The 115,343-nt window shown below is 60.1% G+C and carries 93 protein-coding genes and 3 pseudogenes (2 of these 96 cut by a window edge); 40 read left to right on the forward strand and 56 right to left on the reverse strand.

The window, feature by feature from the left end:
- Both C443_RS00990 and C443_RS00995 read right to left on the reverse strand, forming a co-directional pair.
- On the reverse strand, positions 1-1,140 hold the 5' portion of the coding sequence (locus C443_RS00990) for an MATE family efflux transporter (protein ID WP_005532928.1). It extends 330 nt beyond the left edge of the window; the window shows 1,140 of its 1,470 coding nt (coding positions 1-1,140); its start codon is at positions 1,138-1,140; the stop codon falls past the left edge of the window.
- Entirely contained in the window at positions 1,140-1,739 is a 600-nt protein-coding gene (locus C443_RS00995) for a TetR/AcrR family transcriptional regulator (RefSeq protein WP_005532930.1), read from the reverse strand. Before C443_RS00995 ends, C443_RS00990 begins: the two co-directional genes overlap by 1 nt.
- Positions 1,740-1,916: 177 nt before the next feature.
- On the opposite strand from C443_RS00995, the gene C443_RS01000 reads away from it, so the two are divergent.
- Complete coding sequence (locus tag C443_RS01000; RefSeq protein WP_005532932.1) at positions 1,917-2,507, forward strand: TetR/AcrR family transcriptional regulator; 591 nt, start codon at positions 1,917-1,919, stop codon at positions 2,505-2,507.
- Between the two features lie 317 nt (positions 2,508-2,824).
- Here C443_RS01000 and C443_RS01005 read toward each other — a convergent pair whose 3' ends face one another.
- On the reverse strand, positions 2,825-3,217 hold the full coding sequence (locus C443_RS01005) for a DUF5684 domain-containing protein (protein WP_005532933.1): 393 nt from the start codon (positions 3,215-3,217) through the stop codon (positions 2,825-2,827).
- Between the two features lie 129 nt (positions 3,218-3,346).
- Positions 3,347-3,625: a PRC-barrel domain-containing protein gene (locus tag C443_RS01010; protein WP_005532935.1), complete on the reverse strand. Its 279-nt coding sequence runs from the start codon at positions 3,623-3,625 to the stop codon at positions 3,347-3,349.
- A gap of 335 nt (positions 3,626-3,960) precedes the next feature.
- Between C443_RS01010 and C443_RS01015 the strand changes: the two genes are divergently transcribed.
- Complete coding sequence (locus C443_RS01015) at positions 3,961-5,646, forward strand: BGTF surface domain-containing protein (protein WP_311241337.1); 1,686 nt, start codon at positions 3,961-3,963, stop codon at positions 5,644-5,646.
- A 193-nt stretch (positions 5,647-5,839) separates the two neighbouring features.
- Here C443_RS01015 and C443_RS01020 read toward each other — a convergent pair whose 3' ends face one another.
- Positions 5,840-6,451 (reverse strand): ArsR/SmtB family transcription factor, encoded by a 612-nt coding sequence (locus tag C443_RS01020; RefSeq protein ID WP_005532940.1) that lies wholly within the window; start codon positions 6,449-6,451, stop codon positions 5,840-5,842.
- Between the two features lie 64 nt (positions 6,452-6,515).
- Positions 6,516-7,817, reverse strand: coding sequence for a S8 family serine peptidase (locus tag C443_RS01025; RefSeq protein ID WP_005532941.1), 1,302 nt, complete (start codon positions 7,815-7,817; stop codon positions 6,516-6,518).
- A gap of 566 nt (positions 7,818-8,383) precedes the next feature.
- Here C443_RS01025 and C443_RS01030 point away from each other — a divergent pair.
- Positions 8,384-9,235 (forward strand): CPBP family glutamic-type intramembrane protease, encoded by an 852-nt coding sequence (locus tag C443_RS01030; protein ID WP_049943806.1) that lies wholly within the window; start codon positions 8,384-8,386, stop codon positions 9,233-9,235.
- A gap of 127 nt (positions 9,236-9,362) precedes the next feature.
- Entirely contained in the window at positions 9,363-10,094 is a 732-nt protein-coding gene (locus C443_RS01035; protein ID WP_005532946.1) for a creatininase family protein, read from the forward strand.
- Positions 10,095-10,334: 240 nt separating this feature from the next.
- On the opposite strand, the gene fdhF is transcribed toward C443_RS01035, so the two are convergent.
- Positions 10,335-13,646, reverse strand: a complete 3,312-nt coding sequence (gene fdhF, locus C443_RS01040) for a formate dehydrogenase subunit alpha (protein WP_005532947.1) — start codon at positions 13,644-13,646, stop codon at positions 10,335-10,337.
- The gene (locus C443_RS01045) at positions 13,643-15,166 is read right to left on the reverse strand and encodes an NADH-ubiquinone oxidoreductase-F iron-sulfur binding region domain-containing protein (RefSeq protein WP_005532949.1); all 1,524 of its coding nucleotides are present in this window, start codon (positions 15,164-15,166) and stop codon (positions 13,643-13,645) included. The genes fdhF and C443_RS01045 overlap by 4 nt, the downstream gene beginning before the upstream one ends.
- 176 nt (positions 15,167-15,342) lie before the next feature.
- Between C443_RS01045 and C443_RS01050 the strand changes: the two genes are divergently transcribed.
- Positions 15,343-15,612 carry a hypothetical protein gene (locus tag C443_RS01050; protein WP_049943836.1) on the forward strand — a complete coding sequence of 90 codons (270 nt, stop codon included), beginning with the start codon at positions 15,343-15,345 and terminating at the stop codon, positions 15,610-15,612.
- A 22-nt stretch (positions 15,613-15,634) separates the two neighbouring features.
- Here C443_RS01050 and C443_RS01055 read toward each other — a convergent pair whose 3' ends face one another.
- Both C443_RS01055 and C443_RS01060 read right to left on the reverse strand, forming a co-directional pair.
- The gene (locus C443_RS01055; RefSeq protein ID WP_005532953.1) at positions 15,635-16,015 is read right to left on the reverse strand and encodes a Rid family detoxifying hydrolase; all 381 of its coding nucleotides are present in this window, start codon (positions 16,013-16,015) and stop codon (positions 15,635-15,637) included.
- Between the two features lie 80 nt (positions 16,016-16,095).
- Complete coding sequence (locus C443_RS01060; RefSeq protein WP_049943807.1) at positions 16,096-16,506, reverse strand: EamA family transporter; 411 nt, start codon at positions 16,504-16,506, stop codon at positions 16,096-16,098.
- Positions 16,507-16,678: 172 nt separating this feature from the next.
- On the opposite strand from C443_RS01060, the gene C443_RS01065 reads away from it, so the two are divergent.
- A complete protein-coding gene (locus C443_RS01065; protein ID WP_005532957.1) occupies positions 16,679-17,926 on the forward strand; it encodes an NAD-binding protein in 1,248 nt (415 codons plus the stop codon).
- Between the two features lie 99 nt (positions 17,927-18,025).
- Positions 18,026-19,882, forward strand: coding sequence for a BCCT family transporter (locus C443_RS01070; protein WP_005532960.1), 1,857 nt, complete (start codon positions 18,026-18,028; stop codon positions 19,880-19,882).
- A 20-nt stretch (positions 19,883-19,902) separates the two neighbouring features.
- On the opposite strand, the gene C443_RS01075 is transcribed toward C443_RS01070, so the two are convergent.
- Positions 19,903-20,475 carry an anthranilate synthase component II gene (locus tag C443_RS01075; RefSeq protein ID WP_005532962.1) on the reverse strand — a complete coding sequence of 191 codons (573 nt, stop codon included), beginning with the start codon at positions 20,473-20,475 and terminating at the stop codon, positions 19,903-19,905.
- Positions 20,475-21,983, reverse strand: coding sequence for an anthranilate synthase component I family protein (locus C443_RS01080; protein ID WP_005532963.1), 1,509 nt, complete (start codon positions 21,981-21,983; stop codon positions 20,475-20,477). Before C443_RS01080 ends, C443_RS01075 begins: the two co-directional genes overlap by 1 nt.
- 317 nt (positions 21,984-22,300) lie before the next feature.
- Between C443_RS01080 and C443_RS01085 the strand changes: the two genes are divergently transcribed.
- Positions 22,301-23,194: a bifunctional methylenetetrahydrofolate dehydrogenase/methenyltetrahydrofolate cyclohydrolase gene (locus C443_RS01085; protein WP_005532965.1), complete on the forward strand. Its 894-nt coding sequence runs from the start codon at positions 22,301-22,303 to the stop codon at positions 23,192-23,194.
- 38 nt (positions 23,195-23,232) lie between these two features.
- Here the strand turns inward: C443_RS01085 and C443_RS01090 are convergent, their stop codons facing one another.
- Complete coding sequence (locus tag C443_RS01090) at positions 23,233-23,433, reverse strand: hypothetical protein (RefSeq protein ID WP_005532967.1); 201 nt, start codon at positions 23,431-23,433, stop codon at positions 23,233-23,235.
- A 151-nt stretch (positions 23,434-23,584) separates the two neighbouring features.
- Between C443_RS01090 and epsC the strand changes: the two genes are divergently transcribed.
- Entirely contained in the window at positions 23,585-24,448 is an 864-nt protein-coding gene (gene epsC / locus C443_RS01095) for a serine O-acetyltransferase EpsC (RefSeq protein ID WP_005532969.1), read from the forward strand.
- Positions 24,449-24,644: 196 nt separating this feature from the next.
- Here the strand turns inward: epsC and C443_RS01100 are convergent.
- Together C443_RS01100 and C443_RS01105 are read right to left on the reverse strand one after the other, a co-directional pair.
- Positions 24,645-25,948, reverse strand: a pseudogene (locus C443_RS01100) (dicarboxylate/amino acid:cation symporter).
- 303 nt (positions 25,949-26,251) lie between these two features.
- Entirely contained in the window at positions 26,252-27,184 is a 933-nt protein-coding gene (locus tag C443_RS01105) for a DMT family transporter (protein ID WP_005532970.1), read from the reverse strand.
- Positions 27,185-27,354: 170 nt separating this feature from the next.
- Here C443_RS01105 and C443_RS22345 point away from each other — a divergent pair.
- Together C443_RS22345 and C443_RS21045 are read left to right on the forward strand one after the other, a co-directional pair.
- A pseudogene (locus tag C443_RS22345) lies at positions 27,355-27,456 on the forward strand (IS5/IS1182 family transposase); the annotation flags it as partial.
- A pseudogene (locus C443_RS21045) lies at positions 27,457-27,570 on the forward strand (IS5/IS1182 family transposase); the annotation flags it as partial. It lies immediately after the preceding pseudogene.
- Positions 27,571-27,585: 15 nt separating this feature from the next.
- On the opposite strand, the gene C443_RS01110 reads toward C443_RS21045, so the two are convergent.
- The 11 genes from C443_RS01110 to C443_RS01160 all read right to left on the reverse strand — a co-directional run bounded on the left by C443_RS01110 (position 27,586) and on the right by C443_RS01160 (position 38,434).
- Positions 27,586-28,479 carry a hypothetical protein gene (locus C443_RS01110; protein ID WP_005532972.1) on the reverse strand — a complete coding sequence of 298 codons (894 nt, stop codon included), beginning with the start codon at positions 28,477-28,479 and terminating at the stop codon, positions 27,586-27,588.
- 452 nt (positions 28,480-28,931) lie between these two features.
- Entirely contained in the window at positions 28,932-29,570 is a 639-nt protein-coding gene (locus tag C443_RS01115) for an HAD-IB family phosphatase (RefSeq protein WP_005532974.1), read from the reverse strand.
- 1 nt (position 29,571) lies between these two features.
- Positions 29,572-29,946, reverse strand: a complete 375-nt coding sequence (locus tag C443_RS01120; RefSeq protein ID WP_005532976.1) for a Rid family detoxifying hydrolase — start codon at positions 29,944-29,946, stop codon at positions 29,572-29,574.
- Between the two features lie 6 nt (positions 29,947-29,952).
- Entirely contained in the window at positions 29,953-30,795 is an 843-nt protein-coding gene (locus C443_RS01125) for an SDR family NAD(P)-dependent oxidoreductase (protein ID WP_049943808.1), read from the reverse strand.
- 49 nt (positions 30,796-30,844) lie between these two features.
- On the reverse strand, positions 30,845-32,014 hold the full coding sequence (locus tag C443_RS01130; protein WP_005532981.1) for a mandelate racemase/muconate lactonizing enzyme family protein: 1,170 nt from the start codon (positions 32,012-32,014) through the stop codon (positions 30,845-30,847).
- 127 nt (positions 32,015-32,141) lie between these two features.
- Positions 32,142-33,290 carry a hypothetical protein gene (locus tag C443_RS01135; RefSeq protein WP_005532982.1) on the reverse strand — a complete coding sequence of 383 codons (1,149 nt, stop codon included), beginning with the start codon at positions 33,288-33,290 and terminating at the stop codon, positions 32,142-32,144.
- Positions 33,291-33,330: 40 nt separating this feature from the next.
- Positions 33,331-34,176, reverse strand: coding sequence for a carbohydrate ABC transporter permease (locus C443_RS01140; protein ID WP_005532984.1), 846 nt, complete (start codon positions 34,174-34,176; stop codon positions 33,331-33,333).
- Positions 34,173-35,111 carry a carbohydrate ABC transporter permease gene (locus tag C443_RS01145; RefSeq protein ID WP_005532987.1) on the reverse strand — a complete coding sequence of 313 codons (939 nt, stop codon included), beginning with the start codon at positions 35,109-35,111 and terminating at the stop codon, positions 34,173-34,175. The genes C443_RS01140 and C443_RS01145 overlap by 4 nt, the downstream gene beginning before the upstream one ends.
- Before the next feature lie 9 nt (positions 35,112-35,120).
- Positions 35,121-36,479 carry an ABC transporter substrate-binding protein gene (locus tag C443_RS01150; RefSeq protein ID WP_005532989.1) on the reverse strand — a complete coding sequence of 453 codons (1,359 nt, stop codon included), beginning with the start codon at positions 36,477-36,479 and terminating at the stop codon, positions 35,121-35,123.
- A gap of 55 nt (positions 36,480-36,534) precedes the next feature.
- Positions 36,535-37,335, reverse strand: a complete 801-nt coding sequence (locus C443_RS01155; protein WP_005532990.1) for a creatininase family protein — start codon at positions 37,333-37,335, stop codon at positions 36,535-36,537.
- Between the two features lies 1 nt (position 37,336).
- Positions 37,337-38,434 (reverse strand): ABC transporter ATP-binding protein, encoded by a 1,098-nt coding sequence (locus C443_RS01160; protein WP_049943837.1) that lies wholly within the window; start codon positions 38,432-38,434, stop codon positions 37,337-37,339.
- 528 nt (positions 38,435-38,962) lie between these two features.
- On the opposite strand from C443_RS01160, the gene C443_RS01165 reads away from it, so the two are divergent.
- The 3 genes from C443_RS01165 to C443_RS01175 all read left to right on the forward strand — a co-directional run bounded on the left by C443_RS01165 (position 38,963) and on the right by C443_RS01175 (position 42,741).
- Positions 38,963-39,745 carry an IclR family transcriptional regulator gene (locus C443_RS01165; RefSeq protein WP_005532992.1) on the forward strand — a complete coding sequence of 261 codons (783 nt, stop codon included), beginning with the start codon at positions 38,963-38,965 and terminating at the stop codon, positions 39,743-39,745.
- Between the two features lie 558 nt (positions 39,746-40,303).
- A complete protein-coding gene (locus C443_RS01170) occupies positions 40,304-41,542 on the forward strand; it encodes an MFS transporter (RefSeq protein ID WP_049943809.1) in 1,239 nt (412 codons plus the stop codon).
- Between the two features lie 98 nt (positions 41,543-41,640).
- A complete protein-coding gene (locus C443_RS01175; protein WP_005532994.1) occupies positions 41,641-42,741 on the forward strand; it encodes a carbon-nitrogen hydrolase family protein in 1,101 nt (366 codons plus the stop codon).
- 53 nt (positions 42,742-42,794) lie between these two features.
- On the opposite strand, the gene C443_RS21560 is transcribed toward C443_RS01175, so the two are convergent.
- Positions 42,795-42,962 carry a hypothetical protein gene (locus tag C443_RS21560; protein ID WP_005532995.1) on the reverse strand — a complete coding sequence of 56 codons (168 nt, stop codon included), beginning with the start codon at positions 42,960-42,962 and terminating at the stop codon, positions 42,795-42,797.
- 408 nt (positions 42,963-43,370) lie between these two features.
- Between C443_RS21560 and C443_RS01180 the strand changes: the two genes are divergently transcribed.
- Positions 43,371-44,024, forward strand: coding sequence for a helix-turn-helix domain-containing protein (locus C443_RS01180; RefSeq protein ID WP_005532996.1), 654 nt, complete (start codon positions 43,371-43,373; stop codon positions 44,022-44,024).
- Positions 44,025-44,195: 171 nt separating this feature from the next.
- Here C443_RS01180 and C443_RS01185 read toward each other — a convergent pair whose 3' ends face one another.
- Entirely contained in the window at positions 44,196-44,471 is a 276-nt protein-coding gene (locus tag C443_RS01185; protein WP_005532997.1) for a hypothetical protein, read from the reverse strand.
- Between the two features lie 251 nt (positions 44,472-44,722).
- Between C443_RS01185 and C443_RS01190 the strand changes: the two genes are divergently transcribed.
- Positions 44,723-45,220, forward strand: coding sequence for a dihydrofolate reductase (locus C443_RS01190; protein ID WP_005532998.1), 498 nt, complete (start codon positions 44,723-44,725; stop codon positions 45,218-45,220).
- A gap of 237 nt (positions 45,221-45,457) precedes the next feature.
- Positions 45,458-46,834 (forward strand): aminomethyltransferase, encoded by a 1,377-nt coding sequence (locus C443_RS01195; RefSeq protein WP_005532999.1) that lies wholly within the window; start codon positions 45,458-45,460, stop codon positions 46,832-46,834.
- 294 nt (positions 46,835-47,128) lie between these two features.
- On the opposite strand, the gene C443_RS01200 is transcribed toward C443_RS01195, so the two are convergent.
- The 3 genes from C443_RS01200 to C443_RS01210 all read right to left on the reverse strand — a co-directional run bounded on the left by C443_RS01200 (position 47,129) and on the right by C443_RS01210 (position 50,350).
- Entirely contained in the window at positions 47,129-47,989 is an 861-nt protein-coding gene (locus C443_RS01200) for a methylenetetrahydrofolate reductase (protein ID WP_005533001.1), read from the reverse strand.
- 78 nt (positions 47,990-48,067) lie between these two features.
- Complete coding sequence (locus tag C443_RS01205; protein WP_005533004.1) at positions 48,068-49,255, reverse strand: hypothetical protein; 1,188 nt, start codon at positions 49,253-49,255, stop codon at positions 48,068-48,070.
- A 138-nt stretch (positions 49,256-49,393) separates the two neighbouring features.
- Positions 49,394-50,350, reverse strand: coding sequence for a succinylglutamate desuccinylase/aspartoacylase family protein (locus tag C443_RS01210; RefSeq protein WP_005533006.1), 957 nt, complete (start codon positions 50,348-50,350; stop codon positions 49,394-49,396).
- A 360-nt stretch (positions 50,351-50,710) separates the two neighbouring features.
- On the opposite strand from C443_RS01210, the gene C443_RS01215 reads away from it, so the two are divergent.
- From C443_RS01215 to C443_RS01230, 4 genes are all read left to right on the forward strand, one after another.
- Entirely contained in the window at positions 50,711-53,281 is a 2,571-nt protein-coding gene (locus C443_RS01215; RefSeq protein ID WP_005533008.1) for a GcvT family protein, read from the forward strand.
- Between the two features lie 217 nt (positions 53,282-53,498).
- Positions 53,499-56,051 carry a GcvT family protein gene (locus C443_RS01220; protein ID WP_005533011.1) on the forward strand — a complete coding sequence of 851 codons (2,553 nt, stop codon included), beginning with the start codon at positions 53,499-53,501 and terminating at the stop codon, positions 56,049-56,051.
- 56 nt (positions 56,052-56,107) lie between these two features.
- The gene (gene ilvA / locus C443_RS01225) at positions 56,108-57,370 is read left to right on the forward strand and encodes a threonine ammonia-lyase (protein WP_005533013.1); all 1,263 of its coding nucleotides are present in this window, start codon (positions 56,108-56,110) and stop codon (positions 57,368-57,370) included.
- A 90-nt stretch (positions 57,371-57,460) separates the two neighbouring features.
- On the forward strand, positions 57,461-57,904 hold the full coding sequence (locus tag C443_RS01230) for a universal stress protein (RefSeq protein ID WP_005533015.1): 444 nt from the start codon (positions 57,461-57,463) through the stop codon (positions 57,902-57,904).
- A 6-nt stretch (positions 57,905-57,910) separates the two neighbouring features.
- Here C443_RS01230 and C443_RS21380 read toward each other — a convergent pair whose 3' ends face one another.
- Positions 57,911-58,072, reverse strand: a complete 162-nt coding sequence (locus C443_RS21380) for a hypothetical protein (RefSeq protein ID WP_005533017.1) — start codon at positions 58,070-58,072, stop codon at positions 57,911-57,913.
- A 408-nt stretch (positions 58,073-58,480) separates the two neighbouring features.
- Between C443_RS21380 and C443_RS01235 the strand changes: the two genes are divergently transcribed.
- Positions 58,481-60,241: a BCCT family transporter gene (locus C443_RS01235; RefSeq protein ID WP_005533020.1), complete on the forward strand. Its 1,761-nt coding sequence runs from the start codon at positions 58,481-58,483 to the stop codon at positions 60,239-60,241.
- A 73-nt stretch (positions 60,242-60,314) separates the two neighbouring features.
- Here the strand turns inward: C443_RS01235 and C443_RS01240 are convergent, their stop codons facing one another.
- Entirely contained in the window at positions 60,315-60,923 is a 609-nt protein-coding gene (locus C443_RS01240) for a hypothetical protein (RefSeq protein ID WP_005533022.1), read from the reverse strand.
- A gap of 105 nt (positions 60,924-61,028) precedes the next feature.
- On the opposite strand from C443_RS01240, the gene C443_RS01245 reads away from it, so the two are divergent.
- Positions 61,029-61,460 (forward strand): hypothetical protein, encoded by a 432-nt coding sequence (locus C443_RS01245; protein WP_005533024.1) that lies wholly within the window; start codon positions 61,029-61,031, stop codon positions 61,458-61,460.
- 112 nt (positions 61,461-61,572) lie between these two features.
- Here C443_RS01245 and C443_RS01250 read toward each other — a convergent pair whose 3' ends face one another.
- The gene (locus C443_RS01250; RefSeq protein WP_005533027.1) at positions 61,573-61,806 is read right to left on the reverse strand and encodes a hypothetical protein; all 234 of its coding nucleotides are present in this window, start codon (positions 61,804-61,806) and stop codon (positions 61,573-61,575) included.
- 25 nt (positions 61,807-61,831) lie between these two features.
- Positions 61,832-64,231 carry a dihydropteroate synthase gene (gene folP, locus C443_RS01255; RefSeq protein WP_005533029.1) on the reverse strand — a complete coding sequence of 800 codons (2,400 nt, stop codon included), beginning with the start codon at positions 64,229-64,231 and terminating at the stop codon, positions 61,832-61,834.
- Between the two features lie 315 nt (positions 64,232-64,546).
- On the opposite strand from folP, the gene C443_RS01260 reads away from it, so the two are divergent.
- Positions 64,547-66,292, forward strand: coding sequence for a formate--tetrahydrofolate ligase (locus C443_RS01260; protein ID WP_005533031.1), 1,746 nt, complete (start codon positions 64,547-64,549; stop codon positions 66,290-66,292).
- 85 nt (positions 66,293-66,377) lie between these two features.
- On the opposite strand, the gene C443_RS01265 is transcribed toward C443_RS01260, so the two are convergent.
- Positions 66,378-66,971: a cyclodeaminase/cyclohydrolase family protein gene (locus C443_RS01265; RefSeq protein ID WP_005533034.1), complete on the reverse strand. Its 594-nt coding sequence runs from the start codon at positions 66,969-66,971 to the stop codon at positions 66,378-66,380.
- A gap of 152 nt (positions 66,972-67,123) precedes the next feature.
- Between C443_RS01265 and C443_RS01270 the strand changes: the two genes are divergently transcribed.
- On the forward strand, positions 67,124-67,504 hold the full coding sequence (locus C443_RS01270) for a hypothetical protein (protein ID WP_005533036.1): 381 nt from the start codon (positions 67,124-67,126) through the stop codon (positions 67,502-67,504).
- Positions 67,505-67,764: 260 nt separating this feature from the next.
- Here C443_RS01270 and folE read toward each other — a convergent pair whose 3' ends face one another.
- The 3 genes from folE to C443_RS01285 form a co-directional block, all read right to left on the reverse strand.
- A complete protein-coding gene (folE, locus tag C443_RS01275; protein ID WP_005533039.1) occupies positions 67,765-68,382 on the reverse strand; it encodes a GTP cyclohydrolase I in 618 nt (205 codons plus the stop codon).
- Between the two features lie 216 nt (positions 68,383-68,598).
- The gene (locus tag C443_RS01280; RefSeq protein WP_005533042.1) at positions 68,599-69,909 is read right to left on the reverse strand and encodes a hypothetical protein; all 1,311 of its coding nucleotides are present in this window, start codon (positions 69,907-69,909) and stop codon (positions 68,599-68,601) included.
- Positions 69,906-70,604: a hypothetical protein gene (locus tag C443_RS01285; protein WP_311241338.1), complete on the reverse strand. Its 699-nt coding sequence runs from the start codon at positions 70,602-70,604 to the stop codon at positions 69,906-69,908. Before C443_RS01285 ends, C443_RS01280 begins: the two co-directional genes overlap by 4 nt.
- A 300-nt stretch (positions 70,605-70,904) precedes the next feature.
- On the opposite strand from C443_RS01285, the gene rdfA reads away from it, so the two are divergent.
- Positions 70,905-71,501: a rod-determining factor RdfA gene (gene rdfA / locus C443_RS01290; protein WP_005533045.1), complete on the forward strand. Its 597-nt coding sequence runs from the start codon at positions 70,905-70,907 to the stop codon at positions 71,499-71,501.
- A 36-nt stretch (positions 71,502-71,537) separates the two neighbouring features.
- Here the strand turns inward: rdfA and C443_RS01295 are convergent, their stop codons facing one another.
- Positions 71,538-73,496, reverse strand: coding sequence for an archaea-specific SMC-related protein (locus C443_RS01295; RefSeq protein ID WP_005533046.1), 1,959 nt, complete (start codon positions 73,494-73,496; stop codon positions 71,538-71,540).
- A 244-nt stretch (positions 73,497-73,740) separates the two neighbouring features.
- Between C443_RS01295 and C443_RS01300 the strand changes: the two genes are divergently transcribed.
- Genes C443_RS01300 through C443_RS01320 form a run of 5 tightly spaced genes read left to right on the forward strand, consistent with a single transcriptional unit; the run spans position 73,741 to position 77,764 of the window.
- The gene (locus C443_RS01300; protein ID WP_005533048.1) at positions 73,741-74,880 is read left to right on the forward strand and encodes a PTS fructose transporter subunit IIC; all 1,140 of its coding nucleotides are present in this window, start codon (positions 73,741-73,743) and stop codon (positions 74,878-74,880) included.
- A 14-nt stretch (positions 74,881-74,894) separates the two neighbouring features.
- On the forward strand, positions 74,895-75,371 hold the full coding sequence (locus tag C443_RS01305) for a PTS sugar transporter subunit IIA (protein WP_005533050.1): 477 nt from the start codon (positions 74,895-74,897) through the stop codon (positions 75,369-75,371).
- On the forward strand, positions 75,368-75,655 hold the full coding sequence (locus C443_RS01310; RefSeq protein WP_005533052.1) for an HPr family phosphocarrier protein: 288 nt from the start codon (positions 75,368-75,370) through the stop codon (positions 75,653-75,655). The genes C443_RS01305 and C443_RS01310 overlap by 4 nt, the downstream gene beginning before the upstream one ends.
- On the forward strand, positions 75,648-77,333 hold the full coding sequence (gene ptsP / locus C443_RS01315) for a phosphoenolpyruvate--protein phosphotransferase (RefSeq protein ID WP_005533054.1): 1,686 nt from the start codon (positions 75,648-75,650) through the stop codon (positions 77,331-77,333). The genes C443_RS01310 and ptsP overlap by 8 nt, the downstream gene beginning before the upstream one ends.
- Positions 77,330-77,764: a PTS fructose transporter subunit IIB gene (locus C443_RS01320; RefSeq protein WP_005533056.1), complete on the forward strand. Its 435-nt coding sequence runs from the start codon at positions 77,330-77,332 to the stop codon at positions 77,762-77,764. The genes ptsP and C443_RS01320 overlap by 4 nt, the downstream gene beginning before the upstream one ends.
- 96 nt (positions 77,765-77,860) lie before the next feature.
- Here the strand turns inward: C443_RS01320 and C443_RS01325 are convergent, their stop codons facing one another.
- Together C443_RS01325 and C443_RS01330 are read right to left on the reverse strand one after the other, a co-directional pair.
- A complete protein-coding gene (locus C443_RS01325) occupies positions 77,861-79,735 on the reverse strand; it encodes a heparinase II/III family protein (RefSeq protein WP_005533059.1) in 1,875 nt (624 codons plus the stop codon).
- On the reverse strand, positions 79,725-80,975 hold the full coding sequence (locus C443_RS01330) for a glycosyltransferase family 4 protein (protein ID WP_005533060.1): 1,251 nt from the start codon (positions 80,973-80,975) through the stop codon (positions 79,725-79,727). The genes C443_RS01325 and C443_RS01330 overlap by 11 nt, the downstream gene beginning before the upstream one ends.
- A 468-nt stretch (positions 80,976-81,443) precedes the next feature.
- Here C443_RS01330 and C443_RS01335 point away from each other — a divergent pair, with 468 nt between their 5' ends.
- Together C443_RS01335 and C443_RS01340 are read left to right on the forward strand one after the other, a co-directional pair.
- On the forward strand, positions 81,444-81,665 hold the full coding sequence (locus C443_RS01335; RefSeq protein ID WP_152422993.1) for a hypothetical protein: 222 nt from the start codon (positions 81,444-81,446) through the stop codon (positions 81,663-81,665).
- Positions 81,666-82,052: 387 nt separating this feature from the next.
- Positions 82,053-83,564 (forward strand): chitin-binding protein, encoded by a 1,512-nt coding sequence (locus tag C443_RS01340; protein WP_049943810.1) that lies wholly within the window; start codon positions 82,053-82,055, stop codon positions 83,562-83,564.
- A 206-nt stretch (positions 83,565-83,770) separates the two neighbouring features.
- Here C443_RS01340 and C443_RS01345 read toward each other — a convergent pair whose 3' ends face one another.
- The 3 genes from C443_RS01345 to C443_RS01355 form a co-directional block, all read right to left on the reverse strand.
- A complete protein-coding gene (locus C443_RS01345) occupies positions 83,771-85,576 on the reverse strand; it encodes a hypothetical protein (RefSeq protein ID WP_049943812.1) in 1,806 nt (601 codons plus the stop codon).
- Between the two features lie 270 nt (positions 85,577-85,846).
- Positions 85,847-88,711: an Ig-like domain-containing protein gene (locus C443_RS01350; RefSeq protein ID WP_005533064.1), complete on the reverse strand. Its 2,865-nt coding sequence runs from the start codon at positions 88,709-88,711 to the stop codon at positions 85,847-85,849.
- A 416-nt stretch (positions 88,712-89,127) separates the two neighbouring features.
- The gene (locus C443_RS01355) at positions 89,128-90,120 is read right to left on the reverse strand and encodes a hypothetical protein (protein ID WP_005533065.1); all 993 of its coding nucleotides are present in this window, start codon (positions 90,118-90,120) and stop codon (positions 89,128-89,130) included.
- Between the two features lie 222 nt (positions 90,121-90,342).
- On the opposite strand from C443_RS01355, the gene C443_RS01360 reads away from it, so the two are divergent.
- Entirely contained in the window at positions 90,343-91,560 is a 1,218-nt protein-coding gene (locus C443_RS01360) for a glycosyltransferase family 4 protein (protein ID WP_005533066.1), read from the forward strand.
- Here C443_RS01360 and C443_RS01365 read toward each other — a convergent pair.
- Together C443_RS01365 and C443_RS01370 are read right to left on the reverse strand one after the other, a co-directional pair.
- Positions 91,557-92,777, reverse strand: a complete 1,221-nt coding sequence (locus C443_RS01365) for a glycosyltransferase (protein WP_005533067.1) — start codon at positions 92,775-92,777, stop codon at positions 91,557-91,559. The two genes, C443_RS01360 and C443_RS01365, sit on opposite strands and share 4 nt — an antisense overlap.
- A 226-nt stretch (positions 92,778-93,003) precedes the next feature.
- Positions 93,004-93,969: a glycosyltransferase family 2 protein gene (locus tag C443_RS01370; protein WP_005533068.1), complete on the reverse strand. Its 966-nt coding sequence runs from the start codon at positions 93,967-93,969 to the stop codon at positions 93,004-93,006.
- 263 nt (positions 93,970-94,232) lie between these two features.
- On the opposite strand from C443_RS01370, the gene C443_RS01375 reads away from it, so the two are divergent.
- Positions 94,233-94,529, forward strand: coding sequence for a hypothetical protein (locus C443_RS01375; protein WP_311241339.1), 297 nt, complete (start codon positions 94,233-94,235; stop codon positions 94,527-94,529).
- A gap of 57 nt (positions 94,530-94,586) precedes the next feature.
- Here the strand turns inward: C443_RS01375 and C443_RS01380 are convergent, their stop codons facing one another.
- The 5 genes from C443_RS01380 to C443_RS01400 all read right to left on the reverse strand — a co-directional run bounded on the left by C443_RS01380 (position 94,587) and on the right by C443_RS01400 (position 100,596).
- Positions 94,587-95,255, reverse strand: coding sequence for a class I SAM-dependent methyltransferase (locus C443_RS01380; protein ID WP_005533072.1), 669 nt, complete (start codon positions 95,253-95,255; stop codon positions 94,587-94,589).
- Positions 95,256-95,440: 185 nt separating this feature from the next.
- The gene (locus tag C443_RS01385) at positions 95,441-96,415 is read right to left on the reverse strand and encodes a DUF1616 domain-containing protein (protein ID WP_005533073.1); all 975 of its coding nucleotides are present in this window, start codon (positions 96,413-96,415) and stop codon (positions 95,441-95,443) included.
- A gap of 95 nt (positions 96,416-96,510) precedes the next feature.
- Positions 96,511-97,626: a non-hydrolyzing UDP-N-acetylglucosamine 2-epimerase gene (wecB, locus tag C443_RS01390; RefSeq protein ID WP_005533075.1), complete on the reverse strand. Its 1,116-nt coding sequence runs from the start codon at positions 97,624-97,626 to the stop codon at positions 96,511-96,513.
- Between the two features lie 152 nt (positions 97,627-97,778).
- A complete protein-coding gene (locus tag C443_RS01395; protein WP_005533077.1) occupies positions 97,779-99,059 on the reverse strand; it encodes a nucleotide sugar dehydrogenase in 1,281 nt (426 codons plus the stop codon).
- 217 nt (positions 99,060-99,276) lie between these two features.
- Positions 99,277-100,596: a glycosyltransferase family 2 protein gene (locus C443_RS01400; RefSeq protein ID WP_005533079.1), complete on the reverse strand. Its 1,320-nt coding sequence runs from the start codon at positions 100,594-100,596 to the stop codon at positions 99,277-99,279.
- 350 nt (positions 100,597-100,946) lie between these two features.
- On the opposite strand from C443_RS01400, the gene C443_RS01405 reads away from it, so the two are divergent.
- From C443_RS01405 to C443_RS01415, 3 genes are all read left to right on the forward strand, one after another.
- Positions 100,947-101,876 (forward strand): NAD-dependent epimerase/dehydratase family protein, encoded by a 930-nt coding sequence (locus C443_RS01405; protein WP_049943840.1) that lies wholly within the window; start codon positions 100,947-100,949, stop codon positions 101,874-101,876.
- A 582-nt stretch (positions 101,877-102,458) separates the two neighbouring features.
- Entirely contained in the window at positions 102,459-103,793 is a 1,335-nt protein-coding gene (locus C443_RS01410; protein ID WP_005533083.1) for a glycerate kinase type-2 family protein, read from the forward strand.
- A 127-nt stretch (positions 103,794-103,920) separates the two neighbouring features.
- Positions 103,921-105,270, forward strand: a complete 1,350-nt coding sequence (locus C443_RS01415; RefSeq protein WP_005533084.1) for a DUF362 domain-containing protein — start codon at positions 103,921-103,923, stop codon at positions 105,268-105,270.
- 206 nt (positions 105,271-105,476) lie between these two features.
- Here the strand turns inward: C443_RS01415 and C443_RS01420 are convergent, their stop codons facing one another.
- Positions 105,477-107,657, reverse strand: a complete 2,181-nt coding sequence (locus tag C443_RS01420; protein ID WP_005533086.1) for an LUD domain-containing protein — start codon at positions 107,655-107,657, stop codon at positions 105,477-105,479.
- A gap of 2 nt (positions 107,658-107,659) precedes the next feature.
- Positions 107,660-108,181 carry an LUD domain-containing protein gene (locus tag C443_RS01425; protein ID WP_005533087.1) on the reverse strand — a complete coding sequence of 174 codons (522 nt, stop codon included), beginning with the start codon at positions 108,179-108,181 and terminating at the stop codon, positions 107,660-107,662.
- Between the two features lie 450 nt (positions 108,182-108,631).
- Between C443_RS01425 and C443_RS01430 the strand changes: the two genes are divergently transcribed.
- Entirely contained in the window at positions 108,632-109,636 is a 1,005-nt protein-coding gene (locus C443_RS01430; RefSeq protein ID WP_005533089.1) for a HEAT repeat domain-containing protein, read from the forward strand.
- A gap of 656 nt (positions 109,637-110,292) precedes the next feature.
- Complete coding sequence (locus C443_RS01435) at positions 110,293-111,321, forward strand: LLM class flavin-dependent oxidoreductase (RefSeq protein ID WP_005533091.1); 1,029 nt, start codon at positions 110,293-110,295, stop codon at positions 111,319-111,321.
- Positions 111,322-111,608: 287 nt separating this feature from the next.
- Here the strand turns inward: C443_RS01435 and C443_RS01440 are convergent, their stop codons facing one another.
- Positions 111,609-114,014 carry a DUF2309 domain-containing protein gene (locus tag C443_RS01440; protein WP_005533092.1) on the reverse strand — a complete coding sequence of 802 codons (2,406 nt, stop codon included), beginning with the start codon at positions 114,012-114,014 and terminating at the stop codon, positions 111,609-111,611.
- A protein-coding gene (locus C443_RS01445; protein WP_005533094.1) for a proton-conducting transporter transmembrane domain-containing protein crosses the window boundary here: on the reverse strand, positions 114,004-115,343 show its 3' portion. The gene runs 148 nt beyond the window's last position; 1,340 of the gene's 1,488 nt are visible here — the last part of the coding sequence; its start codon lies off the right edge, out of view — the gene reads right to left on this strand; it ends in the stop codon at positions 114,004-114,006. The genes C443_RS01440 and C443_RS01445 overlap by 11 nt, the downstream gene beginning before the upstream one ends.

Here is a 115,343-nt window from a genome sequence, read left to right on the forward strand (position 1 = left end):
CGTGATTTCGACAACCTCGGGGTCCGTCGTGAACAGGTCGGCTATCGGTGCAGCGGTGAACCAGACGAGGACTCCAGCCAGGGTGAGCACGCCGAAAAGCACCGTCGCCGCGAGGCCGGCCGCTTTCGCTGCTCGGTCCGGTTTGTCGGCCCCCATGTTCTGACCGGTCATCGTCTCGACGCCGCGGGCGACTGCGATAGCTGGCAGGAAGACAACCGAGAACACGCGCGTCCCGATGCCGTAGGCGGCGACGACTGTGTCCGGGAACATCGCGACGATGACCAGCAGCAGATTCATCGACAGTGCACGGCCCGTCCCCTCGATGGAGGCGGGCAGGCCAATGCGAACGAGCCGGCGGAGATACGACAGGTCTGGAGCCATATCACGGAGGTGAATCTGGACGCCGCGGTTTCCTCGGAACATGATCGCCAGCCCGACGACCAGCGCCAGCGCCCGCGAAAAGACGGTCGCGATGGCGGCCCCTTCGATCCCGAGCTCGGGGAACGAGACTGTCCCGACGAGCGGCGCGTTTTCGACGACGGTCCAGCCGAATATCAGGAACGGGTCGATGATGATGTTGAGGACTACTGAGCCGAACATGACGAGCATCGGCGTGATCGTGTCGCCGTAGCCCCGCATGAGCGCGACGAAGACGAAGAAGCCGAACATGAACAGCAGGCCCAGCGAAATGACTTCCATGTAGCTGGTCGCCATGGGCAGGACATCTTCTGACGCGCCCATCAGGCTGAGAAACGTATCGACGCCGAGATAGCCCGCGATGCCGAGAACGAACGAGACGATGACGGCGAACGTCACCGTCTGTGAGGCGGCGTACTCAGCGTCGCGCTCCTCGCCCGCACCGGTAAACTGCGCGACGAGGACGCTGCCGGCGACGGATATCCCCATTCCAAGCGAGATGAGGAGAAATACCATCGGGAACGCGAAGCTGATTGCCGCCAGCGCATCAGTGCTGTATTGGCCGAGCCAGAACGTGTCTGCGAGGTTGTACGCGGTCTGGAAGAGATTTGTGATGACAATCGGCATCGAGAGGAAGAACAGCGGCTTCCCGATGCCACCCGACGTGAGGTCGAACTCTTCGGGACCCTTGAACAGAGCACCAACGCGACTTCGAATCCCCATCAGCGGGTCGCCTCCACTGGCGTGTCCGTCAGGAGATGGGTCTCAGCGTATCGCGTAATCGTTTCGTTGAATCTGTCTATCGAACGGTCTGTGGCGACGTGTCGGGTATGGGCACCTGTGATCGCCGTCACGAGGAACTCCGCTGCGACGGCCGGCTTGACCGCGCTATCGAACTCCCCGGTTTCGACGCCGGCCGCGATAATTTCCCGCAACTGGTCAAAGAGAGCAGCATCGAACTTGGCCAGTTGTGTCCGGAAAGCGTCGTTGTACGGGGCCTGTGCCTTTATTTCGAGTAACGCTGTTCTGAACTCCTGACCGGGCGTCCGCCGCCCATCGGTGAGAACTGTATCCAACAGCGAATCGAGTTCTTCCCGCGGCGTGTTCCCGTCTACTCCCGCTATTTTTGCAGTGTATCGTTCGTACAAGAAGTCCAGAAACTCCGCAAAGAGGTTCTCTTTACTGTCGTAGTAGTAGTGAATAGACGCTTTGCTCCGGTCTGCCTCGTCAGCGATGTCCTTGACCGTGAGCGCGGCGTACCCGTGCTGGCAGAGGGCGCGGTACGTCGCCTCGAGAATTTCGGTAGCTGTATCGTCATCCATGGCGGCTGTGACAAAACTTACTAACCGATTAGTCAAAAACGCTTTGAAGTACACAATCTGAGATAAAGGCGATAATTAGATATATTCGGCCGAATTCAGACTTACTAACTAATAATTCAGTCCGTAATAGCATATAGGTCACAACGGTTATCCAACCATGGGCGAAACTGTTAGCCAATGGGTGGACCATCGGACCGCACCTTCTCGGAACAGACCGAGGAGATAATGCAGGCAACCTACCGGGCGTTGCGCGAACATGGGTATGCTGATCTCACAATAAAACGAATCGCGGACGAGTACGGCAAATCGACGGCCGCAGTGCACTACTACTACGACACGAAGGACGACCTTCTTGCGGCCTTTCTCGATTATCTACTGGAGCGGTTCGTCGATTCGATCCACGACGTCGAGACAACGGACCCCGAAGCCCGACTGGAAATATTGCTCGATGAACTGCTCGTCAAACCACAGGAAAACCCTGATCTCTCGGTCGCCTTGCTAGAGATGCGGAGTCAAGCACCGTACAAGGAGGCGTTCAGTGACCGATTCCGCCAGAACGACGAGTACATTCGCTATCTGCTCAAGGCGGTCATCAATCATGGGATCGACGAGGGTGTGTTCACCGACGTCGATGCGGATCACGTTACTCGTTCGCTGCTGACAATCATCGACGGTGCCCGGACCCGCGCCGTGATGCTAGACGATACCGAGGAACTCGAAACGGCCCGGCAGACGGCGAGTGAGTACGCCGACGCCATGTTACAGTAATCGTCCAGTGGTCAACTGTCTTGTAACTGTTTCAGGCCGTCCCGATAACACCAACTGTGGGTTGTCTGAACCTTGATCCCACAGCCAACACAACCTGTTAATCGGAGACCAACCACCGCCACAATAGCCGGGACGTTTGCGAGTGCCTGCAAGGCGAACAGTCTGACTCAAGTAACCTCTTGGAACGCTGGCGCTGTCTCACCTTTGAACTGGGGATACAGCGGCTTCGGGCCGTGGTTGTGGTGATGAATCAACTCCCGGTGTTCGGCTCGTCTACGTCTCGAAGGTTGGCCCGTGTCGCTGCGCGCCGGCCACTCTCAGACGAGTCTACCGGACTGGCGGTATTGGTAATCGCCAAAGCCCAGTAGCGGGAAAAAGAGTGGTCCAATGAACGTGAGTCCGAGCCCGAACCCGATACCCCGACCGTACGCTCTAGCTACGCCAGCGTGAATCTTGTACAACACGTAAATGTTCAGTATAGGGATCAGCAACAACATTAGCCACCACCACGCGTTCCCGCCGATTTGGAGCATGACGTAGAGGTTGTATACCGGAACGATAGCCTTCCAACCTGCGCGGTCGGCTTTCTCGAACACCATCCACATCCCGGCGATATGGATACCGGCAATCAACAGGTTGAACAGGAGCAGTACAATATTACCTGCGCCGCTATTCTGGAGGGGAGCAGCTATCACTGCAAGCGGGGCCATATCGGCGTCTAGCCTGCATACTTTCAAAAAAATGACGACTTATCGTCGCGGCGGAACCGAACTCTGCCGCTGCAAATGCACAGCTAGCAATTGCATCCCGACCGGCCCGCTTGAACACCCGACGGTTACCTATGAATCCACGGTATCGCCGCCTGTAACACTCTGTTCTGCAGGCGGCTGAATGGTCAGGTGGTCCCGCATCGATTCGATGAGAGTCGCCGGTAATCGAATGTCGCCGTCGGAATCCTGCTCAACGCCGAATATTTCCTGAACCTCGCTGCTAATGACAATTGTCTGAAGTTCGCCCGTCGCTGTATCGATCGTAATGTTTTGCAGTGTGCCGACTTCGCGGCCATCGGTACTCACGACCCGGACGTTGGAGAGCTGGTTTGCGAGGACCGTTCGCATACTGGTCAATAATCCCGAAATTACCATAAAATTACTGCATCTTCCTGCGGTATATCGTCTCTTACTACAAACTGGGTGCGTACATGGATGCCATGTGGTCGGCGCCGAAACGGTGTCACAGATATAACCGGTACATTATGACGGACTTGCCGGCATACTGATCGGATCAGCACTACCGTCTTCAAGACGGCTTTAACCTATCGCTGGTGCTTTTTCAGTCCCGGCGTAACCGCTGACTGTATGCCAGCGAATTGCCCTCCATCTGCGACGCGGTACTGGTGGCAGCATCGCTCTCAAACGCACGGACAGTTGCCCGCACCACAGGAGGTGATTCTGTGAGCGTTCGGTCGGTGGCACTGGCCGCAGTGCTTATCGCCGCAGCGGCGACGGGTCCGGGGCTTGCCGCTGCGGAGCAGCAGGCCACGGTCTCAGAGGACAGCCTCCCGCTGCACGCCGCCCAACAACAGGTGGTCACTGGGGAAACCACACTGGAACCTGGGACGGAGATGACAGTCACAATCGTGTCAGAGAACTCGTCGAACCCGTTCGTTTACCGAAGGGAAGCCATAGTACAGCCCAATGGGACGTTTGCTGCCCAGTTCGATCTGTCTCGCCAGCCAGCGAACACATCCTACAACCTATCCGGCTATGTCGACGGCGACATGCTGTTTAACCGTACTGAGACTATCGCCCCGTGCGACGACAACTGTACTGACCCGGAGGCTGCCGCTACGGAGCAGGAACCCACGGTCTCAGAGGACAGCCTCCCGCTGCACGCCGACGAACAACAGGTGGTCACTGGAGAGACCACGCTGGACCCTGGGACGGAGATGACGGTCAGAATCGTGTCAGAGAACGCGTCGAACCCGTTCCTTTACCAAAGGCCGGTCAGAGTGCAACCCAACGGCACCTTCGTCGCCCAGTTCGACATGTCGGACGTGCCAGCGAACACAGCCTACGAACTGTCCGCGCATGTCGACGGCGACACACTGTTTGAACGTACTGAGACCATCGCCCCGTGTGATGGAAACTGTACTGATCCGGTACCGGAGATAGAGACCCCGGAACCGACTGATGATGGCGAAAACGTCGTCGAGGTCTCCCAGGGCGACACCGCCGAAATTCCGGTCTCAATGACTGATGGAGGAACCAAAACGCTCTCCATTGGCAGCGAGGCGGCTAACTACCGGATCAACGCGACCGTCAGTGACGACGACGATGACGGCGAAGTGCTGGTTCTCTTCGATACTGCGGCCGCCGGCACAGACGGAGCGACGCTCAGCGTGGCGGACGACGGTGACTCGCTGACCGTGACCGAATCGGAGCCAGACCTCTCGTCCATGCTCGCCGCCGCTGCGTACTCGTACCGCATGTTCGATGGGCAGTCGACTGACGGGAGACCGACTGTCGGAACGATCGTCATCGAAGCCAACGGGACGACAAGCGAGCAATTCGAGGTTGAGGAGTCGGCCGACTTTGGGCTGGAGGAAACCGTGGTTCAAGGGCGGCAGGGAGAGACTGCTCGAATTCAGATAGCTCTCGCGACCGCTGACGCGGCCACCATTTCTATCGGGAGCCCGGACGTCAACTACGAGATCAATGCGACCGTCCGTGACGGGAACGACGATGATCGTGTCGCCCTCCTGTTTGATACCACGGCGGCCGGCCACGACGAACCCACCCTTGAAACCGCCGCGGACGCCGATGCCGTATCAGTCGAATCCGGTTCGGAAGTCGCCCTCGATTCGCAACTCGCCACGGACACCTACGAGCTGTCACTGTACCGTGGGACTGAGGTGGCCGAGGGGCAGCCCGATACGGTCGGCTCGCTGCGCATCACAGATGGGAAAACCACATTTACAGACGCGTCTTCTGACGGCGTCGATTCAGTTACCGGCGAAACGCCGGCCGCGCAGCAGTCACAGGCTGGGGACTTCGGGGTTGGTGTCGGCGCTCTCGCTGTCGGCGGGATGCTCGCCATCGTTGGCGTAGGCACCGGTCTTCGGTCCGTCATGGACTGACGCCGCGACAGTGGGCTATACGCACGGTTTTTGAGACCATCTCGGGCTTGGCGATCGGGCTACCCTCGTCTGAGACCTGATCTCGTTGCCTTACCCACGGCTGGCATGTTGCGATTTGAGACCGAGTTCTGTGGGTTTTGTCCTCAAATCACCACGGCAGAGCGGTCCTTCCTATGACAGCGGTTCGCCAGAGTCACTCGTCAGTCAGTAGCGCAGCGATACCGAGAACGGTGATGCAGAGACAGAAAAACAGCACGCCCGGCTCGACGACTTCGAACACGAACCATGCGAGCGTGCTGGTTCCACTGACTGGCCCTGCATGCGGACTTGCGGGGGCCAGAACCTCGGATCCGGCGGTTGCGTCCGCCAGCCTTTCTGCGCCCCACTGGATGAAGAGACTCGCAAAGCCGATGAGTCCTATTCCTGTAATAACGTTGTTCATCGATTGCTGGATGCGCGGCGCAAGGTCGTGGTCGCCGACCAGCACAATTGGGTCGCTCGCCGGGCCGTACACGGTCATCTCGTTGCCCTTCGAGGAGTACACCGTCTCGACCGGCTCGATGAGGTCTGCGTCTTTGAGGTTCGAAACGTGGTAGTGGACGTTCTGGACCGACGTGTCACATCGGTCCGCTATCTCGGACGGCGTTCCGGGCTCGTCGTACAGCGTACGGAACAGGGACCGACTGGTGTCCGAGGCGAGCGCATCGAGCACGTCGTCGGTTTCGTTCTCCGCAACATCGAGTACCCGCGGTGATTCATCGGCAGTCCCAGTCCGTTCCTGTATCCGTTCGATGAGGCTCGACATAGCGTCACTGTCGGATACGTAATACGGGATCCATCAAAGCCCTGTGGCTGACTTAAAACTAGATTTAACCGTCGGTGCGGTTTTGTGCACTCCGGACTGCATGGACTGGACGGACCGCCCCGTGGCCGGTCTCGTTGTCGAGTCTCGGTCGTCCCACGTCTCTCGTGGTCTGTTCCAGCAGGCGTTCTGTTTCGCGGGGTGATAGCGACTCGTTCGCCTCTAGCATCAGGGCCGCGGTTCCACCGACGTACGGGACTGCAGCCGAAGAGCCGACGAAGCCGTCAGGTGCGGCAGCGGCGAACTGCCTGTCTGGAGCCACGATGTCGACACCGGTCCGTCCATCGACTGTCGGGCCACGGGAACTGAACGGTTCAAGCCGTTCGACACGGCTGTTGTATGCCCCGACAGTAATGACTTCGCGGGCCGTCCCTGGAGCGACAATGCTGTTTCGAGCTGATGTGTGCTGGAGGTCGTGTGTCGGTGAGACAAGCCGTAACCGTGCACCAGTCGGCGACGCGGGCCCACGAATCACGAGATAGTAGTCACCGGGCCTGACGTCGGCAACGATTCGCTCGTTTGGTACGTCGTCGCCGCGATAGGGCTGTGAGCGGGCGACGAGACGGGAATCGGTTCCGTTCGTTCGATACAGCTCGACTGTGTACTCCTCGTCTGCATGGCCCCGGTCCCACGAGAGCCAGACCGTGATTTCGGTCCCGCCCCGGATGTAATTCTGCCTGCTCCTGTTGGTAAAATCGATTGTCCGGTTTTGGACGGTTTCGGTGGTGTACTGTCCTGACCAGTGGGATTGTGCGAGATTCCCGGCTGGGGCGACGAACACTGACCCACGCTCTGCCGCTCGCGTCGCACTCCGAGCGACTGGTCCGGTTCCATCGCCGGGCTGTCCGTAGAAGGAAACGGGTGCGACGATAACGTCGACGTCCTCTCGAACGAGCCAGTCAACTGCCTGCCGATAACTGTTGACGCTGTCGACCCGGGCGAGATAGAGGGCGGCGTCCGGTGCGGTCCGCGACACGACAGCGGCCGTCGCGGTTCCGTGTGCCTCCCGGGTATCATCTACGGACCCACCGCCGAAGCTCCGTGTTTCGGAGACCTGTCCGGCAATCGTTTCTGACTCTGTGTCGAATCCGGTCGGATCGACGATGCCGACCGAGACGTTCGAACCTGTAACCCCGGCCGCGTGGAGACGTTCGAACCGGCCGGCTGATCCGTCTGACACTGATACTGATGCGGTATCGGCCCTATTTGGGCGGGGGTCCGTCGGCCCCGTCACTGCGAGCAGTGCGATGCTACCGGTGAGTGACACGATTGCGACGACGGCCAGTAGCAGTACAGTCCGATCACGCACTGCTGACCACCTGCCGCGATACGACCACCGGAACGTAGAGCGACGGGCTCTCAACGAACATAGGGTGAGTATCGAACGCTGTACCGAGACGTTCGGCGACTCGGGCATACGTAGCGCGGAATACGTCGTTTGTAAAAACCGACACACGTACATTCACATAGGAACAGTCTACCCAGCGGACACGTCGTTTCATCGTTACTTTCAGTCTGTGTGATGTGGCAAGACCCGACTGTAGGACCAACGGACTCTGATTCGAGCAATCGACAACGGGGTGGGCGGGTTGTGCCCGTTGTCGTGTGGACAACCGGACCGGGATGGATTCCGATTCGGGGAAACCGGCGGCACATGGGGAGGGCGCTGGCAGCCGGGAACCGTCTCAGGCGGTCGCCGGCGTTTGAAACGTCGGACGGGAGCATACTAAAACTATCAAAGACTAAAAACTGGTTTTAAATCTCAATGCATTTGGGTTGTAGCCAACTCACACATCTCGGTACTAGTCGCCGACGGGTTTGTACCGGACTTCGAGATGAAAGATAATTTTGGGTCGCCCATCGGATTCCAACTGGATGTTGCGCCCTGACATTGGCCTGCCGAGATTCAGCGGCGGGCCGTTGGTTCCCGTTGTAACGTACCTCCTGGTAATTGTCGTCCTCTCCGGACTGGTGACCATCTCCCCCGGCGCATCGCCACCGCCCGTCCTGGGAATGATCTGGGGTGTCTTCCTCGTCGCACTCACGGTTGGGACGCTCAGAATAGAGACCGTCTCACCGCGTTCTCTGCTCCCGTCTGTTCGCACACTGGGCCCCGTGATCGGGTTGGTAACCGTGTTCTGGGGACTGTACAACCTTGCTGCGGTCGCTCTCGCGATGGGTGGCATCTCCGGGTTCGAAGCCTCGCTGTCGAGAACCGCTGCCCACCCGCTGCTGTATCTCGCGGCGCTTTTCAGTTCACTTCTGTTCACCGCGATCCCGGAAGAGTTCCTCTTCCGTACGTACCTCCAGCAGAAGTTCACGCGGTTGGCCGGTGAGACGACTCGTCGCACAGTGTTGTCCGGTATCGGCGTCGCTGCGGTCCTGTTCGCCCTGTTTCACCTCCCGCGGTGGTTTCTCGCATCGGGGCATGGCGTTAGCTCCGGGCTTGCAGTCAGGCTCCTCGGACTGGCGCTCATGGGTCTTGCCTACGGGAGCGTGTACGCGCTCTCGGGGAACCTCTGGCTCGTCGCGCTGTTCCATGCATCGATGAATCACCCGCCGTTCCTCGTCAAGGTGACCGTCCCATCTGAGCTACATCTGGTGGTCAGCGTGCTCGAATACACTATCATGGTTACGCTGGTCTACCTGACTGTTCGGGTGGTAGAACCTGTTGAGACGCCGCATATCTGGTCACAAGGTAACAACCACGCCTCAACCGGGGACTGACTGCTCTCTCTGTCTGTGAGGATGGGCCGGATCGTACTACGTGTCCGATTCTGTGGCTAAGTGGAAACCAACGGTGACAGGTGGGGAGAAACTGGGCTTTATTTTCGCTTCGGACAGAAACGTACCCATGGATCTACAGACGGAAACTTGGACTGATATGGCGGACGTGGAGACGAATCTGGCGCTGCTCCCCGTCGGGAGCACGGAGCAACATGGGCCACACGCACCGCTCGGAACGGACACGCTCGACGCCGAGGCAGTCGCCGAACGCGGTGCCGAGCGCTACGACGCCACAGTCGTCGTCGCACCGGCAGTCCCCGTCGGCGTCGCCGAAGAGCACCGGGCTTTTTCCGGGACGCTGTGGACCTCGGAATCAACGTTTCGGTCCTACGTCCGTGACATCGTCGGTAGTCTCGCCAGCCACGGCTGGGACCACGTGGTGCTGGTCAACGGCCACGGCGGCAACATTGACGCGTTGCGTGAAGTGTCGGGCACGATAGTCCGACACGACGAGGCCTTCGCCGTCCCGTTCACGTGGTTCAACGCGGTCGGCGACCACAGCGCCGACATGGGCCACGGCGGGCCGCTGGAGACTTCGCTCCTCCAGCACACGAATCCCGAAATAGTCCACGAGGACCGACTGGACGAGGCCGCTGACGGTACCAGCGACGGCTGGGGGGAGTGGCAAAGCGGCGTCAATCTCGCGTTCGATTCCGACGAGTTCACCGAGAACGGCGTCGTTGGCGACCCCCGCGAAGGCAGCGCCGAACGTGGGGAGACGCTGCTGGAGCTGGCGACCGACGCGCTCGTCGACCTCCTCGATGAAATCGCGGATCGGCCGGCCGGACCGCGTGAGTGAGAGTTGTGGTAAAAGCGGTTATATTCTATTGAAAATACGCTATCTGGATACTTCTTGAGATAGTTCATATCTACTTTCTTCGTAAATATCTTTATTGGAGTTTATATGGGATGAATAGCACTCAAAAGTGTATATTAGGACTAAATGGTAACTAGATAAACGTGCATATGTCGTAAATGTCTGGATCTGTTCTGATACAGCTTGCGTTCCCGGGTATTGGCTGAAAGCGGCCGCGCCGACTCAGTCGTCGCCAGCGCCCCGCTTCCGGATCTGTTTCCCACCAGCGTCTGGCGTCCGGAGCACCTGTTCGTCCGTTTCCGGCCCCAGAACTTCCACGCGGACGCTCGACACTTTGTACTCGGGGATGCCGGCGGTCGGGTCGAACGTCTCGCCGGTGAGTTTGTTGACCGCGCCGGCAGCGAAGTGCATCGGGATGAACAGCGTCCCCGGGCCGACGCGCTCAGTCACTTGCGCCTTGACAACGATGTCGCCCCGTCGGGACTCGACGCGAACGTACTCCTTATCGGCGATGCCGAGCTTCTCGGCCGTCTCGGGATGGACCTCGACGAAGCTCTCGCCGACGTGGCTCATCAGCCCCTCGACGCGGCGGGTGATCTGGCCCGTGTGCCAGTGATACAGCACGCGGCCCGAAGTGAGCGTCAGCGGATACTCTTCGTCGGGAATCTCGCCGGGGTGTCCGCCATCCGCGGGAACAAGGCGGGCCTTCCCGTCCTCGAAATTAAAGTTCCCCTCATCGTAGTCGTAGAGGTACGGCGTGCCCTCGTGGTCCTCGTCCCAGCAGGGCCACTGCAGGCCGTGCTCTTCGCCGGATTCGAGTCGGTCGTAGGTGACACCGCCGTAGATGGGCGCAAGCGAGTTGATTTCGTCCATGACCTCCCGCGGGTGGTCGTAGTCCCAGTCGTAGCCGAGGCGACGGGCTAATGCCTGCGTGATCTCCCAGTCCTGGCGGGCCTTGCCCGGCGGTTCGGACGTGGGGCGGACCCGCTGGATGCGTCGCTCTGTGTTGGTGAACGTCCCGTGTTTCTCCGGCGAAGTGGCCGCAGGGAGCACTACATCGGCGTACTCCGCCGTTTCGGTCATGAAGATGTCCTGCACGACGAGGAACTCCATGTCTTCCAGGGCCTCGGCGGCGTGCTGGATGTCGGGTTCCGAGAGCGCCGGGTTCTCACCGACGACGTACATCCCGTGGAGGTTCCCCGCGTGGGCCTCAGCGAGCATCTCCGGGACTTTGAGTCCTGGCTCCTCAGGCGGGCGCTCGCCCCACACGTCGGCGAACTTCTCGCCGACCTTGTCGTCTGCCGGGTTCTGGTAGCCCGGCAGGCTCCCCGGGAGCGTTCCCATGTCGCCGCCGCCGCCCTGCACGTTGTTCTGCCCGCGGAACGGCGAGAGGCCGGCTCCGGGTTTGCCGACCTGCCCGAGGACGAGCGCGAGGTCGGCCATCGCGATGAGGTTCTCCGTGCCGTGGCTCTGCTGGGTCATGCCCATCGCCCAGCCAAACACGACGCTGTCAGCCTCGGCGAGCGTCTCGGCGGCCGAGGCGAGTTCTTCAGGCGACACGCCTGCCAGTTCCTCGACTTTCTCGGGCGTGAACGCCTGAACTTTCTCCCTGACCTCCTCGAAGTTCTTCGTGTTGCGCTCGATGAAGTCCTCATCGTGGAGGTCGTGTTCAATGATGTATCGAATCAGGCCGTTGAGCCAGGCCACGTCGTAGCCGGGGTTGGTCCGAGTGTACTGGTCGGCGTGTTCGGCGATGCCGACCTTCCGCGGGTCGAACACGACGAGGTCGGCTCCGTCCCGGACGTTCTGCTTGATTCGCGTGGCAAGCACCGGATGGGACTCCGTCGTGTTGGAGCCGCTGATGAGGTAGGCATCGGCCTCGCCGATGTCCTCGTTGATTCGGTTGGTCATCGCGCCGTAGCCGAGCGTCTGCTGGAGCGCCGCCACCGTCGAGGAGTGACAAAGCCGTGCGCAGTTGTCGATGTTCTTCGTGCCCAGCACTTGGCGGGCGAACTTCTGGACGAGGTACGCCTCCTCGTTACTCCCCTTCGAGGAAGCGAGACAGCCCAGCGAGTCGACGCCGTGGGCGTCCTGAATCTCGGTGAAGCGCTCGGCCACATAATCCAGCGCCTCGTCCCAGGTGGTTGGTTCGAGTTCGCCGTCGTCGTTGCGGATTAGCGGTTCAGTAATCCGCTGTTCGCTGTTGGCGAACTCGTGGCCGAACTTCCCTTTCACGCATGTCGAGAAGTTGTTCGCGGGCGCGTCGTCGGGGTCATCGACCGGAACGACGCCGAGCGAGTCCCCGTCTTTGCCCCACATCTCGAACCGACAGCCGACGGCACAGAATCCGCAGGTCGTCTCCTGTTTGTCGATCTTCGAGAGCCGGTAGTCGCTGACCACGCTGGCGATGTCGAACAGTCGACCCTCGGGCATCGTGTTCGCCGCGATACTCTCGGCGGTGTGTTCGCCGGCGAGGAATGCCTTCTTGCCGTAGTCCTTGGCGATGTCGCCGGCCCGACGCTTGGCTTGCGACGCGAATCTGGCGAGGCCTTGCTTCCCCTTCGCCGCTCGTGGGTCGTCGGGTTCGAAGCCACGATTCGGGGCGGTGGTGTCGTCGATGGTCTCGGCGTCCTCGTGTTCGATGACTTTCCCGATGGAGTTTCGCTGTGTAAAGCCCGGGAGCGGGAGTGTCGCCGCGCCGTCGATACCTTTCTCGGTCAGCGAGCCGGTGGGGCAGACGGTGGCGCAGTGGCCACAGGAGACACACTCCGAGTCGTGCATGGTCTCGGCGTCGGACTGGAAGCCGATGCGAGTGTCCTCGCCGTGGCCCTCGATTCGGAGGACGCCCTCCACCTGCACGTCGTTGCAGGCGTCGACACAGCGGTTACAGAGGATGCACTTGTTGCGGTCGATCTGGATGAACGAGGAGGTATCGTCGATGGGTTCGTACTGGTCGCGCTCGTCGAAGACGCCGTACCGGGGGTGGTCGACGCCCTCGCTGATGGCGGCGTCTTGCAACTCACAGCGCCCGTTGCCGTTGCAGGTGGTACACCGGAGGTTGTGGTTCGAGAGGACGAGGTCGAGGTTGACGCTGCGGGCTTCCTCGGCGTCGGGCGTGTCCGTCGAGACGGAGAGGCCGTCTTCGGCGGGGAACGAACAGGACGGGACGATGCCGTGTTCCTCGGTCTCGACCATGCAGGTGCGACACTCGCTGCGCGGGCCGACCTCGTCGCTGCAGTCCCCGTCGCGGTCATAGTAACACAGCGCGGGCACGTCGGCGTCGCTTTCGACGCCCTCGGCACCGGGGTCGACGCTTACGATATCGTCGTCGAGGTCCTGTAAGGCGTCGATGATGGTCGCCCCCGGGGCGACTGTGACCCGCTCGCCGTCGATGGTCAGCGTTGTCGGGTCGTCCGTGTCGGTCCCCACGTCAGGGTCGTTGGCGGTGCCGGTCTCGAACTCGCTGGTGACTGGCGTCTCCGGCTGTGGGTCGTCTAGGTCTGGAACTCGTGGAATCGATCTGTCTGTGCTCATAGTTTCTCCGTACAGGTACCGGCTGGACAACGGCCGTTCGTGTGGGCTCGGAACTCGGGTTCGAACTCGTCGATAGCTGTGGTCACCGGCCGCGGCGCGTGTGCGCCGGTCTGGCAGTTACTCGACTGGCGCATCACCCGGGACAGTTCGCGTATCTTGTCGCTCTCGAACGAGCCGTCGTATATATCGCGTAGGAGTTCAGCGAGCTGTTTCGTCCCCTCGCGACCGGGGACGCATCGGCCGCTGTTCTCCATCGACGCGAACCGCGCCCGCTTTCCGACCGTCTCGACGGCACATCGGCCGGTGTCGAACAGTTCGACGACGCCGTCGGTGCCGAGACCGGCCGCCCGGAGCGACTGCGCAGTCGGTGCCATATCGAGGCTTCGGGTGACACCGCCGAGGACGCCGCCGACGCAGGCCATCTTGAACGAACCATCCATCTCGACCGCTTCGCGAACCGCTGAGAGGCTTGCGCTGGACCCGAGTTCGACGGTCGACGATGCCACAACGTCGCCGGTGACTGCGATGATTCGCGTTCCGGGGTCTGCGGCGTCAGCGTCGACGCTGTCTGGCTCGGCGATGGCCCGCTGAACGTGCGCGAACGTTCGCGGCGTGTGGATGACTGTTGGGCGTCCGTACAAGCCTCGTTTAGCTGGCGATGGTGGCTGAAGCCGTGGCTCGATGCGGTCGGCCCCCTCCAGTGCTTCGAGCGCCGCCGTCGGTTCGCCGGCACGGAACTCGTTCGGGCCGGCCACCAGTTGCGGAACGACTGGCAGGCTGTCGCCGACTGCGTCGATTGCTTCTCGGAGGTCCGCTTGCAGGTCTGTCTGCGACTCGCTCACATAGATGACAGCATCGCCGGCGTCCACGTGCTCGGCGACTGCTGCAATCCCGTCGAGGACTGCCATCGGTGCGCCAGAGAGAAGCGTGTCGTCGCCCGTCGGGAGGTCGCTGGCGTCGTTGGCGTTGCAGACGACCACCGGGTCACCGTCGGTTGTACTGGCCGTTTCCCACGTCTCGGCGACCGGTTCGTCAGCGGCGGCGTCCCCGCGGCCCCGGCCCAGCAGCCCGACTGCTGCTGCAGCGTCGGCGGTCTGCTCGGACGAGACGAACGACCAGTCGGCCGGTTCGAGCGGGGCCACCCAGCCGCAGGGACCCAGTACGTCGCGGCGGCCGACAGAGAGCGGACCGTGCTCCGGAAGGGGAAGCGATGCGGTCTCGGGGTTGTGGTCGACGACGGCGTCCGCATCGGCTGTCGGTACTGTCCCCCCTTCCATCTCGTCAATGAGATCACGGACGGTTGCCGGCGACGGGGCACCGTAGAAGGCTGTCCGTCCGCTACTCGTGAGCATCACCAGCGGCGTGACCGCTGTGATGCCCGTCGGCCCCGTCCTGACGACCGGGACCGAGTCCGCTGCCGTCCGTGCCGCAGAGTGGACCCGGTCCCCGCTCTGTGACCGGTCATCCGTCGACACGCGGACGACGGTCGAATGACCGAGGGCCGTGGTTTCCTGTGTCATACTCTGTGCGTCGTGCTGAACGATTAAAAACCCAGCCGAATGCCCCCAGTGCCATCGGCTATAGTCGAGTCGTCGACCCGCAGAACATATCAGTTGCTTATACATTGATGGGGCAGCGATAGTCGGATCGTTCCGTCGAAACAATGAGGCAGCAGGACGTTACCACAATCGAAACGATGAACCCACGGTTCGAGGAAGTCAAGACGGAGGCGTCGGCCGCGATAACTGAGGACGACCTGCGCTCAGTGTACACAGGCATCATCCACGAGGACGGCCGTCACGAGTACTACTTCGGCAACGACACCGAGGAGGCCGCTGAACTCCGCGAGGCGGCGGCCATACAGCTCGGAATGTTGCTTCGCGTCCTCGCTGACCGCTCGGAAAGTAGCGTCGACGAACTGACGGCCCTGGCCGCTGAACGGGCCGATCAGATGGAGCTACGGTAGGAGACGGAACGGCTGCCTTCGGCTAGTCGGTGGTGGCGATAGCTTCGATTTCGACCGCTGGACCTTTCGGGACCGCACCCACGCCGACGGCGCTCCGCGCCGGTGGGTCCGATTCGAAGAACTCGCTGTAGGCCTCGTTGAACGCGTCGAAGTCGTCGATGTCGTCGAGGTAGACAGTCGTCTTTAGCACATCGTCGAGCGAGAGTCCGTCGGACTCCAGAATCGCCTCGACGTTGTGGAGACACTGTCGCGTCTGCTCGGCGACCGGTTCGTCGTCGAGCAGTTCGCCGTCTGTCGTTAGCGGGAGCTGTCCGGCGGTGATGAGGAGGTCGCCGTTCGACGTTGCCTGACTGTACGCCCCGACTGCGGCCGGTGCCTCGTCGGTGCTGATTACGCGCTTCATACCCGGACAAATCTGCCCTCATTGCATAAATCCCGGTCACACTCACACAACGTTCTCGAGAGCTTACCAGTTGTGTCCAGTCACTGATTGATGACGACAATCGCGGTCAACGCCAGTCCGATGCCCGCGGCTTTCCTCAGTGTCATCGACTCCCCGAATGCGATGACACCGATGACTGCGGCAGTAATAAAGTACATCCCGCCGATTGTGGAGACTACCGACGTCGACCCGACAGTTACGCCGACGAATGTCGAAACCACGCCAACGGCCGCCGCGACACCAGCCGCGAACGCGAACAGTAGCCCCCGGTTCGTGACGACGAGAGACGCGTCAGAGATAGCGACATACATACCAGTGACGACTGTCGCGGCTGCATACGACACGAACGCCGCGGTTTCCGGGTCCATTGTAGTCGATGCGACGTTCCCAAACGCGATCCAGAACCCCCAGGCTATCATCGTTCCCAGGCCGAACAGGACGGCGGCGTTCATCTGTCCGACCTCCGCGTGAGTCGGTTCCAACTCTTTCTGAGCGCCTCTGGCGAATGGCTACATCTGGCCGCGTGCAATCGACGCATTGATTCGATTGTACGGGACCAGCTGTCTTGAGTGCGATGTCCGCTTGCCGCGTGTTTTTTATATCGACTCCGACAAGAGTGTGACAATGGCTAACGTCTCAGAAGACTCGTCGGAACGGACACTCGAGGACGTGTTCTACCCTGCCGACAGGATTCCGTTCGTCGAGTGGGACGAGCTATCCGGTGCGAAGCCGACGGTCGTCCTGACCGGCGTGGTCGCACTCTTGGCGTTCGTGACCGGCCTTTCGAATCTCAGCCAGGCGTCGCTTGCACTCAATGGTCCACTGACCGCAGTGGTCGACCTTCCGTTACCTTTCGTCCGATTCGGCGGAGTGCTGTTCGCGTTCATCCTCGGCATCGTGACGGTCGGGCTCCAGCGGCGCAAACAGCTTGCTTGGCGTGTGGCAGCTGTCGTGCTTCTCGGTCTGGTCGTACTGCCGCTTACCACGCTTCAGCCTACGGACATCCCCCTGCTGGTGATGACGCTGGTCACGTACCCGTTGGTAGTCCGAAACCGACACCGGTTCGACCAGTCGCTTGACCTCTCGCCGATCCAGATCGCGTCGCTGTCGGCGATTTTCGGCGTCGTTCTCTACGGGACTGTGGGTGCGTACGGACTTCGGGGCCAGTTCCTCGAACTCGACAGCTGGGGCGATGCCGTGTATTACGTCGTCGTCACTATCGCCACGGTCGGCTACGGCGATATCACACCTGTGACGGCGGAGGCACGGTGGTTTTCGCTCTCGATTATCCTGTTCGGCACCGGCGCGTTCACTGTCGCCGTGGGCGCGCTCATCGGGCCGGCTATCGAATCCAGAATGGCGACAGCGTTCGGAGTCATGACTGCATCAGAACTCACACTCCTTGAGGACCATATCGTGGTCCTGGGGTACGGAGACGTTACGGCATCGCTACTTGAGGAACTGGGTGACGAGACCGAAGTGGTTGTGGTCACGCCCGACGAGGGAACGGTCGCGTCGCTGCAGGGCGAAGGCGTGAACCTGCTCACCGGCGACCCCACCGACGAGGAGGTGCTCAAAGACGCACGCGTCGGGACTGCGAGCGGCGTTGTGGTGGGAAGTAACGACGACGCACGCGACGTGCTGGCCGTCATCGCAACGAAAAACGTCAATCCGGACATCCGCACAGTCGCGGCGGCGACAGACGAGAAACACGTCGAGAAGTTCCGCGCGGTCGGGGCGGACGAGGTTATCAACCCCCGTTCTATCGGTGGGCGGCTCCTCGGGCAGTCGGTACTAGGTCGCGGGCCGACCGAGTCGCTACTAACCGAAATCGAGACCGACGACGGGAGCGACCCTGTTGACTCCGAGTGACCCAGCCACCTTCAGCGACGCTGGTCTCCACAGCTACAGTCCCAGTTTCAGTGGCGTTCTGGGATAGTAATATATGTATTCGACACTGAATATCGAGGTATGGCCACCTCGGACGCCAGTGGCATTTCGGAGATCGTCGGCCGGCTACTGGTGCCACTCTGTGCCGCGTCCGGGGCGCTCGTACTCGCAGGGTTCTTTTTTCCGACCCTCGTCGGCGAGGCCGTGACCGGCCCGGCGTGGTTGACCGTCGCCCTCGTATTCTTCACGTCGGGACTGTGTTACATCGCGCTGCTTCCGTACTCCGAGGACGCCACCGCGCCAGCCGCGGCCGATGTTTTCCTCCGGGTCCGCCAGACCGATGTCCGGCAGGCCGTCCGGGAGTTTCTCACCCAGCACGAGCCGGCTATCCTCGTGTTCCCGGTACTCGTGTTCGCCGGGTTTTTCGGCCTACAAGTTGCATTCCCGACACGGACGACGGGCACTGTCGATGCTGCGGCGGCCACGGTGCTGCGTAGCGGCGGCCCGCTGTTTCTCGCTGCTGTCTTCCTCGCTGTCTGTTACTGCCTGTTCCTGCTGGTGGGGCCCTGGGGCGACATCAAACTGGGCGGTCCGGACACGGAGCCCAGCTACACGTACCCGACGTACTTCACGCTCGTGTTCACTGCCGGCATCGCGGCCGGGCTGGTGTTCTGGGGGCCCACTGAGGCTCTGTTTCACTTCGACCAGCCGCCGCCCTACTTCGGTGCCGCCGCTGGGTCGCCGGACGCTATCAACGGCGCGCTGGTGTACACGCTCTTTCACTGGGGCGTCTCGGCCTGGAGCGCATACGCTGTCATCGGCGTCCCGATAGCGTACTTCGCGTTCACGCGAAGCGCACCGCTCCGGGTCTCGACGGTGCTAGCACCGGTGCTGGGCACTGACGGGCTGGATTCGGCATGGGCCAAACTGGTCGACACGCTGGCTGTCTTCGCTACTATCGGTGGCATCGCCACTTCGGTCGCGCTCGTGAGCGAGCAGTTCCTCGCTGGCATCAATTACCAGTGGGGCGTCGCGGCGGGCGAGGTCGGCCCGGTCCTGTTCGTCGGCGGACTGACGCTGATATTCGTCGTCTCCAGTGCAACCGGGATTCACCGCGGCATCCGTCGCATCGCCGGTCTGAACATCGTCCTGTTCGGCCTGTTCGCGCTCCTCGTCGTCGCCGTCGGGCCGCGGTCGTTCATCCTCCAGCGCGGGACGCAGGCCCTCGGGACATACGTGGTAGAGTTCGTCCCGATGAGCCTTCACACCGGCGGGCAGTGGGTCGCGGAGTGGACCGTCTGGAACTGGTCGTGGTGGTTCTCTTGGGCTCCCTTCGCCGGGCTGTTCATCGCCGCACTCTCCCGCGGTCGCCGGGTCAGGACCGTTGTGTTCACGAGCGTCGTCGCGACCTCGGCGGCGACGATGGTCTGGTTCCTGTTGCTCGGTGGCACGTCGCTGTTCGTCCAGCAGACGGGCCGGGCCGATATTCTCGCCGCTATCGCACAACGCGGTGGTTCGGAGGCTGTCGCCGGGTTCCCGCTGCTGTCGTCGCTGCCGCTGGGACAGCTCCTCATGTTCCTGTTTCTCGCGCTCATCATCGTGTTCATGGCCACATCGGCGGACACCTCGACACTCGTAGTTTCAGTTCTGGCGACGCGACGGGAAATCGCGCCGTCGGCGACGCATATCGTCTTCTGGGGCATTTTCCAGGGCGCGGTCGCCGTCTCGGTGTTGCTTCTCGGTGGTGCTGAAACGTTACAGGCACTGGCCGTCCTGACTGGCGGCCCGTTCGCCGTGATCTCTCTCGTGGCGGTCGGCGGGCTGACCGTGACCTGGTACCGGAACGAGCGGGACCATACGTCACTCGTCAGGCACGCCGTCAGGAAACTGCCGGACATCCAGACCCATCACGACGTGGACCCACCCGAAGAAAAGTAAGTCGCGCCGACGGTGCGGTTTCAGGCCTCGGCGATCCCGGTACAGAAGTTCTCGACCAGCTGTTTCCCGGCGTCGGTGAGAATGCTCTCCGGATGGAACTGGACGCCGATGTGTGGTTTCTCGGCGTGCTGGACGCCCATCACGACCCCCTGCTCGTCGTTGGTGTGGGCCGTCTCTTCCAACTCGTCCGGAAGCGCTGTCGCTTCGACGGCCAGCGAGTGATACCGCCCCACCTCGAACGGGTCGTCGACCCCGTCGTACAGCTTCGTCCCGTCGTGGCGGACCTCTGATGGTTTCCCGTGGACTACGTCCGGCGCGTGGCCCACAGGGGTTCCGTGGGCTGCACAGAGTGCTTGATGACCTAAACAGACGCCGAGCGCCGGGTACTCTGTTTCGGCAAAAACGTCGATTGACACGCCGGCCTCCGCTGGTGTTCCGGGGCCAGGAGAGACGACGATGCCATCCGGATCGAGGTCGCGGATGCCGTCCACGTCGATAGCATCGTTCCGGCGAACCGTGACCTCCTCGAACTCGCCGACGTACTGAACCAGGTTGTAGGCGAAGGAATCGTAGTTGTCGATGATGAGTATCATCACGTCCCCTCCATTGGCTCGGTCCCGGACTCAACCGCAAACGACCCCTGTTCGCCTAAGGCCTCATCGACAGCAGTGACGAGCGCCCGGGCCTTATCCAGCGTCTCTCGGTACTCCGCCTGTGGAACGGAGTCGTGGACGATGCCGCTCCCGACCCGGAGCCGGTACTCCCCGTCGTAATGGACCAGCGTCCTGATTGTGATGTTCAGCGTCGCCCGGTCGTCGAAGCCAAACACCCCTATGCTACCGGTGTAGGGCCCCCGTTGGGTTTGTTCCACCTCGTCGATAATCTCCATCGTCCGCGGTTTCGGCGCACCCGTTATGGTTCCGCCAGGGAACACTGCGGCGACCGCGTCGGCGATGCTCACCTCGTCTCGCAACTCCCCTTCGATGAGAGAGACGAGGTGCATCACTTCCGAATACCGGTCGACGCGGCGGTACTCGGCGACATCGACGGACCCGTACTCGCTGACCTTTCCGAGGTCGTTCCGTTCGAGGTCGACAAGCATCGCGTGTTCGGCCCGCTCCTTCTCGTCGCTGCAGAGGTCCGCCTCGAGTTCCTCGTCTTCGGAGGGTGTATCGCCCCGCGGCCGCGTCCCGGCAATCGGCTCCGTAAGTAACTGGTCGCCGTCGACATCCAGCAAGAGTTCCGGGCTGGCGCTGACGAGGTCGACGCCGGGGGACTCCAGCAGCGCAGAGTACGGGGCCGGATTTACCCGGCGGACGGCGTCGAACGTGTCGACCGGGTGGACGGCCGCCGGGGCGGTCAGCCGGTGGGACACGTTCGTCTGGAACGTGTCGCCGTCTCTGACGTACTGTTTTATCTGCCGGACACGGTCGGCAAACGCCGCTTCGCCGCACTCGCTCTCGAACGTGGCCTGCGTCGCAGCAGTCGGCTGGGTCTCGATGTGTCGCTCGCCGTGGATGGCGTCCTCGGCCAGTTCGCGGGCCAGCTCCTGGCCGCGCTCGAATGCCGCTTCTGGTGACCCGTCGACTACGGGGCAGGCCGTCACGTGTACTTCGACCTCTCCGTCATGTGGTTCCTCCCACGCAGCGACGCAATCGAATACGCCCAACTGGAGCCGTGGGAGACCGTCCGAAACAGTTGTCTCCGGGATGTCTTCGAGCTCCCGTGCCACGTCGTACGACAGCCAGCCGAACGCGCCACAGGGATACGGAACCCTACAGTCGCCCCGTTCGAGGTGTTCGCGGTCGAGTAGCTCGTCGATGGTCTCGATACTCGGACTACCGCCCTCCTGTGCAGGCGTCGCCCCTGCAGCGACCTCGATTTGCTCGACCGGATCGACACCGAAGTATCCCCAGCCGGACTGTCCGCCGGTCGTCTCGAGATAGAACCCGTCTGCATTCCCATCGCGGGCGCGGCGATACGCCTCGAACGGATCGGTGACTGTGACGCGCGCTTCGACCGGTACGCGAGCGCCGTCAGGGGCTTGCTCTGCAGTTTCGAGGAACGATTCTCTGTCGGTGCTGAACCGGATATCAGTCATAGTGCAGTTGCTCCCGGACGAGAGGCTCATGCCTCCCGGTATGGTTATGTAGAGCAAGCATGGGTCGGAACAAAAACTTTCGGTCCCTTGCGCCTCCGGCCGATATACTGTTGAATTGTAGACCGCTTGTGGTTGCCCGCTGGACGAATAGCCGGTGGGACTTCAACGGTTGGACTATTCCGCATCACCCACTATACCTGCGGGGTTTGAGAGAGGTATCGAACGCTTGCCCGGTCCCGACTGCTGACTGACAGTAGCGGTCCCTACTCCCGAACACCTTCTCGGGAAGCTCCGGGCTCAGAACGAACCCAGCAATAATGACTACAATAATCGACGGTAACGAAATCGGCGACCAGATCACAGACGGCGTCGCGGCGTGTACGGATATACTCATCAACGAGGGTGTCACGCCGGGGCTGGCGACTGTGCTGATGAGCGACGACGGCGCGAGTGAAACGTACATCTCGATGAAACAACAGGCCTGTGAGGAAATCGGCATCGAGGGATTTCATCACGAAATTAGCGCGGACGAACCGGCCGAAACGCTATTTTCGACCATCGATGAACTGAACGATGACCCGGCAGTTCACGGAATCCTTGTCCAGATGCCGGTCCCCGACCACGTTACCAAGCGCGACGTATTAGAGCGCATCGACCCGATGAAAGATGTCGACGGGTTCCATCCCGAGAACGTAGGCCGGCTCGTCGCGGGAAACGCACGGTACAAACCCTGCACGCCCCACGGAATACAGAAAATACTGGCAGAAACGGGTGTTGAGACGGAGGGGAAAGACGCCGTCGTCGTCGGCCGCTCGGACATCGTCGGCAAGCCGATGGCGCACCTGCTCATCCAGTATGGGCCTGGCGGGAACGCGACGACCACCGTGTGTCACTCCAGGACTGACGACCTTGCGGAAAAGACTCGTAACGCCGACATTGTAATCGCTGCCGCTGGGGTTCCGGAAATGATAGACGGATCCATGCTTTCGGACGGCACGACGGTCATTGATGTCGGCATCAACCGGGTTGACGCTGACACGGACAAGGGGTACGAACTCGTCGGCGACGTGGATTTCGAGAGCGCGAAAGCGAAGGCGGACGCCATCACGCCGGTTCCCGGTGGAGTCGGACCGCTCACCATTGCGATGCTGATGTACAACACTGTGAAAGCGGCTAGCCTGCAGTCAGGCGTCGATATTACACTCCCGTAAGACTGGACTGCCCGTTTAGCGGGAGCCTGCCTGTGCTGCTACACTGTCTCGACTTCGCCACATTCCGGGCACGTAATCAGGAGTTCACCGGCCGGGTTTTGCCCTCCTTCAATGACGTTGTGTCCGCTGGCACACTGTTCGTGCATGTACACTTCATGGCTATCGTGCTCACGCAGCCAGATGTGGCCTTCCTCCGGTGCTGAAACGATGCCATGGCAGAAGTAGCACTCACCGTTCATACAGAATCGATGACAAGCCAATATGATATAGCTATCTCTCACTGTGAGATTCTGCTCGTTTTCAGTGCTACTGTGCCAACGAGAACACAACATGTAGACAATAATATAACTGTTGTTTCAAAACTAAGATGCTTCAGCCCAACCGTCTGATATGGACTACTGCTATACCGGCGACACACATGAGAGACTGTTCGCGGCGTACCAGGGCGACGAAGCGCCCTTCCCCACCCAGACTCAGATGGAGTTCCCGCGGCGAGAGCACCGCCGAGCGGAGGTCGACATCCTCAAACGGCTGTTCTTTCCGACCTGCTGGAACGCCGCTGCACTGGTCCGGGACGAACTCGCTGTTCTGGACCAGCTCGACACCCTCGGTGGGCTCTTCTATTCCGGCATCAGACCGTACTCGGGGGCGGACCCCGCAGAGACAGTCGCTACCGTCATCGACCAACTCCCGACTGTTCGCGCTCGCCTGAAAAAAGATGTCGAGGCCGCGTTCAAAGGCGACCCGGCGGCGAAGACGTACATGGAGATTATCCGGTCCTACCCGGGGTTCATGGCGATACTCGTACAACGGGTCGCACACACCCTCTACGAGGCCGGGGCCTCCGAGTACGCTCGCGAACTCACCGAATACGCAAAGACTGAGACCGGCATCGACATCCACCCCGGTGCCGAGATCGGCGACCACTTCTTCATCGACCACGGAACCGGTGTCGTCATCGGCGAAACCACCACTGTCGGGGAGTGGGTCCGCCTCTATCAGGACGTGACGCTTGGCGCGCTCCACTTCGAGGCCGACGAGAGCGACGAACACAGACTCAAGAAGGGATACAAACGGCATCCGGATATCGGCGATCATGTCGTCATCGGCGCGGGCACGAAAGTTCTGGGCGCTATTAGCGTCGGCGACCACGTCAGCATCGGGGCGAACTCCTGGGTCACTGACGACGTTCCGGACGATACGAAGGTGTACGTCACGGACCACCCGACGCAGGAACGGAAACGAACCAACTAACACTGAAACCGGTACTGCGCGGGTTCTGAGACTGCACAGATACTACCAATCGGCCGGAAGAACAGTTCTGAATAGTGTAAGCGCCCCCGAATCACTCATAATGCCGTTTGTTCAGTCCATCACGAAACCGATCACTGTACTTATACATTAGAATAACAACTGTACCAGCATTAGGGTCTGTTCCTACCGCTGCCCTCTAGTCATCACCAGGAACGAACTCGGCGACTCCGCTCAGGTCTCGTGACCAGACGCCCTCACCGAGGTCGAGTCCGTCGTTCCACTTCCCTACAACGGTCGAAACTGCGAGGTCGCCAGTGACGTTGTTCATCGTCGCAACCCGTCCGAGGATCGGGTCGACGCCGGCAACGAACCCAACGACCTCCAGCGGGAGGCCGACCTGTGTGAGAATCACAGTGAGCATGACGATGCCCGCCCCCGGAACGCCAGCGGTTCCGATACTGATGAGGACGGCCACAATCAACACGAAAACCTGTTCAGTAAGCACCAGTGGCTGTCCGACGACGTTCGCGGCGAACATCACGGTGACTGCCTGCCGGATGGCAGCCCCGTCCATGTTCGCCGTTGCACCGACTGGAAGCGTGAACGAATACACTCGCTCTGCGATCTGCAGGTCTTCGTCCGCATTACGCATCGTGACGGGGAGCGTTCCGCTCGACGACCGAGTCGCGAACGCAGTCACCATCGCATCTCTCGCCCCGCTGAGGAACGCAATCGGGGAGACATCGGCAACCACGCCCATCAGGAAAACGAGATAAGTGAAGCCGATGTGAATGGCGATTGCGATAGTGACTGCCAGCACGAGTTCGCCCAGCGAGGAGAACAGGCCGATACCTTCAGTGCCGATTCCGGACGCCATCAACGCGAATACGCCGAGCACACCGAATTCGAGCACCCCTCGAACGATGACGAACATCGCTTCAGACCCACTTCGAAGGCCTCGAACACTGAATCGACACTCTCTGCGAGCGCGTCCTGCTGGGCGCGGACGTATGTCAGCGCGATTCCGAAGACGATGACAAAGAAAACCGTTGCCAGCAGATTGCCCTCCGCGAGCGCCGCGACGGGATTGTTCGGCACGATTCCGAGAACGACATCAAGCAACGACGGCGGCGCTTTCGATTGCGCTTCACCGCCGCCGAATTCGAGCCCACGGCCCGGCTGGAGCACGTTTGCAACCGCGAGGCCAATGATGCCTGCGAGGGTCGTCGTCAGGGCGTAGAGTCCGACTGTCGCACCGCCGATCTTTCCGAGCTTCGCAGGGGAGAGCTGCCGAATCCCGGTCAGCAGTGTGAAGACGATAATCGGGATGACCAGCATATTGAGCAGACGAAGGAAGAGGTCGCCCACTGGTCTGACTACAGCCATCTGTTCCCCGAACGCGATACCGGCACCTGCGCCCAGTATGAAGGCGACAAAGATGCGCCAGATGAGCGGGATAGATCGATACCGGCTCCATAGCGTGCGAATGGGTTGTATCATATTACACAGCAACGGGCGGTCTTATAAAAACCCGTTAGCCCTGCCAGTATGTGCACGCGGCTATGATGCGGTCTGCTCTTACAAGATTCCGTTTGGAGCCGGGTATATTATCAAATGCCAAGTACTGCCAGTGATCCCCTGAAAAGATAGCAAAATAGCGGTTGCAATTCAGTTGTCTCCAGAAGTGCGACGCCGTTGCCACTCCGGTCTGACGGTCATTCTTACCGCCTTTCGCTCCACTGTCGATTTCTTGAATCCGGCAGCATCGGCAACCGAGTGATAGCCTGCAGGCTCTGTTCCCGATCAGTCGGCCGGTGGACTGGTTTTCGGTTCGACGACCCGACGAAGCTCCGCTCGCAGCGCCGTCCACTTCGCCGCGATGAATCCCAGCAGGATACACGCGAACCCACCGACGGTGGCGAGCGTGACCTGCTGACCGAGCACAAGCCAGCCGGCGAGCGCGGCGAACAGGGGGATGATGTACTCGATGAAACTCATCTCGATTGGACCTAGCTGGTCAAGTAACCGGAAGTACAGCAGGAAACCGCCGATACCGGCGACGACAGCCAAATACAACAGCGCCGCAAGCGCGGACGGCGTCCACGATGCGTCCGCAAACGACTGTCCGGGAAGTACGAGTACGGTGAGATGGAGGACAGCGGCTCCGATAGCCATCAACCACGCCTGTGTGGCCAGAAACGATATCGACGGGCTGGTGTCGTGCGTCACGACGGCCGGAATGGCAAACGCCAGCGCTGCCGCGAACACGAGCGCGATTCCGATCGTGCTGCTGAGGAGGTTCGCCGGGTCGGGGTCAGCAATGACGATAACGCCGGCGAACCCGAGTACCACGCCGACTCCCGTATTCGCGGTGAACGTGTCATCGCTGGACGCGAGTTTTGTGAGCGCGGGCGTTACGACGGGAACGAGACCGAGCAAGACGGCGGCAACGGCTCCGGTGACGTACTGTTGCCCGGTGAACAGGAATACGTGATGCACGCCAATCATAAGTGTCCCACCAGCGAGGACATACACGTAGTCGTCGCGGGTCTGTGGCCGTTCTAGTGAACCTGTGATGGCCAACGCGGCAAACAGGAGGACGGAGGCGATGTCAAAGCGGACGGCAGCGAACGGTACCGGCGGCAGGTCGGCGAGGCCGACATCAGTCGCCATGAATGCAGTACCCCAGATTGCAGCGAGGAGGAGATAACAACCGGTCGTTCGATAGCGACTCATTCAGTTGTCTGTCACTACCCGACAGTAAAAGAGCCGTCGAAGCTGTCGCAAGTTGCTAGATGTTGCCACTGCGCCAGCGACCACTTGACGCAGTGCCGATGGCCGGGCGGCATCTGTCTAGGGCTCTGTTGAAATCCTCAGAGGATTACTGGATCGAGCAGTAGTTTGACCGGCTGCTGCTTGACGAACTTATTGAGATGACTCGGATTTGGAGAACAATTGATCTCGAGGAACTCCCGTCACTCTCGACGTTGTGTAAGGCGTTCGATCGAAACTCTTGCCTCAAACGGAGGTACGGTTCGTTCATCCGCTCAAGGCACTCGTGGAAACAATTTAGAGAGGTCACGATCATCTGTCTTACTCACAACCTTGACCGGGCATTCTAATCGAGGGAGCAGATGCTATGACCCCTGACGCTCAAGATAGTCTTCGAGTGCCGCGATGACTGCCTCGTCGTCGATAAGGTAGCGTCGGCATCGAATGTCGATGTAAGGTACTGTCCGGTGGAGGACAATTGCGTTATTGGTCACGCTGAAGCTTTCAAATCTTGACCATGGGATGAGACGACGGGAAGCGAACCATTGCCCTTCTCGACGTTGCTCTAGGCCCGCCGATGTCGCGCGATACGTGCGCTCGGTAACCATTGAGCTGAGCATAAACACGGGTACAATCCCACCGGGCAGGACGGTAGTTGCCGCTCTCCATCCCAGTTGCCAGACGGCCAGTCCAGCGAGAAGGCCGACAACCGCAAGCGTGCCAACCATGAGCTTAAGCCGAGCGCGTTGCGGCCACCCTGCCCTCCACTCGACGGCGATGTCGGCGTCGTCTACCGTCGCGTTCGCCAGCTGAGTGCGGGCCATGAGGACGAGGTACCCGCCCAGTGTCGTGGCCACGACCCCCAGCAAAAAGCCGATGAATCCAACGAGATTGGCCGCGCTGTCCGCTTGGAGATCGGTAACGGCGAACGCAACGAACAGGAGAGAGTGAAAGGAATATAGACCCATTGGGAGGATGCCGACAGCGGGGATGAGGACCGCAATCCAGACCGAGTCAAACCACGCAACGAGTTCGCCCTGCCGGGAAACTATCCATGTGACAGTGACGGTGAGGACTGCCCCCACTGCTCCAAGCGAGCCGAGCGTAGCTGGCCAACTTACCACCTGCAGCCGCTGTACCACGATGAGTAATAGCGCTGGTGAGAGCAGCGCGGCGACGTAGACTCCAGCCACAAGACTGAACCGTCTGTCCAGTTGTTCCGGCGTCTGGAACGGGTCACGACTGGAGCGGACCTGCATACGCAATCTGTCTCTTAGACTGTCAATATAGCCTTCGATATGTCTGCTTTGTTGAATAGCGGTGCTGGCGGAGGCTGTCGAAATTTGAGCCGGCTTGTTAGCAGTTGCAGCTGGTGGTCTCAAAATCGCTACCGTCTCTCCGTAACTCAGAGGTCACTATTCAACATGGCAGATATATCAGTTCTCAACCGTGGGCCAGTATAAAAGGTATCAAGGAGATTATATTTCAATAGAGCCGTCTGAGGAATACACGGTCGAGACCGGAACGTCAGTGAGTAACGTCGATAGCGGCCCAGTTCACACACCGAAAGCCAAGCCTTCTTGAGAATGGGTATTTGGATGTAATCTATGCCATATGGGGTGGCATATTTCGGTTATGGGGACATATATCGCAGAAGATAATGAGGAAGGTGTATATTTGAAAGTATATGCCCCCATCAGTGGGTATTGGGCTACAATGTCCGAATATGGCTCTGTAACTTTCTGATATCCGCACTTTCGATGATTGTATCCGCTGCGTCAATTGCTGTTTCAGGAACGCGGTCGTCCGGGTCGAACAACACCGCGGTATCTGCCTCAGCGAACGCCTCCGTATCTGTGTGTGAATCGCCGATATAGGTGATCGATGGGGGGTTCTGCTTGATTCGAATCTTTCTCAGTAATTCACCCTTCTCGTCTGGACCGACACCGACATCGATATCCAAAACACGTCCATCCTCGAACCGAAGCCAGTTTCCACGAATAAACGCCGGTTCGTACGGTTCGAACTGTGTCGCAAGGTTTGCCACGCCGGCACTGAGGATGCCGAATCGGACATCCGTTCCCTGGAGGTGTTTGAGGAGGTCGACAGCACCTGCTTTCGGCTTGACAGCCTGTGTCGCGCGCTCAATGTCCAACTTGGTGACATCGTTCGCACGCCACACATCGACCGCTCCTCGACACCACTCTGCAAACGTAATTTCTCCGGCCTCGAACTGGGCCATCAGCGTCTCAGCTTCGGGTGTCGTTCCATAGAGGGTGTGCAATAGCTCGAACCCGCCGCGCTGTCGAGTGAGCGTCCCGTCGAGGTCGAACACTACCAGCTGTGGCATACTACCGTTCCGCAACAACCTCTATTTCAACGTCAATATCCACTGGCAGTTTAACGACCTCCACGGCGCTGCGAGCGGGATAGGGTGGAGACATGAGTTCACCGTACACCTCGTTCACCTCGTCGTAGTACCGCATATCCTTCACGAACACCGTCGATTTCACCACATCGTCGAGCGAAGCGCCACCGGCCTGCAGTACGGCAGCGATGTTCTGGAGTGTGCGCCGAGTCTGTTCACCGGCCGTGCCCTGGATTACCTCACCGGTATCCGGGTCGACTGGTCCCTGTCCAGACACGTAAATACGGTCGCCGCTAGCGATTCCCTGCGAGAACGGGCCGATACTATCAGGTGCGTCGTCAGTTGTTAGTTCTTCCATGGCTGTTTAATTGGGTGTCGGCTTTTCGTCCGCATCGTAGACCTCGTTGATGAACGATGTTGGCAGGCTCGTCGTCAATCCGCCGTCGAGCACCAGATTCTCACCGGTAACGAAACTCGACATTTCGGAGGCAAGGAACAGCGTCGTATCAGCGACTTCTCGCGGTGTGCCGAACCGCCCGAGCGGATACTGGTCGAGCCAGCGTTCCCGGGCGCTCGTTTCACCGGTCCGTTCCTCCGTGTTTTCCATCTCTGCACGCCTGTTCGCTGTTTCGATGGTCGCCGCTGAGATAACGTTCGAGCGGACCCCGTGTTGCCCGTAGTGGGCGGCGATGTTTCGGGAGAGCGTCAGGAGTCCGCTTTTGGCCTCGGAGTAGCCGGAGAGACCGATACCGAACAGGCCGTTAACCGAGCCCATGTGGATTATCGAGCCCCCGCCAGCGGCGACCATTGCTGGCAGTACCTCTTTGCTCAGGAGGAATTGGCTCTTCAGGTTCAGGTCGACCATCGATTCGAAGGTCTCCTCGTCACACCGGTGCAACAGGTTGGCGGACTCGTCTGCCCCGCCAGCGTTGTTCACAAGCACGCGGATGTCCCCGAATTCTTCGATGGCCGTGTCGACGAGATTCCGCACTGCCTCCCGGTCTGTAACGTCACACTCGACCGGGACGACGCGGCCCTCGTGTGTCTCGGTTAGCTCCGTCGCAACCGCTTCCACATCCTCGTAGGTACGCGAGCAGACGACGACGTCGCCACCCGCTTCGGCGAACCGGGCTGCGATTTCGCGCCCGATACCCCGCGACGCGCCAGTCACAATGGCCGGCCGGTCCGCTAATGTTAGCTCTACCATGACAGGGTCACCCACGTAAGCTGCCCTCTTGAAAGTTGCTCTTGGCCGCTCATGTGACTCGATACTCCTCGATGGCGGCCATGTCGATAGAGACTCCGAGGCCAGGTCCCTCCGGAGCCGGAAGACAGCCGTCGCTGACCTCGAACGGTGCCTCGATGACGTCCGCTTCCCAGCCGTAGTACGTCGAATCCGGGGGCAGTGAAAAGCCCGGAATGCCGGTGACCCCGTGGAGGATCGCCGCAGTCCGAATCCCCAAATCGAATGCACAGTGGTGGGTAAAGGGAACTCCGGCGTCTTCGAGGATAGCGGCCTGCTGTCGAATCCCACTGATGCCGCCGGCCGGGGTCAGGTCGATAACGCCGACATCCATCGCACCAGCTTCCACGAGCGACTGCAGATTATGCGAAATATAGGTGTCCTCGTTCGGCGCGATCGGTTGACGGAGCCGCTGACGGAGCCGAGCTAGTGACGTGTGTGAATCGACCCGAATCGGCTGTTCCATGTACTGTAAGTAGATGCCCTCGTCTTCGAGCATCGCGCCGACCCGAACCGCCTGGTCGAGTGTCCAGCCCTGATTCGGATCGAGTCGGAACTCTAGTTGCCCGTCGACTTCATCGTGCATCGCTTTGATTCGCTCGACGTCCTGTCGCCAGTCCCGCCCAGCCTTCGTTTTGAGGACAGTGAAGCCAGCTTCGAGCGCTTCTCGCGCCTTGATACGGGATTCATCGGGAGAGAGGATCCCGAGACAGAAGGCAACGGGAACGTCAGCGGGTGCAGTACTGTTGCCATCGACGCTTTGTCGGTGTTGCTGGGTCCCCTGTGTCGGTGCTGTCCATCCGCCGAGCAGTTCGTACACCGGTTTATCGAGGGCTTTTCCAACGATATCCCAGCAGGCTGTTTCGACGGCGGCAAAGAACATATCGACGTTCGTGTACTCGACGAACACCTGTCGACGGAGTCGCTCGATTTCGAACGGTGACTGGCCCTGAATCATCGGTCCGACGCCGTCTTCGATAATCGACTCGGTGGCCGATGGTGACAGGAAGACGCGCATCTCGCCCCAGCCGCTGATCCCCTCATCCGTGTCGACACGGACGAGGACGCGTTCCATCGAGTGTAGTTTCCCGTGGTTGGTCACGTACGGCCCGATGCCGAGATGCTCATCCAAGTCAGCCAACGGTACATCTACAGTTACCGCTGACACGCCGGTTATCTCCATGCACTCCTGTCATTCGGGAACCGATATCAAAGTACCGCTTCCCCCGCTCGTACTGCTGGGTGTATCCGCGTGAGGATATCGCTACGCCGTGGCAGCACCGCTCTTGACGGGATATCACCTGACAATATCAGGCCACTGTCTCGATGGCTGTTTCGACCCACTCCAGTGACTGCTCCGGAAGCAGTCCGTAATTATAGAACGAGAGGCGCGGCACTCCCTTCGAGTCGAGGGTTTCGACGATATCGACCACGGTAGCCTCGTCGTCGATAGCCGGATGGCCCGGCAGGAGACCAACGTGGAGCGGCACGTCATCGATCACCTCCTCGACGGCGTTGTACGCATCTATGACCGCTTCGCTCGTCGACTCGTATGCCGGCAGACAGTAGTAATCGACGTGGTCCGAAAGCGCTTGCAGGTCGGCCCCGACGATCCACTCGCGGCCGGGTTCCGGTGCGCCGACGTAGTAGCCAAGCGGTGTCGTTCCCGCGGCGTCAGCCAGCGAGGCGTACAGTGACGACAGCGTCCGCTCGCGGACATCGACGTATGCAGCGACAGTACTGTGGTCCGCAAGCCAAGCCTCCGGTGCGCGGTTGTGTGACAAATCGCCGGCGACGATATCGTCCAGCGTGTTGGCTACTGTTTCGCGCGCCCGTTCAGTATCGACACCCGCGGCTGTCGCATTCTCGCGACACTGTGGACAGAAACACACTCCGAGTAGGAACTCTCCGAGTATGCCCAACTGCGCGTGAATCTTCTGGTGGTGCCACCCGAACCCCGTCCCGTAGAAGTAATCGAACGTTTCCAGTTCGATCCGAGCGAACTCATCGCGGGACGACAGATCCGAGACCAGTGCCGAGAGATACGTCTGGACTGCGGGCTGGGACGGACACAGGCCGAAGATCAGGTCGTCACCGTGTGCTGATTCCAGCGTATACTCGGGGCTGGCCATCCCGAGCCGGGAGTTGTGGCAGCCGACCGTCCAGGAATTGAGTGTCAGCTCCGATAAGCTGGTGGCGACATCCGCGACCCAGTCTCCGTTCATCCGCTCGTACGGAACCGGTTCGAGGTCCCCGTACTCCGGGCCTGGCTCGAAATACGAACTCGCGCGGGCAAACAGCGTTCGCCGCTCCGGATTGTGTGGCGTGAACGCCTGCACAGTGTGATAGTTCGTCGCGAGGTTCAGCTCGTCGATGCCGATGTCACGCAGTCGCGTCTCTACTTCGGCTGGCCCCTCGTCGAGCAGGTCCCACGGGTACGCCCACATCGCGAATTCCATACGCGAACCACTGTCGCGGTGATAATAAAAGTAGAGGCGGTTACTCCTTGACCGCGCCAGCCGTCATGCCAGCCACGATATACTCCTCCAAGAAGGCGAATAGGATCAATAGCGGGATAATACCGAGGACAGAGACGGTGAGCATCATCCGCCAGTCGGTCTGCAACGCACCGACCATCGAGAAGACACCGCGTGGGATGTTGTACTTCGCACTGTCAGTGAGGAAGGTGAGCACGAACAGCAGTCGGTTCCACGCGTAGAGGAACGTGTAGGTGATACTGGCGACAAGCGCTGGCTTCGTCAGCGGGAGCACGATCTTCGTGAGGATCTGCAGTTGGCTCGCGCCGTCGATACGGGCTGATTCCTCGAGCGCGACGGGGATCGTCTTGAAGTACCCGTACAGCATCCAGACGTTGAACGGCAGCGTGAACGCCGCTGCTGGAACGATCACAGCCAGATAGGTGTTGAACAGCCCCAGCTGCGTGATAACGTCGAAGAGACCGACGATCAACACGACCGGTGCGAACATCTGAACGACCAGCACGGCGAGGAGGAAGGTTCGCTTCCCCACGAAGTCGTTCCGGGCACACGAGTACGCGGCCGGGATCGCTAATAGAAGCGTCAACACGACCGTTCCCACCGAGATAATAAAGCTGTTCCCGACCCAGAGCAACACGTCGGTCTGTGTCCAGACCTGCAGATACGCCTGGATGCTGGGGTCGCTGGGGACCAGTGTCGCCGGCGCGGCGAAAATCTCCGACTCCGGCTTGAGCGTACTCGAGAACATCGCGTAGAACGGCAACATCATGAGCCCGAGCAGTCCGATCAGCACGCCGTAGAGGCGGACTTTGCGGAGACTGCTCCGGTCGTGGCCTGCCATCGTCATAGCTCGTCACCTCCGCGCGTGTAAATGCGCAGGTAGATGATGGCAAAGACCAACAGGAACAGGAACCCGATGACACTGTAGGCCGCTCCGCGCCCGAGGTTCCCGTTCTGGAGGCCCACCTGATAGATGTGGATGACGAGCGTCGCCGTCGAACTGATCGGTCCGCCACCGGTCATCGTCCAGATGACGTCGAAGCTGACGAACGTCCAGATCGTCGATAGGAGCGTGGCGATCAGGACGACGCTTTTCAGTTGTGGCAGTGTGATGTACCGGAACTGGTGCCACTTCTCAGCACCGTCGATAGCTGCTGCCTCGTACAGCTCCTGCGGTATCGATTGCAGCCCCGCAAGGAAGATGATCGCCATGAACGGCGTTCCGATCCAGATATCAGCCACGACGACGCCGAGCCACGCCAGACTCGGGTTTCCGAGGATACCGATACCCTGTTCGATGATGCCGAGTTTTAGCAAGATCGCGTTGAGGTAGCCGAACTGCGGGTGCTCTATCCACCGGAACACCACAGCGGAGATCGCGTAGGGAATCCCCCACGGGATGAGAAACGCCGTGCGGAAGAACTTCCGACCGCGGATATCTCCCTTGAGGTGAACGGCGATGAGCAGTCCCAGCAGTGTCTTGCCCGCGACACCGGCGACGACCCAGCGACCGGTCTGCCAGAGCAGTCGGTAGAAGATGTCGCTGTTGAATATTTCGACGTAGTGCTGCAGTCCGATGAACGTCTCGATGTTGGAGTCGGCGGGTGACTGGTACAGCGACAGCCGGAACGTCTCGATAATCGGGTATCCGACGACGGCCAGCAGGAACACCGCTGCAGGGGCGATGAGGAGGTACGCGCGGCTATTGCGCTGGACGTACGCGAGCCCTCGTTCGAGACGTGAGCCATCGGACGCCTCGGTGTATTCCTCTGCCAAACTCATCCCTGTCTGTCACTCCATAGCATCTTCGAGATCACTCTGGGCATCGTTGAGCGCTTTCTGCGGCGACTTCCGGTCCGCCAGTGCTTCCTGAATCGCCTGGACCATCCGGTCGTTAAATTCGCTGAAGTTACCGAGCTTCGGTCGGGCGCGGGCGTACTGCCCCGCCTCGACGAACGGTCCCCAGTTCTTCGATTCTGAAAAGTACGAGCGCTCGCCGACGGCTTCGACGACGGGGAGGAACCCTTTCTGCTTCGAGTACTGGAACCGTCGCTCCTCGTCGAAGTAGAACCGAATTAGGTCCCGGGCGAGGTCCTTGTGTTCGCTCTGACTCAGGACGGCTAGCGTGTCGATGGTGAACAGGCTGTACCGGCCCTCTGGGCCACGCGGCACCTGCACGATACCGTAGTCGAAGTCGACGTCACCGTTTTCTTTCGCGGCGGTGATGTTGAGTCCCGTGTACACGTGCCCAATGACCATCCCGAGGTCACCGTTCTCGAACAGTTGCCGGATGTCCTGCCGCGTCGAGGAGAGCGGTGACGACTGTGTGACGTTGTGTTCGAGGTGGAGGTCGGTGTACAACGAGAGGGCATCGACAGCCTCACTGGAGTTTACGACCGGCATTCCCTCGTCGTCGATGAGGTCTGCACCGTGTGACCAGTGGTAGTGGTAGTACTGCGACCCGGTTTCGATCGCGTCGGCCCCCGCAAGGCCCAGTGCTGGGACGCTCGCGTCACTGTCGCGGATCTGCGTTGCGGCATCCAGCATATCCTGCCACGAATCGAGCGATGGGTCTTCGGGGTCGAGCCCCGCCGTCTCGAAGACGTCCTTGTTGTAGTAGAGGCACTTGTTCGAGGCGGCCCACGGCACGCCGTAGTGGGAGCCGTTGTACATCGTCCCTTCGGCCACGCCGTCGTAGAACTGTTCACCGAACTCCCCGTCCATCATGTCATCGAGCGGTTCCAGCGCGTCTTTGCCCACGAGCTGGGGGATCCAGCGCGCAGGCCACCGACTGACATCGGGTGCTTCGCCGCCGTCGACGCGGTTGTTCACGGTTTGCCGTGCGTTGTCCCACGTAACGCTGGTGAACTCTACGTCGACGTCGTGTTCGTCCTCGAAGGCCGTGTTGTTCTCCTCGAAGAACTGCTTGATGTTGTCCCCGACGCCCATCGTGAGGAACTGCACGCTCTGCGAACCGCCGTCGCCGCCATCACCGCCGCTCCCACTGTCACCATCTCCACCGTCACCGCCGCTTCCACCGTCGCCGCTACACCCCGCGATGGCGATAGCGCCGCCTGCGCCGAGTGCTTGGAGGAGCCGCCGGCGGTCGATACTGTCCTCGACAGACCTGTCGTTGTTATCGGGCTGCATCATTAATGTCACCTATTTCCATGTACATAGTTCTTTGTGTTGTGTCGTTCATTGGTCACGCATTGTGCTCGTGAATCGCAGTCATGAGGGCCGCGAGTTCTTCGCCGATAACCGAGCGGATTCGTTCACCCGTCTCCGCGCTCGCCTGCTTCGGCGTCCCGATGGCCCCAGACGAGGAATACTCGTCGAACGATCGATAAACGGCGACGTTGCCCCCGTCAAGCAAGTCCTGTCCGCCCCATCTGTAGTGTTCGTCCATCGGTTCACCGTCGCGGACCGCCGGATCGCCAACGAGGTCTGGTCGGAGCGTGAGCATGAGGGACGTCTCGAACTCGCCGCCGTGGGCCATTCCGCCTGTCTCGGTCGTTCGGATCTCCTTGATTCTATCCGATGCTAGCTGGAAGTACGTCGTCCCGAGTACTTCCGCATCAGTGTCGGCCCCCACGGTACTCACGACGGCATCGATGAGTGAGCTGTTCCCGCCGTGGCCGTTGACGAACAGCACCGCATCGAATCCGTTCTGGATGCCAGCGTGGGCGATATCCTCGAGTGTCGCCCGTAGATGTGCGAATTCGAGAGATAGAGTCCCACCGAACGACAGGTGGTGTGGTGAGAACCCGCTCCAGACCGGCGGTGTCACGACGACAGGAACGTCGTCCAGTTGGTCGACCGCAGTGTCGACCATCGCCTCGACGAGAAGTGTGTCGGTGACGACCGGGAGGTGGTCCCCGTGCTGTTCGACGCTTCCAACGGGAATAACGAGGACGGAGCCCGGCTGCTCGCCGACATCTCGGATCTGACTCGCAGTCATTCCAGCCCACTCGCTCTCTTTCCGACCGATAGTATCGTACAACATATTACACTGATTCTGTCCGCTGTGGCTGATTCAGTTCCACTCGCTCGCCATCGGGACCAAACAGATGCATATCCTCTGTATGAAACCCGAGCGCGATTTCGTCGCCCCGCTCCGGACGGTATTCGCTATCGACCCGGGCTACGACTTCGTTCGATCCGCCTGCAGTCTCCAGATAGAGGAAGTTGTCAGAGCCCATGGGCTCTACGACATCGACGACTGTCTCGATGTACTCCCCAGCGTCTCCGGCGACGAAATCCTCCGGCCGTACGCCCAGCGTGTACTCCCCGTCCGGAATATCAACGTCGACCGTGAACTCGACAGTCGCCGAGTGCAGCGTCGCGCGCCCACCGCTGTTAGTCACACTCACTTCGAAGAAGTTCATCGACGGTGATCCGATGAACCCCGCAACGAATTTGTTGTTGGGCTTATCGTAGCAGCGTTCCGGTGGCGCAACCTGCTGGAGTTCGCCTTGATTGAGAATCACGATCCGGTCGGCCATCGTCATCGCCTCCGTCTGATCGTGCGTGACGTAAATGGTCGTCACGTCCAGTTCCTCTTGGATCCGCTGGATCTCCGTGCGCATCTGGGTTCGCAGCTTCGCGTCGAGGTTCGACAGCGGTTCATCCATCAGAAACACCTCCGGGTCACGGACGATAGCCCGCCCAAGCGCGACGCGCTGTTGTTGGCCGCCCGAGAGTTGCTTCGGTAGGTCCTCCATGAGGTCCGAAATCTCCAACAACTCGGCGGCCTCTGTCACGCGTTGCTCGATCTGATCATCGTACTCGCCTGATAGCTGTAGCCCGAAAGACATGTTCTCCCGCACGGTCATATGCGGATACAGGGCGTAACTCTGGAACACCATCGCAATGTTCCGGTCCTGTGGGCGAACGTCGTTGACTACGTCCCCACCGATGGCGATCTCGCCGTCGGTGACTGTTTCGAGCCCGGCGATCATCCGAAGCGTGGTCGACTTCCCACACCCGGATGGTCCGACAACGACGACGAACTCCCCATCTTCGACGGCCAGAGAAAGGTCTTCGACTGCAAGGACGTTGTCGTCGTATACCTTGCTGACGTTTGATAGTGTAACTTCGCTCATACCGAGTAGAAGAAGCATCGCAATCATCATTAATAAATGTTGGTAGTACTGGCACAGCCGGGCAGACCAATCACATCGAAACCCGCAGGGCGATTGTCGGGTAACGCCCGGTATGCCTGGCAGCCAGCGGTTCTGAACTGAGGACAAAAATCACACCGATAGGTACGATCTCATACCGTGATGCAAAATACGGAGCAGAGACTTATTGCTTTGTAGAAAACGGGCTATCAGGGCGTCTCCAATCTCTTTCAATGAGATTGAAAGCCGATCGTCGAGCTCTCGCAAGACACACGAACAACTCAAACCGACGCTAGAGTGCCTGTGACTGCTGATTCTGGTGTTGGATACCGAACCCCCCAAATTCATGTGATATGTTGTCACTCGACTCGAAGTGCGAGATTGATGAAAATAACATCCGTACCCTTGTTAGGAAAGACTATCTCAGGCTACAACACCTGCTTCCAACATCATTGGAAATATTTTGTCCCTCGGCGGAATCTATTTTACTCTGCAAAAAAAAGCGCACCCATGCCCTCACAGAACAACAAAACAATCAGCGCGGTTGAGACGACGCTGGATATCCTTGCTGCCCTCGGAAAACTCGAACCAATCGGTCTTTCAGATCTTGCGTCTCATCTTGACATCCCTACAAGTACCGTCTTTATTCATCTCAATACCCTTGTCCAGCGGGACTACGTTGTCAAGGAATCCGGGCAGTATCGCCGGTCGTTCCGCTTTCTGGAGCTCGGTGGCAGTGTTCGGCAGCGACTAGATATCGGCCGATTGCTTCGCAATAAAGTTGAAGAACTCAGCAGAGAAACCGGCGAGATTGCCGGTGCCGGCATCGAGGAGAACGGACAGCGGGTCATCCTCTACAGGAGTTCGGGCGGAAAAGCTGCGGGCGACGAAATCCCGATCGGTAATCATACCGAGATGCACTGGACATCGCTGGGCAAGGTTATTCTGGCGCATCTGCCGGTGGAGAAACGAAACGAAATCGTTGCCGACCATGGCCTTCCCAAAGGGACTGATACCACGTTGTCATCCCGGTCTGATCTCGAAGCGGCCCTCGAGCGAATTCGTGATCAGGGTTATGCGATAGATGATGAGGAGCATCTCCGGGGTGTTCGAGGTGTCGCCGTTCCGATATTCAACGACGAACAGGAAGTCATGGTCTCGCTTGGTATCACTGGCCCCAGGGATAGATTCACCTCTAGGTATATGGCAAATCTGTTAGAGATGCTTCGATATACGAAAAACGAAATCGAAGTTCGAAGCCAGTACTACGAATACAGTACTATAGACGGATAGACTGGGATACGATACTGTACGATACGTACCACAGATAGAAGAGGAAGCATCGTCAGTCTGGTGTAAGTTCGTCTCCGAACTTCGCTACATGGCCATTTTCCTCTGTCTGTTCTATGTCTAAATACCGATATTTGACTACTGTTCCAGTCGAGATACTGGAGAGTACTGGCGAACTGGGACTAGATATAGACACAAATGGAAAGATAATATGAAATAAGAACACATCAACTCTGGATTAATCATCTGCATCTACATTTGGAGATATGTGTATACATTTCGCACTGTTTGTACGCTGGCGTCGTGTGGATTTTACACTCATAACAGGCCACGGCTGGAAACTACTGTATTGGTTGATTCAGGTCCTGTGGTTTCAATACGCCCTGTTATCTCATCTGTACGTAGTGAGTCTCCGTTGGTGCTGCTCCACACAGTACAGCTCTTCCCGTGTGGTTCGGGAACCGCTTGCCAAACGGTCGCTACTCAAAGTGACTGAGTTTTTCACTGCCAGTTCCGATACCAGCACTATACTGCGATGACAAAACACGCCCCGCCGACAGAATGACCCCACAGGCTACTGACTCCGATATGCCGGATACCACTGTTGAGACATCCGTCTGCACAGCCAACTCGACGTGGTGGCTCGTGGCTGGTGCGAGCCTGATTTCGATGGGACTGGCAGCCTACGAGATCGTTCCCGCAAGCGTCACACCGCTTATTCAGGACTCACTACAGGTCGGGCCAACAGCTGCCGGCCTCTTGGTCGGAGTCATGTTCGGGACCGCTGTCATTGTCAGCCTCCCTGCCGGTGCTGCGCTGGACCGGACCGATTCGAGAACCGCGATGGCACTTGCGGTGGGCATATTAGTCATCGCTGGGGTGTGGGGCTGGCGAGCCGGTCGGCGTGGCCAGTACGAGGCAATCATCGCATCACGCGTACTGGGGGGCATCGCGTATGTCGTCGTCTGGAACGCCGGCATCGACATGGTAAGCCGGGCGGTCGATGGTTCGCACCGCGCAACAGCAGTCGGCATCTTCACCGCCAGCGGGCCGGTCGGCTTCGCACTCGGACAGGGAACTGGGCCGCTCATTGCCCAGCGGTTCGGTTGGCCGGCTGTCTTTCTGGCTTTCATTGGCCCCGCCATCGTGGGAGTGGTCGTCTTCTGGCCGGCGAGCCGCGGGCACGGAGGAAGTCGCGGCGATGCACCATCTCTGCGGGAATTCGGGGCGGTGCTCCGGAGCCCAAGCGTCTGGCTCGTCGGTATCCTCGGCTTTCTCGGTTACGCGCTATACCTGTTCGTGAATAGCTGGGGTTCGTCGTACCTCGCGCAGGGACTGGATTTCTCGCTGGCAGTGAGCGGGCTTGTTGTTGCCGTATTCCCAGCTGTGGGGGTGCTCTCTCGAATCAGCGGCGGGCTTATCTCGGACCGGGTGTTCGACGGAAGCCGGCGACCGGTCGTGTTGTGGTCGTTCGGCCTCGCCGCTCCGCTTCTCTTCGGGTTTACGCAGTTTCGCTCGCTGGCCCTGCTCGTTGCTGTTCTCCTGTTGATCGGATTTGCGGTCCAGTTGACGCTTGGCCTCTCGTTTACGTACGTCCGCGAACTCGTTGACCCGCGTGTTGCTGCAACGGCGGTCGCGTTCCAGACTAGTATCGGCCTCGCGGGGGCGTTTGTTGCACCGATCGCCGGTGGAGCCGTGGTGAACAGAGCTGGATTCGAGCCGGCGTTTCTACTGGCAGGCGCGGTTGCCGTCGCCGGTATAATCGTCGCCTGGCAGGCTCCAGAACCGGGACGCGAGTAGATGGGGCGCTCAACCCCGTCTCTCACGATACGGTTCTAAGACCGTGACCCAATATATCGGCTCAACTGATTTGTCGCTGGCCTGTGAATTGGAAACGAATGCCAGCCGAATCGTTCACACTCGCGGCCGCGCAGGTAGAACCCGTCTACCACGACAAGGAGGGAACGCTGGACAAGACATGCCGGTACATCGAGCAGGCGGGCCGGGACGGCGCAGATATTGTCGTCTTCCCAGAGACGTATTTTCCGGGGTATCCATACTGGCGGGGTAGCGTCTCTATCTCCAGGTGGACTGACCTGATGGTGGATCTCCAGAAGAACAGTCTCCACGTCGACGACGAGGCTATCGAGATACTCGGTGAGACAGTCGCGGAAGCAGATCTCACGCTGGTGCTGGGGACGAACGAAAGCAGCGACCGGCAGGGCAGCGAGACGCTCTACAATTCGCTGTTTTATTTCGACAGTACAGGGGAACTGATGGGTCGCCACCGAAAACTGATGCCGACCCACGAGGAGCGTGCCATCTGGGGTCGTGGCGACCCATCGAGCCTAGCCACCTACGAAACGGATGTCGGCCGACTCGGCGGACTCATCTGCTATGAGAACCACATGACGCTCTCGAAGGCGGCGCTGACTACAATGGGAGAAGAAATACACGCCGCTGTCTGGCCCGGCTTCTGGGAACAGCACGGTCATCCGGGGGACAAGACCCGGGCGGAGACGAGTGAAGCTATGAATACCTGTGATATCTATCCCGCGATGCGTGAGTACGCCTTCGAAACCCAGTCGTTCGTCGCTGCGTGCTCGGCGTACATGAGCGACGCTGTGCCGGACGGCTTCTCGGAGGACGAACTTGGGTTCAACGTCGCCGCGGGCGGGAGCATGCTCATCAATCCGGCGGGGATTGTCAAAGCAGGTCCGCTAGTCGGTGAAGAGGGGCTCCTGACTGCAGAGTTCCGGGACGACGAACGGCGGGCGACAAAGGCGTACTTCGACGCAATGGGGCATTACACACGATGGGACGCAGTCGGCCTGTCGATCAGTGACGAGACCCTATCGCCGTCACAGCCTCGAGAACCCAGCAAGAATACAGTCGCTGGAAACGGCACACTCTCGGTAGCACAGGCACAAGCGGTCGCCGACGAGTACGACGTTCCTGTTGAGGCTGTCGAAGCGGTCGCGGATAAACTGACAGACTAACCTCGATCAGTCAGACGGATTTCAAATAGACGATACAATGCCACGCGGCTGAATTACTTGTTGTAACTCTCCGGAATCAGCACCACGCCGTGGAAGTCGAAGAGGTCGGAAACAGCCGCCTCGATACGACTGAAATTCGGTGGCAGTGCGACTGCTGGTAGATAGAAATCGTCGTTTGAGAACTTGCTATCCGTGGTGGAATGGTTTTGTGGTTCACTCATATCAATACAATATACTGGGTACAGCCTTCTAAGCTCATCGTGGGATAATTACGGGTATTTATTACAGAGAATTATAAACGATTGTTAATACGAATTCTGATAGAGACATGTGCTGATCGCCGAATTGAGTGGGTAACTGACAGAAGGCTTCTGAGTTGTTTCACGTTTCTTCGTCGCTTCGACTGTATCCGTCGAATCGGTCTCATTAGTGAAAATACAGTTGGCTAAAACGACAGGCGCTATCTGCGACTGCAGTCAACTTTTTATTTTTACCCTCGTGTGTGCACCTGTGTATGTAAACATTGACGTGGAGACCCCGCATACATACAGCAGTTCACAGATGATGACGCTCCGTTGTCGAACTAGTATTCGTCTTTGACGCCTCGATTGTAATCTCCGCCCCACAAAATGTCAATAACAACGAAAATACACATCGAACACGAACGCCTCGCTCTGGTTCCAACGTTACAGAACCTCGAAGACATAGCGATCCGTGTCATCACGCAGGGGAATACCGATCCGGGCTCCACGGTGTTTCCGTTCCTCATCGAGTATCGTGACAGAGACCGACTCGAAGAGATGCTCGATGCTGATCCGACGGTCCAGAGCTACGAACTCGTCGACTGGACCGACCAGACCGGTATATATTACATCGAACACACTCCCGAAACGAAACTCATCAGTTCTGTCGTCACGGATGTCAACGGATTTCTCGTCCATACAGAGACGAAGGGCAACGGGTGGCTCGTCCGACTCTTGCTCCCTGACCGCGAAGCGCTCAATACGATCTGGGAGTATGCCAACGAGAACGACATCTCGCTCGATATTATCGAAATCTACGGAAACACGGACACCGGCGGTGAGTCGTCGTACGGGTTGACCGACGAACAGCGGATCGCGCTGACAACCGCATACGAAAACGGCTATTTCGGAGAACCCAGAGATATCTCCTTGAACGAAGTCGCCGACGAAATCGGACTGTCCTCGACAGCAATGAGCGGCCGGCTCCGGCGGGGAATGCGGAACCTCATTGCGGCAACAATAATTGACAAAGAGGAATGAGTTCACAGATCCACCACTGGAAGCGCTCGGAAGGCGCTTCCAATCGTTTTGCCGATTTAAGCAACTCTCATGACATCGAACCGCGTTTGAAATTGAATTCTAGAGTATGTGCATAAAATTGTCCAAAAGAGAGTCACTGGGACAGATGTTGGTCCTATCTAATGGTGGTGTTCACTCGGATCGTCCGCCCGAATCTTTTTGCCGGTAGACCGGTCGTAATGCTGTCGCGTCTTTGTTGTATCCCAACCACACGCTCAACGCTGTTGCAGCGAAGACCAGATACACGGGGAACAGAAGAACGAGTGCGTATCCAGCAAACACCAGTGTCAGGACGTCTAGCCAGTACAGCGTCGCGATCCCGGCAAGTCCACCGACTGCGCTCGCGATGATTCCCAGGCGAAACGCCTGAGCAGCGGCGGGACCGGGCGACAGGTGAATCGTATCCATACAGCATTTTATATGGCTGAACCCCATAAGTCGCGCGCGAGATACGCTATCAAGGTCCGGGCTGGAATTGGTACAGCGACATCCCACTGATTCAGATCCAAACGGCAGGATTACAGTACCTGAACACGACCTGCTGTCGCTTGAAACCGTATCCTCGTCTCGGGCCGCGGGACTGATACGTCGGTTTCGTGCGGTGGCCTCGCTCATCGGTGGGACGGACTTATTACCAGCAGCCCGACAAAGGGGTACGTATGAAACTCTCGCTGATTGCCGCCGTCGCAGCTAACGGCGTGATCGGCGCTGGCGGCGATATTCCGTGGCAGTATCCCGAGGACCTAAAACATTTCAAACAGACGACTATCGGTCATCCCGTGATTATGGGGCGGCGGACCTTCGAGAGCATCCGCCGTGATCTCGACGGCCCACTGCCGGAGCGAGTAAACATTGTTCTGACTACGACGCCGCATCACCTTCCTGACAGCGTCACAGCTGTCACCTCGACGACGGCGGCGTTGACCGAAGCGGCCGACAGCGGAGCATCTACGACCTACGTCATTGGTGGTGCTACTGTGTATGAGCAGTTTCTCCCACAGGCCGACGAGCTAATCCTCACCGAGCTAACGGCAGCTTTCGACGGCGATACGGTCTTTCCGACGGTCGACTGGTCGCGCTGGTCCGAGACGGAACGAACGACACACAGCGACTTCGACATCGTCACATACACCCGAACCAACAGTAACTTGGACTGATATTTTTCCGAGCAGTCACAGCGGCCGCTCGGTCGTGTTCCGTGCTGTTTGTTTCGTACGACAGCTACCAGTCTCAGCCGAGAAACGCGATACCGTATTCCAGTGAATATTCATGCTCTGGAGCTGTTAAACAACGGTTCAGAGTATCGTCACTGTCGGCAAAGTTTCCCCCTTATATAAATCCCAGAAGCAAGTAACAATACCCTTTATTAGTATTTCACATCTTCTTTCATAGGCATGACCGGTAACGAGGAACATCCTAACCATCCCAGTGTCGACCAGTCAGACCGGACCGTCCCCCGTAACCTCCGCCAGACTGGTGACCCCAACATCGAGATGTTGGTGTCAACGCGCGTTCGAAAGTCCCCCTTCTTCCACAAGTCATTCAACGAGGAGGGTGCCTGGCGGGCAACCGTCTACAACCGGCTCTATCACCCGCGCGGCCTCATCGAGCCCGAGGACGGCGGTGTGATGAAGGAGTACGACGCACTGACAAACACCGTCACCCTCTGGGATGTCGCCGTAGAGCGACAGATTCGGGTCAAAGGGCCCGACGCCGAGGCGCTGACGAACTACGTGGTCACTCGGGACGTGACGGGCATGGACGCCATGGACGGGAAATACGTCATCCTCTGCAACGAAGACGGTGGCGTCCTGAACGACCCAGTGTTGCTCCGTCCCGAGGAAGACGAGTTCTGGTTCTCTATCTCGGACTCGACGCTGATGCAGTGGCTGCAGGGCGTCAACGTCGACAACGACTTCGACGTCGAAATCGACGAGATCGACGTCGCGCCGATGCAGATCCAGGGCCCGAGGGCGCTCGACGTGATGGTCGACGTCGTCGGCGACGAAGTCAAAGACGTGCCCTACTACGGGCTGATGGAGGCCGAGATCGACGGCTGTGACGTACTTATCAGCCAGACCGGCTTCTCGGGCGAGAAGGGCTTCGAAATCTACGTCAAAGACGCGATGGAAAACGCCGAACGGGTCTGGGACCCCGTCATGGAGTCCGTCAAAGACCACGACGGTCGCCAGATCGCACCCGGTCACCACCGCCGGATCGCCGCCGGCATCATGTCCTGGGGTCAGGACCTCGACCACGAGACCTCGCCGTTCCAAGTCAATCTGGGCTATCACGTCCCTGACGACAAGGAGGCCGACTACATCGGCAAAGAGGTTCTCGAAGAACAGAAAGAACAGATCGAAAACGGCAACTATCCGTTCGAACACAAACTCATCGGCCTGAAGATCGCTGGCGAACCGATCCGTGACTACGCCCCCGACTTCTGGCTCATCTCCGACCCGGACACGGGCGAGGAATGTGGCTACCTCACCTCTCCATGGTGGAACCCGGACTTGGAGACCAACATCGGTATGGGCTTTGTCCCGGCTGAGAAGATTCAGGAAGTCACTGACACGCCGCTCAACGACGAGATATACGATGAGGAGCTGGACTTAGAGTTCCAGATCCATCTCCCCGACGAGTACGCCGACGAACCCGGCGAACCGGTGTTCGCCACCGCCGCAAAGGTGCCGTTCAAGGAGTCTGTCAACCCGAGCGCCCGTGAGCAGGCGAAGCTCAACGCCCGGAAAGAGGCCGAAAGCGACGACTAATCCTCACTCCTGCTGTCCCAGCAACGCACCCCTCTTTCGTTCGCCGCTGTTTTACGGTCCCGATTGCCGTGCCCGGCTTTCACTGATACAGTTGTAGCCCTATGCCGCTCTCTCCTAGAGTTCGCGGCCGTATAGGCGCTGCTGCCCGGAAACTATTAATTCACGTTTTGTGCCGGACTGCGCCGGTGATCTCTGGCCACAGTATTGCTCGCTGGCAGTCTCTGGCAGCGAGACGGTCGAAAACAGGCTACTTGTAGCTGGGTGTCCCGAGTCTAGACAGTACGCAGGTCGGTGTCAGGAGTCGAGACGATTGTGCCGCCATTTCTCCGTGTCGGGCGTCTGATTGAAGGTGTAGATGTGGACGCCGCGGATGTTGTACTCGTCGTCCCCGACGTAGGGCGCGAGGCCATCGATGAGTTCGTCTGGTTTGTAGGTCCCGCGGGAGCCAACCAGTTGCTTGACGAACCCGAGAATGCCCGTCGTCTTTCTGAGGAACTTTATCGAGTCACCGACGCCGACTTTCTGAGATATCTGCATCAGGCGCTGGTAGTTCATCACGCCCGGGATACCGACTTCGACCGGGAGTTCGATACCGCGAGCACGGATGTCTTCCACCCACTCTAACACGGTATCCGGGTCGTAACACAACTGCGTGACGATGTACGTCGCGTACGGTGCTTTCTGTGCCATTGACTCCGCCAACGTTTCGTCGTCGATGAAATCGTGGCCCTCGGGGTAACCCGTGATGCCGACTTCCTCGAAGGAGTACGCGGTCTCTGCAAGCGCTTCGAGCATATCGAGTGCTGACTCGTACTCACCGGCCGGTTCCTCCCGGTCGCCACCTGGAACGAAGATGTCCGTGATGCCTGCCTGCTCCAGTCGCTCGGCGATCGATTCGAGTTGCGCCCGGTCTTCCACGTAGCGGGCTGCAATGTGTGGCACGACGTCGTACCCCATTGCAGCGGCTTCTTCCGTCTTTTCGACGGTCTTCTCGATGCCGAGTTGTGGCGAGGTCGTGATCGCGATAGTCGCGTCGTCGGGGAGGTGGGTAATCTCCTCGTCGAAGCTCTCGAACGGCATCAGTTCGAACCGGGCGCTCGTCAGCAGCGTCCGGACACCCTGACTGTCTGAGACAGTGCGTGTTTCGAGGGCCATGAGTTGCCAGAGATAAGGCGTACCTGTACTTTTCTCTGTGGGTGGGGCATCGAACCCGTTTATAAGATATCGCTTCTATCACGCGCTGTGAGGCGCACACTGCTGGATCCGACTGGCAACAGTCCCGTAGGAGACAGCGTGGTCCGGTTCGTCTGCAAGCCGGCACAGGACGAGATCTAACAGATTGAGTTCCTCCAGCAGGTCCCGAGTCTGGCCACGGTCGAGACTCAGGCGTCGCTGGACCTCGTACACCGTGTCTGATTCGACGACTGCGTCCGCGACGTCTTGCAGTTGGACAGCAGCCGGGAGTCCAATCCCGTCGGTGACCAGTTGCTCGTCTGGAAGCTCACCGACCGACTCTTCGACGGACGCGGCTGATTCGGCCGATACAGGTTCGACCAGATCGACCTGTCCGTCCTGATCCATAGCCTCAGACTGGCTCGTGTCCTCGTCCGAGGTTTCTGAGTTGACCGACGGCTCTTCCTCGTCGTCACTGGAGGTGTCGTACGTGTTCGGGACGTGGATGTCCGCTTCTATCATGTACCGTCGGACTGTCTCGGATGAGACGTCCATCTGGATCTGCTCGGCGATTTCTCTGAAGTTGTCGCACTCGTCGTACAGTGCTTGTAGGTAGTCGGTGTCCTCGTACGGTGGCACGGAGTCGTCGCGGACGGCGGCGAACGGGTCGGATCCAGAGTCGTTCCCGCGACCAGACTGGGTAGCCGCACCGTCTGACTGCGGATTTTTCTGTGAACCCTCGCCCCCCTCACTGACAGGTTCTGAATCCGCGATATCAGCATCGGTGAGTGAGGACCCACCGTCGGTACCAGCCGAACTCACTGCACTAGCTGTCGCTGTATCGCTAGAGTCACCCTGGTCAGGCCCACAGTCGACGCTGGCTGCCTCGTCTGGCGCACCTGTGGCGTCGATCGTCAGCTGTACCGTCAGGAGCAAGCCGTCGTCAGTGACCGTCGCTGAGGCATCACCTATCGACAGTGCGGCACCAGCGGTCGACGGGAGTTCTGTGGCCGACGGTGAGAACGTGACTTCGAGGTCCCCACTCCCGGTTAGCCTCGCTGTCTCCGGCGTGAGACCCTCGTCAGCGCCGCCGCCGGAACGCAGCGAGACCGGCATCGCCACCGTCGCATCAAGGACTGCATCACCGGTGTCGGCCGGCGAGGCTTCGACGGTCTTGATAGACCGTCCGCGGGATTCGTACGCATCGATGACCTCCGCGAGCGCCGTGAAAGCGGTGTGAAGTCCCATGTCATTGAGTGACTATGACACGTTATGGTGTAGAGATAGGTGTGGAATACCGAACCCATTTATAAACTCCCACAAAACTACGGCTGGCGACACACATCTGAAACAGTGCCCGCGGGCGGCTTCGCGGATACATCTCGGTTATCGTGGTGTTGCGATGCCTGCGAGACGTTCTCCTTTCACGACGACAGACTCCCTGGCAAGCGAGAATATCACTCCTCGTTCTGTCGCTGAGACGACCTGTTGTTGCTCGAACGAGGAGGGTTCGTAGACAGTTCCCAGTCGCTCCCCGGCGTCGACGGTGTCGCCGACGGCGATGTCCGGCCGACACTCGAACAGTCCCGATTCCGATGCAGTGACCGGCTCCGCATCGTTTCGAAGTACCGTCTGTGTCGCCTTCGACTCCGGCTCCGCCGGGAGGACTGCCTGCTCGCGCAGGAGGTTCTGTATCCCGTCGACACCAGCCGCAACCGCGTCCTGTGCTATCCGGCGGCTGTTCGATAGTTCTGCAGTAATAACTGGAATCCCAGCTTCTGCAGCCGCAGCACGGAACGTCCCGTCAGAGCCGTCATCGCCTGTGTCCTCGGACCCGTCGATAAGCCTGTAGGAGGTCCCGAACGCTTCGGCGAGGCGCTCGGCGGCCGGGTCGCCCGCCCGACATCTGACGTGTTCCAGCATATCTGCCGTGCCGGTGTGGAGGTCCACCGCTGCGTCCGCATCTTTCACGAGTTCCCACAGCCGAGCGGCAAACTGCTCCTGTAGGCTTCCACGCTCGTCGCCCGGCCACACGCGGTTCAGGTTCGGGTTCATCACGTCGTACTCGCCGGGGGTCATGTACGACCGATGGTCGAATGCGAGCTGGTTCACTACCGGGACGACGAGTACTGTCCCAGCGATGGCTGCGTCGGTCAGACGGGCGTGCAGTCGCCGTAGCGCGGCTGGGCCGTTGAGTTCGATGCCGTGTTGTGCCGCCTGAATGTACACTGTCGGTCCGGGGCCGCCGACGTACTGGTGGACAGCCACGGACACGTCTCGTCCTGACGGGAGTCTCCCGAGCCGTCGGTCAGTCGTCGTGTGCGTGACGGCGGTATAGTCCATAGCAGTATCTGGCGGTGCGCAGACAAAAAACGCTGGGAGTAGGAGCGCCGCTGTGCCGCATGGAGCGATGCTGTGATGCTCTTTCGGAATACCAGCACTGCCCGATACAGCGGTGTGAAAGCATCGTGCTGAAACCGCTGTAGGCATTTGTTAACACATAAACTGACAGTACAATCAGACAGTTGCGAGAAATGAGACGGATTCGAATAGAACTGACAATCACCACAGGGGGCCCAAATCTATTAACAATGGTACTCCTGTTATTTTGAAACACTACGTGATAATTCGATGTCAGTTTGCAAAGGAGGCGGACCAGGCGGTAACTATATTGCCACGCCATAGCACGTTCTACCCAGAGTTATGGAGCCTACCGATAGCCTGCCGACCGAGGCCGATACCGTCATCGTCGGTGCTGGAATCGTCGGCTGTAACATCGCCTATCAGCTGACAGAACTCGGGCGCGAGGACGTGGTGGTGGTTGATCAGGGGCCGATGCCGACCACGGGTGGATCGTCGACGCACGCCCCCGGAATCATGTTTCAAACCGCGGAACCGAAGGTCCTCAGCCAATTTGCGGACTACAGCCGGCGGCTGTACTCGGACCTCGAAGGGGCCGACGGACATCAGGCCTACAACGAAACAGGTGGCATCGAGGTCGCCCGGAGCGATGAGCGCATGGATTTCCTCCAGCGCCGCGTCGAGTATGCGAACGCCTGGGGTATCGAGGACCCGCAGTTACTCTCGCCAGAAGAGGTCACCGAACACCTCCCGCTGGTCGACGCTGACCAGATCAAGGGTGGCTACTACTCCCCGACGGACGGGCAGGTCTCGGGTGTCGTCGCCTGCGATGCGCTGGCCAGGGAAGCAATGGATAGGGGTGCGACGTTCGTCCCACACACGCGCACCGAGAACGTCGAGACAGAGGACGGCTCGGTACAGGCTGTCGTCACGGAGAACGGCAGCATCGAGTGCAACGAGGTGGTGGTGGCGACGAACATCTGGGCTCGCCAGCTCGGCGAGAAACTTGACGTGCACCTGCCGGTGACGCCGGTCGAGCACCAGTACACGATGACAGAGTCTCTCGATGAACTGGCAGACAGCGCGGTCGACATCACCGACCACCCGTTGTTCGAGAACTACGAGAACGTCTCCGGTGAGAAGGCAAAACGACTGCTCATCGGGCCAGATCGGCCGATTCTCCGCGATCAGGACAACGCCATGTACTACCGGAATCACGGGGATTCCTACGGTATCGGCTCGTACAACCACGACCCTATCGTGCCCGACCCGCAGGACCTCGGCGGCAACGACCCCGACGGCGAGCAGGGATCGGTCCACGAGTTCACTGACTACCACATGAACAACGCGACCCATCCGGACCGGCCGGACAAGGCGCCGCGTCAGGCCAGTGACGAACTGCTCCCCGCGACGGCCGGCAAGGAACTCGAACACAAGTACAACGGGATGTTCGCGGAGTCACCGAACGGTCTCCCCGTGATGGGTCCCGTGCAGGAGTACGACGGTCTCTGGACGGCGGCGGCCATCTGGGTCACGCACGCCGGCGGTGCTGGCAAGGCGCTGGCCGAGTGGATGGAACACGGCGTTCCGCGGCTCCCCGAGGGCCCGATCGATCTCGCACACTGCGACGTGAACCGCTTCGACGAGCACGAGGGCAGTTGGGACTTCGCCCGGGACATCGGCGGCGAGGAATACCGCATCGTCTACAATATCATGCACCCCAAGTGGGTCTGGACCGACAAACAACGGGACATCCGCCGAACCCCGATGTACCACACACACAAGAAGTACGACGCTGAACTGTGGGCCGAAGCCGGCTGGGAAGCGCCACACTGGTTCGACTCCAACGCCGACCTGCTGGCGGAGTACGGCGACCGGATTCCCGACCGCGAAGGCTGGGAGGCGAAGTACTGGTCACCAATCGAGGGGGCCGAGGCGTTGAACGTGCGTAACAACGTCGGCCTCCACGACATGACCTCATTCAACAAGATGGAGGTCATCGGGAGCGACGCCGGCGAGTTCGTCCAGTACCTCTGTACGAACGACATGGACATCGACGTGGGCGACGTGAAGTACACGCTGATGTGCAACGAGGCCGGTGGCGTCCGGGCGGACATCACGGTCACGCGAACCGGCGAGGACCGCTATCTCCTGTTGACGACGGGTCGCGAAGTCGGGAACAACCACGTCGCGTGGGTGCGCGAACAGTCCCCCGACGACGTGGTCGTCAACGACGTGACATCCAGCCTCGCGGCGATGGTCTGTACCGGCCCGAACGCCCGGAAAGTCCTGTCGAGGGTCACCGACATCGACCTCTCCGACGACGCCTTCCCGTTCTTCACGAGCCAGCAGTTCTTCGTGAAGAACATCCCCGTGACTGCACTCCGCGTCTCCTATGCGGGTGAACTCGGCTGGGAGTTCTACACGCCCTCGGAGTACGGCGAGCGCCTCTGGGAGCACATCATGGAGGCCGGCGAGGAGTACGGTATTCGCCCGTACGGCAACGGCGCGCTGAACTCGCTTCGTATCGAGAAGGGGTTCCGGCTCTGGGGGAAGGATCTCCACACGGAGCACAACCCGTACGAGGCCGGCCTCGGCTGGGCCGTCGACCTCGAAACCGACTTCATCGGCAAGGAGGCGGTCGCGGCGGCCGCCGACGGCGACAACATCGACCACAAGGTAGCTTGTCTGACTCTCGACGACGAGGACGCCGTTGTGCTCGACAACAAGCCTGTTCTCGATGGCGACGAGACTATCGGCTATCTCCACAGCGCCGAGTACGGCTACACCGTCGGCGCTTGTGTCGCCTACACGTACCTCCCACCCGAGTACGCCGAACCGGGGACGAGCGTCGAAATCCTCTACGAGGGGGAGCGATACGACGCGACTGTCCGCGAGGAACCGCTCGTCTGAGAGCGGTCTCCGACCTGCGGCTGGTTCTATCGCAATTGTAACACGCTGTGGTTCAGTCCCGCATCGACGTTTACGCTCCCTGCCCGACGGACAGCAGACGTTCCAATTCCGGGCGAAATGCTGGTTTCTGGCCGCTCTAACCGGACATCTCTTCTACAAGCGGGTCTGCTCACCGGTGTATTTAAGATTGTGACAGAAACAGTCCCAAACGAGATACATGAGCACAGAGACTCCCCCGTCTCAGGCGGATACTGTCGTAATTGGTGCTGGGGCTGTCGGGTGTAGCGTCGCGTATCACCTGACGGAACTCGGCGCGGAGGACGTTGTCGTCATCGACCAGGGACCGCTCCCGGTCACCGGCGGCTCGTCGGTCCACGCGCCCGGCATCATGTTCCAGACATCGCCGTCGAAGATACAGACGAAGACCGCACACTACACCAGCCGACTACTCTCCGACGCCGGTGTCTACGACGAGGTCGGCGGCATCGAAGTGGCCCGCAGCGAGGAGCGCATGGACTTCCTCCGCCGGCGCGTCGAGTGGGCGACTTCCTACGGGCTGCCGGAACCGCAGTTGCTCTCTCCCGAGGAAGTTACCGAACACCTCCCGCTGGTCGACGAAGACGAAATCCTCGGCGGCTACTACTCGCCGACCGACGGGCGAGTCGACGGTATCGCCGCGCTCCAGTGGTACATGGAGCACTCCACGGCGTCGTTCTACGGGAACACGGAGGTCACGGATCTGGACGTTTCGGGGGGCGAAATCAACGCTGTCGAGACCGCACAGGGCCGCATCGACTGCGAGCGAGCCGTTATTGCGACGAACAACTGGGGCTACCAGACCGGCCAGCTGGCTGGGCTTGACCTTCCGATTGCCCCGGTTGAACATCAGTACGTGGTCACCGAGCCGATGGATGAACTCGCCGGCGTCGAGTCCTCTGTCGGCGACAACACGACGGGGCTGGAGGTTCCGGGGGACCGCTCTATCGCGGAGTACATGAGCGAAGGGCCACACCAGCCCGTCGGTCGCGATCAGGACAATTCGCTGTACTTCCGGACTCACGGTGACGCGCTCGGGATGGGGTCGTACAACCACGAGACGCTCTCGGTCGATCCAGAGGCGATGGGCAAGAACTCCGAGGAACACCAGGCATCGGTTAGAGGGTTCACGAAAGAACACTGGGAGACGCCAACCCACCGTGGCCGGGACAAGTCCGCGAAACAGGCCTTCGACGAACTGCTACCGGCGACACAGGACGTGGAATACGAGGCCACCGAGAACGGCATCTTCGTCTTCACGCCCGACGGGATGCCGGCCGTCGGCGAGACGGCACAGGTTGACGGTCTCTGGACAGGGCTGGCTATCTGGTGGACCCACTCCGGGGGTTACGGCCGCATCCTCGCGGAGTGGATGGAGAACGGCGTTCCACGGCTGCCCTCCGGTCCGGTCGATACTGGCGGTATCCACGTCCGACGGTTCGAACCCCACGCGGGCGAGAAGGACTACTTCGTCGACCGCGGGGCCAAGCGCTACGAGCAGGTGTACAGCATCGTCGACCCGCGGTGGCAACCCGATGACCACCGGACGCTCCGAACGAGTCCGTTCTATCACCAGCAGAAGGAACTCGGCGCGGAGTTCTACCAGAGCGGCGGCTGGGAGACACCACAGTGGTACGAGTCAAACGCCGACCTCGTCGAGAAGTACGAGGACCGGATTCCCGACCAGGACGGCTGGCAGGGCATCAACCGCTCGAAAATCGAGGCCGCGGAGCATCTCCACACCCGCGAGAAGGTGTCGATGTTCGACATGACGACGTTCAGCTCCATCATGGTCGAAGGGGAAGGGAGCCAGGCGTTCCTCCAGCGGGTCTGTAGCAACGATATGGACCTCGAAACTGGACAGGTCCGCTACTCGCTGCTGTTGAACGAGGGCGGCGGCATCCTCGCCGATATCACTGTCGTCAAACTCGATAACGAGGAGTTCATGGTGACGACCGGTGGTGGGAACTCTCCCGGTATCCACGGCGGCCATCTCGAAGACGAGGCTCCTGCGACGGTGTCGGTCCATGTTGAAGAAGGTGCAAAATCCACAATCGGCCTCTGGGGACCGAACGCACGGCTCCTCCTCCAGCGATGTACTGACGCGGACGTGACAAATGATGGTTTCCCGTACTTCAGCGCCAAGCAGATGTACGTCGGCGACGTTCCTGTCATCGCATTACGAGTCTCCTACGTCGGCGAGCTTGGGTGGGAGCTGTGGGCGCCGACGGAGTACGGCCAGCGCCTCTGGGAGACGCTGCAAGACGCCGGCGAGGACCTCGGCGTCCGACCGATGGGTGGCGGCGCGCTCAGTTCTATGCGGTTAGAGAAAGGCTACCGCCTCTGGGGGACGGACATCGACACGGACTCGAACCCCTTCGAGGCCGGGCTCCCCTTCGCCGTGGACCTGGACACTGAGTTCATCGGTAAAGCGGCTCTGGAGACTGCACGCGAGGAAGGTATCGACAGCAAAATCACGCCGCTCACGCTTGATGACTCGACGGATATCATGCTGGGTGGGCGACCAGTGCTCAAAAACGGCGACGCGATCGGCTACGTGCAGGCCGGGAACTACGGCTACAGTATCGACGAGTCGATTGCATATACGTATGTCCCGACTGAACACGCCGAAGCCGGAACGTCGGTTCAGATACAGTGCGAGGGCGAGACATACGACGCGACGGTGCGTGACGAGCCACTGTTCGATCCGACTCGGGAGCGCATCACCAGATGACAGGACAGCGCACTGACCCACCAACTTTGACATGAGGCCCGCGACGATACGAACATATGACTCAAACTGAATCTGACACGCTCCCCGTCACATACACAGACATCGAACGAGCCCGCGAACGTCTGGACGACGACACAGTCGTCAAGAAGACGCCAGTCGAACGGAGTACGTCGCTCGGCGAGTTCGTCGACGCCGAGGTGTACCTGAAGATGGAACATCTCCAGTGGACAGGGTCGTTCAAGACCAGAGGCGCGTTCAACAAAATCTCGCAGGATGTCGCCGACGGCGTGGAGTCCTTCGTCGCCGCCAGTGCCGGGAACCACGCACAGGGTGTCGCCCTCGCCGCGACGAAATGTGGGGCGGAATCGACGATCTTCATGCCGGAAAACGCGCCACAGGCCAAGATAGACGCCACGAGGGCCTATGGTGGGAGCGTCGAACTGGTCGGCAACGACTTTCAGGAGACGATGTCACACGCCAAAGCGGTCGTCGAGGAGACCGACGCCGAGTTCGTTCACGCATACGACGATCTGGACATAATCGCTGGCCAGGGGACCCTCGGCACGGAGATGTACCACGACTGCCCCGATGTCGACACGGTCATCGTTCCCATCGGCGGCGGTGGGCTCATCAGTGGCGTCTCGACAGCGGTCAAACACCTCTCACCGGAGACGCGCGTCGTTGGCGTGCAGGCGACCGGCGCGGAGACGGTGCACGAAAGCCTCGACAAGGGGATTCCGGTCGTGCTCGACGAGGTAGATACAATCGCCGACGGCATCGCCACCGGCGGCATCTCGGAGACCACGCTCGACATCATCGAGGCAAACGTCGACGAGGTCGTGACGGTTTCAGATACCGATATCGCGCAGGCGATTCTCCTGTTGATGGAACGGGCCAAACAGGTCGTGGAAGGTGCCGGAGCCGCCTCCGTCGCCGCCGTTCTGAGCGACGGCCTCGACGTATCGGGTGAAACGGTGATGCCGCTGCTCTGTGGTGGCAACCTCGACATGACACAGATGCGTGAGGTTCTCATCCACGCGCTCACGGAACGCCAGCAACTCCTCCAGCTCCGGGTTCGCATCGACGACCAGCCGGGCGTGATGGAGGAAATATCGGGCGTTATCGCCCGGCAAGGGGCCAATATCCACGACGTCCGGCACGAACGGTCCGTCGAGAATCTCGAGATCGGGGAAGCGTATCTCGTGTTCAACGTCGAGACGAGCGGTGCCGAGCACGCTCAGGGTATCATCGCGGCGATACGCGATGCGGGCTATCCTGTCGACAACGTTGCACGAGAGGCAAAAAGCGGCGCAGTATAACCGGAATCGGCGTCCAGACCGACGGATCAACGCTATGAGCGAGGAAACCTATAACAGGTGTGTGTGGGAATTACACATGAGTCAGGTAGCATGTACGACAATATACTCGTCCCGTATGACGGCAGCGACGAGGCACGGAGAGGGGCAGAACACGGCATCGAACTCGCCGCTGCGCTCGACGCGACAGTCCATGCATTGTACGTAATAGACCTGCCGGGCACGCCGCGCGCACTCGCCCTCAGAGACGACGAGGAGGAGATGCGTGAGGAGTATCGGGCCTACGGGGAGGAGGTGCTGGCGAATCTCGGGAACGTCGCCGAAGAGCACGGCGTCGACTACGAGACGCATTTCAAAACCGGCGCACCAAGCGAGGAAATCGTCGAGTTTGCCGAAGACGAAGGCATGGACGCGATCGTCCTGGGATCGGCGTTCCGCGGGAAACTCGGGAACCTGCTCGGTGGGACAACAGATAAAGTGGTCCGGACGTCGAGCGTTCCGGTCATCAGTCAGCGGATGAGCGTCAACGACATTTGACACCCGCTATGCGTCTATCAGTCGCGTCTCACGTATGTAGATCACCAGGCTGGCGCTGAGGAAACTGAACCCTGCGAGCCGGAAGTCGCCGACTGTCATTCCGACCAGGCCGACGCCCATCAGCAGTGCTGCCACCGCGGCTGCCCCTGTCGCCAGTAGCCGTGCCATACTGGCTGTATGTAGGAATCCGAAATAAATACGCGCGTCCCACGCTGGGAGGGTACCGAACAGGTAAACAGTGACCGGGAAACCACAATATGTTATATTGCATAACTATTTGGCAGGTAACAACAGTACAACGCTTCATTCGGTCATATATTCGGGTCTAAGGTGAAGTTTTATTAGAGTTGCATTACTGCATAAGTATGAGACTGAGTAGCACATAAAATCCGTCGAACTGTGGGCATGCCGTGCCCGTCCGGACGAGTACAGTGAGTCAAACAGGACACGAACGCTGCAGACGTGCTACGCCGGGATGTCGCTGGCATGACGGTGGCGGCGGACTACGACAGCGCAAGACTGCGACTACGACAATGAGACAACACAGACCAGTACCGCGTTCGAGAGGGGTAACGTATGGCAGACAGTGACGAGCAGACCGGCGAAATGTCGGACGGGCTTCAGGTCGAGTTGTTCCACCCGGAGTCCGACCGCGAGCCAGGTGATACGAACATCCAGGCGGCCGGCTTCGACATCCATCCAGTAGTATTCCCGGTGGCGCTAGTGATAATTGCGCTGTTCATCGCGGTGACGATACTGCTGGGAGACACTGCAGCCTCGGCGTACACGTGGCTGTTCAACACTATCGGAGACACCTTCGGCTGGTTCTACCTGCTGGCGGTGAACGTGTTCATCATCACACTGCTGTACTTCGCGTTCAGCAAGTACGGCAATATCAGAATCGGCGGCGTCGAGGCCGAAAAGGAGTTCAGCGACTTCTCCTGGATGGCGATGTTGTTCAGCGCCGGGATGGGCATCGGCCTCATGTTCTTCAGCGTCTCGGAACCGCTGTACTACTTCCAGAACCCCCCGAGCTTCTTCGGGGCCGAAGCCGGAACCGGCGCGGCGGCGTCCGCCGCGATGGCACAGACGTTCTTCCACTGGGGCTTTCACCCGTGGGCGGTGTACGGCCTGGTGGGACTCGGCCTCGCGTTCTTCTCGTTCAACCGGGGGCTCCCGCTCACCTTCCGGTCGATATTCTGGCCCCTGCTGGGCGAGCGGATTTACGGCTGGCCGGGCCACATCATCGACCTCGTGACGGTGTTTGCGACGCTGTTCGGGCTGTCGACCTCGCTGGGACTCGGTGTCGCACAGGTCAACACGGGACTCTCCTACGTGGGCGGTGACATGCTTGGTGCGGTAAGTATCCCGACAGGGACCTGGCCGCAGGTCGCCCTCATCGCGGGGATCACGCTCATCGCGACCCTCTCGGTCGCGGCGGGGCTTGACGGCGGAGTCAAGCGGCTGAGTACGCTGAACCTCTACCTGATGTTCGCACTGCTCGGGTTCCTCGTCATCGTGGGCCCGACGGTGTACATCTTCGGGACGTGGACCGAGGGGCTCGGCGCGTACTTCGGGAACATCCTCGCGCTCGGGTTCTTCACCGGGACGCTCAACGAAGCGGCGAACGGGACCCCCACCGCATGGACAGTGTTCTACTGGGGCTGGTGGATTGCGTGGTCGCCGTTCGTCGGGATGTTCATCGCGCGCATTTCGAAGGGCCGGTCCGTCCGGGAGTTCGTCCTGGGTGTCCTGTTCCTTCCGTCGATGTTCTCGACGCTCTGGTTGTCAGTGTTCGGCGGCAGCGCGATGTTCAACTCTCTGGCGGGCAACGGGCAGGCACTGGCGACGTACAACGAGGTCGGTCAGACCGTCGCGATGTTCGCCCTGCTGGAGCAGTTCCCGCTTGGCGTGGTGAGTGGACTGCTGGCAACGCTTCTGGTCATCACGTTCTTCGTCACGTCGTCCGACTCCGGATCACTGGTCATTGACCACCTGACCTCAGGCGGAAAACACGACGTTCCACGAACGCAGCGGATCTTCTGGGCCCTCACTGAGGGGCTTGTCGCGTCGATCTTGCTCATCGGTGGTGGGCTGACGGCGCTCCAGACAGCTGCAATCACCACAGGGCTCCCGTTCGCGCTCATTCTGTGTCTGATGTGTTACACGGTGTATCTGGGGCTTGACAACGAGTACCAGATACTCGAATCCGAAGAGTTCGCAGAGACAATTCAGGACCTCTCTGAACGGGACGACGTGGACGTCGTAACCTCTGGCGACGAGATGGTAACGGATATCTCCGACCCGGGAGACGACACGGCGACAGGCACCGACTGAAGCGCTCTCGTTTTGGCGTTTTCCGACGCGACCGGTGGGACGCTATCGCCAATAGCGGGTGAAACCGTTCACGCTACCGGCCACCCAGTTCTGTTTCGACCGTCCGTTCAGAGTGTATCCAGACCCGGGCGGAGCCCCCGATTCCGAACGCGGCGATGGCAAGGCTAGACACGATACTGCCGGCGGGTGAAAGCAGTATCCATGAGACAGCGCTGAGAGATGCTCCGATGAGCAGCCCCAGCGCCGGTTGTCGGTTGCGCAAAATGCCAGTGAGGAGCGTGCCGACGACGAGAAACCCGAAGCTTGTGAGAACCAAGACGAACGCGCTACTGATGAGAATCACAATACGGACGAACACCCCGCCAGCGACGCTGAGACGGGCCAGCGTCGTTGCCCCGTAGAGGCCGACAATAGCGACGATCACGTATCCAGCGATGCCGTAGAGGACAGCCATCGCCGGGCTGTCCAAAATCGCGTTGATAGACTCGTCGACGTAGTTCCGCCGTAGCCGGAGTACCAATGCACCGCCCATGAGCACGAGGACGAACGAGACGAGCCCGCGAATCGGCTTGGACAGTTCGGTGCCAACGCCGGGCACGAGCTGTCCCACAACGGGGTCCCAAATGGTTGCCGCCAGTCCCGGGACGGTCGGCGCGACACTGGCAACTGCGTCACAACTCATACTCCACATACCGTGGGTCACCGTGAAAACCTATCGACCGTACACTACCGGGTCAGCGCCGGCACTGCCCGGAAATTTAAGCCGTCAGAAAACTACTATAATATTGTGTCTGGATGGCTCGCAGTTCTGCTCTCGAAGCTTGTCTGGGTCGGCAAGCGGGTCGCCGCACCACTTCGGCGGAGCGACGGGCCGAACAAATTCAGGCTGTCGAGCATGGATACGGCAACGACGACGTACGACGGTGACATCGGATGGGCAAGACGGCCGCCGGCGACTGTCGAATGTCCGCGATGCGAATCGGAGATCTTCCAGCACAACGCGCGTGACAGCATCGACTGCCCGCGGTGTATCGGCGAGTACAGCCACGACGAGTTCGCCGACCTGAAGCTCCTGTATCTCACGTGCCCAGTCTGTCGAAGCCGAATGGAACACGGTCAGCGACATCCCGAGCGGTTCGACATCCCCGAGTGGGCGACCTGTACGGACTGTCGGTACCACTGGGAGTTCGAACACTCCTACGACACTGGTGCCGATTGAGACAATGGTTACACCGATCACACTGCGGCCGTTCGGCAGGCTGTGCGTTGCTTCGAAACGACTACGAAATCAATAGCGTATCCAGTTCCAACACGCCAGTGGGATTCTGCCGTCAGTAATACTTCCAGTCGTCCTCACGGCTCCCCTGCACGACGCCGTCGTCCTTCTCACTGTCCGCCTCGTCTCGCTCATCGGGCCAGCGAATGCCGTCTCCGACGAGGCTCTTGTACGCGAAGGCACCCAGACCGACAAGTATCAGCAGGAGGACGACGGTTCCAGCGACTGCTGCCACCTGCCCGACGGACTCGAGCAGACCCGAGCCGAGCTGAACCGGAAACTGTACCATACACGTTCTTGGGGCTGCACAGGTATCACTGTTGTCGAAGGTTAGATGTCCGAACTGCCGTCGCTGAAACCGTCCTGAGTACGGCGTTGTTTTCGGAGACGTCGTGGACCCTGATGGCGTCAGCCCCACGTTCGGCGGCCAGCGCTGTCGTTGCCAGCGTCGGCGGCAGCCTGTCCGCTCCTGCGCCGCTCATATCGGCAAACATTGACTTCCGGGAGTGCCCGACCAGCACCGGACAGCCGAGCGCGTGGAACTCGTGGAGGCGGTCGACGAGTTCGAACGATTCGGCGGCGTTCTTTCCGAACCCACAGCCGGGATCAACGATGACCTGCTCGCGGTCGATGCCGGCTTGCTCGGCGAGCAGTATCTGTTCCGTGAGGTCTCGAAGTACGTCATCGACAACATCGTCGTAGGTCACAGTTCGATCCGGGTCCACTGGCGCGGACAGACTATGCATCAGAATGACGGACGCATCGTGGTCGGCAACCACGAACCGCATCTCGGGGTCCGACAGCCCCGACACGTCGTTGACGATATCGGCACCGGCCTCCAGCGCTGCGTTAGCGACGGCGGCCTTTCGGGTATCTACGGAGACAGTCGTGTCGAGCGAGGACACGGCCTCGATAACGGGCACCACGCGGTCGATCTCCGTTTCGATGGACACGGGGTCAGCCCCGGGGCGCGTGCTCTCACCGCCGATGTCGACGATATCCGCCCCGGATTCGATCATCTGTTTCGCGTGATTGACCGCGAGGTCGCGGCGGTTGTACTCGCCGCCGTCGTAGAAACTGTCCGGCGTGACGTTGAGAATTCCCATCACGGCCGCTGATTCAGTGTCGAACGGCGGCGGAAACGACCTCTCAGACAGCCTTCCTTCGAGTTGTGTCGCAAGCCGACCAAGCCCCAGCCCCGCCGAAGACAGCCGCTCGATGAGCTGTCGGAGCTGTCGCTGCGTCCCCGACAGTGTCGTATCGACGAGCTTCTCCGGCATGCCAACAGTCGAACAGGTACAGGTGCCGCCGCAGTCCTCGAACTCCTGTTTGACGACGCCTGCCTGGTCGCGCCGCAACGTGACCGAAAGCACCTGCTGACGGATTTCCGGATTACTTTCGGCTCCAGCAATTTCCCCTGTCGGCGCCCGCGTGAGGTTCTCTTTGGGAACGACCAACCGGCTCCATCGGTCCCGAGCTTCGGCAGCTGCGTAGAGCGACCCGGCTACGAGCACGAAGTCGTCCGGGCCGGCCGCAGCTATCGCCCGTTCGGTGGCCTCGGGAACGGATTCGACCTGCTGTATCTGGGCTGCCTGGCCCGTGAACGCGCCAGCAAGCGATTCGGTGCTCGCGGCTCGGTCGCCTTCCGGGCGCGCAGTAAAGGCCGTCTCGACGGCCGGGAGCGTCGCAATCATCCGTTGGTACTCTTTGTCCTTCATCGCGGCAAAGACCACGTGGAGGTCGTCGTACTCGTAGCGCTCGATGAGTGCTGTCAGCGTCTCCATCGCACCGGGGTTGTGGGAGCCATCGAGGACGACCATCGGGTCCGTCGACCGGATCTCGAACCGGCCCGGCAGTGTCACGGCCCGAAGCCCCTCTGATATGGTTTCGGTGTCCACGTCGGTGAGTTGTTGGGCCAGCGCCGCGGCGACGCCGGCGTTCTCCGCCTGATGCTGGCCAAGCAGCTTGAGGTTCGATTCGAGGGCCCAGTCCGGCCCAGTGAGAGAGATACGGTTCTCGATAGCTGAGCGCATGCCGTTCTCGATGGCGGTGACATCGGCGTCGTCGCCGCCCACGGTGATGGTATCGGTCGTCTCCTGAACCGCGTCGAGAGCGGCCCCGGTCGTTCCCGTCACGAGCGGAGCGTCCCGCGGCGCGACCTGTGCTTTGTCACGGGCGATCTCCTCGATCGTGTCGCCAAGCAGGTCGGTGTGTTCTAAACTGATGCTGGTGACGGCGCTTGCGACGGGATCGACCGCGCTCGTGGCGTCGTAGCGGCCGCCGATGCCCACTTCCAGCACCGCGACGTCGACGTTCTCGACATCGAAGTGATAGAGCGCCAGGGCGGTGAGGACCTCGAAATGCGTCGGTTTGTCGTCCTCGGCAGCCAGTTGGTCGATACAGGGCGCTATCTGTTCGACGAACTCTGTCACCCGCTCTTTCGGTACCCGACCGCCGTTGACAGTAATCTGCTCCCGGAAGCCGTTCAACCCTGGCGACGTGAACAGGCCGACATCTAGCCCGGCGGCTCTGAGCACACTCTCGGTCATCCGGGCGGTGCTTCCCTTTCCGTTCGATCCGGCGATCTGCACGCTGTCGAAACTGTCGTCCGGGTCACCGAGATGTGAGAGCATCCGCGCCGTCGTATCGGTTCCCAACTTGGGCCGACGACGCTGTAGCGACTGCAGGTAGTCCGCCGACTCGTGGTACTGCATACCATAATTGGTCACCGGTGGCCTGATTAATGTATCGCCAGGGCGAATCTGGCTTACTCGCGCGTTCCGCTGTAATGCTACCAGCTCAGGTGAAAACGCCTAATACTGAACCTTAGGCCGTAACCGAGTCATCTCCTACGACCCGACTTCGCGGCCGCTACCGTGTTGTCTACACTCGAGGCTGAGACCCAATCTCGTAAGCCGAGATACATGATGTGGCCTCCGGGGGATGTACCGACATCTCGAACACATCCTATCCCGGTAGTGTCAGGTTCACTAACATTATTACGACGGTGCAGGGAAGGGCTAGCCGAGATGTCTTCACAGGATGAGCAATCCGCGGCCGAAGAGACGCAGGAGCCGATTCCTACGGACTACGATATCGCCCAATCGACCGACATGGAGCCGATCTGGGAACTGGTCGAGCCGTGGGGACTCGGACTCGACGACCTCCAGTACTTCGGCGAATACACCGCGAAAGTCAAACAACACGCCATCGAGCGCCTCTGCGAACAGGCCGAGAACAAGGAACAGAACCTTGTTCTGGTAACCGGGATGACGCCGACGCCGAAAGGCGAGGGGAAGACAGTAACGACCGTTGGCCTCGGGCAGACGCTCAACCACGTCGGCGAGGAAGCGATGATCGCCATCCGGGAACCGTCGCTTGGCCCAGTGTTCGGCGTCAAAGGCGGCGCAGCAGGTGGGGGCCGGTCGCAGGTCCTTCCGATGGAGGACATCAACCTCCACTTCACCGGCGACCTCCACGCGCTCACCTCCGCACACAACCTCATCGCCGCGATGCTCGATGCGAAGATCTCGCAGGGCGACGACCTTGACATCGACATCAACAACGTCTCCTGGCCGCGCGCTATCGACATGAACGACCGCGCGCTCCGAGAGACTGTCGTCGGCCTCGGCGGAAAAACTGGTGGGACGCCGCGAGAGGACAGCTTCCTCCTTACCGCCGCTTCAGAACTGATGGCCGTGCTGTGTCTGGCAAGTGACCTGGGTGACCTCAAAGAACGAGTCAGTCGCATCATCGTCGCCTACGACGAGGACGGCGACCCGGTCACGGTCGAGGATATCGAGGCCACCGGCCCAGCAACCATGCTCCTCCGGGATGCGATCAAGCCGAACGTCGTCCAGACCATCGAGGGCACGCCGGCGCTGGTCCACGGCGGCCCGTTCGCGAATATCGCCCACGGGACGAACTCACTGGTCGCCGACAAGACCGCCTTCGGCATGGGCGACTACCTCGTTACTGAGGCCGGCTTCGGTTCGGACCTCGGGGCCGAGAAGTTCATGGACGTGGTCTGCCGCAAGGGCGACATGACGCCCAACGCCGTCGTACTCGTGGCGTCGGTTCGCGCGCTCAAATACCACGGACTCGACCAGTGGCCCGTCGACTACGACGAGATCGACGATGCGGGCGTCGAAGCCGTCGAAGCCGGCTTCTCGAACCTCGACAAGCACGCGACGAACCTCCAGAAGTTCGGCGTCCCGGTCGTCGTCTCGGTCAACCGCTTCCCGGACGACACCGATGAGGAGATTCAGGCTGTACTGGACCACTGCCGTGAGGACCTCGGCGTCAGAGCGGCCGAGTCGAATGTGTTCTCCGACGGGAGCGAGGGCGGTGTCGACCTCGCGGAGAACGTCACCGAGGCAACCGAGGAGAGCGACGAGGAGGACTTCCGAATGCTGTACGACGACGATGACAGCATCAAGGAGAAGATCCACACTGTCGCGACCGAGATATACGGCGCCGACGACGTGAAATACACCGGCGGCGCGCTCGACGACATTGAGCAGATGAACGAGCTCGATTTCGACGATTATCCGGTCGTCATGTCCAAGACGTTCCACTCACTGAGTGACGACGCGAGCAAAAAGGGTGCGCCCGAAGGCTGGGAACTCGAAATCAGTGAAGTGTACCCGTCCGCTGGCGCGGGCTTCTTGGTCGCTCTCACGGCTGACGCGCTCACGATGCCCGGCCTACCGGCCCGTCCAGCAGCGGCCGACATGGACATCGACGAAGACGGCAACATTTCGGGCCTGTTTTGACGGACCGGTCCTGCGTTCCAGCGTTCGCGTTTCGCCGCCTCAACTTCCGGTGGACGCCGCTCAACGTTCAACGATCGGATGCCGCTCACCGCTTCGCGTTCGCGACCGCCTCGTCGAGCGCCGCTTCGCCGGCCGCTTCTGCCTCGTTTGCCCGCTGTTTCAGCACTGCCACGAATGATTCGTCGTCTATCATGTCGAGATTGGCCCGGACAGTCGAGACCGACGCCTGTAGCGCCGCTGCCGTGAGCAGCACCCCGACAGTTGCGTCCGGGACGGCGACCGGCGTCCCCTTCGCAGTCACCGTACGGGCGTGCTCGACGACGTCGAGACAAACCTCGGCCGTCTCCAGTGGCACCTCAGTTGAGCGTTTCGAGGCCTCCTGAATCCGGGCGTCATCCCCGGATTCAAAAGCGGTCCCGATCGCGTCGACCGCTGCCGCGTCCTCGTCAGCGAAGGCGAGCAGCTGTTCCCGGTTATCGGCCAGAGCGTCCGCTAGTGCCGATAGCTCACCGGACTCCACACCGGACCCGTCTGTGCCGACAGTGTGGATACAGACCATCTCACAGAGCGCCGCGCCCATCGCACCGCCGACGGCCGCGACTGCACCGCCGCTCGGGGTCACCTGGCCCGACGCGACGTCGTCGAGAAACTCGCCGATCGGCTGGGCCGCGAACGTCATCTGTTGTCCCCAATACCGGTCGTTTCTGGTGATTGACTGCCCATACTGCACCATTCTCGGCCCACTCGCCTAATGATTTCCCTGGAGATATTCGGCCTCCGCGTGGGCTATCTCGTCACAGAGGCTATGACCTGACTGTGACAAAACGGCGTATGGTGTCTCCGTACGAAATCATTCAGCCAGCGGCAGTACCGATTGAGCGGCTCAACACCTGCGATATGGAGGTCCGGAAGCTCACGGGCCCACTCGGCTGTGAGGAGATACGGGTGAATCAGGTCGTCGTCGAACCGGACTCCGTGACGACGCCGCATACACACGACGGCCAAGAAGAAGTGTTCGTCGCGACGACCGGCGGCCGGATATCTATCGAAGGCGACGTTTACGACGTCCCCGAGGGCGGAGTGGTCCGTGTGTATCCGGACACGGTTCGAACCCTGTGTAACCATACTGCTGAGACGCACGTGTGGCTCGCCTTCGTTGCGCCACCGGTGGGAACCGTCGATAACTTCGGAAATTACGTTATCGAGGAATGAGTCGGTCGGCCAGTCGCTTCCCCGTCTTCGAGGCTGCACCTCCGCTGAGGCCGTGGCCCATCGCCATCTTTTCAGAGCGATCGACGAGTACAGGCCAGGGTTCTGTGGCTAGACCGCATGCACTCATCCTATATGATTACAAATACGTTGAGTTTTGCACCACGCACTGGTCACACAGGCACCATACGCAATCGGAGACGCAGTAGCAGGTAAATTCCTGTTATGAATACCTTCCTGAGATGCGGGTCACCTATCAGTGACTACTGGTCGTGTCGTCGAATCGACTCCCTGAACTGCGTGCGGTCCGCTTCGCTGATCGTTCCGACGTGCTCTCTGGTCGTCGTCTCAGTCTCCGTCTCGATTCCCCGCATGACTTCGCACATGTGCGTTGCGGTCACCTCGACGACGACGCCGTGCGCATCGAGTTCATCCGCCAGACCGACCGCAATATCCCGCGTGAGTGTCTCCTGTGTCGTCAGTTGGCGTGACTGCCACCGGACGTACCGGATGAGCTTTGACAGTCCCACCATCTCCTCCCCGGGTCTGTACGCCACGTGAGCAACGCCCTGGAAGGGGAGCAGGTGATGTTCGCACATGCTGTGAAGCGGAATTCCGGTTTTGACGATGAGACCATCGGTCTCCGCATCGAAGGTCCGCATTACGGGTCCAGACTCGGACCGAGAGCCTTCAGTCAGGGTCTCGAACATTTCCGGGACACGCCGGCTCCACGTATCCGATAGCCCCGCCGAATCTGGGTCACGGCCAGCGGCTTCGAGCAGGAGGCGAGCACCACGTCGCGCCTTCTCTTCGTCGAAGCCGTCTGTCGGTTGGGTTGCAGTATCGTGCTGGTGTGCAGGTTCCTGTTCCCGGGAATCCATTACAAGCAAACAGGGGGACTCGACGTACAAAGTCTCTGTTCCCCATCAGTTTACTACTCGAATAACAGTGGTAACATTGTGATTTCGCACCACAACGTATCACCGACCGCGAATATCGTGTGTTACAAAAAACGTCCAATGAGTCCTCCTGTGTGGCGGGAACGGTGTTTCTGTTGACCGGCGGACCAGCCACAACGTCGCTTTCATAACGCTGTTTCAGCCAGATTCCAGCGCCTGAACGGTCTGTTGGGTCGCCGCCGATGCTGAACGGGCGAGTGCTGTCGCGTGCCAGTAGTCCGCAACGTTTCTATCGAGAGTGGAAGCCGAGATCTCTCCCTGATGATGCGTTAACCCACGGTCAGCGGCCATGACCTTGTGGCCAGCATCGACGAGAACCGTCCGGACCAGTTCCGGTTGTGAACTCGATTCGAGGGCCGCAGTGAGCGCCTCGTACACGGTTTCCCTAATGTCTCGAACCGTTTTCCCATCCGATGGACGAACGAGTTCGCCCGTTTCCCGCCGACTCTGTATGCGGTCGATTGCTCGGAGCCGGGCCAATTGACTGTTCGCATCGACAACGGCGCTCGCGGGGCCGACGGCATCCGTAAAGCGGCTAATCCCGCTCTCCACCTCCCATCGGAGCTCGTCGAAAACCATCTGCCCCGGATTTCGGTCATCAGCGTTCGTTTCCGGCGGTAGATCCGACTGCCTGTCACGGATGTCCGACAGCAATGCCTTTGCTGCGGCGGTCAGTGTTTGTCTGACCGTGCCGACATTGGCTGGAAGCGAAGCAGTGAACTGCGCCCGTAGATGACGAGCGTCGCTGAGATACGCTTGTGCTGACTCAGCCATCTCGCCCCATTCGGCGACAGACAGCAGCTCCGACTCCTCCCTCGGCCTGACATCCGTGTCAGTGGCCCGCCCCAGTCCCGCTTCGATCCGGGCGTGGACCAGCGCCGCGCGCACCGGGTCCGCCCCGACGTATTCGTGCTCCTGCAGGGTTTCGCGGGCCGCAGACAGGGTCTTGTCGTATTCGTTTCGGAGGGGAGCGGCGGTGAGACCACGGTCGGCGACGCCCCACCCCGAAGCGGCGTAGCGGGCGTTTTCGCGCGCTCGCCGCAACGACCGGAGCGCCATCAAGCCAGTTCGGGCCGTCCGTGCATCATCGAGGCCGTCCGAAGCGTCGCTGGCGGCATCAGTCAGGTGCTGGCGGATGTGACCGTTCGGGATTTCTTCCGGTCCGAGCGGAGTCGGAAGCGTCGCCAGAAGTGACCGAACCCGCTCTCGTGCGACATCGAAATGACTCGTTGCGATGTCGACTGGGACCGAGGGGGAGACAGGGGCTTCTCGCTCCCCATGGCGCGGGATATCGGGTAGGTTGTAGGTATCGATAGTTGCCTCGCCTCCCCCGCCCACACTGTCGAGACTGCTACAGCCAGCGATAGCGCTGGCCCCGGCTAGCGCGAGCACACCACGACGGGTCAGCCGAGTGGATTTGCAGTTTGTCTCAGATATCTCGTCAGTCATGCCTGCTCACCACCGGTCTGGGTGCGGCGGTCATTGCTCAGTGCTGCCTCGCTCCCGCTCTCACTACCCCCTTCGGCACCGGCTCGCTGTCTTTCGCAACTGTTGCCGCCAATTGAGGAGGAATAGCTGGAGATGTCGTCTGCGTTGACTGTGTCGGGAATCCGGATGACCCAAACCGCGTATATTTTATTGCCCGCTGTGCAGGGCTCGTCGTAGGGTCGGCTCACCCGACCATAGTCGGTCGTGATGTTATCAGCCGCCCACCGGATCTGACAGAGCGTTAGTCGAAAACACTCCTCGATTGTCACAGTCTGGACGTAGACGGTTTCTGTATCGAAGTCAGTTCCATCGAGGAAGGACCGTATTTCCGACCGGTCCGCGTCGTCGACGACGCTGACCCGGTCGGCCTTGGCTGCCGTATCGATAATCTCGGATTCTGTTGGACGAGAACGTGGGCTTTCGGTCGGCCGACCGTCTTCGTCATCGAGCCAGACTGGCTGACGATCGGTATCAACGCGTGTGACCACTGCATCCGGGTCAGATACCGATCCAGCGCTGGAGGGACTTGAACCGTCGCTTCTGGAAGGGGTGTGTGCTGATTCGCCGCTACCCTCGAAAACCCCGCTACAGCCAGCTAGCACTGTCGCCAGCCCGCAGACGCTGTGGAGGAGAGTGCGTCGAGTAAAGGGGACCATCGTCTGATTTCCCGCTTGTAATGTCAGGTATAAAATTCTCGTGGTTGCTCAGATCGCAGCAGATCGCTCAGGGATCGGTCCACATACGAACTCCGATACCAGAGGATACTGATACACACGTAGATACCGGTTGTACACATTCATATCGGGATATGTTAGTCTATATCTCGCAGATATGTGGTCGGATTCGCCTATCTGAGCGGTAGACACTGTCACAGATAGACACCGGCACGGAACGGTGAACAGACTGCCCGATATCGCAACAAAACGGCTAAACCGGGTCGACGTGTTCTGGCGATAATGGGGTCAGCGCAGTCGAAAGTCGCACAGTTGATCGAAACGTATGAACTGTCGTCGATGGGTGCGGAGCTGGAACGCGCTTGGCTCGGAGAGAATGGGCAGCGACAGAGCCTCCGTGACCTCGCAGATCGGTTCAACCAGGCCCTGCTCGTGGCTGCAATCCGCGATGCGGGTATGGATGTTATCGACGGCGAACCGGCGAACTTCTACCGACTGCTGACGGATGACGACGTCAGTGCAGGCAAGCGAATCGAAGCGCGGAACCGGCTTGACCGGGCCGGTATCGACGTCGATACGTTGGAAGACCAGTTTGTCACGTACCAGGCGATTCGATACTACCTTACAGAGGTTCGTGGCGCGAGCTACGAACCTGAATCAGAAGCTGCACAGGTCGAGCAAGAGCGTGGAACTATCGACCGCCTCCGCAGTCGCGTCGAGACAATCGTCCGGGATACGGTCGACAGACTGAACACCGCAGACAAGCTCACTTTGGGCGACTATCGAGTGTTCGTGAGCATCGATATCCGCTGTCAGGACTGCGGGACGCGCTACAGTATTAGCGACCTTCTCGACCGCGGCGGCTGTAACTGTGAGTGAGCGTTCAAAAGGTCCGCTCTTTGGTACACAACCGGGTCAGATCTCGGTAATCCGGTTGTACTTCTCCGGAAGCGCCTGCGCATCCTCAGGGAGCAACGCGACAACGAGATAGGAGGGGTACTCCGCGAAGTACTCGACGAGCGAGGCGATGCGCGCCGAGTCGATGGCTTCGAGCGAGTCGAGCAGCATGAACGGAACATCCTCGTATACATCGTGGACGAGGTAGCCGGCGAGTGCGAACACGAGTCCGGTCACTTCTCGCTCGCTCTCACTCAGATGGGCAACCGTGTCTTCGTAGACAGTTCCACCGTCGGTACTTCTGACAACGTGGAGCGTGAACGTCGATCCCGTGACACTGTCATCGCTGTTATGGACCGGGTCATCGGGTGTATCGGTCCGTTCGATCCAGATTCGTTCAATGTTACCATAGCTCAGAATATCGAGCAGGTCGTCCATCTTCTCGTTGAACTGGTCGGTCGCCTCAGCTTCGAGGCGGTCGATACGTGACCGGAGGTCGATCAGCTCGTCAACCACCTCTTCCCGTTGGGCAACCAGTTCGTCGTTCCGGCGGATCTCTGACTCGATGTCGGCAATCTCTTCGCTCACCTCGTCTCGTTCCGATTCGAGTTGGTCCAGTTCCAACTCCAGTTCATTCGCTTTCGTATGGAGTTCGAGCACCTCGTCGAACTCTTCCGTCCGGAGCGACGTGACCCGCTCCTCAAGTTCCTCGACGCGAGCGGAGAGGTTGTTGCGTCGCTCTCGGAGGTCGACAACAGTCGTCTGCCGGCGCTCAATTTCGGTGTCGACCTCGTCAATCGTTGCGGTGAGCTCCTGCGCTCGTGTGCGTGTCTCCGCAATTTCGTCACGTTGGTCGGTCAGTTCGTCGAGTTCGTCTTCGATATCGTCGATCTCTGTGACCGTTTCTTGAAGATGGTCACGCATGCTCTGGAGCGTCGACTCGATACGATCCGGCTTCACTCGTGAGCCACAGGTCCAGCAGGTCGTCTTGGACCCCTGATAGAGCTGGTCCGTGATGTCTCCCACGCTCTCGGGCTTTGCATCGATAGCATCGGTTATCTCCCGGTGTTCGCCAGCCAGCAGTTCCTCGTTGAACCCGATGACGTTCTGTAGTCGCGTGGTGTATTCTGAGAGCTCCCGCTTTCGCTCTCGGAGCCGCTCGATGTCCGATTGGAGCGTTTCGAGTCGTTCGTCCGGCGATTCCGGAAGTCCGGACCGTTCGACCGCGAGGCTACCCCGCTCGTCGCGCAGTGCCGAGATACTCTCCTGTTCTGACTGGATATCGTTTCGCACGCGTTTCAGTTCGGATCGAGTCGCCTGGAGTTCATCGAGGGCCGTTTCGAGCTCGTCCCTGTTTTCCTGGGTCGTCTGAAAATCTACGTCCCGCTCGTCGATTCGTTCCTCCACGTGCTGGAGTTCGTCTCTAGTTTCAGCGATCTCGTCGCGCAGATCTGCCCGTTGCCGTTCGAGATCTGGAAAATCACGCTTGAGCGACGCGATACGATCGAGTTCCTCGTCGATCTCTTCCTTGCGCTGTTCGGCCGCACGTATCTGTCGGTGAATAGACGCCACGTCGACGGGCCGCATAATGATCTCCCGGAGGTCCTCACCCCGTTCGACGGCTCGCCTGGCCTCGTTGTCTTCGAGCAGGAACGCGAACAGGTCCGCAACTGTTGGGTCAGTAAGCAGTCCGAGGCCCGACCCGACAACACCGCCATCGGTTCTGGTCAGTGTCCGGGAGTACGTCTCCTCCCCCAGTGAGAGTTCGACGTGCCCCTGATCGGCGTCACCTTTGACACTCGCCCACTCACTTCCGTGAGCAGCCATCACCGCCTGTAGAAACGATGTCCGATTAGTCGCGTTCCGGCCTCGGAGCACAGTCACCCCTGGTGGCACCTTGACTGTCGTCTCGTCGATCCCCCCGATCTTCTCGACGGTGACGGTCGCCACCTCCCCAGATACCGAGAGTGAACCCATATCTCGGTGTGTGCGAGTGACGGACATAAGCACTATGGCGCGTGTGGCACCACACTCCCCGATTTCTATGCCAATAGTGGCCCGCGGCTAACAAGCATATGTCTGTTATTCCATCGGATTCGCGGACCTAGTTCCATGCAGAAACAATCGCCTAAATCCAGATAGCAAACAATTTCGCTAAATAACACGCTCAAACGTGTACCTTTATATCACACAATGGGCGTAGCTGTCGGTGTCGTTGACCATGACAGAGCAAAACCAGGCCGAGAGTGCGCTTCGCGCTCACGTAACCTCCGTCAAGGAGGACCTGATGACGGGCGTATCGTTCATGATTCCCTTCGTAACTATCGGGGGTATCTTCCTCGCCGTCGCGTACGCGATAGGGGACACACAGACAGTGTTCGAGAACACCGGCTCGGCAGGCTGGTTCCTCGCACAGATCGGCGTTGCTGGACTGACGATTATGGTTCCCATCCTCGGAGGCTACATCGCGTACGCCATTGCCGACCGACCGGGACTCGCTCCGGGGTTCCTGCTGGCGTACATTCTCCAACAAGGGAACGTCGTCGCCGAAGCGGCGACGGTAATCGGTATCTCCGGTGGCGAGGCCGGTGCCGGCTACCTCGGCGCAATCGTCGCTGGGCTGCTGGCTGGGTACGTCGCGCGCTTCTTCAAGAACCTCGACGTCCCCGAGTTCATCCAGCCGATGATGCCGGTGCTGCTCATCCCTGTCGCGACGATGGCGGTTCTAACGCCAATCATGCTGTTCGTACTGGGCGTCCCCGTCGCACTCGCTAATGAGGGCCTAACCTCGTTCCTGCAGTCGATGCAGGGTGGCCAGGCCATCGTTGTCGGCCTCATCCTCGGCGGGATGATGGCCTTCGACATGGGTGGCCCGGTCAACAAGGTCGCCTACGTGTTCGCGACCGGACTCATCACTGAGGAGATCTACGCGCCGATGGCCGCGGTAATGATCGGCGGCATGATTCCGCCGATCGGCCTCGCGCTCTCGAACTTCATCGCCCCGCACAAGTACGCTGCGGAGATGTACGAGAACGGGAAAAGCGGTATCGTACTCGGCCTTTCGTTCATCACTGAGGGTGCGATTCCGTACGCAGCCGCCGATCCGCTCCGCGTAATCCCGGCTATCGTGGCCGGTAGCGCTGTGGGCGGTGCGACCTCGATGGCCCTCGGCGTCACGATGCCCGCACCCCACGGCGGTATCTTCGTCGTCCTGCTGTCAAACCGGCCGCTCGCATTCCTGGGCAGCATCCTCTTGGGCTCACTCGTGACGGCCGTCGTCGCGACGGTGATCAAACCGGACTTCGAAGACCGTATCGACGCTGGGGCGGAGACGAGCACCACGCAACCGACGGACGACTAACAACGGTGATTACAATGACAGATGCAATCGCAGCGGACGATATCGAAGAACTGATTCCGGCCAACCACATCTCGCTGTCCGAGCCACCAGCCGAGAAGGAAGCGTGTATCGAGTCCCTGCTCGACCTACTAGTCGACGGTGGCAGGGTCGAGGACCGCGAACGCGCACTCGACGCGCTGCTGGAACGCGAATCGGAGACCACGACGGGCGTCGGCATGGGGATCGGCATCCCACACGCGAAAACCAGCGCTGTGAGCCGCCCGTCACTGGCGTTTGTCCGCTCCGAGGAAGGCGTCGACTTCGGCTCGATGGACGACGAGCCCGCGACGCTCATCTTCATGATTCTCGTGCCGGAAGCCGGCGGCGAAGAGCACCTCAACATCCTCAGCTCCCTCTCGCGAGCCCTGATGCACGACGACGTTCGGGACCGACTCCACGAAGCAGAGGACGAGGCGACCGTTCAGGACGTGCTCCGGGAGGCCATCGCATGACGATCGAACGTACTGTGACGATTGTTCCAGAGGCGGGCCTACACGCTCGACCGGCGTCGGCGTTCGTCCAAGCTGTGAACGACCACGAGGCTGAAGTCTCGGCTGGTCGCCCGGATGGTGACCTCGTTCAGGCGGCGAGTATGATCGCTGTCACCAGCCTCGGCGTCGGACAGGGCGACGACATCGAACTGGTCGCTGATGGTCCGGATGCAGAGGCAGTGCTTGACGAACTGGAGCGGATACTGACAACACCGGAGGCGGAACTGGAAACTGACGATGGCTGAACGCACGCTCCACGGGACCGGTGCAACGCCTCGCTCCGGCGTTGGGACGGTTGTCTGGTACGGCAGAGACATCTCGCTCCCAGACCCGGACGGCGTAGAAGTCGATCCCGAGACGGAGGTACAGCGGTTCGCCGATGCCGTCGACACCGCCCGCGCTGAACTGGAATCTGAGCGTGAGGCGACCGCCGAACGCGTCGGCGAAGACGAGGCCGCGGTGTTCGACGCACATATCCAGTTTCTCGAAGACCCGACAATCGAGGACGCAGTCGAGACGATGATTACCGATGGGATTCCCGCACCGAACGCCGTCGATGCCGCGTTCAGCGAACACATCGAACAGTTCGAGGGGATGGACGGCCGAATGGCCGAGCGAGCGGACGACCTCCGCGACGTTCGTGACCGACTCCTCCGTCTGCTGACGGACGGGGAACGGGTCGATCTCGATGATCTACCTGGTGGAAGCATCGTCCTCTCCGAGCGGTTGACCCCCAGCGACACGGCGCAACTCGATCCGGAGTGCGTCGCCGGGTTCGCAACGATCACCGGCGGACGGACGTCCCATGCGGCCATTTTTGCCCGCTCACTGGCCCTGCCGGCCGTCGTTGGAGTCGGCGACGCGCTCGAATCTGTTGAGGGCGAGACAGAGGTCGTGGTCGACGGCGACAGCGGCGAGGTGCTAGTCAGTCCTGACGACACCGAGCGAGTTGCCGCAGTAAGCGACTCGGGAGCCGCTGTCGTCGATGAGTCTGTCGAGACAATCGACGGGCGACACATCGAAGTGGCGGCGAACGTCGGCCAGCCGGCAGAACTGGAGCCTGCAGCACAGCGGGGGGCTGACGGCGTCGGCCTCTACCGAACCGAGTTTCTCTTCCTCGACCGGGAGACGCCACCATCGGAAGACGAGCAGTACGAAGCCATTCGCGAGGCACTCGACACGTTCCCGGATGGGCGCGTTGTCGTCCGGACGTTAGATATCGGTGGTGACAAGCGCATTCCATATCTCGACCTGCCGGAAGAAGAGAACCCCTTCCTCGGGGAACGGGGAATTCGGCGCTCGCTCGACCCCGATTCGGACCTGTTCGCCACGCAACTCCGTGCGCTCCTGCGCGCTGCTGCGGACGGCGCTGGAGACCTCGCAATCATGTTCCCGCTGGTCGATACTGTCGAGGAACTCGACGCCGCACTCGAGGCACTGGACACAGCAGCGGCCGATGTTGAATGTCACGACGCCGATGCCGTTGATATCGAAGTCGGCGTCATGATAGAAACGCCGAGCGCCGCCTTCATGGCCGACGAGCTCGCGGCACGAGTCGATTTCCTCTCTATCGGGACGAACGACCTCACGCAGTACGTGATGGCCGCTGACCGCGAGAACGAGCGTGTCGGTGACTTACACGACCCCACGCACCCGGGCGTCCTCCGGTCGATCCATCAGACAGTTACCGCAGCCCACGCCGAAGACGCCTGGGTGGGGATGTGCGGCGAGATGGCCGGCGACCCCGATTTGACGGAACTGCTTGTCGGTCTCGGTCTCGACGAACTCAGCATGAGTGCCGTGACGGTTCCTGAAGTCAAGACGGCCGTCAGCGAAACCGAGTACAGTACCGCGAGCGAGCGCGGGGACCGCGCCCGACTCGCCGCAACGCGAAGCAAAGTCCATACCACACTAGATACATGAAACTCGTCGCAGTCACCTCCTGTCCAACTGGTATCGCACACAGTCAAATGGCAGCCGAGAATCTCGAACAGACGGCAGAAGAACAGGGCCACGATATTAAAGTGGAAGTTCAGGGAGCAATGGGCGCGGAGAACGAACTCTCGGACGCGGACATTGAAGCTGCTGATGCCGCCATCATCGCCTCCGACACGTCGGTCAGTCAGGACCGATTCAGCGGTGTCCCGCTGATCGACGGAACCGTCAAGGATGCGGTTAACGACGCTGAAGGCATGATCGCTGATGCGATTGCGGCCGCTGACGGCGACGCATCGGACACTAAGTCCGATATAAATGGATCTGAGCCCACGAGCACTGAATCCAATCAGCAGCGCCGGCGCGGCGGCGACCGCTCGAAGAGCCTCGTTGCGCGGCTGAAGCGTCTGTTCAATTGAAGCCCGTGTCCTCACTGGGAAGTGACGACCCTAGGTGATGGACCGAACCCGTCTCCCGTTGTCAAGCCGACCGTCTCGGTAGCGGTCCCGGCTGGCTTACCTGTCCCCATCCGAACGGCTGGGCGCTCTGTGGCCACCGGCCGACGGGACGAGGAGGTACCCCAAGGCCGTCGTTCCCGACTCCGGCTCGGCCTCCAGTTCTAGCGTCTGTCGCTCTTCTGCGACGCCAAACTCCGGAAAGTACTCGGTCGTCGTCGTCCGAACGTCACTGACGCCGAGCGGATGGACGCTGAGCAGCGTCGAGTCGTCGTCACCGCCAGTCGCCCGCACCGTCCCCGAATCCCCGACCGAGACTGCGACCTCCGGATGGAAGTGGAGCCGAGAGACGCTCGGCTCGGTCTCCGTGTCGGCCCCCTGGAGTTCGTCCCGGACCAACCACCAGTCGTCGCTAGCGAGAATCGTCCTGTCGTGTCGGTACGACGCTGGGGCGGTGGCGGCTGTCTCGTAGTGTCCTCTGAATAGGGTCGGGTCCGACCCCCCGTAGTCGACCGTCGGTTCCGTCCGCGCGCCCATGAGGTACTTTCCACCGATTTCGATAGGCTCCGCCTCACCAACCTGAACAGTGTTGTGGCCGGCGACACTTCGGGCGTACTGCCGCCGCTCGTTGTCGGCGTAATCGTACACACCGGTATCTGTGAGCACGCGCTGCCCGCCGACCCAGAGCAGGATGCTCAGCATGTCGTTGTGGGAGTGCCCGGGCAGATGGGAAGGCCCCACAGGCCCACCATCTACCAGTAACCGCCCGTGGTCGGTGTCGAGCCAGTAATACCCCGTCTCAGCGCCCATGGGACTGTGTGACGGAACGGCCCGGTCATCGGCGGTAAACCCGACGCTCTCGGCATATCCCAAGCAGTCCATCAACGGGAGCGATTGCCCGAAGACGGCATCGTTGTACAGCGGGAGCCGCCCGTCCGGTGGTGAAAGGTATCGCAGGTATGCCACAGCCTGTTCCGTCATCGCCGTCAACCAGGCCGGGGACGTTCGCTCGCTGGCCGCCAGTAACGAGCAGGCTGTCACGTACCGCGTCATCACAATCGCGTGGTACATCGGCGACCGCTCGTAGTGGCCGCCGTCGGGGAGGAACTGTTTGGCTCCGGTACGGCCGAGTATCGAGCGCCCCGTACAGAACCAGGATTCGTCGGCGTCAGGGAACAACAATCCAGCCATGAGCAGTGCGAGCCCGTTCTCAACGAGGTGGTTGCCGCCGACGTCACCTTCCACGTGGTTGGCAAGGAAGAGCGAATTTCGGTATATCTCCCCGACAAGTGCTTCGCTCAGTCCCTCAGGAACGCCTTCCTGAGAACCGCCGGTTCGCCACGCTAGGTACCGCGCCAGCGTCTGTGTCCGAAGCGAGACTGCCCATGGCGTCCACGCACTGCGAAGGTAGCCGGGTCGGCCGATGTCGATGCTGTCGGTCCAGTCCCAGATCCACTGGTCGAACACCGCGACGACCTCCTCCGGAGCCGCCTGCGGGTCCTCGAATCCCAGCACTGCCCACCGGAGCGGTTCGAACGCGTACAGTTTCAGCGGCCAGAGCAACGGATAACTGTCGGCCCCGTGGTCGTACCAGTCGGGGTGGGCCGGCGAATCGGACTGGACCGTCCGGTTGAGAAACGTCACCTCGCCGTCGGCCGCCCGGCGGCTCCGCCGCTGGAACGATCGGACGGTCGAGTCGGAGAGTGCACCCCGGAGCACGTCGAGGTCCGCTTCAAGTGGGGCTGTCGCGACAGATAGCCGCTCGGGAACCGCGTTGTCGTAGCGCTCGTCGAAATCGACCGGGAGCCGGGCGAGCACGGTGTTACGGGCCGTCCGTTCGGCCATCCCGAAGATCTGAGCCGGCTCCATCCGCGTGAGCGTGTGACCGTACAGTCTGGCCATCGACGGAAGCACGCGGATCGGCTTAGTCATCATCGGGACTCGGGGCCGCGCGTGGTGCCTGTCGTTCACTAGCCGTCAGCGCTCGGAGTTCTTCGCTGAGTCGGCCTGCGATGGCCTCGCGGTCGTATTCCTCGGTTACGAGCCGGTACCCGTCCCGACCCATCGACGTCCGCTGCTCAGGGTTTTTGAGGAGGGTGTCGATTGCCGCCGCGATGCGTTCCGGATCGGGCTCAGTGTGTATACCCGCCGCGGTCTCCGTGACGAACCGTTCGATTTCTCCCCGTCCGGTGACTACGACCGGCAACGAGCACGCCAGGTACTCGTAAAGCTTCGTGGGCATCGCGTAATCGAGCTCCGGACTGTCCTTTATCGGCGCCAGGCCGACGGTCGCATCGTTGAGAATCTTCGGGATCCGCTCACGGTCCACTAGTCCGACGAATTCCACGCTGTCTTCGAGGTCGAGGTGCTCCGTCACCGATTCGAGTCGGGACACCTCGTCCCCATCGCCGACCAGCAGGAGTTCGGCGTCGTCGTTCGACACGTGTTGCATCGCCCGAATACACGGTTCGAGTGCCTGTGCGCTCCCGATGTTCCCCGTGTACACGATTCTGTCTTCTGCATCGCCAGCCCCAGTCTCCGGTGTAAACCGGTCGGTGTCGACGCCGTTCGGAATGACACGCACCCGGTCCCGGAGTTCGCCGCCGTACGCGTCGGTGACGGCATCGCCGAGCGTTTCTGTCGTCACGGTAATCCGGTCGGCGGTGTGTAACGCGACCGACTGGAACGCACGTCCGGCTTTCACCAGCGGGCTGTTCGCTGTGATGTATCCCAGAGCAATCGAGTTCTCAATCCACAGGTCGCGTACATCGACGATCCACGGCTTCCCGATGGCGACGGCCACGATCCCGGGGAGCCCAGTGGTAATCGGTGGTGTCGAAGTCATGACGACGTCGTACTGCCGGACATTGACCACCAGCCAGAGCGCCGCGTGAAGCGCAAAGACGAGATAGTACGGCAGTCGCCGGAGCAGAGAGGGGTTCTCCGTCTGGGGTTGCCACGTCCACAGACGGTGGACGACCACTCCGTCGTCGTGTTCGGTCCGCTTGCGCTCCCACGTCCGAGCGAAGTTTCCCGGCGGATAACACGAGAGCGGTGCCAGAACTGTCGTACCGATTTCGTTGTCGAGGTTGACGGCCGTGTCGCGGATTCTCGACGCATTCCCCCCTTTTTCGGGCGGGTACCGCTGGGAGACGATGACGAAGTCAGTGGTCATCGGAGCCACGTGCGTGCCGCGACTGTCCCTCCCGGACGATTCTCACACGACGATGACGTGTCGGTTGGCCTGTCGCTGTTCATTGGATCATTGCATCGTATTCCTGACAGGGATATTAGTATGCGTCTGATACTCCACTGTCGGTTCGGGGATGGGCCAATTATGCGTTCTCTTGTCCCGAGACCATTTCACGACGACCGTGTATCCCGGAACGTGCGTCCCGTTTTGGCGTCAAGACTGACTTCGGAATCTAACCAGACACCACCCCGTCTGGCTGGTATAATCTCTCCTTTCCGCACAGTACTACATGATTACTTTATCATATTTGATTCGCTCGTATGGCAAACCAGCACGGATGAGGGCTTATGTGGTAACTACTTCACCCACATAAGGAGCTAAAAGCTACCTACTTTGTCGACACAGTGTAAGAACGGCTAATTAGCATATACCTACTTCAAACGTATGTGTATGTTCGATAAGCACAACGCGGTTGACGACGATCGAGATAAATCGGGCCTTTCAGACACTCTAAACACAGATGGGCGTGGTAAAGTAAACCTTAACAGGCGGAGTTTCTTCCAGTTCGGGTTGTCAGCAGTAACTGCAGTCGTCGGTGTCGGCAGCCTAGGTGTGAGCATCTCCGGTAAAGAGACCAACACCCACATGACGGATTTCAGCGAGTACGTGTAGCGAGTCCAGACCGGCATCCGAGTCTGTCGAGCAAGTTTGCATTGAGAGGCTCCGTCTCGGTCCGAACTGCTGATAGTACTATACGCTATCCAAATATCGGCTGGTAAACACGAACTGTTCCGGTTCCAGCCGTTCCTGATGTCAGATATCATCGCTTGGTACAAACTGAAACTCGGAGTGTAAACTCCGGATCGAACCCGACTCTCCAACGTTGACAAGGGTACAACGGAGGGATTCAGGGACACTTTGCGAGTTTCTCTGTAGGAAGCCTATACTAATGTCCTAAGCATCTCAGTTTGAGACGAGTAACATGATTCCCTCCATCCGTCCACAGTACCACTCTATCCAATCCAACTCACGGAACAATACGACTTGTGCATATCTGTCATGACCGCTGGCTCTGGGGTGCTTAGCCGTCGGAAACTCATCGCTCTCGCCGGCGGTATCGTAGCCGGTGTCTCGGGCGTGCTCTACGGGTGGCTTCCGGGTGTCGACACTGGTGGTGGCGACCTCCCAAACGGGACTGCAGGCTCGACAGAGGCGTCAGTCCGACCGACTGCGACGTCCACGGAGCATACCGAAGAGTCCAAGATGCCGCGGGACGCTGAGAGCATCAGCGACTACGGCTCGGAACCGAACCCGAATGATCCCAGTTTGGCCGCGGCGAGGCGAAACCTTGATGCCATCCTCGCGGCTGCCGAAGCCGCCGGCAAGGGAGGGGCGATATACGTCCCGGAAGGCGAGTACTACTTCGGCAGCGAGGATTCGGGCTTCAGTCCGTACGTGGAGTTCGGGAAGACCGGACCACCAGGCGTTTCAATCATCGGTGCGGGAGCCGATAAATCGACGCTGGCGATCACCAGACACGCCTCTGCCGACACCCGTCCGAACCAGAGCGCGTTCATCTGGTACGACGGGTACGAACACGGCTCCGTCGAAGTAAAAGACATCAAACTGGACGGCAACTACGAGAATGTCACCGGGCTTGCCGAGAACGGTGGCGGTTCCTGGGGGCTGCAAATGTCGATGGCCGGCGACTTCCATCTCGAACGCGCGTGGATACGGGGCTGGCATCTGGCTGGCGTTCGGGGTCGCGCCGTCCTCAGGTCGGTGAGAAACTGCACATTTCAGGACAACGGCATCGGGCGACACAACGAGACCAACGGGCGGTCAAACTCCCATCACATCTCTGTCCGACCACAAGCAGGCGACGAACTCATCATCGAGAACAGCTGTTTTCTCGACTGTGCAGGGAACGCGGTCAACATCCGTTTCGGCGATGGGGTCACCAAGATGCACAACTGCTACGTCCGCGGTACGGGATCCGGACTGTGCAAGATGTCTGCCGGGAAGGCCGTAGAACTGAAGAACATCTACCACAGGGCGAACACCCCGTCCCTCGAACGGAAGGTCGACGAACGGGACATCGGGCCTGACTTTCATGGCCGGTTTTTCATCAACAACCTCGGAAACCGGGGGACGACCCCGACTACTGTGATTATGGAGAACGTCCTCTCCAGAGACATGGCCGACTACGCGTTCCAAGCACAGAGCAAAATCGGCAGCGGGCCAATGAACGTGATATGGAACGGGGACATGATCGAGATCTACAACACCAACCGTGCCCGGGACGACGCAGTCATTCGAGACCACGGTGAGGGGCGGTTCTCCGATATCGACATCTCCCGTCTGTCGGTACACAATTCGAACGCGAAGGTGTTCATGCTCGATGACTCCCAGGGTGTCATAGAGACGTTCAGTTACTCCAATACGGATGGGCTCGGCGACGCAGGGAATGTCTCCATCAACGTGAGCGACCTCAGCCGGGAACAGTCCCGTCCGACGGTCCCCACTATTGGCGAGGTCGGTGTGGGACCGCTCGACCCGGGCAAGGACTGACCGTCGGATTCGACAGCGAGAGATAGCGTCCGGGTTTCTCTATTCGCTGGGTTACATGTCGAATGTTCTACGCGCCTCCACACACGTGTACACGGCCGGCAGCAAGCAATCCCAGTCCCCGTCTACAGGACCAGTCAAACGGGGATGTGCTGACTACACGACTACGGCAGCGCTCCAATCTGCGTCGATGGCTTTCGCCACCCCCGTTATGCTCCCTGTGCTCTGGTTCCGTTCACCGAGTATATCCTGAGGTCGCCGTTGTCGTAGGAGCGAGCGACAGTTCTATCTCGGTTGAACTGCTGGAAGTCTTGCGAGGTGTACTTCCACCGCTGTGGGTAATCCGGGAACGTCTCCTGATAGAAGATACGCCCTTTCCTGTTTATCATCACGTACTTCCCGCTGTCGTAGTTCTGGCCAAAGTACCGGTTCGTAGTGTAATTGAAGTGCGCAGGGAGGAACTGCTCCCAGAACGGCAACCCCGCGCTGACGCCGTGTTCCGCGTGATGGAGCCGACGATACTCTATGTCGAAGTGGTACAGCTCTTTGCTTCCGGTCTCGTGTTCAGTCAGCCACTGGCTGCCCTCGACTTCCATCGCCGTGACCTGGTCGTTGGTCATTCCCGAGAAGGGCGACGGGTACAGCGTGAGCGTAGACAGCACGACGAGCACCAATATAGTGCCCGTGACCACTGACTTTGAACCGCGGGTAAGCGACTGACTGCGCCGCTTATACCGACTCCAGAACGTATGGAACAGGGGACCAAGCAGGAGCACTGTGCCGATCTTGGCCACCTGCCAAGGACGCTCTTGCGTGACGATGAGGTCCAGAAGGAGGAACAACAGTCCGACAATCCCGAACACGCCAAGGACTGCCCCCATCACAGTCGTCCGATTGTCCAGTTCGTACCGCTTTGTGACAGTGAGCAGGAACGCAACCCCGAACAGGCCACCACCAAGCACGAACAACACCAACTCGGTGCCGAACCGGAACGTAATGAACCGAACGACGTCGATCAAGGCAGGGGTTGCCTCCGCTGCGGTCTGGGCGTACGCCTGGACGGGTGCATCACTGCTTTCCGTCCCGAAGAGCACGCGATAGATCGTGTCGAACCGAAGTATAATTCCGGGGAAGTTAGAGTACCAGCTCAGAATTATCGCAAGCGACAGCCCGAAACTGCTCGTTGGACTTCGATATATCGTCCGTACTCGAGGGACGTATTGCACGGCGTAGTACAGCATGAATACCCCCGCGACGAACACGGCGGTCAGCGGGTGATACAGGAGGAGACTCAGGAGCGTAAGCACGAGCGCTGCCCTGATGGCCGGCGTCGGATATCGTTGACTCTTGAAAAACAGATACAGGACGACCGGTATCAGAAGAATGCTGAAATCAAACGGGCGAAACAACAGATGGCTGTAGCCGAGTATCGGTAGCAAGACGAAGGGGAGCCCCAAGAGGAACCCCCGCCGAGAATCGGCCACCTGAAACAGCAGGTAAATCATGCCTCCGAAATATACAGCAGAGAAAACTGCCGGTATCAGCATCGCCAGCGTCATCGTCTCGAGCCCAGTCGCGTCAGCGGTGGCGAATACGAGCAGGTGCGCGAGCGGGTAGATGTTCGCCCCGGTAGTACCGGTGTTGGCGATGTCCTGTACGTACCCCAGATGCGTGAGCGGGTCGGCGTCACCGTACATGACGTAGCCCCGTATGAGCGGCATCAACAGCAACAGCGCATCGGTCGCCAACATCAGCGCGGTGCCGAAGATCCAAGACCGTTCGTCCTGGTGTCCGATGCTCCCGAATATCAGTAACGCACCGGCGAACAGCGACCCGACGACACAGCCCCAGAACGGGGCGGGATATGATTCGTAGAGTGATATCTCGTACTCAGCGGCTGGTGGCGTTGTCAACACAATCGCTGTCGAGACCACGAGCAGCAGGACGCCGACGGCCGCAATCATCCTCGACGCCCGGGAGTGAGCGAACCAAGCGCGCGACGAGCCTTCGCTCATGGATGCTTACCTACAGACATTACTCAATTGCCGGGTACTTGTACAGCCCAGTCCGGTACCTGCCCAGATCGCCCCCGTCATTCGTACTACGTCCGTAGACTAGTCGATATCATTGTTAGTACGCTCCTAACATGCTGTGAGTCCGCGAACACTATCGCTACTGATTCCCCACGGTGTTCAGACAGATACAAAACAAAAAAGCGTGGACCGCACGAACCGCGGGAATTCGCCGGTATCGGGATTGGCAGAGGAAGCGGCGCTCTCGGACTCTCAGACGCTCACAGACTTGGTGGCGGAGGCGGATTCCCCGTTACTGTCGACGACTGTGAGAGCGACATCGTAGTTGCTCGCGCTCACCTGGTCGATACTGAACATATCGATGTCCGAAGCCGCGTTCCCGCTGACATCCCACTGGACGTTCTCTACTGTGGCGTTCGAGTCAGCGACGTCGATTGTAACCGACTGAAGCTCGCGGTCACTGCTGTACACGTCCCACACAACAGTGATGTCGGCTCTGTCGTCGCCCTGCTGGGACTCGGAAACGCTGAACCGACCGATCTGCGGTTTCGTGCCGTCCGCCGCCGCAGACACCGCTGCAGTCGCGGATGTGCCGTTCCCGCTGGTGTCGGTCGCGGTCAACACGACGGTGTACTCGTTCCCGGAACCGCCGTCGCCACTCGCCGTCAGTTCGGTCGTGCCGGTCGCTGAACTACCGGAGACGTCGACGGTGGTGGTGTCTTCCTGCGCGTTGTCCGTTTCGTCGTACAGGCCAACGTCGACGGTCGAGAGGTCGCCATCCGAGTCGCTGACGCCCCAGTCGATTGCGAAGGCTGCATCGGTGGTGTCGGTCTCGATCTCCGACACGGAGAGGGTGTCGACGGCGGGGCCGGTCCCGCTGTTGTCGGTGGTGACCGTGATGCTGCTCGAATCCGTGTTCCCGGCCGAGTCGGTCACTCTAGCATCGAGCGTGTGGGTGCCATCCGACAGCGAAGTAGTGTCCCAGGAATCCTCGTAGTACCCCGTGTTCGAGTTGTACGACGCGGTCGACCAGGTGTCACCGTCGACGCGGTACTCGACGCTCGGGGAGCCGGCGGCGTCTTCAGCGTCGGTTGCACTAATTTGCAGCGTGACCGTCCCATCGACCGTCTCCTCGGCGAGGGGTTGTCGCCACGTTATCTCGGGTCTGGCGTCGTCGAGCCGCGCCGGTTCGCCGTTCGTCCCGACGCTGAAGAAGTCGAACAGTTGTGCGTCGCCCGACCAAGACCCGATTCCGGTCCATCCGGAGTCGGTGACGTCTCCGTCGGTGACCTCAATGTCCCACGAGTCGGGCTCCGTGGAGCCATAGCTCCAGTTCTTGGCTTTCACGGACGTACCCTCGATGCGAAGCCGAAGATAGCTCCACTCCTCAAGCGGGTTGGACGCAGCCGTGGTTTCGGCCAGTGTGGTCTGTGATCCGCCGAAGTCTTTCTCGACGCGGAGCTTGATGTCACTGTCAGATTGGACGAACCACGTCGAGTAGCCGACCATGTTCCCGCTGGCGTCGACGCCGCCGCGCCCGATAAGGCGGCCCCAGCCGTCACTGCCAGTGCTCGCCGACCCGACGCGAACCAGTCCGAGCACCTCGGTATCGGCGTGCTTGCCAACGTCGTCCCAAGACATCGCGTGTGAGTCGGCCGAGCTAGCGCTGAACTCGACGTACGCGTTGCCGGTGTTGGAATCGCCCGAAACGACCGACCAGTTCGATGGGTCGCCGTCCCACCGCGGTGTCCAGTCCGGAAGGCTGGTCTGTGACTCCTCCGTTGTGGTCTGGGTCGTCTCTTCCTCGGTGCTGTTCTGCGTCTTTGCCCCGACCTCGCTTTCGGCCGGAACGTCCACGTTCAGCGGACTCTCGCCCGTGAGATGGTTGCTGATGTCGATGCCGCCCGTCTTTCCGAGGCCACCGACGTTGTTCGTCGAGAGCGTGGCGATGGTCCCGGACGAGTCCTCGGTTTCGAACACCTGCGCGTCGGTGTCGTGGACCGACATCTCGCCCACGTCGACGTTCCTGAACGCGACTCCCTGTCGGTCGCGGATGACCTCGTCGTCGTTGTACATGTTCGAGCCGGCGAACGCGATTCTGTCGCCGACCCAAGTGATATCCGATGGGCCACCCACAGTATCACGAACCTGGAACGCATACGACGTGTGGTTCTTCGTCGATACCTGCTCCATATCCAGCGTCACGTTGGTGTCCCCGCGGTCGCCCAGGCTCTGGATGAAGTGCCGGCCGAGGAACCCGTCGTTCGGTTCGTCCGGGAGGAGTGATGCCAGTTCCGACGTGTACGCTGTGTGGTTAATGCGTCGCAGTTCGACCGTCTCTCCGGCCGACAGTTTGAGGAATTGGCTGCCCGTGCCGGCAGCATACACATTTTTGATCCGATACGTTCCGTCGTTGTAACGGATATTTATTGCACTTCCCGGACAGTTCTTTATTTTACAGTTCTCGATGACGGTGGTGCTGCCTCTCGGCGTTTGGAGTGAGTCGAACGGATGGGTGTTCGACCCGCTGTCCTTGTGGTACTCGATACCGATCCGCTCGAGGGTACAGTACTTCGCGGATGAGAGGTACTGACGACACCTGATGCCCCGCGTGTACGTGTCGGTAATTCGGACGTTGTATACCGAGAACGAAAGGGAATTACCGGCGAGGGAAAACCCGTCCGCGCCGCCGTTGTGCCGATTGAGATTGCCCAGATTGGGGGCGTTTACGTCAAGCGTAAGCCCTTGGATATCAACGTTCCCGTGGTCCGCATCTCCGTCGTAAATAAACGCTGTCTGGTTCGAGATGACCGAAGGGTCCATGTGTTCAGTCACTGCGAGCGTAGACGCGTCGGGCCCCTCGCCGTACACCGAGATACCTCGCGGCTGGCTGCCGCCCATCTCTATCAGGCTGTAGACGTCCTCACTGCCGAAGTAGTAAGTCCCTGCCGGAACGAATATAGACCCGTTCGGCCCGGCGGCTTCCATCGCACTGTGAATCGCTCTCAGCACCTCGCGTGCAGACGCGAGGTCCGGATCGCTGGGGTTGTGGTCGCTCCCTATCCCATGGTCGGTGATATCTTCGGCGCTGTCGGGTACGTAGGCTGGTCTCGTCATTGGAACCCTCCCTGACGGCTCCAGGAGGATTTGTTGGTTTTCATATACTTTCGCCCCTTAATGGTGGCTGCGTTCTCTTCGAAGGTAGCACGTAGACTTGTACTTGCAGTTGTCGCTTCAGGCGCAGTAAACTGGTTCCTAATTACCGGTATCGGCGCAAGAGAGTCGTTCTTGTGCGGATTTCGGTGTTCTACTTCGTCCTGACTCCTCGCCCCAGTAGCATTCTCTTTATCAAAGTAATTCGGTCTTAACATGCCGTACCGACTTCGATCCGAGTACGGTATTATAACTTGTTACTTTATGTAGATATCTGGTTGTTTGATACAGCTTCTTGAATACGACATACGTACCAGTTCGTATTTCCTGCCGGCAACTGATCACTCACAGACGTTCGCGATGGGAGTCGGAACGCCAGATTATATGTAACCGAGATGCTCTAGACGGTCCTCGACGTCCGCCTTCGACGGCTTCGCCTGCTCTGTGGCGTCCGCGCGCGGCGTGCTCGTTTCGTTATCAGTGGCAGACGTAAGCGCCCACGGGACCTTCTTGAGGTGGGGGTGTGGTATCCCCTCAGGGTGACCGTACTGTTTCATCTCTCCGAACAGTTCGCCATGGTCAGCTGTGATGGCAACCCGATCCGCGTCTACGTTGTCGAGCAGTCGGCGTATCGAACCGAGAACCAGTCGGAGGTTATCGAGGTAGTTCTCCCAGACGTCCTCCGTAGATAGCTCCCCGCGCTGGATAGCCTCCCACGGGTGGTCCTCTGCATCGGTGATATCCCGTTGTTCCCTGTACGCGGCCGCCACATGCGGTCGATGTGGCTGGTAGTAGTGGAGTATCATCCGCTCGAAGTCGAGGCTCCGTCCGGCCGTGATTGCTTGATCAGTCACGACGTTCGGCGGGATAGTGTCGAAGTGATCCTCGTACCGGTGGTAACGCGAGAACTGTTTCAGGAGCTTGAATTGGCTTCCATCGACCACGTTCCAGTCCGCCCACGTAACCGGTGTGATGTACTTCCGTGGCGGTCGCTTGCCGCCTTCGAAGGTCGGCTGTGTGTGCGGGTTCGTAGAGAGATACACTGTCTCAGATATTTCATCCGCGTGTTCCTCGGTAAATGTCTTACACAACCACTCGTGTGATGAACTCCCCGTGGACCAGACGCTGTCTACCGTATCGATGAACTCGAACTCGGGTGCGACTTCCCGCAGCGCGTCTACCCGGCAAGCGTCCAGTACAATAAGCAGATCCCACTCCCTGTCGTAGACGTTCGTGCCGAGCGGGCGTTGCGTCGTCAGTGAGAAATAAATACCGTTGTAAGCTCCGCCTAAAAAATACCGGAGCCCTGTCTCACCCCCATCAACCTGGCCTCCGGCCAGAGTTCGCAGCCAATCGCGTATATTAGTCTTCATGTCACTGACATCTGGAGAGACTCGTATAGTTATATATCTTCTACCCGGAGCCCTGCGAACCTGTCAATTGACCGCCAGCTACGGAGTATACTGCGTCTTACGACTTCCCAGTCGCGCACACGAAAGCATACTCCAACTGGCTGGCTTCGGCGATGTCGGGCGGCAAGCGAGCCAGTCAGTATCAGATGCATACTTAATGACCGACCCTGCCAGCTATCCTCCATGTACCGTGCGGTCGTAAGCGCGATGAATCATCCGGACCCGTTCAACCCGTACATGGGGCTGTTCAATTTTCGCTCCATCAGGGCACTCAGTAGGAAAGAAACCGAGGTCGATGTCATCACCCCGCGTCCAAGAGCGCCTCCTGTTGGCCCATACTCCGAATTCGGCGAAATCCCGAGCCAGCACGACTACGGCTCCCACGAGGTCCACTACCCCAGATTCCTCTACCTGCTACCACAAAAACTGTTCAAGTACACGCTCTCGTCCCGGTCGTTCGCGGACATGCTTCCTGGGTACATCTCGGCACACTTCAAGACGCCGGACATCTGTCACGCCGGCCACATCCACTACGATGGATACGGGTTAGCAACGTACTGCCGGAGCAACGATCTCCCGCTAACGGTGATGGGCCGCGGGAAGATTCTGAACAACTTCTACGACCTCTCACAGATAAGCCGGAGAAAAATCAGAGAGACCCTCGAGTACGCCGACGGGATTTTCTGCGTCAGCGAGTCACTCGCCCGCATCGCCAACGACATCACCGACACGCCGAAAGCGACCGTGCTCCCGAATGGGGCGGACCCATCGCGGTACCCGACGAACAACGAGCGGGCGATTCGACAGGAGTTGGGAATCGATCGGGACACCACTGTCATTATGTTCTGCGGTGGGTATACCGAGAGGAAAGGCATTAACGAGATATGTGAGGCTCTGGACGACATCCGTAGTGACGACGTGGCCTTCGTTTTCGTCGGCCATTACGGCGACCTCCGCACAGACCTAATCGGCGCACTCAAAGCCTGCCACCACGACAACTACCGGGTGCTCTGGGAAGTCCCGCCGCTCGGTCTCCGCCGATGGTTCGCCGCCGCCGATATTTTCATGCTCCCCAGCCACGCCGAGGGCCGACCGAACACGATCTACGAATCGATGGCCAGTGAGACCGCAGTCGTCGCCTCCGCTGTGTCCGGCATTCCAGAGCAGGTCGAAGACGGTGAGACGGGCCTCCTAATTCCGGCAAAAGACCCTGATTCACTCGCTACCGCTCTGAACAGCCTGATCGACGACCGTGAAAAACGAGAGCGACTGGGTGCAAACGGTAAAGCACGGCTAGTCTCGAAGGGCTGGACGTGGGAAGCACACGGACAACGACTGGCGACCCTCCACGAAGCAATCATCGCCGACGGCAAACTCCCGGCGGGTGAAGTACTGAACTAGCGACCGGTCGCGGCCGCAAAGACGTGTTCGTCGAGGAACTGCTCGTACTCGTCGAACACGGGCTGTGGCGAGAAATCGTCGGCGCGGGACCGCAACCGGTCCGGGTCGGGTGGGTCGGCCAGAGTGTCACAGACCGCGTCGGCCAGTCTGTCCACGTCACCAACAGGCACCAGTGTCCCGAACTCTCCATCCGAGAGGATTTCACGCGGACCGCTCGGACAGTCCGTCGACACGATCGGACAGCCGACCGACAGACACTCTATCAGGACCGTCGGTAGCCCCTCATACTGCGAAGAGAGGAGGAAGGTATCGGCCTTAGCCATATACCGGTATGGATTATCGACATATCCAGGCAGGGATACAACGTCGGAGAGCCCACGCCGCTCGACCGTCGCCATAACGTCGTCCCGGCACTGCCCCTTGCCTGCGATTATCGCGCGTGCGTTCGGGTTTTTATCCACGACTCGCTCGAATGCACCGACCCATCCGTCCAGGTTCTTCTGGCCCGCGTGTCGCCCGACGAACAAGACCACGTCCCGGTCGCTGTCTTCCACCCACCGATGGTCGACCGGTTGACTGGCGCGCTCGCGGATCCGCTCGACATCGACGGGGTTGTGCAGTACGGACACGTCGTCCCTGTCGACGGGCGTTTGCTCGACGAGGCTGTCGGCGACCCCCTCTGAAACGCTGATTATCCGGTCCGATGCGGGATAGAGGCGCGGCACGATTCGTTCGACAATCCGGTCTTTCGATGTCGCTTCGACCTCGTGTCCGAACGCCGAATGTTGGGTCGGGATTACGGTGGTCTCGGCGTCCAGAAGCCTGTTGATGATGAGACAGACGATACTCGGATGTTCGAGGTGGGGGAACAGCGCCGCCGGCTTCTGTCTGTGCAGGTACGAAATGAGAGCTGGAAGATGTGCGGCTACCCCCACCGCCGGCGTCTTGGACGGCGGCAATTCGACGATGGAGACCCGTTCAGAGAGTTCGGATCGGAGCTCACCGTTCGCGCGTGACAGGAGTAGGTCAATGTCGTACCCGCGCTCCGCCAGCCCGTTCATGATTGTGATTGCGACTTGCTCCGCACCGCCGACCGAGAGGTCCGGAATAAAGAACGCCAGCAGCGGTCGGTCACTACCTGTCGCTACCGAACTACTTCGTTCCGCCCGCGTCGGGGCAGCGAATTCATCATCGTCCGAAAGCGTCGGCGCGTCCATTACCGTCGCAGTGCCGTCGGATAGTCTTTGTTAGTCACTGGATTCGTGTCGTGTCGACGCGGATTCGCCAGTCGATCCATGACCTCCCCAACACCATCCCCAAGTAGTCGGTTCGGGTATCCGTTTCGCGTCGACGGAAGCTGGACTGGCAGGCCGATCACACTCGGTGATGCTCAGAGTCCGCTACGGGGAGGCGTTCCGTAAACAGGTTCTGCGACGCCGGCCGCTACACGGGTACCGTCTCGGCGACCCGCCGGCGCAGGAACGCAATCGATTCGTAGGTCCATTTTCCGCCGAGCGAGGGTAGCAGGTGGGGGTAGACAGGGCGGTGCAGTGGGTTGGCGAAGAACGCCAATAAAAAGTACTTACGCGCTTCGCCGTACTCTCCGGCGCGTATCGCCGACCGTGCGAGTGAGCGGCGCATGGACGCGAGGAAGGTCTGTTTGTAGTACCGGCCGTACTCCGCCGCGAGGTCGCCGTGTTTCTCGACGAACAGTGGATAAGCCACATCGCGCTTCTGCTGGAAGTTCGAGGTGATGCTGTCCTCTCGCCCGGTCCGGCGGTAGGTAAGCGGTTCTTCGACCGGCTGGAATTCGCAGGACTTGGCGAGCCGGAAGAACCACTCGCGGTCCTGCCACGCCGGAAACCGCTCATCGGGGAGTCCGGCGTCCGCGATTGCCTCGGTGTCAACCAGCACGGAGGAGAACTGCCCGAAGTTCGACCCCGTAAGCAGGTCGGTGACTATATCCCCCGACGCGGTCGGTGTGGAGACTGTCGTTCCAGCTGGATGCTCTCGTCTGACCCACGTGTAGACGACTCCTGTCCCCGGCGGGGACCGTAAAAAGGTCTCGACCTGCTTTCGGACCTTCGTCTCGTCCCACTGGTCATCATCATCAAGAAACGCGACGTACTCACCGTCTGCTGTCTGAATACCCGTGTTCCGGGCGACGTTTGCACCTCTATTTTTTTCGTGGCGGATGACCGTCATCCGTTCGTCGTTCAAAAACGGCTTCGGCAGCATGGTCGCTACGGGCGTCGGCGAGCCGTCATCAACGACGATGAGTTCGAGCCGCTCGTACTGTTGGTCCAACACGCTATCAATCGCGTCTGGCAAGTCCTCGTCCCGACCGTACGTAGGTATGACCACACTCACGAGCGGAGGCTCGTCGTCGGTGTTCCCTCCCGTCAGCATATATTCTGAGTGCCACTTTGTGTGCTATGACATTTAAGTACAATATCGCTACCGGCTGCGGGGCGTCTCTCGTGATCGGAGGTAAAACGTCGATTCGAGACAGTATCCCTGCAGTGGGCAGAGCGCCCCGATTACAGGATGGATAACACACAGTCAGACGAACTGGTATGTGTTAGTCGGTGTATTATTGACCACGCCGGCAGGTATTCAGAGCCATTACTATTGGTTAGGATATATTAGGTTTTGGTACGCAATCCATGTCGATGAACGAGTGGGTCTCATCCATGTCGGTAGCAGTACCTACACGGAGTCGGTTCCGGTGGTTTCTCGTCTCCTTCGTGACGCTGGGTATCGTCTCGTCGGCCGCCCTCTGGACCGTCGGCATCACCGCCATTCAGATACACCTCGTTGCGATGTTTCTAGCTCTGCTCGTGACTAGCGAGCTGTTCCCTCCTGTGGCCGACGAGCGGTGGTGGCGCTGGCTGCTACTGATTAAACTCGTCGGTTGGCTCGTCACTCTGTACGTCCTCTTTGAGCGCGTCTCCAGCGTAACACAGTAGTCAAGACGGGCGACCTCTGACAATCCTCGACTCCCTTCCGTTCAAGAGTGCACCGAATCAATCGATGACACACTTCATGTAGTGGGTGTTCAGGCGCAAGGCAGTCGTGGCGATGATCCACTTCAGGTCCCAGTCGCCAAGACGCCTGCCAAATAGTTCCCTAGAATTAACATATTCATGTGTGATACGAAACCCGTGGTCTGCGAGGTCGTCTCGGACTTCTGAGGGAGAAAAGTGGTGTAGGTGTGGTCGGTCGACGTATTTCATCCGCTTTCGAACGAACTTTGGGAGCGAAAAGGTGTTAATTTTGAATAGAAACGTCCCGTTTGTCTTCAATACCCTCGAAATTTCGTCTAAAATTGCCGAAGGGCGGATAGCATGATCTATCACATTGAGGCTTGCGACTACATCGAACGAACTATCTTCGAAAGGTAACGATTCACCAGCGGCCTGAACTACGGGTTCGGTGCTGAGTGCCGGGTTCGATAGCTTTCCAAACACCGGGTCGACGCCGACGACTAACTGGACCTCCGATACGGAGTCGGCGACGGAATACGTGAGCCCACCAGTACCGCATCCGACCTCCAGCACCCGCCCGTCCAAGATGTCCCTACTGGAATCGAACTGCTCGTCTATCCACCGCAGCTCCTGGTCTCCCCGCGAAATCTCTTGGTGGAACTCCGTCTCCGCTTGTTGTGCTTCGTGCCAGCGACTTTTTGACACCATGATTTTCACACATATTCTACAAATAACAAAAGTATGAGTGCGTTACTAACCACCACACATCCAACAGTTCAGCGGCCGCTTTTTACCCTGTCGGACCTCGGAATCGTCTCCACTGACTGGGGAAACGGGCCACAGCGGTAGTGGCGACCAGAACAACGTCGTCTTTATCGAGCGTTCCTGTGGCGTCAGCCGCTGGTAACATCGACCCAGATGTGAGTGCGCCGGTACGAGTTCTCGGGCCGCGGGTTCGCACCAACCGGAGCTTCACCACGGTAGAGGAGGTACGACACTCGGACGTTCTCCCCGACCAACGAGGGCGTCATCTCGTGTGGCCGCTCGATTGTCTCGCCCGCCGCGACGCGGGTGCTGAACCGGTCGAGCCGTGCGGTGCTCAAGACGGTACCATTCTCGATTCGCTGTGCGATGACGACGACAGTGTAGTCTAGATCCCGTCCCTCGTGATTGCCGATAGTGACCTGCACCGTCGCCGAACTGCCGAGCGGAATCTGTGACGGGTACTCCGACGCAACGAGTTCTCCGTTGTCGGACTCAGACACTAGCGCGAACTCCGTGAACTGCTCGCCCCGGTCCGCCGACATGGCCGCGTACCCGATTCCGGTCCCGGAGACCAGAAGGCCAAGTACGAGCAGGACGTGCAGCGCCCCGACGCCACCGGACGGTCTCAGGGACGCCCGGGACCGTGCGTCGATCACCCAACCCAGGGGGCTGAAACGCTCCGCCGGTGATACCTCCAGCCGCCGGCCCGCCGCAACAAACGCGAGTAGCACGGTCATGGCCCCGATAGAAAGCTGAAACAGACTGGTGGTCGCGCCGAACGACAGCAGGACTAACCCAAGCCCCACCAGCGGAACCAGACAGACACTGGCCCCGACCGAGAGAACGAACCGCTCACCGGGTGATATTCGCCCTCCCCGGTCCTCAAACAGCCCTGCCTCAGATGCACGGCGTGGGAAAAGGAGAGAAACTAGAGCATACCCCGGCGCGACAAGCACCGCTCCCAGCCCTAGAACAGCCTGCATGGGCGACTGTCCGGCGTATCCTTGAGCAGCGGCGAGGTGCCAGAGGCCGAGGAGTGCGACCAGCAACAGATCGGCCGGGAGTGCATCCGCTTCGATGCCTGCGTCTGCGTCAGTTGCCATTGTCGGCTGGAGAAGGCGGAGTAATAAAATAAAACAGTTACTACTACATGGGCAACCGGTAGTACCACTCTCGAAAGCCTGGTCCGAGAGCCCGCTTACTCCGTCGCCGTGACCGCCTCACCGACAGCGAGTTTCGGAATGGCATCGAGGATCTGGACTGCGGCGTTTCCGTCTCCGAACGGCGTCGTCCAGTCGCCGGCTTTACCACGCATTTGCGCTGCCGCCGCGACGATGCCGCTTGGCTCCCGACCGGCGACGCAGTTCGCACCGACAAACGCCGTCTCGGGCCGTTCAGTCCCATACCGGAGCGTTACACACGGCGTCCCGAGGATGCTCGTCTCCTCCTGAACCCCGCCGGAATCGGTGAACACTACGTCCGCCGTACTCTCCAGACGGAGGAAATCGAAGAATCCCAGCGGCTCGACGAGCCGGACCCGGTCCGGGACCGCGATACCGAATTCTTCGAGGCGGTCCTCCGCCCGGGGGTGTATCGGGTAGATGACCTCCCGGTCTGCTTGAGCGCTCGCCCGAGAGACGCCACTGAGAATTCGCTCGAACGCGTCGCGGTCGTCGACCGTCTCTGCTCGGTGGGCGGTCAGAAGGTCGAACTGCCCCTCTGTGACGCCGAGTTCGCTCAGAATCTGGCTTTCGCTCGCCGCTCTATCGTCGTAAGTCTGGACCGCATCCACGATCGTGTTCCCGGTAACCGTGATGCGGTCCTCCGGAATACCCTCGTTCCGGAGTAGCGCCGCCGTCTCCTCGGTCGGTGGGAAGAGGTGGTCAGAGATGTGGTCGATGATGACCCGGTTGGTTTCCTCGGGCATGTCGTCGTCGAAGCTCCGAAGCCCGGCCTCAACGTGGGCCACATCGATGTCCATCTTGCTCCCTGCAAGTGCACCCGCGAGCGTCGAGTTCGTATCCCCCTGAACGAACACGACTGCCGGTTCGACATCGTGGAGTTCCGCCTCGATACCGGCGAGCATAGCCCCAGTCTGGGCTCCGTGGTCATCGGAGCCGACCTCTAGGTTTGTATCCGGCGGCGACAGCCCGAGCTGTCGGAAGAAGACCGCATCCAGCGAGTCTGAGTAATGCTGCCCGGTGTGGATTACGTGCGTGTCGATGCCGCGCCGGTGACACTCCTGAATTACAGGTGCCAGCTTGATTATTTCTGGACGCGTTCCGAGAACAAAGCCGACGGTGCTTGCAGTCATTGTAGTCCCCGGTTTCGCAGATCGAGCAGCCGATACCGGTCGCATCCAGTCGGTTCCATACCGGTTCCGTGAGCGACCAACAGAATTGTTATAAACTTCCTACGGCGTCGGCTTCGCGCTCCATTGTATTGCCTGTCGGAGACGTGCTTGGCTCAGATTGTCCGGACATCGAATCCGTAGTCGGCCCACCGTTTCGCGTCGATAACGTCGACTGGGTCGACCACGGTCTGTCCAGACATCTTCGAACCGATAGCCACCGGATCAAGGTCGGCGAATTCATCGTGTGCCGCTCCGAATATCACCGCATGAGCGCTGTCGACTGCCGCATCAAGCGATACGAGTTGCAGCCTTGAATCCGTCGCTCGTGGGTCGTGGATAGTAACCGAACTCTCGCCCCACCCGCCGTCCACGGCCGTGCGCGCCTCCGTTGTGACGTCTCCAAGCAGGTTTGCGACCTCCAAGCCAGGGCTGTTCCGGGTATCGCTGACGTTCCCCTTGTACGTAATACCGAGGACGGCTACGGTCTTGCCGTGTAGTGTGCCGACGGCGTCTTCAAGCATTCTGACGACGTGTTCCGGCATCCGGTCGTTGACCTGGCTCGCCACATCGAGTAGTTCTGTCGCACCTGTCCCGTCGCTCAGGAAGTGCGGATCGACAGGGAGACAGTGTCCGCCGACGCCGGGTCCCGGGTTCAGAATATCGACCCGTGGATGGTTGTTCGCGAGACTGATGGCGGACCGCACATCGACGCCGTAGTTCTCGGCCAGTAGTGCGAGCGTGTTCGCGTACGCGATGCTGACGTTCCGCTTCGCGTTCTGTGCGAGTTTCACGAATTCGGCGGTTGTCGGGTCAGCGGCGACGTGGATCTCCCCGCTGGTGAGCGGCTCGTAGAGGGTCTCGATGGCACTGACAGACGCCTCGTCGACGCCGCCGACGATTCGGTCGTTCGTCCGGAGTTCGCTGAGCGTATTCCCAGGCATCACCGTTTCCGGTGTGTATCCTAACTCCACGACGTCTCCGACATCGAGCCCTCCTCGAGAGAGAATCGGAGCAAGGACGCCGGTAGTCGTTCCCGGCGGGACTGTCGATTCAAGAACCACGGTGTCGCCTGGCCTAAGCACGCCCGCCACATTCCGCCCGGCGTCTTTCACGTAGGAGAGGTCCGCTTCGCCGTTCATCTCGTCGTACGGCGTCGGCACACAGATTAGGTGTACATCGGCCGGTTGCGGCTGGCGACTCAGTTCCAAGTTCCCCTCAAGTGCGTCCTGCACGTACGTTTCGAAGTCCGGTTCACTGACTGTCGGTTCGCCCTCGCTGAGACGCTCAAGCACGTCTTCATCGACATCGAAACCGATGACCTCGGTGCCGTTGTTCGCGAAATGTGCCGCCGTCGCGAGCCCGATGTATCCGAGCCCGTGAACGCAGACAGTCACGTTTCCGAGGCCTCCTGTGGTTCCCCGAGTGATTCACCGCGCTGCCCTCGTTCCAGACAGTCGGGTTTGGGTTCGTGTCCCATTGGCCTACGAATGATATACGGTACTCTTTGTTATGCAGAAGTTGTGTGCAGTCAGCGACCACAGGGGCCCGGTAAACCCTGCCTGACGGACAGTGAGGCAAAGGGTAATAGCTGGCCTGCCCTCGCTTCACCGACTACTGGCGGTACAGTTCTAGAGAGTGGAGGATGATTCCAGTGAAGGAGGCGAGGATACCAGTGATGGTGAAGGTAGTGCTCGCCAGCGCGTGCCCGAGCGGGAAGGTCCCACTCTGGAGATAATTAAACATCGTAAGGTACGTGAACACGAACCCGACGAGAACGAAGCAGACGCCGGGGACGCCGAGCAACATAATCGGGTGTTCCCGCTCGACTGTCCGGATGATGTTCCCGACGAGCGTGAGTCCGTGTTCGACCGGACCGAGGTTGTTGGACGCCTCCACGTCGTAATCTATCGTCGTCGGCACCTCTGCGATCTGATAACCGTTCGAGTGGGCGTGATACAGGATATTCGTGCTCGCATCCATCCGATCACCGATTGAGCTGTCCGAAGCCAGCGAGCTTATAGCCGCCTGGCTGTACGCCCGGAAGCCGCTCTGTGTATCACGTATCCGATTGGTCGGCGTGAAGATTCCGAGGCTGAGGTTGGTCATGAAATTGACCGTAAACAGCCCGAACCGCCTGTACAGCGGCATCTCGGTCTCGGCGGATTCATCGAACCGGTTCCCGATGACGATCTCCGCGTCCGATTCCCGCTGTCGTTCGATCAATTCCGGGATGTCGCTCGGGTCGTGTTGGCCGTCGGCATCAAGGACAACCAGATAGTCGGTGTCGCTCCGGTCGGCCTGCTCGAAGATGCTCTTGAGCGCCCCGCCGTACCCAACGTTGTGCTCGTGTTCGTACACCGTCGCACCGGCCGTCTGCGCGGCCTCGACGGTTTTGTCAGTGCTCCCGTCATCAACTACCAGGACGGTATCGGCGAACTCTCTGGCCGACTCAACCACGCTTCCGATCGTTCCCGCTTCGTTGTACGCCGGGATTCCGACCATAACGGTCGGCTCCGGGTCAGTGACCGGTTCGACGCGGGCGTCGATAGTGAACTTCTCGGTACTGTTCAGCGCCTCGCGGCTCGCCGGGAGATTGACCGACCCTTTACCCCCGCCGTGGTACACGAGACCCGGATATCCCGCCTGCTTAGCGTACTGCCGCAGTCGCTCGCGGGGAGCATCGCTTTTGGGCTGACTACCAGACGGGTCGACTACCTCTGCATCAAGCCAGCGGGCGAAAGCGAGCGCCTGCGGGTCAGCATCGACAGCCGCCGTAACGATTGCCTGGTGTGCACGCGAGTGTATGCGGAGGATTTCGGCCGCTATCCACTCGGCGTTTGAATCGGTCGCGACCAGTCCCACTGCGGGCAAGTTCTTCGAAACCTCGCGGATACCGTCGTTCGTGGGCGACTGCTGGACTCTGTCAGACATTTCAGCCCCACTCCCGAACCGCTCTCGATGGCGGTCGTTCGGTGTGGTCGTCCACGAGCTCCGGTACGCGTGTTGGCATCATTGTGTCGGGTAGTGGACTCCGTTGTGCTCCGCTGTGTACGAGTTGACATATTGTTATTCCCAGCTTTCCGAAGGCAGCGCTATTCTACGCCATCCACAGTGAGCAGGTAACAAAGATTACTACTGCTCGGAGCAGGCTGGTGTATCCCCGAAGTAGCCACAACACGACTTAGACTGGTAAACAGCCCCTGGTACACGTTTCACCGTCCTGGACGACGGCCGTATGCGTACGAATAACTTAAACTATGAAAACCACGTCTCCGAACGATATGTCTATGGAAACTGTCAGCGGCCGCCGGGTGCTGGTCACCGGAGGTGGTGGATTCATCGGGAGCCATCTCGCGTCGGCACTGGCTGCGGACAACCATGTGCGAGTTCTCGACGACTTCTCGACTGGACGGCGGGCGAACCTCCCCGACGACGTGACCGTCATCGAGGGCGACGTTCGGGACAGGGCGATGCTTGACACGGCGATGGAGGGCGTCGACATCGTGTTCCACGAGGCGGCGATGGTCAGCGTCCCAGAGTCAATCGAGCAGCCGGTCGACTGCCACGAACTGAACGGTACGGCGACCGTCGACGTGTTCGACTGCGCTCGACAGCAGGACACGCGGGTAGTGTTCGCGTCCAGCGCAGCCGTGTACGGTACCCCCGACGACGTTCCCATCGGAGAAGACGCGCCGACTGAACCAAACAGCCCCTACGGCTTCGAGAAACATCTGGGGGAGCAGTACGCACGGTTTTACACCGAGCAATACGGTCTGCCGACGGTGCCGCTACGGTACTTCAACGTCTACGGTCCGCGCGGTCTCGACGGGGAGTACGCCGGCGTCATTGGCACGTTCGTCCGTCAGGCTCAGGCCGGCGAGTCGCTCACAGTCGAGGGCGACGGGACACAGACGAGGGACTTCGTCCACGTCGACGATGTCGTACGTGCGAATCTGCTCGCAGCTAAGACAGAGGCCGTCGGCCGACCGTTCAACGTCGGAACCGGACGGAGCGTCACGATAAACGAACTCGCCGAAACGGTCCGAGATGTCGTCGGTTCGGACATCGCGATCGAACACGTCCCCGGTCGCACGAACGATATCCAACAGAGCGAAGCGGACCTCGGTGACGCAGGCGAACTGCTCGGGTACGAACCGACGCTCTCCCTCCGCGAAGGTCTGGAAGCGACGCTCGACGCCGAACGAACGTGAGTCACTTTTTTTCGGTCGCACCTGTCTCGCAAGAGCGTCGCGAGAAACCCAGGGCCCCGACCGTTCCCCGAGTGCAATCCCTCGGTAGGAGTTCGCTTACGATATCTTTCCGAGAAGAGGTGGTACCAGCGATGGAATAGCATCCAGCTAGCTACGTATAAGACGAGCCCTAACACGCTCGCATATCCAAACCGGTCCTTCGATCCGACGGGACACACCCACTGCTGTCTGAGAGATCCGATCGATTAGCCGGATATTGGCCTGTTTCGGAGCGAAACTCGGCCGAGAGGCTGCATTCCACAGATTTCGAATCACAGTAATCCTCACTGTCGAGTGGCTATCCGCACACCTGTTTGTATATCTTTAAAATATAGACTTAGGTACCGGATATAGACTAGTATATATTCGTGTTCACACCCATATACGAACTATATCAGCATATCTGGGGTATCGAACACTGTTATCCGCAGTCTCACGTTCGATTACCCGACGTAGAAGGCTCGATGGCAGCAGTGGAGGTGCGGGAAGCAGTGGAACTCGCGTCTGAGCCAGACTTTTATCGATCCCCATGAAAGCGGTCATATGATTTGCAACCGGGCCGCACTGGCTGCCAGCGATGCACACGAGATCGCACTCGATTGTATCGAAGCCGCCGTGGACGCAGCCGCGCCTGCGGCCGCCACTAAATCGGCCGTCGGCCGCGATAGCCAGACACTGACGATCGGCGGGACGACCTATGATCTTGACGAGTACAGCGAGGTCGTCGTCGTCGGCGGCGGGAAAGCCGCGGGCGGTGTGACACGGGCGCTCGAATCCATTCTCGGAGATACACTCAGCGGCGGCCACGTAGTTGTTACGCAGGCTATCGACACCGAAACCGTCCGGAGTTCTGTCGGAGACCACCCATTACCGTCGGACCGTAACGTTGCGGCGACGACCAAAATGTTAAAAAAGGTTGGCGAAGCCGACGAGGACACGCTCGTCCTGTTTGTTCTGACTGGTGGAGCCAGTGCGCTGCTATCGGCTCCGGCCGGGGACCTGACACTGGACGACCTCCAGACAACGACCGACAGACTTCTCAGCGGCGGCGTCCCGATAGCGGAGATCAACGCGGTCCGGAAGCACCTCTCAGACCTGAAAGGTGGGCAAATAGCACGGCTCGCGGCTCCCGCCACCGTCGACGGAGTACTGATCAGCGACGTTGTGGGAAACGACCTCTCAACCATCGGTAGCGGTCCGTCAGTGCCGGACGAAACCACGTACGGAGACGCGCTTGATGTGTTCGAACGATACGACCTTACGCCGCCGCCAGCCGTTCACGACCATCTCGAAGCGGGGCAGGATGGTCGACTATCGGAGACACCGTTTCCCGATGATTCGGTCTTTGACCGTGTTACGAACCACCTCATCGGGGACAACGCAACCGCGCTTGACGCCGCCGCTGCTGTCGCACGGGAGACCGGCTACGAGCCGCTCGTACTCACGTCTCGGCTGCGCGGCGAAGCCCGCGAGGTAGCGAAACCACTCGTCGCTATCGCCGAGGAGGCTACAGCGACGGGAACGCCAGTCGAACCACCAGCCGTGCTCCTTGCCGGTGGCGAGTCGACCGTCACCGTAACCGAGAAGCGCGGTCAGGGCGGCCCAAATCAGGAATTTGTTCTCTCCGGCGCACTGGCCCACGACGGCGACGCAGTCATCGCTGCCGTCGATACTGACGGGGAAGACGGGAGCTCCGACGCAGCCGGAGCTATCGCTACTGCGAACATCATCGACGACCGCAAACGAGCCCGCGATGCACTGCTTGCAAACGATGCCGGCTCGTACCTCTCTGAAATCGGGGCGACAGTCGAAACCGGACCGACCGGAACGAACGTCAACGACGTGGTCGTACTCGTTATTCCAGACCCAAGCGAATGATCCCGGCTACCGATACACGGTGGCTATTCTCAGGTGATACTACCGGACTGCCGCATCACGATCGAGGTGGTAGCTACCGTTCGACCCGTGGATCACGTTTATCAACGGACAGGCTGATAGGCCGGGTATGAACACACCCGATCAACAGATCGCGGCGGAAGCCCTCTCCGTCCCGGAAGAAACGATCATCGATGCCTGTGGCGACCCACCACTCCCAGAACTCGGCATCATCGAACAGAACTGGGAGACGGACCCGATTGCACCCGATGCCGTCGCAACACACGCAGCCCGTGCGGTCGAATCACTGTCATTTGCCGACGTGCCTGCCGGCGGCGAGGTCGCGCTCGGAGTCGGAAGTCGCGGTATCGCGAACTTGCCCACTATCGTCGCCGGCGTCGTGGAAGCAGTGTCTGACGCCGGCTACGAGCCGTTCGTCTTCCCGGCGATGGGAAGCCACGGTGGCGCTACCGGCGAGGGCCAGCGAACGATGCTGAACGAACTGGGCGTGACTGAGTCGGCAATCGGCTGCGAAATCCGGTCGACGATGGACGTGGTTGAGGTCGGACGAACACCCAACCGGGACGTGCCGGTCGTCGCCGACGACACCGCTGTGGCGGCAGATGCAATCATCCCCATCAACCGCGTCAAGCCACACACGGACTTCGACGGACCCGTCGAAAGCGGGCTCTCGAAGATGCTCGTCATCGGCATGGGCAAGCAACGCGGCGCACAGATCGCCCACAAGTGGGCCGTCGACTGGTCGTTCCGACGGATGATTCCAGAGATTACTGGCCAGTTGCTCGACGAATTGCCCATCGTCGGCGGCGTCGCAATCGTCGAGGACCAACACGACGAGACGACGCTGATAGAGGGCGTTCCGCCAAGTGGCTTCCTCGATCGTGAAGAGGAGCTGTTAGAGACCGCCTACGAACTGATGCCCAAGCTCCCGTTCGACGATCTCGATCTCGTGATGTTCGACCGCCAGGGCAAGGAGATAAGCGGTCAGGGACTCGATACCAACGTTATCGGTCGCCGACCGTTCTCGATAAACGAGCCGGCTCCCGAGACGCCGGACATCAAGCGCATCTTCACACGCGGGCTGACGGAGAAGACCCACGGGAACGCGATGGGCGTCGGCTCCGCGGATGTCGTCCACGAAGATGTCGTCGCAGAACTCGACGCGCAAACGTCGCTTATCAATGCGCTCACCGCAAGCACGATTCGCGGGGTGAAACTACCGCCAGTGGTCGAAACTGACCGTGCCGGCATCGTCGCCGCGCTGTCGACGATAGGGGTCGTCGATACCGACACCGTTCGCATGCTCCGTGCAGCCGACACGATGCATCTCCACCAACTCTACGCGTCGCCGGCGCTGGTCGAGGCCGCACGCGAACGCGACGACCTCCGTGTGGTCGAAGAGCCGTCGCCGATCGAGTTTGATAACGGACAGCTCGTCGCACCGACGCTCCGCGAGTAGCTGTCGATACCGGAGCTGTACTGCAGAGCGTGGACCTGACAAGCCATAGTGCGTCGTCGAGACACTCACGTGGTGTCTCAGACCGCGAAGTCTAAGCGATACACACCCGACACACGGAAGGATATAAACACGGGGTAAATAACGGGCGTACATGCGTTAGGTATCGTGGTGACCGAGCGCACGCAAATCGCAAGCCGAAGCGGCCGTTACGTCGCCAGTAGCTCGATCGGATGACGGGGCTGTCGTTCCAGCAGGGCGTCGATCTGTTCAAGACAGGAAGTGCCGCTAGCGACGACGGGGCGGTCCTGCACACCGTCGTCGCGTAACTGCGCCCGGAGCCGGTCGCCGACATCCATGCTCAGTTCGTAGTAGTCGGACTTGTACCCGAAGCTCCCGGCCATGCCGCAACACTCCACGTCGGACGTGACCACGTCGTAGCCACAGTCTTCGAGGACAGCGACAGTGTGGGCTTCGAGCCCGAGCGTCCGCTGCTGGCAGTGGCTGTGGTAGGCGATTTCGGCCCCCTTGACAGTCGAGAGTGAATCGATGGAGGCTCCGTTATCGAGGAGTCCGTAGACGTACTCGAACACCTCGTAGCTGTTCTCCGCGATGTCCGTGAACGCCGCCTCGTCGATGAGCCGCTCGTACTCGCGCGTGAACATCGCGTGGTCGCTCGGTTCGATAACGACCACGTCGCGACCGTCTTCAATGTGGGGGCCGAGCGTCTCCGTGACTCGTTCCGCATGGTCAGTCGCCGTCGCGATCATCCCCTGGGATAGCGGCGCGCGGCCGCTGGATGGTGCCGGTGGAACAACCACGTCGACACCCAGCGATTCGAGTACCTTCACAGCGGCTTTGCCGCGCTCGACCTGTACGTGGTTCGTGTACAGGTCCGGATACAGTACCGCTCGGCGTTCGGGTTCGGCCACCTGCGAGTCGCGGGAAGCGGCCCAGTCGACGAGCGTTTCCCGCTCGAACGTCGGGAGGTCCCGACGCGGGTCGATGCCCAGAATCCGGTCCATAGCTCGGCGGGAGAGCGTCGTCCCGGCGAGCCAGTTCGACACCGGTGCGGTGGCGCTGCCGAGTTTTGCGACGGTCTCGAAGTTGCCGAAGAACCGCTTTTGCAGTGGCGCACCGTCGTCCTCCTCGTCGGGCGTGAGTCCATCGACGAGCCACTCTCCGGGGGTATCCTTCTCGCGGTTGATCCGATCCCGGACGACGGTGTTGATCCAGGGGATGTCGATACCGACCGGACAGGCATTCACACACCGCGTACACCCGGTACAGAGGTCGTTGAACTCCTCGGCCACGTCCAGCCCCTCGATGCCGGCTTCCCACCCGGTCGCAATGCCACCTGAATACGTTTCGCCGCCGAAGGCGTGGCCGCCGACGCTCTGGAAGTTTGCACACGAGTTCGAACAGGCGGAACACCGGATGCAGTACAGCGTCTCCCGGAGGTGATCGTCGTCCCGCATTTCCAGTCGCCCGTTGTCGATGAGTACGAGGTGGAAATCACGGTCGGATTCGAACGCCGACAGCGGCGTCTCGTCGTCGGTGAAATCGACGACCGGTGTGTCGACTGGTGGGGTCAACAGCGAGACGTACGACGTGATGTCCTGACCGGTGCCCGACCGACCGATGAGTTCGATGAACGGGTGGAGGTCTCCAACCGTCGGGATTACCTTTTCCACGCCGGCCACGGCGACGTGCGTGTCCGTCGCGGCCACCGTCTTGCGGGCATTCCCCTCGCTAGTGACCAGCGCCATCGTCCCGGTATCAGCCGTAATGAAGTTCGAACCGGTAATGCCGACTTCCGCGTCGATGATCTGCTCGCCCAGCTTTTTCCGGGCGAAGCGGGTCAGTTCCTCGGCAGTCTCCAGCGGTTCCTCGGGGTCGAATCGCTCGTTGAACAGCTCCGCGATACTCTCGCGTGACTTGTGGATCGCCGGGGCGACGATGTGGGAGGGGGCTTCGTCAGCGACCTGCAACACCCACTCGCCCAAGTCCGTCTCGACCACGTCCACGCCGTCAGCTTCGAGCGCGTCGTTGACTTCGATCTCCTCGCTGGTCATCGACTTGCTTTTGACGACCCGGTCAGCCGCTCGCTCGTCGACGACGTTGCGGATGTAGTCGTTCGCGTCGGCGGCGTCGTCGGCGATGTACACCGTTCCCCCGTTCGCTTCGACTGTGTCCGTCAGCTGATCGAGAAGATCTGGAAGTTCCTCGATGGCGTCCTCCTTGATACTCCGGGCCGCTTGCTTGAGTTCCTCGTAGTCTTTCAGGTCCGCGACAGAGTCGTAGCGCCCGGCGTTGAACCCCTGCGTGTTCTCCGCGACTGCCGCACCCTCGGTCCGCATCAGCTCGCGGATTTCGTCGGCGGTTGCCATTGTCACACACTCTCCTCCACGACGATGACGTGGACTTCTCTGGGTCCGTGTGCGCCCTTGACGAGTGCGCCCATATCGGCTGTGGCACTCGGTCCTGTGGCGATAATCGCACTCCCACCGGTTTCGTTGAACCGTTCGTCCAGTTCTGCCACTGCCGCGTCCATATCGGGCTGGATGTCTTCCTCGTGAAGAATGGCGACATGACGCTCGACAAACAGGCTCACGAGTTCGCTGGCCGCTTCAGTCATCGAGAGGACGAGCGAACCGTAGTCGCCGATACCGAGTTCAGCACCGGTTACGCCAGTGGTCGCCTCGCGAAGCGCGACCGGGGTGGGGTCGACCGTGACAGGCGTCTCCGTGAGCGAAAACGCCTCGTCCCCGACCGTTTCGTCGAGCGCGATCCCGACTGCAGGCTCCGTGACTGCCTCCGTAACAGCAGCTTCGAGTTCGGACTCGGCAGTGCTGGAAACTGTCACACCCAATGCTTCGAGAGCGCCCTCGAACGACGCGCGTTTGCTTTCCATCTATACGCGAACCGAAAACCTACATCATCATTTAGTTTTTGTCTGAAACGGACGTAAGTCCGACAAACCCGGTGGACTGTCGCGTACACCAGCTATTCTGGGTATTGCTTTACCAGATTAGCAGATAGTTACTGCACTTACTTATACTGCCATTCACACGGTGTGACAGATTAGTAGAATGATACTGCAGATGGTCTTAACAGGGGTGGCGTCGATGAACTTGACACCTATCACTACCAGTGAGTAGAGATCCGTCACTCAATATATCCAAACATCGGTACTCTCCGACGATATCGCTCATAAATAGAGGTATCTATCGTAGATACAATATCATATAGCGCGTCAGTCGCGGTATAGCAGCTTCAACGGTGCGCAGTTGTCTTCGAATCGAGCAATACCCGGGAGGCAAGGGGTTTTGTGGGTTCTCCGAGAAACGCCGACAACGGACCGATGGACGACCAACCCGGTACACCTCAAAATTCGGAGATTGTGACATTACTCGAACAAGGAGAGGAAGCTGGCGCACTGACAGCACTTGAGCGGCTTTCGACGGCCGGAGCGGCTGACCAACAGGCGTGCTTGCGGTCACTCAAAGCGGCCGCCGACAACCAGCCGGAACTGTTCGACGGCGTACTGACGTCGCTCACCGAGTTTTTGCAGAACAGCGAGCGACCAACACGGCTCACGACAGCGAAATTGTTTGTCACGGTCAGCAAAAGCACGCCGGACAGCGTGGTTCCGGTTGTCCCGACGCTTGCCAAGCGACTGGCGGATGAGTCGGAGTTCTACTACGTTCGCGCTCGGTGTGCAGAGGCGCTGGGCTACGTCGCCGTCGACCATCCCGATGCCGTCGTCTCGCCTGAGGTCGTGGCAGATCTGCGCATCGGCCTGGAGTTCGACAAACCAGAAGTAACGGAGAAATTGGCGAAGGCTCTGGCCCACGTCGCCCTGGGTAGTCCCGACAGGCTCCGCTATCAGGTCGACTCGCTCGCCGAGCATCTTCGAGCGGACAGTGAGCTGGTTCGATATCACCTGAGCACTGCGCTCGTCGTTATCGGCTCTGCGTGCCCCGAACAGCTTACAGACGCCAGGGAAGCACTCGTCTCGTGTCTCGAAGACGAAAGCAGATACGTCCGTGGGCGGGCGGCCGAAGCGCTGGGGTTGCTTGCCGGCACTGATAGCATGGAGGCGTTCCCGCAAGCACACCTCGAAAGGCTCGCCGTGGACGAGGAGTTTGTTGCAGAGCGAGCCCAGTTCGCTCTCTCCCGGTATCGCGGGGCAGAACCTGCTGAGGGCTTCGCGGGAATAGCCGCGAGAGATGCAATCCGCGCGCAGACAGCCGACATCGTCTCGGAAATCCGGACGCCGGAAGGCGATGGCGGGTGTCCACACTGCGGGCTTTCGCTCCCCAAATCCGGCCCCCCGCTGTGCCCGGGCTGTGGTACCCCATTGTGAGGAGACGGTCGGTTTTCCTGCAGTTCACGCAGAAATCGCATGTCGCAGTCTCTGGCAGGGCCACGGTTGCAGTACGTTATCTGGTGCTGCGTCGTCTCGTAGCGGTACACATCAGATATATCTACTTCCGTGGGAGACCGGACGTCGCCAGTGGACAGACCGACTCGGATAAGACAGATATATATCTAGTATTTCTATACTCAACCTCGGGACATATGTCTTGAGTCTACACCATTATAGATTTATATTTGATGAGGGGGCGGAGTTAGGGACCAATAGCCGCTGTTGTAGCTAGTTCGGCTGTCCTCACATAGCACCTTGCTATTCAAACCTGCTGTATGTTCTGCTATAGAGAACAGCACCGATTGACAGCAGTAGCCCTCACACGGTGGTGCTTGATCTCACAGTCAGTGCAAGGGAGGATAAAGTAAGCCACGACCCCTTGGCGAGATTGCGTCTGATGCCGAGATGACCGCGAACGAGCCTTTCAACGCATGAAGATCAGGCGTCGCCGGTAGCAGTGTGTAGCAGTGAGGTCGTTTGTCCACTTCGATGGCGGCTACAGATAGAATAGAATAACATTGGTACGTTCGGGTGAGATACCCACACACTGTTAGTAGCCGAACCGTTATACCCCGCAACCGTTGTGAGCGGATATGGACCTCTCAATCGTTGATATCTCTCCTGTCCCGAATGACGGAACTGCGACTGACGCGTATGCGAACACCGTCGACGCAGCCCAGCAGGCCGAACACCTCGGCTATTCCCGGTTCTGGGTGGCGGAACACCACGGGATGGGGAATAAGCTCGCCGGTACAACACCCGAGGTACTGCTCGGCAACCTCGCCGCCGAAACCGACTCGATCCGACTCGGATCGGGGGCAGTCCTGCTCAATCACTACAGTCCATTCAAAGTCGCAGAGCTGTTCGGCGCTCTCGACGCGCTTGCTCCGGGACGCATCGACGCGGGGCTTGGACGAGCCAACGGCTCTCCGGCCGTCGACCGCGCACTCGGGACGGACCGCCGTGTCCGGAACCCCGACGAAGACCACGCCGAAAAAATCGAAGCCGTCGTTTCGCACCTCTACGACGGCTACCCGGATGGACACGCGTACAGTGATATCGAAATCCCCCGTTCAGATGCGGAGACGCCCGTTCCGTGGGTTCTTGGATCGAGTCCGTCGAGCGCCGCGTTGGCCGGCGAACTCGGCCTGCGCTACTGTTTCGCTGCGTTCATTCGACCGGAGTTGGCCACCCGTTCGTTTGAGGAGTACCGGAACCACTTCGAATCCTCGCAGTTGGCCGGCGGCGTCGACGAGCCACAGGGAATGGTCGCGGTGAACGCGGTCTGTGCCGAGACCGACGAGGAAGCGGCGCGGCTCCGCGCCGTGGCCGAAGCGTCGTTCAAGCGGATGAAGCGAGGGGTCGTTGGCACGACTCCATCCGTCGAGGAAGCGATCGACGAACTCGGAGCGGTGCCCGAACCGACACCTGCCACGCTGGATGCCGGTGAGTGGCCACGAGCGATCTCCGGCAGTCCGGAGACACTCGATGCCCTCCTCGAACAGCTGTCTGATCGCGTCGGAGTCGACGAGGTGATGATCCAGCACGTCGTCGGCGACCACGCTGACGCGCTCCGCTCCCACGAGTTGCTCGCAGACGGTGTTGGCCTCACACCGCGCTAGCCCCTTCTACAGGAGAAGAACGAGAACATATCGCTGTTTTGCAGTCTCCGAGGGTCGTGTTGTACCAGGAAAACACCCGGATCGAAGAATACTACTTGATTTCAAGCACTTGTCTACCATATGTAGAGTCATATTGCTCCCATTTAGAAGGGAGTTCGCAGATAGTGCTCTTCGAACGAGTTATCCCCATTGAGATGTCAGTTATATAGTTCCAAACCCACCATAGCGGCGGTTTTCGAAAAACTACCGGCCTACAGCGGTTCCGAATACCGCCTGCTCGAACCAGCTTAGTCGTCAGAGACCGCCGGAGCGGTCGGGTCCGCGAGGTCGGTTTCGGACAACTCAGACACAGGCGACCACTCCAAGTCTTGCTCGTACTCGAAGGCGCTGTGGTCCTGCGTGGGGTCGATGACTGTGAGAGAGAGCCAGTTGTTATCGAGTAGGTTCGCCAGCTCCGGATGATCGGCGAGAACGTCGGTGACGCGGTCGACCGGCGCGTGGATGACCGTCGAGAGGCGGAGCGGCTGGTGGTACGGATCGTCGTCGGCAGCCATGAGCGACTGTAGCGGGAGGCCGGTCATCAGATCTCCGCCGTTGCCCTGGTAAACGCCCACGTTGCCGACGGGGTTGTGGGTCACCTTCGAGCCGCTGCCGTAGACAGCGTTGTCGACCATCGAGAAGTAGTACTGGGTGTTGATCCACTGCGTGACGACCATCGGTCCGGTAAGTATTGCTTCCAGGGCCTCACCGTCGGGATCAGTCGACCAGTCGTACGAGTGGAGGAAGGCGCGACCGTCGAGGTCGACACCGCTCGTCAGTTCGCGTGGGCCGATAACGAAGCCAGCGTTGCCAGCCAGGCCCCATTCGGGACGGGTCTCAGCCCAATCGGCGGCGCGGCGTTCCGTTTCGCTGACCCCAGACGACGCGTCGCCTCCCATCGATTCGGCACGCTCGGCGGCCGCGTTCTCGCGGGCGGTGGCGAGGTCAGCGCGCAACTGGTCGAGGTCGGCGGCGTGGCTCTCGGGCACGTCGCTGTCGTACAGTTCCACTTCGTCGGTCGTCGTGTTGTGTTCGCCGGCGAGGAAGACGGTGTCGTCGGGGATTTCGAAACCGCGGTCGCGGAGCGCGGCCCTGACCTCAGTGTCGTTGCAAATCGCCGCCAACACGCGGGCGTTCGGGCCGCCGGGGTTGCCGGCACAGGCACCACAGTCCAGACTCGAATCGTACGGGTTGTTTGTCGTCTCACTGGCGTGTCCGGTGAAAACGACGAGGCGACTGAATGTCTCCCAGCCCATCAGGTCGAAGGCCGTCGCGGCGTACTCGACCTTCTCGTCGGTCGTCAGCCCAACGGGCAAATCTCCGGTGTAGGTGTGCTGGTGGTGGACGAGCGGCTCACAGAACTCGTGTTCGTCGGGTGCTGAACTATCAGCCGCATTAAATAGATCACGCACGCGTCCGGGGACAAGTGTACGGGCCGCAAGCGCGAGGCCGTACCCGCTCCCGGCAGTCTCGACGAAGCCGTAGGCCGTGGCGGCGTTGGCCTCCAGCGTCTCGATAATTTCGTCGGCGGTCTCACGGATGCTCCATAAGCGGTCGTGGTTCTCGCGGGTGTCGTCATCGGTCGGAACGTCGGTGACGTGGTGTTGGGGGTCGAGAATTGGCGGGCAGGCGTCGACCGACACGTCGGCGTCGTAGCCCTGGTACTCCATCGGAATCCCGAAGAAGCCAGCGTACCCGTGGGTCTCGTAGTCGCCTGCAGCTTCGATGTGACGGCGGATGATCTCCGATCGGGTGTCGATACAGAAGACCAGCTGGGCGTCCGGACGGCCCGGGCTGTCGCCGGCGGTGTGTGACTGACTCTCCGAAGCGATAGTCTCGACGAGGTCATCGCGGTAGCTCGCCTCCCAGGCGCGCAGGAACGCCCCAGCGAGTTCGGCGGTCGGATCCGGATCGATGCTGCCGTTCGAGGGAGCGATATCAGCACCGACAGCATCTAGCAGGGCCAGACGGGCCGCGAGGTAGCCGTCCAGCGAAATCGGGTATGCCGACTGCCACGCGCTCTCGTCGTCGGCACGCTGTTTGATGAGTCCAGTCCAGCCCGGGAGGGCGGCCAGTTGCTCCTCGAAGATCGGTACCCACTGGCTCTCTGGGTACGACGCAAGCACTGTTTCGATGGCCTCGGTCGGCGTCTCCGGTAGATCGGTGATGAGCCCGTCATCGGGAATATCGCCGTCGTGTGCAGCCACGCCGCGGAAGGCGGTGTAGAACCCCGCTTCGCGGTTCGGCATCGACCAGTGAGCGCTCCCTTCGTCAAGGAACGCCGACAGCCACTTCGTCAGTACCTGGTCGACGCGGTCCGTGGCGGTGTCGGGATCGCTGTCCGGGGCATCGGTCACTTCGCCCATCCGGTCAAGCAGCGTCTCGGGATCGTTCTCGTAACCGGCCTCGGAGAGTTCCGCGTCGAGAATCTCTGGGTTTATCTGGCCGCGCTCCAGCGCTGCACGGAACGTCTCTGCGCTGGGGTAGCCACGGCCGCCCAGCAGGTCGGCCGCCTGTGTGACCGCCTCACTGAACGGCTGGTCCTCGAACCCCGCGAGGGGGTTAGCCGTCACGAACGAGTGGATGGGCCAAATGGAACCGACAGTGGTGGCTGCGGTGTCGATACTGTCGTGGATAGTGGATTCAGTACTCATTGTAGTCCTCCGTCGTGGTCAGCACAGTGTCGGCTGCCGGCTGGCCGGCGTTCAGCAACGCCACGTAGAGACGCTGGCTACGCTCGTGGATTCCGGTCTCGATGCCGATGTAGATGCCGACGAAGAAGACGGCGATGATGCCATGGAGCAGCGTCAGTTCGGTCGTTGCGGGGCTGACCGGCATGAGACCCGAGACGCCGGAATAGACAACAGCATAGATGACGATGGCCGGGAAGAAGACTACCGGGACGGCCCCGTAGCGGGCCACCGTCGGAAGCGAAGTGTGCTGGACGGCGTTGCGGGCCGCGTGGAGCGTCGTGAATACCACGAAGAAGGTCAACAGGAGCCCGCTGTCGATATGTGTTCCCTTCCCTGTCAGCACTGTAAACACCGCGCCGCCTGCGAGCGCGGTCAGCAGTGTGACGACGACGCCAACGATGCTCGCCGTCGTTCCGATCGTGTGCGGCGTTCCCTCACTCGGGCTGGTATGTTCGACCTGTCCGCCGGCACTGAGGAACTGGTAGGCCTTGTAGAAGCCGTGCAGGATGAGGTGGGTAATAGCAGCCCCGAAGAAGCCGAGACCGGCCTGCATGATCATGAATCCCATCTGGCCGACCGTCGAACAGCCGAGTTTGCCCTTGATGTCCGTCTGAACCGATTTCAGGAGTTTCCCGCCGATGGCGCTGGCACCGCCGACGCCGACGATTGCGAGCATGAGAGCGGGGTCGACGGTGATGACTGGCGCGAAACGAGTCAGCAGAATGCCGCCAGCGTTGACGAACCCGGCGTGCATCAGGGCTGAGGCAGGCGTCGGGGCAGTCATCGAGGAGAGGAGCCAGCCGTGGAACGGGACCAGAGCGGACTGAATCATCGCCGCGAGCACGAGTGCGCCTGCGGCGACCAGCCACACCGGGCCACCGAGTGAGTCGGCGGCCGCCGTAATTCCGGAAACCGTTGTCGCACCGGTCGCCCACCACAGTGCCGTCAGCGCGACACCGAGAAGCGTGCTACTGGCGATGAAGTACTTGCGAGCGACCGTCGCAGCCGCCTGTGCCTGGTCCCAGCCGCGGACGATACCGATGAGTTTCGCCATCAGTAGCCCCATCGCAAGCCACAGCGCCCCGAACAGGGCGAGGTGGTCAGCCGCGACCAGCCCCATCACGACCACGGTGAAGCCGAACACGGTGGACAAAAAGGGCGTTTTGAGGCGACTGCCCGCCAGATAGCGGCGCGAATAGCTGTGAACGATACCGCTGAAGAAGGTAACGACCACCCACATCAGGACGGTCAGCCCATCAACGGCAACCGCGCCGGGTATCTCCCAGACGA

This window comes from Haloarcula argentinensis DSM 12282 (genome assembly GCA_000336895.1).
GTDB lineage: Archaea > Halobacteriota > Halobacteria > Halobacteriales > Haloarculaceae > Haloarcula > Haloarcula argentinensis.

What these genes read in the sequence shown, in the direction of transcription:
- C443_RS01155 (WP_005532990.1), bottom strand. Translation starts at nt 37,335, where the DNA reads ATGTTGTACGATACTATCGGTCGGAAAGAGAGCGAGTGGGCTGGAATG.
- C443_RS01260 (WP_005533031.1), top strand. Translation starts at nt 64,547, where the DNA reads ATGTCTTCACAGGATGAGCAATCCGCGGCCGAAGAGACGCAGGAGCCG.
- C443_RS01050 (WP_049943836.1), top strand. Translation starts at nt 15,343, where the DNA reads ATGAACCCACGGTTCGAGGAAGTCAAGACGGAGGCGTCGGCCGCGATA.
- C443_RS01055 (WP_005532953.1), bottom strand. Translation starts at nt 16,015, where the DNA reads ATGAAGCGCGTAATCAGCACCGACGAGGCACCGGCCGCAGTCGGGGCG.
- C443_RS01130 (WP_005532981.1), bottom strand. Translation starts at nt 32,014, where the DNA reads ATGGAGATAACCGGCGTGTCAGCGGTAACTGTAGATGTACCGTTGGCT.
- epsC (WP_005532969.1), top strand. Translation starts at nt 23,585, where the DNA reads ATGGACTACTGCTATACCGGCGACACACATGAGAGACTGTTCGCGGCG.
- C443_RS01370 (WP_005533068.1), bottom strand. Translation starts at nt 93,969, where the DNA reads ATGCTGACGGGAGGGAACACCGACGACGAGCCTCCGCTCGTGAGTGTG.
- ptsP (WP_005533054.1), top strand. Translation starts at nt 75,648, where the DNA reads ATGGCTGAACGCACGCTCCACGGGACCGGTGCAACGCCTCGCTCCGGC.
- C443_RS01210 (WP_005533006.1), bottom strand. Translation starts at nt 50,350, where the DNA reads ATGGACTATACCGCCGTCACGCACACGACGACTGACCGACGGCTCGGG.
- C443_RS01250 (WP_005533027.1), bottom strand. Translation starts at nt 61,806, where the DNA reads ATGGTACAGTTTCCGGTTCAGCTCGGCTCGGGTCTGCTCGAGTCCGTC.
- C443_RS01090 (WP_005532967.1), bottom strand. Translation starts at nt 23,433, where the DNA reads ATGAACGGTGAGTGCTACTTCTGCCATGGCATCGTTTCAGCACCGGAG.
- C443_RS01185 (WP_005532997.1), bottom strand. Translation starts at nt 44,471, where the DNA reads ATGGATACGATTCACCTGTCGCCCGGTCCCGCCGCTGCTCAGGCGTTT.
- C443_RS01010 (WP_005532935.1), bottom strand. Translation starts at nt 3,625, where the DNA reads ATGCGAACGGTCCTCGCAAACCAGCTCTCCAACGTCCGGGTCGTGAGT.
- C443_RS01000 (WP_005532932.1), top strand. Translation starts at nt 1,917, where the DNA reads ATGGGTGGACCATCGGACCGCACCTTCTCGGAACAGACCGAGGAGATA.
- C443_RS01085 (WP_005532965.1), top strand. Translation starts at nt 22,301, where the DNA reads ATGACTACAATAATCGACGGTAACGAAATCGGCGACCAGATCACAGAC.
- C443_RS01120 (WP_005532976.1), bottom strand. Translation starts at nt 29,946, where the DNA reads ATGGAAGAACTAACAACTGACGACGCACCTGATAGTATCGGCCCGTTC.
- C443_RS01425 (WP_005533087.1), bottom strand. Translation starts at nt 108,181, where the DNA reads ATGGAAAGCAAACGCGCGTCGTTCGAGGGCGCTCTCGAAGCATTGGGT.
- C443_RS01045 (WP_005532949.1), bottom strand. Translation starts at nt 15,166, where the DNA reads ATGACACAGGAAACCACGGCCCTCGGTCATTCGACCGTCGTCCGCGTG.
- C443_RS01405 (WP_049943840.1), top strand. Translation starts at nt 100,947, where the DNA reads ATGTCTATGGAAACTGTCAGCGGCCGCCGGGTGCTGGTCACCGGAGGT.
- C443_RS01345 (WP_049943812.1), bottom strand. Translation starts at nt 85,576, where the DNA reads ATGAGCGAAGGCTCGTCGCGCGCTTGGTTCGCTCACTCCCGGGCGTCG.
- rdfA (WP_005533045.1), top strand. Translation starts at nt 70,905, where the DNA reads ATGGGGTCAGCGCAGTCGAAAGTCGCACAGTTGATCGAAACGTATGAA.
- C443_RS01215 (WP_005533008.1), top strand. Translation starts at nt 50,711, where the DNA reads ATGGAGCCTACCGATAGCCTGCCGACCGAGGCCGATACCGTCATCGTC.
- C443_RS01415 (WP_005533084.1), top strand. Translation starts at nt 103,921, where the DNA reads ATGAACACACCCGATCAACAGATCGCGGCGGAAGCCCTCTCCGTCCCG.
- wecB (WP_005533075.1), bottom strand. Translation starts at nt 97,626, where the DNA reads ATGACTGCAAGCACCGTCGGCTTTGTTCTCGGAACGCGTCCAGAAATA.
- C443_RS01200 (WP_005533001.1), bottom strand. Translation starts at nt 47,989, where the DNA reads ATGGCCCTCGAAACACGCACTGTCTCAGACAGTCAGGGTGTCCGGACG.
- folP (WP_005533029.1), bottom strand. Translation starts at nt 64,231, where the DNA reads ATGCAGTACCACGAGTCGGCGGACTACCTGCAGTCGCTACAGCGTCGT.
- C443_RS01380 (WP_005533072.1), bottom strand. Translation starts at nt 95,255, where the DNA reads ATGGTGTCAAAAAGTCGCTGGCACGAAGCACAACAAGCGGAGACGGAG.
- C443_RS01280 (WP_005533042.1), bottom strand. Translation starts at nt 69,909, where the DNA reads ATGACTGACGAGATATCTGAGACAAACTGCAAATCCACTCGGCTGACC.
- C443_RS01295 (WP_005533046.1), bottom strand. Translation starts at nt 73,496, where the DNA reads ATGGGTTCACTCTCGGTATCTGGGGAGGTGGCGACCGTCACCGTCGAG.
- C443_RS01135 (WP_005532982.1), bottom strand. Translation starts at nt 33,290, where the DNA reads ATGGAATTCGCGATGTGGGCGTACCCGTGGGACCTGCTCGACGAGGGG.
- C443_RS01205 (WP_005533004.1), bottom strand. Translation starts at nt 49,255, where the DNA reads ATGGGACTTCACACCGCTTTCACGGCGCTCGCGGAGGTCATCGATGCG.
- C443_RS01385 (WP_005533073.1), bottom strand. Translation starts at nt 96,415, where the DNA reads ATGGCAACTGACGCAGACGCAGGCATCGAAGCGGATGCACTCCCGGCC.
- C443_RS01325 (WP_005533059.1), bottom strand. Translation starts at nt 79,735, where the DNA reads ATGATGACTAAGCCGATCCGCGTGCTTCCGTCGATGGCCAGACTGTAC.
- C443_RS01305 (WP_005533050.1), top strand. Translation starts at nt 74,895, where the DNA reads ATGACAGATGCAATCGCAGCGGACGATATCGAAGAACTGATTCCGGCC.
- C443_RS01410 (WP_005533083.1), top strand. Translation starts at nt 102,459, where the DNA reads ATGATTTGCAACCGGGCCGCACTGGCTGCCAGCGATGCACACGAGATC.
- C443_RS01300 (WP_005533048.1), top strand. Translation starts at nt 73,741, where the DNA reads ATGACAGAGCAAAACCAGGCCGAGAGTGCGCTTCGCGCTCACGTAACC.
- C443_RS01230 (WP_005533015.1), top strand. Translation starts at nt 57,461, where the DNA reads ATGTACGACAATATACTCGTCCCGTATGACGGCAGCGACGAGGCACGG.
- C443_RS21380 (WP_005533017.1), bottom strand. Translation starts at nt 58,072, where the DNA reads ATGGCACGGCTACTGGCGACAGGGGCAGCCGCGGTGGCAGCACTGCTG.
- C443_RS01150 (WP_005532989.1), bottom strand. Translation starts at nt 36,479, where the DNA reads ATGCAGCCCGATAACAACGACAGGTCTGTCGAGGACAGTATCGACCGC.
- C443_RS01420 (WP_005533086.1), bottom strand. Translation starts at nt 107,657, where the DNA reads ATGGCAACCGCCGACGAAATCCGCGAGCTGATGCGGACCGAGGGTGCG.
- C443_RS01145 (WP_005532987.1), bottom strand. Translation starts at nt 35,111, where the DNA reads ATGAGTTTGGCAGAGGAATACACCGAGGCGTCCGATGGCTCACGTCTC.
- C443_RS01170 (WP_049943809.1), top strand. Translation starts at nt 40,304, where the DNA reads ATGACCCCACAGGCTACTGACTCCGATATGCCGGATACCACTGTTGAG.
- C443_RS01265 (WP_005533034.1), bottom strand. Translation starts at nt 66,971, where the DNA reads ATGACGTTCGCGGCCCAGCCGATCGGCGAGTTTCTCGACGACGTCGCG.
- C443_RS21560 (WP_005532995.1), bottom strand. Translation starts at nt 42,962, where the DNA reads ATGAGTGAACCACAAAACCATTCCACCACGGATAGCAAGTTCTCAAAC.
- C443_RS01355 (WP_005533065.1), bottom strand. Translation starts at nt 90,120, where the DNA reads ATGAAGACTAATATACGCGATTGGCTGCGAACTCTGGCCGGAGGCCAG.
- C443_RS01430 (WP_005533089.1), top strand. Translation starts at nt 108,632, where the DNA reads ATGGACGACCAACCCGGTACACCTCAAAATTCGGAGATTGTGACATTA.
- C443_RS01020 (WP_005532940.1), bottom strand. Translation starts at nt 6,451, where the DNA reads ATGTCGAGCCTCATCGAACGGATACAGGAACGGACTGGGACTGCCGAT.
- C443_RS01175 (WP_005532994.1), top strand. Translation starts at nt 41,641, where the DNA reads ATGCCAGCCGAATCGTTCACACTCGCGGCCGCGCAGGTAGAACCCGTC.
- C443_RS01365 (WP_005533067.1), bottom strand. Translation starts at nt 92,777, where the DNA reads ATGGACGCGCCGACGCTTTCGGACGATGATGAATTCGCTGCCCCGACG.
- C443_RS01400 (WP_005533079.1), bottom strand. Translation starts at nt 100,596, where the DNA reads ATGTCTGACAGAGTCCAGCAGTCGCCCACGAACGACGGTATCCGCGAG.
- C443_RS01285 (WP_311241338.1), bottom strand. Translation starts at nt 70,604, where the DNA reads ATGGTCCCCTTTACTCGACGCACTCTCCTCCACAGCGTCTGCGGGCTG.
- C443_RS00995 (WP_005532930.1), bottom strand. Translation starts at nt 1,739, where the DNA reads ATGGATGACGATACAGCTACCGAAATTCTCGAGGCGACGTACCGCGCC.
- C443_RS01115 (WP_005532974.1), bottom strand. Translation starts at nt 29,570, where the DNA reads ATGCCACAGCTGGTAGTGTTCGACCTCGACGGGACGCTCACTCGACAG.
- C443_RS01310 (WP_005533052.1), top strand. Translation starts at nt 75,368, where the DNA reads ATGACGATCGAACGTACTGTGACGATTGTTCCAGAGGCGGGCCTACAC.
- C443_RS01105 (WP_005532970.1), bottom strand. Translation starts at nt 27,184, where the DNA reads ATGAGTCGCTATCGAACGACCGGTTGTTATCTCCTCCTCGCTGCAATC.
- C443_RS01320 (WP_005533056.1), top strand. Translation starts at nt 77,330, where the DNA reads ATGAAACTCGTCGCAGTCACCTCCTGTCCAACTGGTATCGCACACAGT.
- C443_RS01065 (WP_005532957.1), top strand. Translation starts at nt 16,679, where the DNA reads ATGGCTAACGTCTCAGAAGACTCGTCGGAACGGACACTCGAGGACGTG.
- C443_RS01165 (WP_005532992.1), top strand. Translation starts at nt 38,963, where the DNA reads ATGCCCTCACAGAACAACAAAACAATCAGCGCGGTTGAGACGACGCTG.
- C443_RS01110 (WP_005532972.1), bottom strand. Translation starts at nt 28,479, where the DNA reads ATGCAGGTCCGCTCCAGTCGTGACCCGTTCCAGACGCCGGAACAACTG.
- C443_RS01070 (WP_005532960.1), top strand. Translation starts at nt 18,026, where the DNA reads ATGGCCACCTCGGACGCCAGTGGCATTTCGGAGATCGTCGGCCGGCTA.
- C443_RS01375 (WP_311241339.1), top strand. Translation starts at nt 94,233, where the DNA reads ATGAACGAGTGGGTCTCATCCATGTCGGTAGCAGTACCTACACGGAGT.
- folE (WP_005533039.1), bottom strand. Translation starts at nt 68,382, where the DNA reads ATGGATTCCCGGGAACAGGAACCTGCACACCAGCACGATACTGCAACC.
- C443_RS01335 (WP_152422993.1), top strand. Translation starts at nt 81,444, where the DNA reads ATGTTCGATAAGCACAACGCGGTTGACGACGATCGAGATAAATCGGGC.
- C443_RS01440 (WP_005533092.1), bottom strand. Translation starts at nt 114,014, where the DNA reads ATGAGTACTGAATCCACTATCCACGACAGTATCGACACCGCAGCCACC.
- C443_RS01160 (WP_049943837.1), bottom strand. Translation starts at nt 38,434, where the DNA reads ATGAGCGAAGTTACACTATCAAACGTCAGCAAGGTATACGACGACAAC.
- ilvA (WP_005533013.1), top strand. Translation starts at nt 56,108, where the DNA reads ATGACTCAAACTGAATCTGACACGCTCCCCGTCACATACACAGACATC.
- C443_RS01035 (WP_005532946.1), top strand. Translation starts at nt 9,363, where the DNA reads ATGGATCTACAGACGGAAACTTGGACTGATATGGCGGACGTGGAGACG.
- C443_RS01140 (WP_005532984.1), bottom strand. Translation starts at nt 34,176, where the DNA reads ATGACGATGGCAGGCCACGACCGGAGCAGTCTCCGCAAAGTCCGCCTC.
- C443_RS01220 (WP_005533011.1), top strand. Translation starts at nt 53,499, where the DNA reads ATGAGCACAGAGACTCCCCCGTCTCAGGCGGATACTGTCGTAATTGGT.
- C443_RS01190 (WP_005532998.1), top strand. Translation starts at nt 44,723, where the DNA reads ATGAAACTCTCGCTGATTGCCGCCGTCGCAGCTAACGGCGTGATCGGC.
- C443_RS01435 (WP_005533091.1), top strand. Translation starts at nt 110,293, where the DNA reads ATGGACCTCTCAATCGTTGATATCTCTCCTGTCCCGAATGACGGAACT.
- fdhF (WP_005532947.1), bottom strand. Translation starts at nt 13,646, where the DNA reads ATGAGCACAGACAGATCGATTCCACGAGTTCCAGACCTAGACGACCCA.
- C443_RS01330 (WP_005533060.1), bottom strand. Translation starts at nt 80,975, where the DNA reads ATGACCACTGACTTCGTCATCGTCTCCCAGCGGTACCCGCCCGAAAAA.
- C443_RS01240 (WP_005533022.1), bottom strand. Translation starts at nt 60,923, where the DNA reads ATGAGTTGTGACGCAGTTGCCAGTGTCGCGCCGACCGTCCCGGGACTG.
- C443_RS01080 (WP_005532963.1), bottom strand. Translation starts at nt 21,983, where the DNA reads ATGACTGATATCCGGTTCAGCACCGACAGAGAATCGTTCCTCGAAACT.
- C443_RS01360 (WP_005533066.1), top strand. Translation starts at nt 90,343, where the DNA reads ATGTACCGTGCGGTCGTAAGCGCGATGAATCATCCGGACCCGTTCAAC.
- C443_RS01030 (WP_049943806.1), top strand. Translation starts at nt 8,384, where the DNA reads ATGTTGCGCCCTGACATTGGCCTGCCGAGATTCAGCGGCGGGCCGTTG.
- C443_RS01125 (WP_049943808.1), bottom strand. Translation starts at nt 30,795, where the DNA reads ATGGTAGAGCTAACATTAGCGGACCGGCCGGCCATTGTGACTGGCGCG.
- C443_RS01005 (WP_005532933.1), bottom strand. Translation starts at nt 3,217, where the DNA reads ATGGCCCCGCTTGCAGTGATAGCTGCTCCCCTCCAGAATAGCGGCGCA.
- C443_RS01180 (WP_005532996.1), top strand. Translation starts at nt 43,371, where the DNA reads ATGTCAATAACAACGAAAATACACATCGAACACGAACGCCTCGCTCTG.
- C443_RS01340 (WP_049943810.1), top strand. Translation starts at nt 82,053, where the DNA reads ATGACCGCTGGCTCTGGGGTGCTTAGCCGTCGGAAACTCATCGCTCTC.
- C443_RS01195 (WP_005532999.1), top strand. Translation starts at nt 45,458, where the DNA reads ATGACCGGTAACGAGGAACATCCTAACCATCCCAGTGTCGACCAGTCA.
- C443_RS01060 (WP_049943807.1), bottom strand. Translation starts at nt 16,506, where the DNA reads ATGAACGCCGCCGTCCTGTTCGGCCTGGGAACGATGATAGCCTGGGGG.
- C443_RS01075 (WP_005532962.1), bottom strand. Translation starts at nt 20,475, where the DNA reads ATGATACTCATCATCGACAACTACGATTCCTTCGCCTACAACCTGGTT.
- C443_RS01270 (WP_005533036.1), top strand. Translation starts at nt 67,124, where the DNA reads ATGGTGTCTCCGTACGAAATCATTCAGCCAGCGGCAGTACCGATTGAG.
- C443_RS01235 (WP_005533020.1), top strand. Translation starts at nt 58,481, where the DNA reads ATGGCAGACAGTGACGAGCAGACCGGCGAAATGTCGGACGGGCTTCAG.
- C443_RS01350 (WP_005533064.1), bottom strand. Translation starts at nt 88,711, where the DNA reads ATGACGAGACCAGCCTACGTACCCGACAGCGCCGAAGATATCACCGAC.